Annotated in this window: 99 protein-coding genes, 2 tRNA genes, 1 pseudogene and 1 riboswitch (1 of these 103 only partly in view); of the genes and pseudogenes, 55 read left to right on the top strand and 47 right to left on the bottom strand. The window is 69.0% G+C overall.

Features of this window, described 5'->3' with window-relative positions:
* A protein-coding gene (locus tag VGU03_RS07895) for a S9 family peptidase (RefSeq protein ID WP_327479843.1) crosses the window boundary here: on the top strand, positions 1 to 1641 show its 3' portion. It extends 471 nt beyond the left edge of the window; only the last 1641 of its 2112 coding nucleotides appear in the window; the start codon falls outside the window, past its left edge; its stop codon occupies positions 1639 to 1641.
* A 69-nt stretch (positions 1642 to 1710) separates the two neighbouring features.
* Here VGU03_RS07895 and VGU03_RS07900 read toward each other — a convergent pair whose 3' ends face one another.
* From VGU03_RS07900 to miaB, 6 genes are all read right to left on the bottom strand, one after another.
* Positions 1711 to 2724 (bottom strand): magnesium and cobalt transport protein CorA, encoded by a 1014-nt coding sequence (locus tag VGU03_RS07900; RefSeq protein WP_327479844.1) that lies wholly within the window; start codon positions 2722 to 2724, stop codon positions 1711 to 1713.
* An 89-nt stretch (positions 2725 to 2813) separates the two neighbouring features.
* Positions 2814 to 4028, bottom strand: coding sequence for a DUF4105 domain-containing protein (locus VGU03_RS07905; protein ID WP_327479991.1), 1215 nt, complete (start codon positions 4026 to 4028; stop codon positions 2814 to 2816).
* Between the two features lie 123 nt (positions 4029 to 4151).
* Positions 4152 to 5006, bottom strand: a complete 855-nt coding sequence (locus VGU03_RS07910; protein ID WP_327479845.1) for an HlyC/CorC family transporter — start codon at positions 5004 to 5006, stop codon at positions 4152 to 4154.
* Positions 5007 to 5137: 131 nt separating this feature from the next.
* A complete protein-coding gene (gene ybeY / locus VGU03_RS07915) occupies positions 5138 to 5602 on the bottom strand; it encodes an rRNA maturation RNase YbeY (RefSeq protein ID WP_327479992.1) in 465 nt (154 codons plus the stop codon).
* A 53-nt stretch (positions 5603 to 5655) separates the two neighbouring features.
* Positions 5656 to 6669 carry a PhoH family protein gene (locus VGU03_RS07920; protein WP_327479846.1) on the bottom strand — a complete coding sequence of 338 codons (1014 nt, stop codon included), beginning with the start codon at positions 6667 to 6669 and terminating at the stop codon, positions 5656 to 5658.
* A 154-nt stretch (positions 6670 to 6823) separates the two neighbouring features.
* On the bottom strand, positions 6824 to 8185 hold the full coding sequence (gene miaB / locus VGU03_RS07925) for a tRNA (N6-isopentenyl adenosine(37)-C2)-methylthiotransferase MiaB (RefSeq protein WP_327479847.1): 1362 nt from the start codon (positions 8183 to 8185) through the stop codon (positions 6824 to 6826).
* Between the two features lie 239 nt (positions 8186 to 8424).
* On the opposite strand from miaB, the gene VGU03_RS07930 reads away from it, so the two are divergent.
* Positions 8425 to 9468, top strand: coding sequence for a lytic transglycosylase domain-containing protein (locus tag VGU03_RS07930; protein ID WP_327479848.1), 1044 nt, complete (start codon positions 8425 to 8427; stop codon positions 9466 to 9468).
* 54 nt (positions 9469 to 9522) lie between these two features.
* On the opposite strand, the gene VGU03_RS07935 is transcribed toward VGU03_RS07930, so the two are convergent.
* Positions 9523 to 10710 carry a S1C family serine protease gene (locus VGU03_RS07935; protein ID WP_327479849.1) on the bottom strand — a complete coding sequence of 396 codons (1188 nt, stop codon included), beginning with the start codon at positions 10708 to 10710 and terminating at the stop codon, positions 9523 to 9525.
* Between the two features lie 167 nt (positions 10711 to 10877).
* On the opposite strand from VGU03_RS07935, the gene petA reads away from it, so the two are divergent.
* The 5 genes from petA (at position 10878) to VGU03_RS07960 (ending at position 14681) form a co-directional block, all read left to right on the top strand.
* Complete coding sequence (petA, locus tag VGU03_RS07940; protein WP_327479850.1) at positions 10878 to 11474, top strand: ubiquinol-cytochrome c reductase iron-sulfur subunit; 597 nt, start codon at positions 10878 to 10880, stop codon at positions 11472 to 11474.
* Positions 11474 to 12775 carry a cytochrome bc complex cytochrome b subunit gene (locus VGU03_RS07945; protein ID WP_327479851.1) on the top strand — a complete coding sequence of 434 codons (1302 nt, stop codon included), beginning with the start codon at positions 11474 to 11476 and terminating at the stop codon, positions 12773 to 12775. Before petA ends, VGU03_RS07945 begins: the two co-directional genes overlap by 1 nt.
* Positions 12768 to 13520 (top strand): cytochrome c1, encoded by a 753-nt coding sequence (locus VGU03_RS07950; protein WP_414655950.1) that lies wholly within the window; start codon positions 12768 to 12770, stop codon positions 13518 to 13520. Before VGU03_RS07945 ends, VGU03_RS07950 begins: the two co-directional genes overlap by 8 nt.
* Positions 13521 to 13594: 74 nt before the next feature.
* The gene (locus VGU03_RS07955; RefSeq protein ID WP_327479852.1) at positions 13595 to 14218 is read left to right on the top strand and encodes a glutathione S-transferase N-terminal domain-containing protein; all 624 of its coding nucleotides are present in this window, start codon (positions 13595 to 13597) and stop codon (positions 14216 to 14218) included.
* 34 nt (positions 14219 to 14252) lie between these two features.
* Entirely contained in the window at positions 14253 to 14681 is a 429-nt protein-coding gene (locus VGU03_RS07960; RefSeq protein ID WP_327479994.1) for a ClpXP protease specificity-enhancing factor, read from the top strand.
* Between the two features lie 105 nt (positions 14682 to 14786).
* Here the strand turns inward: VGU03_RS07960 and VGU03_RS07965 are convergent, their stop codons facing one another.
* From VGU03_RS07965 to VGU03_RS07980, 4 genes are all read right to left on the bottom strand, one after another.
* On the bottom strand, positions 14787 to 15206 hold the full coding sequence (locus VGU03_RS07965) for a DUF3301 domain-containing protein (RefSeq protein WP_327479853.1): 420 nt from the start codon (positions 15204 to 15206) through the stop codon (positions 14787 to 14789).
* 104 nt (positions 15207 to 15310) lie between these two features.
* Entirely contained in the window at positions 15311 to 16171 is an 861-nt protein-coding gene (gene nadC / locus VGU03_RS07970) for a carboxylating nicotinate-nucleotide diphosphorylase (RefSeq protein WP_327479854.1), read from the bottom strand.
* Positions 16172 to 16282: 111 nt separating this feature from the next.
* Positions 16283 to 18541, bottom strand: coding sequence for a DUF1631 domain-containing protein (locus tag VGU03_RS07975; protein WP_327479855.1), 2259 nt, complete (start codon positions 18539 to 18541; stop codon positions 16283 to 16285).
* 161 nt (positions 18542 to 18702) lie between these two features.
* The gene (locus tag VGU03_RS07980) at positions 18703 to 18975 is read right to left on the bottom strand and encodes a Trm112 family protein (protein ID WP_327479856.1); all 273 of its coding nucleotides are present in this window, start codon (positions 18973 to 18975) and stop codon (positions 18703 to 18705) included.
* A gap of 59 nt (positions 18976 to 19034) precedes the next feature.
* Here VGU03_RS07980 and purE point away from each other — a divergent pair, with 59 nt between their 5' ends.
* The gene (gene purE, locus VGU03_RS07985) at positions 19035 to 19538 is read left to right on the top strand and encodes a 5-(carboxyamino)imidazole ribonucleotide mutase (RefSeq protein ID WP_327479857.1); all 504 of its coding nucleotides are present in this window, start codon (positions 19035 to 19037) and stop codon (positions 19536 to 19538) included.
* Positions 19535 to 20689 carry a 5-(carboxyamino)imidazole ribonucleotide synthase gene (locus VGU03_RS07990; protein WP_327479858.1) on the top strand — a complete coding sequence of 385 codons (1155 nt, stop codon included), beginning with the start codon at positions 19535 to 19537 and terminating at the stop codon, positions 20687 to 20689. The genes purE and VGU03_RS07990 overlap by 4 nt, the downstream gene beginning before the upstream one ends.
* Positions 20690 to 20770: 81 nt before the next feature.
* Here the strand turns inward: VGU03_RS07990 and VGU03_RS07995 are convergent, their stop codons facing one another.
* Positions 20771 to 21349, bottom strand: coding sequence for a superoxide dismutase (locus tag VGU03_RS07995; RefSeq protein WP_327479859.1), 579 nt, complete (start codon positions 21347 to 21349; stop codon positions 20771 to 20773).
* Between the two features lie 110 nt (positions 21350 to 21459).
* On the opposite strand from VGU03_RS07995, the gene grxD reads away from it, so the two are divergent.
* From grxD to VGU03_RS08050, 11 genes are all read left to right on the top strand, one after another.
* Complete coding sequence (gene grxD, locus VGU03_RS08000; RefSeq protein ID WP_327479860.1) at positions 21460 to 21786, top strand: Grx4 family monothiol glutaredoxin; 327 nt, start codon at positions 21460 to 21462, stop codon at positions 21784 to 21786.
* Positions 21783 to 22550, top strand: a complete 768-nt coding sequence (locus tag VGU03_RS08005; protein ID WP_327479861.1) for an SDR family NAD(P)-dependent oxidoreductase — start codon at positions 21783 to 21785, stop codon at positions 22548 to 22550. Before grxD ends, VGU03_RS08005 begins: the two co-directional genes overlap by 4 nt.
* Before the next feature lie 112 nt (positions 22551 to 22662).
* The gene (locus tag VGU03_RS08010; protein WP_327479995.1) at positions 22663 to 23259 is read left to right on the top strand and encodes a YhgN family NAAT transporter; all 597 of its coding nucleotides are present in this window, start codon (positions 22663 to 22665) and stop codon (positions 23257 to 23259) included.
* A 131-nt stretch (positions 23260 to 23390) separates the two neighbouring features.
* A complete protein-coding gene (locus VGU03_RS08015) occupies positions 23391 to 25106 on the top strand; it encodes a lysophospholipid acyltransferase family protein (RefSeq protein WP_327479862.1) in 1716 nt (571 codons plus the stop codon).
* A 172-nt stretch (positions 25107 to 25278) separates the two neighbouring features.
* The gene (locus VGU03_RS08020; RefSeq protein WP_327479863.1) at positions 25279 to 25434 is read left to right on the top strand and encodes a hypothetical protein; all 156 of its coding nucleotides are present in this window, start codon (positions 25279 to 25281) and stop codon (positions 25432 to 25434) included.
* A gap of 169 nt (positions 25435 to 25603) precedes the next feature.
* A complete protein-coding gene (gene ppnN / locus VGU03_RS08025; protein ID WP_327479864.1) occupies positions 25604 to 27028 on the top strand; it encodes a nucleotide 5'-monophosphate nucleosidase PpnN in 1425 nt (474 codons plus the stop codon).
* Positions 27029 to 27067: 39 nt separating this feature from the next.
* A tRNA-Asn gene (locus tag VGU03_RS08030) sits at positions 27068 to 27144 on the top strand.
* 247 nt (positions 27145 to 27391) lie between these two features.
* On the top strand, positions 27392 to 30064 hold the full coding sequence (locus tag VGU03_RS08035) for a TonB-dependent receptor (RefSeq protein WP_327479865.1): 2673 nt from the start codon (positions 27392 to 27394) through the stop codon (positions 30062 to 30064).
* Between the two features lie 82 nt (positions 30065 to 30146).
* Positions 30147 to 30839, top strand: coding sequence for a response regulator transcription factor (locus VGU03_RS08040; protein ID WP_327479866.1), 693 nt, complete (start codon positions 30147 to 30149; stop codon positions 30837 to 30839).
* On the top strand, positions 30836 to 32209 hold the full coding sequence (locus VGU03_RS08045) for a sensor histidine kinase (protein ID WP_327479867.1): 1374 nt from the start codon (positions 30836 to 30838) through the stop codon (positions 32207 to 32209). Before VGU03_RS08040 ends, VGU03_RS08045 begins: the two co-directional genes overlap by 4 nt.
* Positions 32210 to 32263: 54 nt before the next feature.
* Positions 32264 to 33265, top strand: coding sequence for a YncE family protein (locus VGU03_RS08050; RefSeq protein WP_327479868.1), 1002 nt, complete (start codon positions 32264 to 32266; stop codon positions 33263 to 33265).
* 516 nt (positions 33266 to 33781) lie between these two features.
* Here the strand turns inward: VGU03_RS08050 and VGU03_RS08055 are convergent.
* The gene (locus VGU03_RS08055) at positions 33782 to 34333 is read right to left on the bottom strand and encodes a GspH/FimT family pseudopilin (protein WP_327479869.1); all 552 of its coding nucleotides are present in this window, start codon (positions 34331 to 34333) and stop codon (positions 33782 to 33784) included.
* 151 nt (positions 34334 to 34484) lie between these two features.
* Here VGU03_RS08055 and uvrB point away from each other — a divergent pair, with 151 nt between their 5' ends.
* The 3 genes from uvrB to VGU03_RS08070 all read left to right on the top strand — a co-directional run bounded on the left by uvrB (position 34485) and on the right by VGU03_RS08070 (position 37809).
* The gene (uvrB, locus tag VGU03_RS08060) at positions 34485 to 36515 is read left to right on the top strand and encodes an excinuclease ABC subunit UvrB (protein ID WP_327479870.1); all 2031 of its coding nucleotides are present in this window, start codon (positions 34485 to 34487) and stop codon (positions 36513 to 36515) included.
* Between the two features lie 126 nt (positions 36516 to 36641).
* Positions 36642 to 36716, top strand: a tRNA-Val gene (locus tag VGU03_RS08065).
* A gap of 117 nt (positions 36717 to 36833) precedes the next feature.
* Positions 36834 to 36908: riboswitch (S-adenosyl-L-homocysteine riboswitch) on the top strand.
* 13 nt (positions 36909 to 36921) lie between these two features.
* The gene (locus tag VGU03_RS08070) at positions 36922 to 37809 is read left to right on the top strand and encodes a hypothetical protein (protein WP_327479871.1); all 888 of its coding nucleotides are present in this window, start codon (positions 36922 to 36924) and stop codon (positions 37807 to 37809) included.
* Positions 37810 to 37990: 181 nt separating this feature from the next.
* Here the strand turns inward: VGU03_RS08070 and VGU03_RS08075 are convergent, their stop codons facing one another.
* Positions 37991 to 39037, bottom strand: a complete 1047-nt coding sequence (locus VGU03_RS08075) for an MBL fold metallo-hydrolase (RefSeq protein WP_327479872.1) — start codon at positions 39035 to 39037, stop codon at positions 37991 to 37993.
* A gap of 329 nt (positions 39038 to 39366) precedes the next feature.
* On the opposite strand from VGU03_RS08075, the gene VGU03_RS08080 reads away from it, so the two are divergent.
* Entirely contained in the window at positions 39367 to 39861 is a 495-nt protein-coding gene (locus VGU03_RS08080) for a GNAT family N-acetyltransferase (protein WP_327479873.1), read from the top strand.
* A 111-nt stretch (positions 39862 to 39972) separates the two neighbouring features.
* Here the strand turns inward: VGU03_RS08080 and VGU03_RS08085 are convergent, their stop codons facing one another.
* Positions 39973 to 40977, bottom strand: a complete 1005-nt coding sequence (locus VGU03_RS08085; protein WP_327479874.1) for a hypothetical protein — start codon at positions 40975 to 40977, stop codon at positions 39973 to 39975.
* Positions 40978 to 41114: 137 nt separating this feature from the next.
* Here VGU03_RS08085 and VGU03_RS08090 point away from each other — a divergent pair, with 137 nt between their 5' ends.
* Entirely contained in the window at positions 41115 to 41897 is a 783-nt protein-coding gene (locus VGU03_RS08090; protein WP_327479875.1) for a helix-turn-helix transcriptional regulator, read from the top strand.
* A gap of 129 nt (positions 41898 to 42026) precedes the next feature.
* Here the strand turns inward: VGU03_RS08090 and VGU03_RS08095 are convergent, their stop codons facing one another.
* The gene (locus VGU03_RS08095) at positions 42027 to 42419 is read right to left on the bottom strand and encodes a VOC family protein (protein WP_327479876.1); all 393 of its coding nucleotides are present in this window, start codon (positions 42417 to 42419) and stop codon (positions 42027 to 42029) included.
* A gap of 375 nt (positions 42420 to 42794) precedes the next feature.
* Here VGU03_RS08095 and VGU03_RS08100 point away from each other — a divergent pair, with 375 nt between their 5' ends.
* Positions 42795 to 43451: an NAD-dependent epimerase/dehydratase family protein gene (locus tag VGU03_RS08100; protein WP_327479877.1), complete on the top strand. Its 657-nt coding sequence runs from the start codon at positions 42795 to 42797 to the stop codon at positions 43449 to 43451.
* Between the two features lie 84 nt (positions 43452 to 43535).
* Here VGU03_RS08100 and VGU03_RS08105 read toward each other — a convergent pair whose 3' ends face one another.
* Positions 43536 to 46034, bottom strand: a complete 2499-nt coding sequence (locus VGU03_RS08105) for a GAF domain-containing hybrid sensor histidine kinase/response regulator (protein ID WP_327479878.1) — start codon at positions 46032 to 46034, stop codon at positions 43536 to 43538.
* A 392-nt stretch (positions 46035 to 46426) separates the two neighbouring features.
* Here VGU03_RS08105 and VGU03_RS08110 point away from each other — a divergent pair, with 392 nt between their 5' ends.
* Positions 46427 to 47632: a serine hydrolase domain-containing protein gene (locus tag VGU03_RS08110; protein WP_327479879.1), complete on the top strand. Its 1206-nt coding sequence runs from the start codon at positions 46427 to 46429 to the stop codon at positions 47630 to 47632.
* A 10-nt stretch (positions 47633 to 47642) separates the two neighbouring features.
* Here the strand turns inward: VGU03_RS08110 and VGU03_RS08115 are convergent, their stop codons facing one another.
* Complete coding sequence (locus VGU03_RS08115) at positions 47643 to 48512, bottom strand: alpha/beta hydrolase (RefSeq protein ID WP_327479880.1); 870 nt, start codon at positions 48510 to 48512, stop codon at positions 47643 to 47645.
* A gap of 305 nt (positions 48513 to 48817) precedes the next feature.
* Between VGU03_RS08115 and VGU03_RS08120 the strand changes: the two genes are divergently transcribed.
* Positions 48818 to 50782, top strand: a complete 1965-nt coding sequence (locus tag VGU03_RS08120; RefSeq protein ID WP_327479881.1) for a peptidase M61 — start codon at positions 48818 to 48820, stop codon at positions 50780 to 50782.
* A 61-nt stretch (positions 50783 to 50843) separates the two neighbouring features.
* On the opposite strand, the gene VGU03_RS08125 is transcribed toward VGU03_RS08120, so the two are convergent.
* Positions 50844 to 52454, bottom strand: a complete 1611-nt coding sequence (locus VGU03_RS08125; protein WP_327479882.1) for a glycosyltransferase family 39 protein — start codon at positions 52452 to 52454, stop codon at positions 50844 to 50846.
* Between the two features lie 63 nt (positions 52455 to 52517).
* The gene (locus tag VGU03_RS08130) at positions 52518 to 52898 is read right to left on the bottom strand and encodes a YajD family HNH nuclease (RefSeq protein WP_327479883.1); all 381 of its coding nucleotides are present in this window, start codon (positions 52896 to 52898) and stop codon (positions 52518 to 52520) included.
* Between the two features lie 110 nt (positions 52899 to 53008).
* Here VGU03_RS08130 and VGU03_RS08135 point away from each other — a divergent pair, with 110 nt between their 5' ends.
* A complete protein-coding gene (locus VGU03_RS08135; protein ID WP_327479884.1) occupies positions 53009 to 53458 on the top strand; it encodes a CopD family protein in 450 nt (149 codons plus the stop codon).
* Positions 53459 to 53513: 55 nt separating this feature from the next.
* Here VGU03_RS08135 and VGU03_RS08140 read toward each other — a convergent pair whose 3' ends face one another.
* Complete coding sequence (locus tag VGU03_RS08140; RefSeq protein ID WP_327479885.1) at positions 53514 to 54521, bottom strand: NAD-dependent epimerase; 1008 nt, start codon at positions 54519 to 54521, stop codon at positions 53514 to 53516.
* A 249-nt stretch (positions 54522 to 54770) separates the two neighbouring features.
* Here VGU03_RS08140 and thrS point away from each other — a divergent pair, with 249 nt between their 5' ends.
* Together thrS and infC are read left to right on the top strand one after the other, a co-directional pair.
* The gene (gene thrS / locus VGU03_RS08145; RefSeq protein ID WP_327479886.1) at positions 54771 to 56672 is read left to right on the top strand and encodes a threonine--tRNA ligase; all 1902 of its coding nucleotides are present in this window, start codon (positions 54771 to 54773) and stop codon (positions 56670 to 56672) included.
* 46 nt (positions 56673 to 56718) lie between these two features.
* On the top strand, positions 56719 to 57246 hold the full coding sequence (gene infC / locus VGU03_RS08150; RefSeq protein ID WP_327479996.1) for a translation initiation factor IF-3: 528 nt from the start codon (positions 56719 to 56721) through the stop codon (positions 57244 to 57246).
* 77 nt (positions 57247 to 57323) lie between these two features.
* On the opposite strand, the gene VGU03_RS08155 is transcribed toward infC, so the two are convergent.
* On the bottom strand, positions 57324 to 59312 hold the full coding sequence (locus VGU03_RS08155; RefSeq protein WP_327479887.1) for a biotin carboxylase N-terminal domain-containing protein: 1989 nt from the start codon (positions 59310 to 59312) through the stop codon (positions 57324 to 57326).
* Between the two features lie 233 nt (positions 59313 to 59545).
* On the opposite strand from VGU03_RS08155, the gene queA reads away from it, so the two are divergent.
* From queA to motB, 7 genes are all read left to right on the top strand, one after another.
* Entirely contained in the window at positions 59546 to 60577 is a 1032-nt protein-coding gene (gene queA, locus VGU03_RS08160; protein ID WP_327479888.1) for a tRNA preQ1(34) S-adenosylmethionine ribosyltransferase-isomerase QueA, read from the top strand.
* A gap of 174 nt (positions 60578 to 60751) precedes the next feature.
* Positions 60752 to 61891, top strand: coding sequence for a tRNA guanosine(34) transglycosylase Tgt (tgt, locus tag VGU03_RS08165; RefSeq protein ID WP_327479889.1), 1140 nt, complete (start codon positions 60752 to 60754; stop codon positions 61889 to 61891).
* 199 nt (positions 61892 to 62090) lie between these two features.
* Complete coding sequence (gene yajC / locus VGU03_RS08170; protein ID WP_327479890.1) at positions 62091 to 62423, top strand: preprotein translocase subunit YajC; 333 nt, start codon at positions 62091 to 62093, stop codon at positions 62421 to 62423.
* 77 nt (positions 62424 to 62500) lie between these two features.
* Positions 62501 to 64381 (top strand): protein translocase subunit SecD, encoded by a 1881-nt coding sequence (gene secD / locus VGU03_RS08175; protein ID WP_327479891.1) that lies wholly within the window; start codon positions 62501 to 62503, stop codon positions 64379 to 64381.
* 98 nt (positions 64382 to 64479) lie between these two features.
* Positions 64480 to 65454, top strand: coding sequence for a protein translocase subunit SecF (gene secF / locus VGU03_RS08180; protein ID WP_327479892.1), 975 nt, complete (start codon positions 64480 to 64482; stop codon positions 65452 to 65454).
* A gap of 266 nt (positions 65455 to 65720) precedes the next feature.
* Entirely contained in the window at positions 65721 to 66590 is an 870-nt protein-coding gene (gene motA / locus VGU03_RS08185; protein WP_327479893.1) for a flagellar motor stator protein MotA, read from the top strand.
* Complete coding sequence (gene motB, locus VGU03_RS08190; RefSeq protein ID WP_327479894.1) at positions 66587 to 67642, top strand: flagellar motor protein MotB; 1056 nt, start codon at positions 66587 to 66589, stop codon at positions 67640 to 67642. Before motA ends, motB begins: the two co-directional genes overlap by 4 nt.
* Before the next feature lie 4 nt (positions 67643 to 67646).
* On the opposite strand, the gene VGU03_RS08195 is transcribed toward motB, so the two are convergent.
* From VGU03_RS08195 to VGU03_RS08205, 3 genes are all read right to left on the bottom strand, one after another.
* Positions 67647 to 69083 (bottom strand): sensor histidine kinase, encoded by a 1437-nt coding sequence (locus tag VGU03_RS08195; RefSeq protein WP_327479895.1) that lies wholly within the window; start codon positions 69081 to 69083, stop codon positions 67647 to 67649.
* A gap of 108 nt (positions 69084 to 69191) precedes the next feature.
* Positions 69192 to 69893, bottom strand: coding sequence for an N-acetylmuramate alpha-1-phosphate uridylyltransferase MurU (gene murU, locus VGU03_RS08200; RefSeq protein ID WP_327479896.1), 702 nt, complete (start codon positions 69891 to 69893; stop codon positions 69192 to 69194).
* On the bottom strand, positions 69890 to 71014 hold the full coding sequence (locus VGU03_RS08205) for an aminoglycoside phosphotransferase family protein (protein ID WP_327479897.1): 1125 nt from the start codon (positions 71012 to 71014) through the stop codon (positions 69890 to 69892). The genes murU and VGU03_RS08205 overlap by 4 nt, the downstream gene beginning before the upstream one ends.
* Before the next feature lie 239 nt (positions 71015 to 71253).
* Between VGU03_RS08205 and VGU03_RS08210 the strand changes: the two genes are divergently transcribed.
* Positions 71254 to 72537, top strand: coding sequence for a DUF763 domain-containing protein (locus VGU03_RS08210; protein WP_327479898.1), 1284 nt, complete (start codon positions 71254 to 71256; stop codon positions 72535 to 72537).
* Between the two features lie 50 nt (positions 72538 to 72587).
* Here the strand turns inward: VGU03_RS08210 and VGU03_RS08215 are convergent, their stop codons facing one another.
* Genes VGU03_RS08215 through VGU03_RS08225 form a run of 3 tightly spaced genes read right to left on the bottom strand, consistent with a single transcriptional unit; the run spans position 72588 to position 74434 of the window.
* Positions 72588 to 72839, bottom strand: a complete 252-nt coding sequence (locus VGU03_RS08215; RefSeq protein ID WP_327479899.1) for a hypothetical protein — start codon at positions 72837 to 72839, stop codon at positions 72588 to 72590.
* A 2-nt stretch (positions 72840 to 72841) separates the two neighbouring features.
* The gene (locus VGU03_RS08220) at positions 72842 to 73456 is read right to left on the bottom strand and encodes a glutathione S-transferase family protein (RefSeq protein WP_327479900.1); all 615 of its coding nucleotides are present in this window, start codon (positions 73454 to 73456) and stop codon (positions 72842 to 72844) included.
* A gap of 24 nt (positions 73457 to 73480) precedes the next feature.
* The gene (locus VGU03_RS08225) at positions 73481 to 74434 is read right to left on the bottom strand and encodes a threonine ammonia-lyase (RefSeq protein WP_327479901.1); all 954 of its coding nucleotides are present in this window, start codon (positions 74432 to 74434) and stop codon (positions 73481 to 73483) included.
* A 114-nt stretch (positions 74435 to 74548) separates the two neighbouring features.
* Between VGU03_RS08225 and VGU03_RS08230 the strand changes: the two genes are divergently transcribed.
* Positions 74549 to 75028, top strand: a complete 480-nt coding sequence (locus tag VGU03_RS08230) for an Lrp/AsnC family transcriptional regulator (protein ID WP_327479902.1) — start codon at positions 74549 to 74551, stop codon at positions 75026 to 75028.
* Between the two features lie 61 nt (positions 75029 to 75089).
* Here the strand turns inward: VGU03_RS08230 and VGU03_RS08235 are convergent, their stop codons facing one another.
* The 3 genes and pseudogenes from VGU03_RS08235 to VGU03_RS08245 form a co-directional block, all read right to left on the bottom strand.
* The gene (locus VGU03_RS08235) at positions 75090 to 78488 is read right to left on the bottom strand and encodes a glycosyltransferase (RefSeq protein WP_327479903.1); all 3399 of its coding nucleotides are present in this window, start codon (positions 78486 to 78488) and stop codon (positions 75090 to 75092) included.
* A 64-nt stretch (positions 78489 to 78552) separates the two neighbouring features.
* A pseudogene (locus VGU03_RS08240) lies at positions 78553 to 78792 on the bottom strand (DUF1615 family protein); the annotation flags it as partial.
* A gap of 87 nt (positions 78793 to 78879) precedes the next feature.
* The gene (locus VGU03_RS08245; protein WP_327479904.1) at positions 78880 to 79422 is read right to left on the bottom strand and encodes a DUF4142 domain-containing protein; all 543 of its coding nucleotides are present in this window, start codon (positions 79420 to 79422) and stop codon (positions 78880 to 78882) included.
* Positions 79423 to 79599: 177 nt separating this feature from the next.
* On the opposite strand from VGU03_RS08245, the gene VGU03_RS08250 reads away from it, so the two are divergent.
* The 3 genes from VGU03_RS08250 to VGU03_RS08260 all read left to right on the top strand — a co-directional run bounded on the left by VGU03_RS08250 (position 79600) and on the right by VGU03_RS08260 (position 83495).
* Positions 79600 to 81318, top strand: coding sequence for an AsmA family protein (locus VGU03_RS08250; RefSeq protein WP_327479905.1), 1719 nt, complete (start codon positions 79600 to 79602; stop codon positions 81316 to 81318).
* A gap of 9 nt (positions 81319 to 81327) precedes the next feature.
* Entirely contained in the window at positions 81328 to 82917 is a 1590-nt protein-coding gene (locus tag VGU03_RS08255) for a GMC family oxidoreductase (protein ID WP_327479906.1), read from the top strand.
* Positions 82918 to 83045: 128 nt separating this feature from the next.
* Positions 83046 to 83495 (top strand): GNAT family N-acetyltransferase, encoded by a 450-nt coding sequence (locus VGU03_RS08260; RefSeq protein ID WP_327479907.1) that lies wholly within the window; start codon positions 83046 to 83048, stop codon positions 83493 to 83495.
* Here VGU03_RS08260 and VGU03_RS08265 read toward each other — a convergent pair.
* Entirely contained in the window at positions 83485 to 84990 is a 1506-nt protein-coding gene (locus VGU03_RS08265; protein WP_327479908.1) for a GGDEF domain-containing protein, read from the bottom strand. The genes VGU03_RS08260 and VGU03_RS08265 overlap by 11 nt on opposite strands.
* A gap of 186 nt (positions 84991 to 85176) precedes the next feature.
* Here VGU03_RS08265 and VGU03_RS08270 point away from each other — a divergent pair, with 186 nt between their 5' ends.
* Positions 85177 to 85761, top strand: coding sequence for a Maf family protein (locus tag VGU03_RS08270; RefSeq protein WP_327479909.1), 585 nt, complete (start codon positions 85177 to 85179; stop codon positions 85759 to 85761).
* Between the two features lie 25 nt (positions 85762 to 85786).
* Here the strand turns inward: VGU03_RS08270 and VGU03_RS08275 are convergent, their stop codons facing one another.
* Together VGU03_RS08275 and VGU03_RS08280 are read right to left on the bottom strand one after the other, a co-directional pair.
* The gene (locus VGU03_RS08275) at positions 85787 to 86581 is read right to left on the bottom strand and encodes a type II CAAX endopeptidase family protein (RefSeq protein WP_327479910.1); all 795 of its coding nucleotides are present in this window, start codon (positions 86579 to 86581) and stop codon (positions 85787 to 85789) included.
* A 79-nt stretch (positions 86582 to 86660) separates the two neighbouring features.
* Positions 86661 to 87056, bottom strand: coding sequence for an MAPEG family protein (locus VGU03_RS08280; RefSeq protein WP_327479911.1), 396 nt, complete (start codon positions 87054 to 87056; stop codon positions 86661 to 86663).
* 111 nt (positions 87057 to 87167) lie between these two features.
* On the opposite strand from VGU03_RS08280, the gene ypfJ reads away from it, so the two are divergent.
* Both ypfJ and VGU03_RS08290 read left to right on the top strand, forming a co-directional pair.
* Positions 87168 to 88022, top strand: coding sequence for a KPN_02809 family neutral zinc metallopeptidase (gene ypfJ, locus VGU03_RS08285; protein ID WP_327479912.1), 855 nt, complete (start codon positions 87168 to 87170; stop codon positions 88020 to 88022).
* A 151-nt stretch (positions 88023 to 88173) separates the two neighbouring features.
* Positions 88174 to 88560 carry a YkgJ family cysteine cluster protein gene (locus tag VGU03_RS08290; RefSeq protein WP_327479913.1) on the top strand — a complete coding sequence of 129 codons (387 nt, stop codon included), beginning with the start codon at positions 88174 to 88176 and terminating at the stop codon, positions 88558 to 88560.
* 353 nt (positions 88561 to 88913) lie between these two features.
* Here VGU03_RS08290 and VGU03_RS08295 read toward each other — a convergent pair whose 3' ends face one another.
* Positions 88914 to 89699, bottom strand: a complete 786-nt coding sequence (locus tag VGU03_RS08295) for a class III extradiol ring-cleavage dioxygenase (protein ID WP_327479914.1) — start codon at positions 89697 to 89699, stop codon at positions 88914 to 88916.
* A 328-nt stretch (positions 89700 to 90027) separates the two neighbouring features.
* On the opposite strand from VGU03_RS08295, the gene cysD reads away from it, so the two are divergent.
* Positions 90028 to 90930 carry a sulfate adenylyltransferase subunit CysD gene (gene cysD / locus VGU03_RS08300; RefSeq protein WP_327479915.1) on the top strand — a complete coding sequence of 301 codons (903 nt, stop codon included), beginning with the start codon at positions 90028 to 90030 and terminating at the stop codon, positions 90928 to 90930.
* Between the two features lie 11 nt (positions 90931 to 90941).
* On the top strand, positions 90942 to 92759 hold the full coding sequence (gene cysC / locus VGU03_RS08305) for an adenylyl-sulfate kinase (RefSeq protein ID WP_327479916.1): 1818 nt from the start codon (positions 90942 to 90944) through the stop codon (positions 92757 to 92759).
* A 122-nt stretch (positions 92760 to 92881) separates the two neighbouring features.
* On the opposite strand, the gene VGU03_RS08310 is transcribed toward cysC, so the two are convergent.
* Positions 92882 to 94738: a DEAD/DEAH box helicase gene (locus VGU03_RS08310; protein WP_327479917.1), complete on the bottom strand. Its 1857-nt coding sequence runs from the start codon at positions 94736 to 94738 to the stop codon at positions 92882 to 92884.
* A gap of 150 nt (positions 94739 to 94888) precedes the next feature.
* On the opposite strand from VGU03_RS08310, the gene fghA reads away from it, so the two are divergent.
* Together fghA and VGU03_RS08320 are read left to right on the top strand one after the other, a co-directional pair.
* Positions 94889 to 95737, top strand: coding sequence for an S-formylglutathione hydrolase (gene fghA / locus VGU03_RS08315; protein ID WP_327479918.1), 849 nt, complete (start codon positions 94889 to 94891; stop codon positions 95735 to 95737).
* Positions 95734 to 96282, top strand: a complete 549-nt coding sequence (locus VGU03_RS08320; protein ID WP_327479919.1) for a GNAT family N-acetyltransferase — start codon at positions 95734 to 95736, stop codon at positions 96280 to 96282. The genes fghA and VGU03_RS08320 overlap by 4 nt, the downstream gene beginning before the upstream one ends.
* 38 nt (positions 96283 to 96320) lie before the next feature.
* Here VGU03_RS08320 and VGU03_RS08325 read toward each other — a convergent pair whose 3' ends face one another.
* Positions 96321 to 97628, bottom strand: coding sequence for a DEAD/DEAH box helicase (locus VGU03_RS08325; protein WP_327479920.1), 1308 nt, complete (start codon positions 97626 to 97628; stop codon positions 96321 to 96323).
* 171 nt (positions 97629 to 97799) lie between these two features.
* A complete protein-coding gene (locus VGU03_RS08330; protein WP_327479921.1) occupies positions 97800 to 98615 on the bottom strand; it encodes a class I SAM-dependent methyltransferase in 816 nt (271 codons plus the stop codon).
* Between the two features lie 188 nt (positions 98616 to 98803).
* On the opposite strand from VGU03_RS08330, the gene VGU03_RS08335 reads away from it, so the two are divergent.
* Complete coding sequence (locus VGU03_RS08335; protein WP_327479922.1) at positions 98804 to 100033, top strand: MFS transporter; 1230 nt, start codon at positions 98804 to 98806, stop codon at positions 100031 to 100033.
* A 36-nt stretch (positions 100034 to 100069) separates the two neighbouring features.
* Positions 100070 to 100555 (top strand): peptidylprolyl isomerase, encoded by a 486-nt coding sequence (locus tag VGU03_RS08340; protein ID WP_327479923.1) that lies wholly within the window; start codon positions 100070 to 100072, stop codon positions 100553 to 100555.
* 171 nt (positions 100556 to 100726) lie between these two features.
* Here the strand turns inward: VGU03_RS08340 and VGU03_RS08345 are convergent, their stop codons facing one another.
* Together VGU03_RS08345 and VGU03_RS08350 are read right to left on the bottom strand one after the other, a co-directional pair.
* The gene (locus VGU03_RS08345) at positions 100727 to 101281 is read right to left on the bottom strand and encodes a C40 family peptidase (protein WP_327479924.1); all 555 of its coding nucleotides are present in this window, start codon (positions 101279 to 101281) and stop codon (positions 100727 to 100729) included.
* A gap of 71 nt (positions 101282 to 101352) precedes the next feature.
* Positions 101353 to 102789, bottom strand: coding sequence for a hypothetical protein (locus VGU03_RS08350; RefSeq protein WP_327479925.1), 1437 nt, complete (start codon positions 102787 to 102789; stop codon positions 101353 to 101355).
* Between the two features lie 93 nt (positions 102790 to 102882).
* On the opposite strand from VGU03_RS08350, the gene gorA reads away from it, so the two are divergent.
* The 3 genes from gorA to VGU03_RS08365 all read left to right on the top strand — a co-directional run bounded on the left by gorA (position 102883) and on the right by VGU03_RS08365 (position 105489).
* Positions 102883 to 104238 carry a glutathione-disulfide reductase gene (gene gorA, locus VGU03_RS08355; RefSeq protein ID WP_327479926.1) on the top strand — a complete coding sequence of 452 codons (1356 nt, stop codon included), beginning with the start codon at positions 102883 to 102885 and terminating at the stop codon, positions 104236 to 104238.
* 16 nt (positions 104239 to 104254) lie between these two features.
* On the top strand, positions 104255 to 105037 hold the full coding sequence (gene hutG / locus VGU03_RS08360; protein WP_327479927.1) for an N-formylglutamate deformylase: 783 nt from the start codon (positions 104255 to 104257) through the stop codon (positions 105035 to 105037).
* Positions 105038 to 105219: 182 nt separating this feature from the next.
* The gene (locus tag VGU03_RS08365; RefSeq protein WP_327479928.1) at positions 105220 to 105489 is read left to right on the top strand and encodes a hypothetical protein; all 270 of its coding nucleotides are present in this window, start codon (positions 105220 to 105222) and stop codon (positions 105487 to 105489) included.
* A gap of 104 nt (positions 105490 to 105593) precedes the next feature.
* On the opposite strand, the gene VGU03_RS08370 is transcribed toward VGU03_RS08365, so the two are convergent.
* The 7 genes from VGU03_RS08370 to asnS all read right to left on the bottom strand — a co-directional run bounded on the left by VGU03_RS08370 (position 105594) and on the right by asnS (position 111649).
* Positions 105594 to 106016: a RidA family protein gene (locus VGU03_RS08370; RefSeq protein WP_327479929.1), complete on the bottom strand. Its 423-nt coding sequence runs from the start codon at positions 106014 to 106016 to the stop codon at positions 105594 to 105596.
* On the bottom strand, positions 106013 to 106681 hold the full coding sequence (can, locus tag VGU03_RS08375) for a carbonate dehydratase (RefSeq protein ID WP_327479930.1): 669 nt from the start codon (positions 106679 to 106681) through the stop codon (positions 106013 to 106015). Before can ends, VGU03_RS08370 begins: the two co-directional genes overlap by 4 nt.
* A 12-nt stretch (positions 106682 to 106693) precedes the next feature.
* Positions 106694 to 108160 (bottom strand): aldehyde dehydrogenase, encoded by a 1467-nt coding sequence (locus tag VGU03_RS08380; protein WP_327479931.1) that lies wholly within the window; start codon positions 108158 to 108160, stop codon positions 106694 to 106696.
* Positions 108161 to 108268: 108 nt separating this feature from the next.
* Positions 108269 to 109057: an SDR family oxidoreductase gene (locus tag VGU03_RS08385; RefSeq protein WP_327479932.1), complete on the bottom strand. Its 789-nt coding sequence runs from the start codon at positions 109055 to 109057 to the stop codon at positions 108269 to 108271.
* A gap of 37 nt (positions 109058 to 109094) precedes the next feature.
* Entirely contained in the window at positions 109095 to 109427 is a 333-nt protein-coding gene (locus VGU03_RS08390; protein WP_327479933.1) for a hypothetical protein, read from the bottom strand.
* Positions 109424 to 110215 carry a MalM family protein gene (locus VGU03_RS08395; protein ID WP_327479934.1) on the bottom strand — a complete coding sequence of 264 codons (792 nt, stop codon included), beginning with the start codon at positions 110213 to 110215 and terminating at the stop codon, positions 109424 to 109426. Before VGU03_RS08395 ends, VGU03_RS08390 begins: the two co-directional genes overlap by 4 nt.
* Before the next feature lie 18 nt (positions 110216 to 110233).
* On the bottom strand, positions 110234 to 111649 hold the full coding sequence (gene asnS / locus VGU03_RS08400; protein ID WP_327479935.1) for an asparagine--tRNA ligase: 1416 nt from the start codon (positions 111647 to 111649) through the stop codon (positions 110234 to 110236).
* Between the last annotated feature and the right edge of the window lie 55 nt (positions 111650 to 111704).

Raw genomic sequence — 111704 nt, forward strand, 5'->3', positions numbered from 1 at the left:
TCCTATGAGGTGTACACCGATTGCGCCGACCTGGCCTGCACCAAGGAGCGCGTCGACGGCCGCGAAAAGAACAAGGCCACCGGCACCGTCTACGACAAGTTGTTCGTGCGTCACTGGGATACCTGGGCGAACGGCCGGCGCAACCAGCTTTTCATTGGCCGCTTCGACGACACGGGCATGCTGCCGGCCGAGCCCACGCTGCTCAGCCGAGGCATCGATGGCGACGTTCCCAGCAAGCCTTTCGGCGACGAGAGCGAGTTCGCCTTCTCGCCCGACGGGCAGACCGTCTATTTCGACGCGCGCATCGCCGGCACCAGCGAGCCGTGGTCGACCAACTTCGACGTCTACCGCGTGCCGGCCGACGGCTCCGCCGCGCCGCAGAACCTCACCGAGGCGAACAAGGCATGGGATGCCAACCCGGTGCCGTCGCCCGACGGCAAGACGCTTTACTACCTGGCGATGAAGGAGCCCGGTTTCGAAGCCGACCGTTTCGCCATCATGGCGATGGACCTGCACAGCGGCACCACCCGCGAGCTCGATCCGCAATGGGACCGTTCGGCCGGCGCGCTCACCATCAGTGCCGACGGCAAGACGCTCTACGCCACGGCCGACGATGAGGGCCAGCATCCGCTGTTCGCCATCGATGCAGCCAGCGGCAAGGTCAGCAAACTGGTCGGCGATGGGGCGGTCGGCGGCTATTCGCTGCAGAGTGGCCGCCTGCTGCTGGCGCGCGATGACCTCAAGCGTCCGGTCGACCTCTACCTTGCCGATGCCAACGGCCGCGGCCTCAAGCAGGTCACCCACTTCAACGCCGAGCGGCTGAAGAACGCCAGGATGGGCGACTTCGAGTTCTTCACCTTCAAGGGCTGGAACGACGAAACGGTGCAGGGCTACGTCGTCAAGCCGGTCGGTTACAAGCACGGCAAGAAGTATCCAGTCGCCTTCATCATCCACGGCGGCCCGCAGGGCGCGATGAGCAACGACTGGAGCTACCGCTGGAACCCGCAGACCTACGCGGGGAAGGGCTTCGCCGTAGTCACGGTGAACTTCCACGGCTCGACCGGCTACGGCCAGGCCTTCACCGATTCGATCTCGGGCGACTGGGGCGGCAAGCCGCTGGCGGACCTCAAGGCCGGCTGGAAGGCCGCGCTGGACAAGTACAGCTTCCTCGATGGCGACCGTGCCTGTGCGCTGGGCGCCAGCTACGGCGGCTACATGATTTACTGGATCGCCGGCGTGTGGAACCAGCCGTGGAAGTGCCTGGTCGACCACGACGGCGTGTTCGATGCGCGCATGATGTACTACGCCACCGAGGAGCTGTGGTTCGAGGAGAAGGAGAACGGCGGCACGCAGTTCGAACATCCCGAGAACTACGAGCGCTTCAACCCGATCGACCACGTCAAGGACTGGCGCGTGCCGATGCTGGTCGTCCACAGCGGTCAGGATTTCCGCATCCCGATCACCCAGGGCCTGGGCGCCTTCACCGCGCTGCAGCGCCGTGGCATTCCCAGCGAGTTCCTCACCTTCCCCGACGAGAACCACTGGGTGCTCAAGCCGCAGAACAGCGTGATGTGGCACGAGACGGTCAATGCCTGGCTCAAGCGCTGGACCTCCGGGGACGGGACCAAGCAGGCGCAGTGAACGCGCCTAAGCCATGCATGAAGAAACGGCGGCCCAGGCCGCCGTTTCCTTGTCACCGTCAACCGGGGCTCATAGCCACTTGGCCCGCTTCAGCAGGACGTAGATGCTGCCGACCACGCCGATCACGAGCGCGATCACCAGCGGATAGGCCCATGGCTTGTTGAGTTCGGGCATGTGCGTGAAGTTCATGCCGTACCAGCTGGTAAGCAGGGTCGGTGCGGCCAGCATCGCGGCGTATCCGGCCAGCCGCTTCATCACTTCGTTCTGGCCGAAGGTGACCAGCGAAAGGTTGACGTTGATCGCCGCGGCCAGCATCTCGCGCATCGCGCTGATCGATTCGTTCACGCGGAACACGTGGTCGTACACGTCGCGGAAATAGACGCGCAGCTCGTCGGGAATCAGCTGAGGGTGGTGCCGCACCAGCTGGCTGGTGATGTCCTGCAGTGGCGCAACTGCCAGGCGCAGGGTCATCAGGTCGCGTTGCATGTCGTAGAGCCGCCGCACGGTGCTGCGCTTGAAGGTCTCGGCGAAGATGTCCGCTTCCAGCTGGTGAAGCTCCTCGCGGAAGTCGCGCACGATCGGCAGCAGGTTGTCGACGATGAAGTCGAGCACTCCGTACAGGCCATAGCTCGGGCCGTTGCGCATCAGTCCGCGCGCCTGCTCGCAGGCGCGACGTGCCGGGGCGTACGACAGCGAGGCGCCATGGCGCACCGTCACCAGGTAGCGGGCGCCGAAGAAGATCTGGGTCTCGCCGAAGGCGAGGTTGCCGTCGACCAGCTGGGCGGTCTGCACCACCAGGAATAAAGAATCCCCATAGGCCTCCAGCTTGGTGCGCTGGTGCGCCTTGTGCGCGTCCTCCACCGCCAGGTCGTGCAGGTCGAACTCTTCCTGAAGCTTCAGCAGCAGCGCTTCGTCCGGCTCGTGCAAGCCCACCCAGACGAAGGTGCCCGGCTCCCGCAACACATCGCTGATGGCATCGAGGGTGATCTCACCGATACGGCTGCCGTCGCCGCGATAGGCAACGCAGTTGACGACCCTGCTGTCGGCGGCGGGATGGGGTGGCGAGGGCTGAATGGCTGTCATCGCGGCATAGTGCGCGGCGACCCCACGCCAGGCAATGGATGCCGGAAGGAACAGTGGGCGCCGGGGCGCATCGGCAGGGATGTAGCGCGTTATGGCTTGCGTGCGCCCGTGAATCGACGCAGCGACCACGCCATCGCGACCCACACCGGCATGGCGAACAGCAGCCATGGCTGGTTCTGTTGCACGGTGCCCGGGAGCAGGTGCAGCAGGACGGCTGCCAGCAGGGCCAGCAGCTGCATCGCCATGATGGCGTTGGCCAGGCGCGAAGTGGGCAGGCCGCGGCGCGCACGCCATGGCGATCGCAGCAGGGCGAGCGCGAGCGGGTTGAACAGCAGCAGGTTGGCGTTCGCCCAGGCGGCGTGGTGGGTGGTCAGCAGCCAGAGCACGAGCAGGCCGATGCCGGCCACCGCCGCCGAGACCAGATAGAGGCTGCCGAGCAGAGCGAAGCCGATGGGCCAGAAGCGGCGTGCCAGGAGTAACGCGGCGGCGAGCGCCAGACCTGCCCATGCCATGGGCAGGCGCAAATCCGGCGCCGTGGCGGGCGGCGTGTCGAGGCGGTTGGGGGCGAGCAGGTCGGTGGCGGTCACCAGTGGGCGCGTGCTCCCGTCATCGCCGACGCGCACTGCCGCCAGTTCGCGCTCGAGCACGCCCGGCAGGAAGCTTTCCTGCCAGGCGTTGAGTGGCCGGTCGGCATACGGACCGAGTCCGAGGTCGAGCAGCAGCATCAGCCATGGCTGGGCGCTCATCAGGCGGACGGTCTGCTGGCGGTAGGTCATGCCGCCGGGGCGTGCGGTGAGCCGGGCCTCGAGCACGCCGCCTAGCGCGCGGTCGAGCGCGTCGCGCACGCGGGTGGTGCAGTTGTCGACGTAGTAGTCGTAGTCGTAGCGGGCGTTTTCCGGGCGCAGGTTCCACAGCAGGAAGTCGCGCAGCGCGGCGGCCTGTGCGGGCGTGAGCGCCAGGCGCTGGCGGGTGACGGACCGGCCCGCCTGCACGTACCAGCTCTCGTCCAGCCCGGTGGGCTCCGCGTCCATCAGGTAGTGCATGCGGCCGCGCGCGAAATTGAGCAGGAAGCCGCGCTCGTCGAAGTCGAATACGCCGTAGTTGAAATTGAAAGCCTCGCCGCTGACTGTGTCGCGCAGTTCGATGGCGTCGTGGCCGAAGCGCTCCCAGTAGGTGTCGCCCGGGCCGTAGGTGATCAGCGAAACCTCGAGGTTCGCGCCGGGGGCGTTGGCAACGCCCGCGTGGGCGGGGCACAGCGCCGCCGCCAGCAGCAGGGCCAGGCAGACTTGCCAGAACCTTGTAATCACGCGGTTCGCTCTCCGCAGGTCCCGAGCAAGCCGGTGAGGGAGCGGGTCACCTCATGCCAGGGATGCGTCCAGCCGCCAGAAGACGGCCGGACGGGAGCAGCCGGGGCTGCCGGGAATGCCTCAGGCATCGGTAGCCTGCCGGTTCACGCGAAACTGCTGCACGCGCCTGTCGTCGGCCGCGGTGACAATGAACAGGAAGCCGCCGAACACCACCTCCTCGCCGACCTCCGGCAGGTGGCCGAATTCGGCCGTGGCCATGCCGCCGACCGTATCGAATTCCTCGTCGGAGAAGCTGGCGCCGGCCTGCTCGTTGAAGTCGGCGATCGGGGTGAGGGCGCTGACCAGCCAGTCGCCGCCGGGCAGCGCGTGCATCAGGCTGGGTTCGTCCTCGTCGTCATGCTCGTCGTCGATCTCGCCGACGATCTGTTCGAGCACGTCCTCGATGGTGATGAGACCGGCTACGCCGCCGTATTCGTCCACCACCAGCGCCATGTGGTTGCGCGAGCGCCGGAACTCGGCCAGCAGCACGTTCAGCCTCATGGATTCCGGGATCAACACCGCGGGACGCAGCAGCAGCCCGAGGTCGAATCCCTCGCCATCGCCGAAGTACTTGAGCAGGTCCTTGGCGAGCAGGATGCCGACGATCTCGTCCTTGTCTTCGCCGTGTACGGGAAAACGCGAGTGGCCGGACTCGACCACCTTGGCCAGGATCTCGTGCAGCGACGCATCGGCCGGGATCATCACGATCTGCGCGCGCGGCACCATCACGTCATCGACGCTCAGTTCGGTGACCTTGAGCGCGCCCTCCACCATGGTGAGGGTGTCGTTGGACAGCAGGCCATTGACCTGGGCGGCGCGCAATTCCTCGATCAGCTCGTCGCGGTTGCGCGGTTCGCCGGAAAACAGATGGCCCAGGCGATCCCACCAGGAGCGGTGGGGGGCCGGGCCGTTCGTACTGCCAGGGTCGTCGTTCATCAACTCGGGTGGGAGCGCCCGCAGACGGGCGGAAAGCCGGAGTCTAGCGGAAAAAGCGTGGTGATTCAGGGCACAAGGGCACGGGTGCCCGCTTTGGAACTCTCTTCACGGAGGAGGGAGGTCCTCGGCGCTCAGGCGTAGGGGTCGGCGATGCCCAGGCTGGCCAGGATCCGGGTTTCCAGCGTTTCCATGGCTTCGGCCTGGGCGTCTTCGACGTGGTCGTAGCCGAGCAGGTGCAAGGTGCCGTGGACGGTCAGATGAGCCCAATGGTCGCGCGGCGCCTTGTGCTGTTCGATCGCTTCGCGGGCGACCACCGGCGCGCAGATGGCCAGGTCGCCGATCAGCGGGACGTTCACACCGGGCGGCAGTTCTGCGGGGAAGGAGAGCACGTTGGTGGCGTAGTCCTTGCCGCGGTAGTCGCGGTTGAGCGCCTGGCCCTCCTGGGCGCCGACGATGCGGATACCGATCTCGGCCGGCTTGCGCCGCCGGGCGCCCCACAGCGCCGCCGCCACCCACTGGCGGAAGCTGGCCGGTGCAGGAATGCCCCCGCGGGGGACCGCATAGCTCACCGAAAGCAGGGGGGCAGGCGCCGCCACACCAGCCGGCGGCTTGGCGGCCTGACGGGGGTTGCGGGAGGCGGCCTTGGCGCTCACGCCGCGCCGCCCTTGGGGTTCCCGGCTCCCTGTTCCCCGCTCTCCGCCTGCTCGAACGCCTCGTAGGCGCGCACGATCTTGGCCACCAGCGGATGGCGCACCACGTCGCGCGAGGTGAAGAAGGTGAAGCTGATGCCGCTGACGCCGCGCAGCACTTCCACCGCGTGGCGCAGGCCGGAGCGCACGTGCCGCGGCAGGTCGACCTGGCTGACGTCGCCGGTGATCACCGCGACCGATCCGAAGCCGATGCGGGTGAGGAACATCTTCATCTGCTCGACGGTGGTGTTCTGCGCCTCGTCCAGGATCACGTAGGAGTCGTTTAGCGTGCGGCCGCGCATGTAGGCCAGCGGGGCGATCTCGATCACGTTGCGCTCGATCAGCTTGGCCACCTTCTCGAAGCCGAGCATTTCATAGAGCGCGTCGTACAGCGGGCGCAGGTACGGGTCCACCTTCTGCGAAAGGTCGCCGGGCAGGAAGCCGAGCTTCTCGCCGGCTTCCACCGCCGGGCGCACCAGCAGCAGGCGCTGCACGCGGTTGGCTTCCAGGGCCTCGACCGCGCTGGCGACGGCGAGGTAGGTCTTGCCGGTGCCGGCCGGGCCCACGCCGAAGTTGATGTCGTGGGTGGTGATGGCGTGCAGGTAGCGCGCCTGGTTGGGCCCGCGGCCCTTGATCACGCCGCGCTTGACCTTGATCACCACGTCCTGCGCGCCCTCGGCCGCTTCCTCGGTGATCGCGTCGATGCCCGATTCGGCCAGGTGCAGGTTGATCTGCGCGCCGGTCAGCGTTTCCTTTTCGGTGGCGGCGTAGAGCGCACGCAGCACCTTCTCGGCGGCGTGCGCCGGCGCCTCTTCGCCGATCACCTTGAACAGATTGCCGCGGTGGTCGATCTCCACGCCCAGCCGCAGTTCCACCTGCCGCAGGTGCTCGTCGAACGGGCCGCACAGGTTGGCGAGCCGGGGGTTGTCTTCCGGGTCGAGGGCGAAGTCGCGTTCGTTGAGGCCGTTGGTCATGGGAGGGGCGGGATGCTTGGGAGTGAATGCTTCTCCCTCTGGGAGAAGGTGCCGAGAGGCGGATGAGGGTTCGGGCGGAGCGCTTCGTCTGGAGCTTGCCGCGGATACCGGACCCTCTCCCCAGTGCTTCTCCCGGGGAGAGAGGGGCTTTGAATCAGGCGAGAACTGCGTCTTCGGCCAGGTGCACGCGCCCGCGCAGCGAGTTGCTCATGGCCTCGGTGATCTCGACGTCGACGAACTGGCCGATCAGCCGCGCGTTGCCGGGGAAGTTCACGAACCGCATGTTCTCGGTGCGGCCGGTGAGTTCGTCGGGATTCTTGCGGCTGGGCTTTTCCACCAGCACGCGCTGCACGGTGCCGACCATCGCCTCGTTGATCGCCCGCGCGTTGTCGTTGAGTCTGGCCTGCAGCCGCGACAGGCGGGCGTGCTTGACCTCGGCGGGCGTGTCGTCGGCCAGGTTGGCCGCCGGCGTGCCCGGGCGGGCGGAGAAGATGAAGGAAAAGCTCTGGTCGAAGCCGACGTCCTCGATCAGTTTCATGGTCTTCTCGAAGTCCTCGTCGGTTTCGCCAGGGAAGCCGACGATGAAATCGGAGCTCAGGCAGATGTTCGGCCGCACCGCGCGCAGCTTGCGGATCTTCTGCTTGAACTCCAGCGTGGTGTAGCCGCGCTTCATGGCCGCCAGGATGCGGTCGGAACCGGCCTGCACCGGCAGGTGCAGGAAATTGGCGAGCTTGCCGCAGCTGGCGTAGGCCTCGATCAGCGAGTCGGAGAACTCCAGCGGATGCGAAGTGGTGAAGCGGATGCGGCCGATCGTTTCGATCCGCGCGATGGCATGGATCAGCACGGCCAGATCCGCCGTGCCGCCGTCGTGCATCGGGCCCTGATAGGCATTGACGTTCTGGCCCAGCAGGGTGACCTCGCGCACGCCCTGTTCGGCCAGCTGCGCCACTTCGACCAGCACGTCGTCGAACGGACGGCTGATCTCGGTGCCGCGGGTGTAGGGCACTACGCAATAGCTGCAATATTTTGAGCAGCCTTCCATGATCGAGACGAAGGCGGTCGGTCCTTCGGCGCGTGGCTCGGGCAGCTTGTCGAACTTCTCGATCTCGGGGAAGGAGATGTCCACCTGCGGCTTGCCGGTCTCGCGCTTGGCTTCGATCAGCTCGGGCAGGCGATGCAGGGTCTGCGGTCCGAACACCAGGTCCACGTAGGGGGCGCGTTTGATGATCGCTTCGCCCTCCTGGCTGGCCACGCAGCCGCCCACGCCGATCAGCACCGGCTTGTCGCCCTGTTTGAACTCCTTCCAGCGGCCGAGTTGGCTGAACACCTTCTCCTGCGCTTTCTCGCGGATCGAGCAGGTGTTGATCAGGATGACGTCCGCCTCGGACTCGTCCTGGGTCAGTTCCATGCCATGGGACGCCTTGAGCACGTCGGCCATCTTGGCCGAGTCGTACTCGTTCATCTGGCAACCGTGGGTCTTGATGAAGAGTTTGGTGAGAGCTGGCTTGCCGCTCATGGGCCTGTATACCGTGTGCGTGGTGCGCCGGAGCGAGGGGCGCCGAACCGCGCAGTTTACGCCCGTGGTCGCGCAGCTGCCAGTTGCGGCGAGGCGGATCAAGTACTTGCGGGTGCGTGGCCCGGCGGCCGGGTGCGGCCGCTTGTGCCGCCCGGTCATGCTGGCGGCAAGTTTGCCCCTGCGCACGAAACCGCGAGGCGGCGCTTGGCTTGATTCCGCCGCGGGGGCAAACTCGCGGCATGCCTGCTGCCGAACGCCAAGGGGAGAGCGCCGGCGTGGCCTGCGCCGCTTTCCCGGTCCGCACGATCCTGTCCAGGATCGCGCTGGCCTGCGTGCTGTTGGCGGGCCTGGCCTGGTTGCCGACGGCGCACGCCCGATCGTTGTATCGATGTATGGGTGCCAGCGGCGAAGCGGTATTCAGCAGCACGACCGACGGCTACAGCGGTTGCCGCAAGGTGGCTTCTTACAGTGCGCCCGCGGCCAGGCCGGTGCGTCGTGCGACGGCGGCGGCCGTCTCGCTCGCGGGTGTGCATGGTTGGGTGCAGACCACGGCCCGGACGGTATCGCTGGCGCAGGTCGAGGGCGCCGTCGATACCACCGCGCGGATGGTCCCGGCCGGGCGGTGGAACTACCGCGACGGCGTGGCAGCGGACGCGACGGCCGCCGCGGCGGACCGCGTGCTCCGCGGCGCGGTCTACCGCGTCACCAGGCCGGATGGCTCGGTCGAGTACACCAACGTGAACCCGGGCGGCGGCCGCGGCAACGCGGTCACCATGCTGTTCACCTATATCGCCACGTGCGTGGCCTGCAACCTGCACTCGACGATCGACTGGAGTCGGGTGCGGTTGAACATCACCGCCTATGCCGATGCGATCCGCATGGCCAGCGTGGAATCGGGCGTGGACGAGGCCTTCCTGCGCGCGGTGATCCATGCCGAGAGCGCCTTCAATCCCAACGCGCTCTCGCTCAAGGGAGCGCAAGGGTTGATGCAGCTGATGCCCGGCACCGCCAGCGACATGGGTGTGCTCGACGCCTTCGACGCGGGCCAGAACATCCGGGGTGGCGCGCGTTACCTGGCCCAACTGTTGCGGATCTTCGGCGGCAACGAACAACTGGCCGCGGCGGCCTACAACGCCGGGCCCGGCGCGGTCCAGCGCTACAACGGCGTGCCGCCGTTCGCCGAGACGCAGGTCTACGTCAAGCGCGTGGGCGAGCTGCGGCGCCGCTACGGCGCCGCGGTGCACGGCGCGATGACCGCCATGCGGGGTGCCGGCGGTCCCTGAGGGGCGGGGGCGTTCTCCGGCCGATGAGCCAGACCGTGGGGCGTTCGGTGCGTCTCAGCCGTCCAGCGTGGCGCCGGTCTGCAGCGGGGGCCTGCGGGCGAGGGTGACCTGGGTATGGAACGGCACGCCGTTGCGCAGGCCGGAAACATCCACCTGGCTGCCCGGCTTGAGCGCGGCCTCGTGTCGGCGCAGGTCGGCCGGGTCGAGGATGTCGTCGGTGCCGATGCGAAGCAGGATGTCGTGCGGCTGGATGCCGGCCAGCGCGGCCGGTCCGCCCGGATAGACGTCGGTCACCTGCGCTCCGCGGGCCGCCGCGGGCAGGCCGCTGTCGGCCGACACCGGCACGAAGGCGTAGTCGGCGCCGAGCCAGCCGCGCACCACGTGGCCGGTGGCGATGATCTGATCCAGCACGTTCTTGGCGCTTCCGATCGGGATCGCGAAACCGATGCCCTCGGCGTTGGCCTGCCGCCCGATCAACAACGTATTGATGCCGACCAGATCGCCTCGCGCATTGACCAGCGCGCCGCCGGAGTTGCCCAGATTGATGGCGGCGTCGGTCTGGATGAAATCTTCGGCGCTGGAGCTGGAAAGTTGCCGCCCCACGGCGCTGACGATGCCCATCGTCACCGTCTGGTTGAGCCCGAGCGGATTGCCGATCGCCAGCACCACGTCGCCCGCGCGCAAGGCATGGCTGTCGGCGATCCGGGCCACCGGCAGGTTGCTGCCCTCGATCTTCAGCACGGCCAGGTCGGTTTCCTCGTCGGCTCCCACCAGCGTGGCCTTGGCGATGCGACCGTCGTAGAGCAGCACCTGGATGTCGTCGGCGTTGGCGATGACGTGGTTGTTGGTCAGTACGTAGCCTTGCGCGCTGACGATCACGCCCGAGCCGAGCACCTGCTGCGGGCGCTTGTAGGCCGGGCCGGTGGGCAGGCCGCCGAACAGCCGCTGCAGTACCGGGTCGTCGTACATCTGCACGGCGCGTGCGGTGACCATCTTGTTGGCGTAGATGTTGACCACTGCGGGGGCCGCCCGAGCCACGGCATCGGCGTAGGAAACCGGCCCGCTGCCGGGCGCAGGCACCCCTGCCTGCGTGGACTGGGGTTCGGGCGCATGGGCAAGGCCGAAGCGCTGGCGCAGGCGGTCGCCGCTGCCCGGCCAGAGCAGCCCGACCACGAAGGCGAGCGCCAATCCCAGGATGACGAAGCGGGCGATAAAGGCGAGCGCGCCGGCGGCGTTCTTCATGGCTTCAATGGTTTGGGTGGGCCGGACGTGGGAGGCGCGCGGGGATAGGCTTCGTCCCCTGTGCGATTGATTGTACGGGCCAGGCCCTGACGCTACACTAACGCGATTTTTGCAGGCTCCCAAACGGGGCTCGCATCTCAATGGCATTGCATGTACCGGAGAGCCTGATGGCGAACGAAGTCGTCGATCACGGCCGCCGCCGCTTCCTCACAGCGACTACCTCGGTGGTCGGTGGCGTGGGAGTCGTCGCGGCAGTCGTGCCCTTCATCAAGTCCTGGGAGCCCAGCGCCCGCGCCAAGGCCGCCGGTGCGCCGGTCGTGGCCGACATCAGCAAGATCGAGATGGGCCAGAAAGTCGACTATGCGTGGCGCGGCCTGCCCGTGTTCGTGGTCCGTCGCAGCAAGGACCAACTGGCCGTGTTGCCGAGCCTGGCGCCGCGCCTGGTCGATCCCAACTCGACGGTCGACCAGCAGCCGGACTACATCAAGGGCCCGACCCGCTCGATCAAGCCGGAGTGGTTGGTCCTGATCGGCATCTGCACCCACTTGGGCTGCGTGCCGGAGTTTTTCCCGCAGATCAAGCCCGAGCCGTTCGACCCGAACTGGAAGGGCGGCTTTTTCTGCCCGTGCCACAAGTCGCGCTACGACCTTTCCGGCCGCGTCTTCTCCGGCGTGCCCGCACCGAAGAACCTGCAGGTGCCGCCGTACCATTTCGCGGATGACACGCACATCCAGATCGGCGTCGATCCCAAGGAGGCCGGCTGATGGCTAACGTATTCACCCGCATGGGCGACTGGGTCAACGAGCGCGCCCCCGGCATGATGCCTGCCTACCGCAAGCACATGACCGAGTACTACGCGCCGAAGAACTTCAACCTCTGGTACTACTTCGGCTCGCTGGCGCTGCTGGTGCTGGTCAACCAGATCGTGACCGGCATCTTCCTGACCATGAACTACAAGACCAGCGCGGCGGAAGCCTTCGCCTCGGTCGAGTACATCATGCGCGACGTGGAGTGGGGCTGGCTGATCCGCTACATGCACTCCACCGGAGCTTCGCTGTTCTTCGTGGTGGTGTTCCTGCACATGTTCCGCGGCCTGCTGTACGGCTCGTACAAGAAGCCGCGCGAACTGGTGTGGCTGCTGGGCATGCTGATCTTCCTGGTGCTGATGGCCGAGGCCTTCATGGGCTACGTGTTGCCGTGGGGCAACATGTCCTTCTGGGGCGCCAAGGTGATCATCTCCTTGTTCGGCACCATCCCGGTCATCGGCAGCACGCTGGTCGAGTGGATCATGGGCGACTACCTGCCCGCCGATGCCACCTTGAACCGCTTCTTCGCGCTGCACGTGATCGCGCTGCCGCTGGTGCTGCTGCTGCTGGTGGTGCTGCACATCGCCGCGCTGCACGAGGTCGGCTCGAACAACCCCGACGGCGTGGAGATCAAGAAGGGTCCGAAGGGCAATCGCTGGGACGCGCTCAAGCCGGCCGACGGCATTCCCTTCCATCCGTACTACACGGTGAAGGATCTGGTCGGTGTGGGCTTCTTCCTGCTGATCGGCGCGTTCATCATTTTCTTTGCGCCGACCTTCGGCGGCTGGTTCCTGGAAAACGACAACTTCATCGCCGCCAACAACCTGGCGACGCCGCCGCTGATCAAGCCGGTGTGGTACTTCACCCCGTTCTACGCGATCGTCCGCATGGTGCCCTCGGCGTTCGGCACTGCCGTGTGGGGCGTGCTGGCGATGTTCGGTGCGATCGCCGTGCTGTTCGCCCTGCCGTGGATCGATGTGGGCAAGGTCAAGTCGATCCGCTATCGCGGCACCGGCTACAAGGTGGCGCTGGGCCTGTTCGTGTTCGCCTTCTTCGGGCTGGGCGCGATCGGTACCGACATCACGGCGGAGCTGATTCCCGAGCTGTTCGGCAATGTCGACGTGACCTTCTGGGAAAATCTGTTCGGCCGCCTGATGACGTTGATCTACTTCGGCTTCTTCGTATTCCTCGGGTTCTACACGCGCCTTGGCTGGGAAAAGACCAAGCCGGTTCCGGAGCGGGTGACCACGCATGACTAAGCGACAGTTCTCGATGAAACAGTTCCTTTTTTCGTCCGCGCTGGCGCTGGGCCTGCTGCTGGGAAGCGTGTCGGCGATGGCCGCCGAGGGCGGCGTCGAGCTGCCTTCGGCTGGCGTCAACCTGCGTGACCAGGCGTCCCTGCAGCGCGGCGCGCGGTTGTTCTTCAATTACTGCGTCGGTTGCCATTCGCTGAAGTTCCAGCGTTACCAGCGCATGGCCGAAGACCTTGGCCTGACCGAAGACGAGGTGATGAAGAACCTCAACTTCACCGGCGCCAAGTTCGGTGACACCGTGGTTTCGCACATGCCGGAGGACTCGGCCAAGCAGTGGTTCGGCAAGGCGCCGCCGGATCTGTCGCTCGAGGTGCGTGCGCGCACGGCGGACTGGGTTTACGGCTACCTCAACAGCTTCTATCTGGATCCGAGCCGCCCGGTGGGCTGGAACAACACCGTGTTCCCCAACGCCTCCATGCCGTTCCCGCTGTGGGAGCTGCAGGGCGTGCAGACCGCGGTGAAGAAGCCCGGCAGCGAGGACGTGGAGAAGCTGGAGCTGACCCAGCCCGGCCGCATGACGCCTGCGCAGTACCAGCAGGCGGCGCGCGACCTGACCAATTTCCTGGCCTACGTTTCCGAGCCGGCCGCGCTGCAGCGCCACGCCTACGGCATCTGGGTGATCCTGTTCCTGGCCCTGTTCACCCTGCTGGCCTATGCACTGAAAAAGGAATACTGGAAGGACGTCCACTAAGCCGGATCGTCCGCCAGCCTCGGATGCGGCGGCGTGCGCGTCGCCGCATCGCTTATTGAAGGGGAGAAAAGCGCATGGTGCAAAGCGCTCGTTCGCGTACCGTACTGACCCTGTACACCACCGCCGACGACATCCAGTGCCATCGTGCGCGCCTGGTGCTCGCGGCCAAGGGCGTCAGCTACGAGCGTGTGCTGGTCGACCCGGCCAAGCCGCCGGAAGACCTGATCGACCTCAATCCCTACGGCAGCACGCCGACCCTGGTCGATCGCGACTTGACGCTTTACGACACCGCGGTCGTCTGCGAATACCTGGACGAGCGCTATCCGCATCCGCCGCTGATGCCGATCGATCCGCTTTCGCGTGCACGCCTGCGCCTGGCGACCGTGCGCATCGAGCGCGACTGGCTGCCCGAAGTGGACACCATCCGAGCCGGTGGCCGCCCCGCCGATGCCGCGCGCAAGCGCCTGCGCGAGCAGCTGCTCGCTTCGCTGCCGCTGTTCAAGGCGGCCAAGTTCTTCCTGAATCCGGAAATGAGCCTGGTCGACTGCCTGGTAGCGCCGGTGGTGTGGCGCCTGCCATGGCTGGGCGTGGATCTGGGACGCGAAGGCAAGCCGATCGTCGATTACGGCGAGCGCCTGTTCCACAGCCAGGGCTATGCGCGCAGCCTGACCAACGAAGAACGGGCGATGCGCCCATGAACGGCGCGGGTCGATGACCGATCGTCAACCGCCGATGAGTTCCAACCGCCCGTATCTGCTGCGGGCGATCTATGACTGGATCACCGACAACCAGCTCACGCCGTACGTACTGGTGGATGCCACCGTCGAGGGCGTGCGCGTGCCGCCGCAGGTGATCAAGAACGGCCAGGTCGTGCTCAATCTCGCCATGCGTGCCGTGGCCAACCTGGAGCTGGGCAACGACTCGATCAATTTCCAGGCGCGCTTTTCCGGGGTGAGCCAGGCCATCCGCATCCCGATGCAGGCGGTGCTCGCCCTTTACGCGCAGGAAAACGGGCAGGGCATGATGTTTCCCGCCGAGGATGGCGATACGCCGCCGCCTGCACCGGGTCCGGGGCCGGGGCCGGAAGGACCGGGGCCTGGCCCGTCCGGGGACGGCGCCGACAAGCCACGGCGCTCGCCGCACCTGCGGGTGGTGAAGTAGCGATCATCCGCTGGCCGCCTGGTGCGCCGGCCGCGGCGATTTGCATCGTGGGCCGAGCCAAGGAATTCTGGCGGTACTCGGGAGCCCGATGCCGCCGGCAGCCGCTTAGTGCCCGGTGCGCGGCCGCCTCGGTCGAAGCGGCACTACGTTGCCGGGGCGCTCCGGCAATTGCGGACCGGCAGCCGGCGCGGCGGGTTCGGTCGTGTCCCGCGCTGTCCCGCCGATCCCGGGCAGGCTTACGCGCGCGAGCCGGTCGCCACGCATCCACAAACGGCCCTCCTGCCGGTCGTCGCCTTGCACGCTGACCTCGAAGCCGTAACCCACTTCCAGCTGGCGCCTGCCGTCGACGCGCCGCAGGCGCAGGCTGCGCAGGCCCACCGTCTCATCGAGCAGTTGCAGGTCGTGTTGCAGGCATTGCCGGCGCGCTTCGTCCACCGCGCGCTCGCGGGCGCGGGTCGACTTGAACCACAAGCCGGCCACGGCGGCGAACGCCAGCAAGGCGATCAGGTCGGAAAGCTGGTTCATGAGGGCAGTGTGTGGGCGCGGTGGATCGGGCGCAAGCTGGCGTCGGTCTGCGTACCCGTCGAGCCGGGTGGGCGGGCGCGTCCACTCCAAGATCGTGCGTGCTGTCAGGGCGACAGCTGTAGCCGCAGCGAAAGGTCCACCGCCCGCACGTGTTTGGTCAGCGCGCCGACCGAGATGAAGTCCACGCCGGTGCGGGCATAGACCCCGATGGTCTCCAGGTCCACGTTGCCGGAGATTTCCAGCGGCACGCGGCCGGCTGTGCAGGCCACAGCGTCCGCCATCATCGCGGGGGTGAAGTTGTCCAGCATGATGCGGTCGACGCCGGCGTCGATGGCACGGCGCAGCTCGTCCAGGGTTTCCACTTCGATCTCTAGCAGCAATCCCGGGTGCAGTTGCCGCGCCGCCGCCACGGCCGATTCGATGCCGCCTGCCGCGGCAATGTGGTTTTCCTTGATCAGGATGGCGTCGAATAGCCCGATGCGGTGGTTGTGGCCGCCACCGCAGCGCACGGCATACTTTTGCGCCAGCCGCAGGCCCGGCACGGTCTTGCGCGTATCCAGCACGCGCACGCCGGTGCCTGCGACGGCAGCCACGTAGGCTGCGGTGGCCGTGGCGGTGCCGGAAAGCAGTTGCAGGAAGTTGAGCGCGGAGCGCTCGGCGCTGACCAGCGCGCGGGCGCGTCCGCGAAGGCGGCAGATCACGCTGCCGGCCGTCACGCGATCGCCGTCGCGCACATGCCAGTCGATCGCCACATCGGCGTCGAGCTTGCGGAAGCAGGCATCGAACCAGGGGATGCCGGCGATCACCGCATCCTCGCGGCAGGTCAGCGCCGCCGTGGCGATCGCGTCGATCGGCAACAGGTCGGCGGTGGCGTCGCCATGGCCGAGATCCTCGGCGAAGGCACGTTCGACATCGGCGTCGATCACCCGTGCTTCGGGCGGATCGAGGGAAAGCGCGTCAGGCATGCGGCATCCGTTCGGTGTTCGATGGAATGGGGCGGTGCATATCGGGGACGGCCATCCGCTCTACGCCCGCCAGTCGGCAAGCATAGCGCGGTAGGGCCAATAGGCAGGAACTCAGGCCGCCGGATCGGTGCCGGCAGCCGCGGCCTGGCTGAGGCGGTCGACGATGGCGCCCATCGCGCGATCGAACAGCGGCTGAGACGACAGGATGCGCGCGCTGCCGGCTGCCAGCGCGGCGGCCAGTTCTTGCGGCGCGTAGTCGCCTACCTTGAGGCCGCGCCGGTTGACGAACAGGTAGCGGCCGCTCATCGGGCTGATCCATGACAGCTTGGCGCGGGTGACCGCGTCGCCGGTCGGGCAGAACTCCAGCCAGGTACCGGGCTTGAGCTGTTCGACTTGGTCCAGTTCGCTGCTGCCCATCACGGCCGCGGCCTGGCTGGGTTCGGGTTCGGGCTCCGCCGAGTCGGCGTCCAGGATCGGCTGGATGCTCTCGGGAATCGGCAGCACCGTGTCCTCGGTGCTCGTATCGGGAGCCAGCTCGCCCAACTGCTGCCGGTAGTAGGTATGCAGCTGGTCGAGCAGGCGCTCGATGTCGTTTTCCTGGAAAGCCACGTTGGCGAGGCCGCGGCGCAGGGCGCGCTCGATGGCCGGCAGCATGCGCAGCAGCGTGCGGCGGTCATCGGTCGTGTGCACCGGACGGGCGCTGGCGATGAATTCGTTGACGAAGCGTAACGCTTCGGCGAAAGCCGGCGAATCCTCGCCCTGGCGCAGGATGGTCAGCACCAGGTGGTTGGCCCAGGCACGCGCCAGCACGCCATGGATCAGCGGAGGCAGGCTCTGGCTGCCGATGCGGTCGAGGATCTCGCGGGCGGCGCGGCGGCGCGCCAGCTCGAGCTTCTCGCGGCCGCGCGCCGACTCGGCCACGCGCTGTTCGGCCAGTTCCGCGCGCTTGCGGCTCTGTTCCTGGAAGGCCTGCAGTTCGGCGCCGAGGCGCTCGAACAGGCTCATGTCGTCATCGAATTCGTGCAGCAGGCGCTCGACGACGGACTTGATCTTGTCGTGCACGCGGTGGTCGCGGTCGGACTCCTCGGACCACCCCTTGGCCAGTTCGGCCAGGCCGTCCAGCAGGCGCCGCGCCGGATGCTGGCGATGGGCGAACAGCCGGCGGTCTAGGATCGCGGCCTTGAGGTAAGGGATCTGCAGGCGCGAGAGCATGACCTGCATGCTGGCCGGCAGCGTGTTGTCCTCGAGGATGAACTCGAACAGCATGCCGACCAGGTCGATGGTGTCCTCGTCGATCGCCGACACCTGGCTGGGGCGCTCGCCGCGCAGGGCGCCGAGTTGGCCCAGCAGGTGTTCCTTCAGTTGCAGGACCTCGCGGCCAAGCGCTGCCGGATCGGCCGAATGTTCGCTCGGCATGGGGCCGGACGCGAGCTGGCTCTGCAGCACGCTGAGCGCGCCGAGCAGCTCGTTGGCCGTCGGCACCGCGGCAGGCGGGCCTTGCACCCCGGCGCCGCCGATGGCGCCGGCGACGGCCTGGCGGCGGGTGCTGAACAACGCGCGCACGGTATGCAGCAGTTCGCTGGCGAGCGCGGCTTCGGGATCGATCTCCGGCGCCGCTTCCTCGGCACCCGCGCCGGTGCCCGTGGCCGTACCCGCGGACGACGCCTCACCCCGCACCACCTCGTGGCGCAGCTGCGGCAGCACCCCGGCGCGGACCAGCTCGGTGTTGATCTCCTGGTAGAGCTCTTCCAGCGCGGACAGCACGTAACGGTCGAACAACTTGTAGATGATCAGCTTGACGCGCATCTCGGCGGTCAGCTCGCGCATGGCCTGGCGGAACGCCTGGGACAACGCGGCCGGCGCCACCGGATTGTTGGTCTCGTCGATCTTGATGCCGCCGCAGATCACCGACAGCCGCTGATTGACGGCGAACAGATCACGCGCCAGGCGCGACTCGTACTTGGCGGTCATGCTGGTGATGGCCAGCGACTCCTCCAGCTCGTTTTCCGCCACTAGCGAGAGTTCGACCGGACCGGGGGAAGGCGGCGCGGCCGAGGCCGGGGCGGCGCGGCCGGAGAGCCCGGTCAGCTCGCGGCTGACCTGGGCGAGGAAACTGCGTTCGACCAGCGGCCGGCGCTTGCGCACCTCACGCATGCCGTCGAAGTAATGCATCTGGGCGGCGTTGTTCTCGGCCTTCTCGGCCAGATCGAACAAGGCATCGTCCACATGCTCGAACATGTTGCCCAACAGGAGCTGCAGGCGGCGGCCGGCAATCGCCCGCACGGCGCCAAGCAGGTCGCCGACGCGTTCGGCCGACTCCTGGCGCTGGCTCAGGCTCACCACCTTGCCAGTTTCATTGGCTTCATTCATCGCCACACCCCTGAAGCATCCCTTGCCGACGACCACGACCGCTCTGGCGGCGCGAAATCCGACGATAAGCGAGAAAATGTGAACGAGTCATGCACCGCCGTACACATTAGTCGACGCTTTGTGCAAAAGCATGGCGCCGATCACTTTTCCGACAGCCCGCCTCAGGCAACCGCGGGGAAGTCCTTGAACTGGACCGTGCCGATCCCTTCTTCGGGCAGCATGACCGGGATACCGTCGTCGACCCGGTAGATCACCTTGCGGTCGATGGTGATTAGGCCCTCGCCCAGCCGGTCGCGCACCGGGCTGCCGGCGACCGTGTCCACCTCGCCACGCTCGATCGCGGCGTTGACCGCGTCCAGTTCGCCGCGGGCGAGCGGGCGAACGGGCGTCTTGCTGACCGGGCAGCACAGGATGTCGAGCAGGCGCTTGTCCATGGGGCGGTTCGTGACGGTTGCAGAAGCCCGTACAATAGTCTTTTTGGGATGGCAGAACCATGACTTCGACCGCCAAGCCGGCCCGCGTGGGCGTGGTGATGGGTTCCCGGTCCGACTGGGAAACCATGGAGCATGCGGCCAGCGTGCTGGACGAATTGGGCGTACCGCACGAGGTGCGCGTCGTCTCCGCGCATCGCACACCGGACCTGTTGTTCCGCTATGCGGACGAGGCCGCCGCGCGCGGCATCGAGGTGATCATCGCCGGCGCCGGCGGTGCCGCGCACCTGCCGGGCATGCTGGCGGCCAAGACGCGCTTGCCGGTGTTCGGTGTGCCGGTGCAGTCCAAGGCGCTCAACGGCATGGATTCGCTGCTTTCCATCGCGCAGATGCCGGCCGGCATCCCGGTCGGCACGCTGGCGATCGGCCGCGCCGGCGCGGTGAACGCCGGGCTGCTCGCCGCCGCGGTGCTCGCCTTGCACGACCCGGCGATTGCGGGGGCGCTCGACGCCTTTCGATCCAGGCAGACCCAGACCGTGCTCGACCAGCCGGACCCGCGCGCATGAGCGAGCGCCGCCAACCCGTGCTGGGCATCCTCGGTGGCGGCCAGCTGGCGCGCATGCTGGCGCTGGCCGCCGCCCCGCTGGGCATCAAGACGCTGGTGGTCGACAGCGCCGGTGACGCCTGCGCGGGGCAGGTCGCGCCGCTGGTGGTGGCCGACTGGAACGACTACGTCGCGTTGGAGCGCTTCGCCTCCATGGTCGACGTGGTCACCTTCGACTTCGAGAACGTGCCGGCCCAGACCGCGCACTGGCTGGCCGAACGCGTCGCGGTGTCGCCCGCGCCGCGCGCGCTGGCCGTGGCGCAGGACCGGCTCGCGGAGAAGACCTTGTTCCGCGAATGCGGGCTGGACACGCCTGCCTTCGTGCCGGTCGACACGCGAGCGGACCTGGGGCGGGCGATTGCCCAGGTCGGTGCGCCGGCCATCCTCAAGACGCGGCGGCTGGGCTACGACGGCAAGGGCCAGTTCCGCCTGAAGACGCCCGGCGACGTCGATGCCGCCTGGGCCGCGCTGGGCGCACAGGGGGCCGCGCATGGCCTGATCCTGGAAGCCTTCGTGCCGTTCGAGCGCGAGCTGTCGGTGATTGCCGTGCGCAGCCGCGAAGGCGATTTCCGCACCTGGCCGCTGACCCGCAACTGGCACACCGACGGCGTGCTCAGCCTGAGCCTGGCGCCCGCCCCGGACATCGAGGCGCTCCAGCAGCGCGCCACCGACCTGGCCCGCACTTTGGCCGAGCGGCTCGACTACGTGGGCGTGTTCGCGCTGGAGCTGTTCGTCAAGGACGGCCAACTGCTCGGCAACGAAATGGCGCCGCGCGTGCACAACTCCGGTCACTGGACCATCGAGGGCGCGCACACCAGCCAGTTCGAGAACCACGTGCGCGCGGTGCTCGGCCTGCCGCTGGGCGACACCGGCGCGCGCGGGCTCTCGTGCATGTTCAACTGGATCGGCGATCTGCCTGATCCGTCCCCTGTGCTGCGGACCATCGACGGCCACTGGCACGACTACGGCAAGCAGGCGCGTCCGGGGCGCAAGGTGGGTCACGCCACGGTGTGCGCGCCGAGCGCATCGATCCTGCGGGAGCGAGTGGAGAACATCGCGCAGGCGCTGGGGCGCGCCGAGCAGGCCGGGCCGATCATTCGGTCGGCTGGCTGAACCGGCCGCGGAGGCGGTTGCTGTCGGCAGGGCAAAAAAAACGGAGCCGGGCGGCTCCGTTTTTTTTGGAGTGACTGCGCGTCAGGCGAGATTGCCGGCCGCGAAGTCCCAGTTCACCACGTTCCAGAACGCATCCAGGTACTTCGGGCGGGCGTTGCGGTAGTCGATGTAGTAGGCGTGTTCCCACACGTCGCAGGTGAACAGCGGCTTGTCACTGCCGGTGATCGGCGTGCCGGCGTTGGAGGTGTTGACGATGCCCAGCGAGCCGTCCGGGCGCTGCACCAGCCAGGTCCAGCCGGAGCCGAAGTTGCTCGCGCCCATCTTGGCGAATTCTTCCTTGAACTTGGCCACCGAGCCGAAGGCCTTGTTGATGGCGTCGGCCAGCTTGCCGCTCGGCTCGCCGCCGCCGTTGGGCTTCATCGAGTGCCAATAGAAAGTGTGGTTCCAGGTCTGCGCGGCGTTGTTGAAGATGCCGCCGGACGATTTGCGGATGATCTCCTCCAGCGCCATCCCCTCGAACTCGGTGCCTTCGATCAGCTTGTTGAGGTTGGTCACGTAGGCCTGGTGGTGCTTGTCGTGATGGAACTCCAACGTCTCGGCCGAGATGTGCGGCTCCAGCGCGTTCTTTTCGTAAGGCAGGGGGGGAAGTTCGATCGCCATGAGGGGCTCCTTGGGCTGCGGCTTGAAGGGAGGCCGGCACGCTGCCGGGCGGCAGTCGTGGTGCGGCTGATACACTTGCGGTCCTAAGTGCATTGTAGAACCCGTGAGCTATGGACGTTAACGAGCGAATCAAGGCGGTGCTCGCCGAGTACCCGATGGTTCTTTTCATGAAGGGCACGCCGCAGTTCCCGATGTGCGGCTTTTCCAGCCGCGCCGCACGGGCGTTGGAGGAAGCCGGCGCCGCGTTCCACGCCGTCAACGTGCAGGCCGATCCGGAGGTGCGCGCCGCGCTGCCGCACTTCGCCAACTGGCCGACTTTCCCGCAACTGTTCATCCAGGGCGAGCTGATCGGCGGATGCGACATCGTGGAGGACCTCAAGGCCTCCGGCGAACTGGCGCGCATGGCCGCGGACGTCAGCGGCGCGGTGCGCGCATGACCCTGCCGACCGTACGCCTGCCGCAGGACTTCGCGCCTGCGGCCGCCAGCCTGGCCGGCCGCGTGGTGCTGGTGACCGGCGCCTACGGCGGCCTCGGCCGCGCCGTCTCGCTGGGCGCGGCGCGCGCGGGCGCGACCCTGGTGATCACCGGCAAGCGCAAGCGACAGCTGGAGCAGCTCTACGACCTGATCGTCGCCGAGGGCCTGCCCGAGCCGGTGATCCACCCGCTGGACTTGGAAGCGGCCACGCCGCGCGACTACGAGGCGCTCGCCGAGGGGCTGGAGCGCGATCTCGGCCGGCTCGACGGCATCGCGCATTGCGCCGCGAGCTTCGGCGGCCTCACGCCCATCACCATGCACAAGCCCGACGAGTGGCTGCGCACGCTGCACGTCAACGTGTCGGCGCCGTTCGCGCTGACCCAGGCCTGCCTGCCCTTGCTCGTCAAGGCGCCTGACGCCTCGGTGGTGTTCGTGCTGGACAATCCCGACCTGCTCAATCGCGCGCACTGGGGCGCCTATGGCGTGTCCAAGGCGGCGCTGGAGCGTTTCGTCGAGATCCTGCACCAGGAAACCGACACCACGGCGGTGCGCACGCATGCGCTGCTGCCGGCGCCGATGCGCACGGCGCTGCGGCATCAGGCGTATTTCGGCGAGGACCCCAACACCCAGCCGCTGCCCGACGCGGCGGCCCGGGCGGCGGTGTGGCTGCTCGGCCCGCAAGGCGCTGCCGCGCGCGGCGCGATGCTGGACCTGCGCGGCGCCTGACCCGCTTTTTTTTCCGTCCCGCGAAAGCGGGCCTCTGTCTGGCGCTCGCCATGCCGCCCGCGCATGGCATGCTGTCCACGATCACCCGAAGGAGCTTTCCATGGAAACGCAGATGACCACCCTTTCGGCGGGCATCCTGCTGTTCCTGATCATGGATCCGCTGGGCAACATCCCGTTCTTCCTCAGCCTGCTCAAGCACGTGCCGCCCAAGCGCCGGCGCTGGGTGATGATCCGCGAGCTCTTGATCGCGCTGGGCGTATTGCTGGGCTTCCTGATCGGCGGCCAGCACATCCTCAAGCTGCTGCAGCTCAAGCAGGAGTCGATCAGCATCGCCGGCGGCATCGTGCTGTTCCTGATCGGCATCCGCATGGTGTTCCCGCCGCCGGAAGGCGGCATCTTCGGCAAGGCGGGCGAGGGCGAGCCGTTCATCGTGCCGATGGCGATTCCCGGCGTGGCCGGCCCTTCGGCGATGGCTGCGCTGCTGCTGCTCACCAATACCTCGCCGGGCCGGACGGCCGACTGGGCCATTGCGCTGTTGCTGGCGTGGCTGGCGACCTCGCTGATCCTGCTCTCTTCCACCTATCTCTTCCGTTGGCTGGGCGAGAGCGTGCTGACTGCGTTGGAACGGGTGATGGGCATGCTGCTGATCGCCTTGTCGGTGCAGATGTTCATGGGCGGCGTGGCGGCATTCCTGCACATGCAGGTCTGAGCGCGCGGCGTCCCGCGCAAGGCACGCACCGCGCGCCCGCCGCATATCCCACTGCGGACGAGGCCGTCTTTCACACGTCGCCCTCCTGTCATAATCAGGCCCCAGCATGGGCGAAACACGAGGAGGCGGTCATGCTCAGCGTCGAACGGACCCTCACCGAGCGCCTGCCGTGGCTGGCGCAGCATCCACGGATCCGCCGGCCGATGGCGGGCCTGCTCGGTCGCCTGGCCGACGAGGCGGGTTTCAACCGCGTGCTCGATGCCGTCGGCAAGGTCGAGGGTTTCGACTTCGTCGACCGGGCGCTGGACGTGCTCGGCGCGGGCTACCAGGTCAGTCCGCGGGAGCGCGAGCACATCCCCGTGGAAGGCGGACTGCTGGTGGTGGCCAACCACCCGCTGGGCATGGTCGATGCGCTGGCGTTGCTGCACCTGATCGGTTCGGTGCGCCGGGACGTGCGCATCCTGGGCAACGACTGGCTGGCGTCGATCGAGCCGCTGCGCCGGCTGCTGCTGCCGGTGGACGTGTTCGGCAAGGGTGCCGCCTCGAAGATGCGCGACATCTATCGCGCGCTGGATCAGGGCGAGGCGTTGGTCGTGTTCCCCGCCGGGGAGGTTTCCCGCATGGGGCCCGGCGGCGTGCGCGACGGGCAGTGGTCCGATGGCTTTGCACGGCTCGCCAAACGCAGTGGCGCGCCGGTGCTGCCGGTGCACGTGGCCGCGCGCAACTCGGCCATGTTCTACGGCCTCTCGATGCTGGCCAAGCCGCTCAGCACGGCGATGCTGCCGCGCGAGGCGGTGGCCCCCGGGCATCGGCGGATCGGCTTCAGCGTCGGCGCCCTGGTCAGCGCCGACGAACTCCTCCAGCGCAGCGGCGGTTCGCCCGCACAGGCCGCGAAGCTGATGCGCCGGCATGTTTACCGTGTAGGCCGGCGCAAGGGACTGGTCTTCGGCGGGCAGGCGCCGCTGGCCCACCCGGAACCGGCCGAACGGGTGGCCGCCGAACTGATGGCGCAGGGCGAGAAGCTCGCCGAGCTCAACGACGGCAAGCAGGCCTGGCTGTTCAAGGGCGCGGCCGACAGCGCCGTGCTGCGCGAGATCGGCCGCCTGCGCGAGCTGACCTTCCGCAAGGTCGGCGAGGGGACCAACGGCCGGCGCGACCTGGACGCCTTCGACCCCCACTATGAGCACCTGCTGCTGTGGGATCCGTCCGCGCTGCGCATCGTCGGCTCCTACCGCTTCGGCCATGGCGGCCGCCTGATCGCCGAGCGCGGCCTGGCCGGGCTCTACACCGCCAGCCTGTTCAACTACTCGCCGGCCCTGGAGTCGCGCCTGGCGCAGGGCCTGGAACTGGGGCGCAGCTTCATCGCACCGGCGTATTGGCGATCGCGCGCGCTGGACCAGCTGTGGCAGGGCATCGGCCTGTACCTGCAGCGGCACCCGGAACTGCGCTACCTGTTCGGCCCGGTCAGCATGTCCGTAAACTTGCCGCGCGAGGCACGCGAGTGGATCGCGGTCGCGCACCAGCATTACTTCGGCGCGCCGGGGCTGGCCAGCGCGCGGCAGCCGTTCGTGGTTTCACCCGCGGTGATCGGCCTGGTGCGCGACGCGTTGGAAGGGCTCGATGCGCAGGCCGGGCTGGGCAAGCTCAAGCACCATCTGGACGCGCTGGGCGTGAGCTTGCCAGTGCTCTATCGCCAATACGTAGACCTGGTCGAACCCGAAGGCGTGCAGTTCCTGGACTTCGGCGAGGACCCCGGCTTTTCGGGTTGCGTCGACGGTCTGGTGATGCTCGACCTGGCCACGCTCAAGCCGGCCAAACGCGCGCGCTACCTGGGCAAGACGGCGTAAGAACCTGCGCGTCGACCCTGAGCTTCAGCCAGCAGATCCCGGGCATCTTCGAGGGCAACAAGGGCGTGGTGCGGCGGGACGTCCACAAATTCACGAACCTGCCGAACAAGCATTGGGACATGGAGAAGCGCGAGCCGTTCCCGGTGGCCGCGCACCGGCCGATTTCCACGGTGTGCACGCCAACGGCCACGACATCTACGACATCAGCTGCGCCGGCAAGACCGCCACCTGCAGCAACCACATCCAGAACGGCGTCTACAGCCGGAAGGACGTGCCGGCCTACATCAACAACAACGACGACCTCGCCCAGCGCTGTCGGTGCCGTTGACGGTCAAGTACAGCTTCTGAACAGGACTCGTAAGAGAGGCTTCAGCCGGCGTCCGCGAGGACGCCGGTTTTTTTGGCTTGACCCTGGCCCTTCGCGCGCGGGAAGCTTGACGGTCCGCCACGGCGCCGGCAACGAAGCAGGCACACGTCAGCGGCAGGAGAAGGCAAGCATGAACGACACCCACGCCGGCCGCGCCGGCAAGCCCGTCACCGTCAGCGCACGCATCTCGCCGGCGGGCGGACTGGACATCCTCTCGCGCAACGAAGTGGCGCGCCTGCGCGACGCCAGCGGCTCGGGCCTGCATGCGCTGCTGCGCCGATGCGCGCTGGCGGTGCTTACCTCGGGCAACATCAGCGACGACCCGCGTTCGATGTTCGAGCAGTACCCCGATTTCGATATCCAGGTGCTGCAGCAGGACCGCGGCATCAAGATCGAGCTTTCGCACGCGCCCGCGCAGGCGTTCGTCGACGGCCAGATCATCCGCGGCATCAACGAGCTGCTGGTGGCGGTAATGCGCGACATCGTCTACGTGTCCAGCCAGCTCGAGCAGGGCGGCTTCGACCTGGACGATACGGTCGGCATCACCCATGCCGTGTTCGAGATCCTGCGCAACGCGCGCATCCTGAAGCCGCACATCGATCCCAACCTGGTGGTGTGCTGGGGTGGCCACTCGATCTCGCGCGAGGAATACGAATACACCAAGGCGGTCGGCTACCAGCTCGGCCTGCGCGGCATGGACATCTGCACCGGCTGCGGCCCGGGCGCCATGAAGGGCCCGATGAAGGGCGCCACCATCGCCCACGCCAAGCAGCGCCGGCGCAACAACCGCTACATCGGCATCACCGAGCCGGGCATCATCGCGGCCGAGTCGCCCAACCCGATCGTCAACCAGCTGGTGATCATGCCGGACATCGAAAAGCGCCTGGAGGCCTTCGTCCGCATGGCGCACGGCATCGTGGTGTTCCCCGGCGGCGTGGGCACGGCCGAAGAGATCCTCTACCTGCTCGGCATCCTGCTGCACCCGTCCAATGCCGGCACCCCGTTCCCGCTCGTCTTCACCGGCCCGAAGCAATCGGCCGCTTACTTCGAGCAGATCGACCGCTTCCTCAAGCTCAGCCTCGGCGACGAGGTGTCGCAGCACTACCAGATCATCGTGGACGATCCGGCCGCGGTGGCGCGGGCGATGGTCAAGGGCGTGGACAAGGTGCGCAACCATCGCCTGGACACCAAGGACGCCTTCTTCTTCAACTGGGCGCTGGACATCCCGTTCGCCTTCCAGCTGCCGTTCCGGCCGACCCATGAGGCGATGCGCGACCTCGCCCTGCACCGCGGCAGGCCGCGCCACGAGCTGGCCGCCGACCTGCGCCGCGCGTTCTCGGGCATCGTGGCCGGCAACGTGAAGGAAGAGGGCGTGCGCGCGATCGAACAGCACGGCCCGTTCGACATCGACGGCGAGCCGGACATCATGCGGGCGCTGGACGCGCTGCTGCAGGCTTTCGTCAGCCAGCACCGCATGAAGCTTCCCGGCGGTTCGGCCTACGTGCCCTGCTACCGCGTGCGCGCGGAGGGCGCCACGGCTGCCCCGGCTGCTTGACAGCCCGTTCGGCGCTAAGCAAACTACGCAGCTCGCCCCGCCCGAATAGCTCAGCTGGTTAGAGCACTTGACTGTTAATCAGGGGGTCGTTGGTTCGAGTCCAACTTCGGGCGCCAGTTGATAGTTCCGCAATGTCCCGCGGAACCATGAAAACCCGCAGAAATGCGGGTTTTTTTTGTGCCCGAACATCCGGGATGCCCGGGCAAAGCCGGCTCGCTTCCGGGCTAAAAGCCTGGCCTTACAGTTTGGTATGTGATCGGCAATCTTGGTGTCATTGCGCGCGTCTAGGTTTGAGGAGACCCGTGGTGTTGTCCATTCCGTCTGGACGACCCGCACGACCTTTCCTCAACCAGGGCACCGTCGATGCACAGCGCGAAGCTACGCAAGGCCATACTCAACGCCACCGCACTTGCCGGCCTCGGCGCGCTCGGTGCACCAAGTCACGCTTTCGCGTTTGCACTGGACGCAACCGGCACATCAGCCACCGCCAACGATGCCAAGCCGAGTGCGGCTGATGGCAATGGCGCAGCGAACGGCGCCGCGAGCGGAGCGGAGATCGTCAAGAACCTGCAAGGCGTGCACGTGGTGGCTCCGCGCACGTCGGCCGAGGTCGCACGTGCGACCCAGAAGGATGCCCCCAATCTGATCAATATCCGCACGGAAGAGCAGATCCGGGCGCTGCCGGACACGAACACGGCCGAAGCCGTTCGCCGCATTCCCGGCATCTCGATGGAGACAGACGAAGGTGAAGGGCGCTACGTCAACATCCGCGGTTTCGATGCGGATCTGAACAGCACTACCTATGCCGGCGTTCGCTTGCTGCCGACCAACAACGCCTCGCCGTTCGGCGGCTACCGCGGTGTCGCGCTGGATTCCATCCCGACCGGCTTCATCGGTGCGGTCGAGGTCACCAAGTCGAACCTGCCCAGCCAGGACGCCGAGGCGCTGGGCGGCACGATCGAAGTGCTGCCCAAGACCGCTCCCGAAGAGCAGGGCACGTTCTTCGAAGGAAATGCCGGCGTGGGCTACGAGTCGCTGCGCGGCACGCCGATCACCGATTTCTCGCTGACCGGCGGCGGCCACTACGGCCCGTTCTCGATCATGCTGACCGCATCCAGCCACATCGATTCGCGTGGCATCGACGACGTCGAGCCCGCCTATTTCAACGACGCGGCACATCCCTACCAGGCGGTGAACGACATCGAACAGCGCGACTATGAATTGCACCGCAAGCGTCATGGCTACGCACTCGATGTCGGTTACCAGCCCGACGACGACGATCAGTGGTATCTGCGCGCTTTCGATGCAGGCTATACGGAACGCTACAAACGCCAGTTCATGGACGTCCTGCCGGACGGCAACACCACGGCGCAGGCCGGTGGCACGCTGCAGGACACCCTGACCGTCCCCGGCGCGATCACCCGGTCGCTGCGCGACGAGCAGGAAAGCTCGCGCGAGCGGTTCTACATGGTCGGTGGGCAGAATGTGCTGGCCGGCACCACGATCGACTACCACGCCGCCTACGTCGAGGGCACCTACAAGAAACCCTTCGACTACAACTCCACATTCACCTACAGCCCGCCTTCGGCTGCCGCTCCGACGATCTCCTATGGCCCCACCGGACCGGGGCACGTGCCGCTCTACACGATATCGGGCGCGCCGGGCTACCTCGATCCAGCCAACTACACGCTGAGCAGCCTCGGCAACAGCACGGCCCGCAACTTCGACCGCGAAATGTCCTACGCCGTCAATTCGAAGACGCCTGTCGAGTGGGGCAGCCTGACTGATCAGGATCTGCAGTTCGGGTTGAGCGCACGGCAGCGGCACAAGCAGACGACGGCGCAGCCGTACACGCTCACGCCTACCGCGCTCCCGCTCGCCGCGGTCTCCAGCGGCGTCTACGAGACCTATTACGACGGGCACTACCAGAACGGCGTGGACATCATCCCAGGTGCGTTGCAGCGCGTCTTCGGCCAGGGCGTGATCGCACCCGGCGACGTGATCAGCAGCAAGCAGCAATACCTGGACGCGCATGAGGACATCTACGCCGCCTACGGCGAATACAGCGGCAATTACGGGAACCTGGGGATACTCGGCGGCGTCCGCTTCGAAGAGACCCGCGATCGCGGCAATGCCTACTCCGCCGGCGCGGATGCGGCGGGCAATCCGTTCTCCTACCCGGTCAGCACCAGGCACAGCTACCACAACTTCTTCCCCAGCCTGCAGTTCCGCTATGAACTGTCACCCGACCTGGTCCTGCGCGCCGCCTATTCCTCGACCATCGGCCGGCCGGGCTACAACCAGGCGAACCCTGCGCTGGCGATCGACGTGGGTTCGGGCATCGTCACCACCGGCAATCCGTCCCTGAAGCCCGCCACGGCGCACAGCTTCGATTTCAGCATCGAGAAATACCTGCCGGAAGGCGGCATCCTGTCGGCCGGGGTCTTCGACAAGGAAATCTCCAACTACATCGTCCCCATCGAGACCACGCAACAGCTTCCCAACAACAATCTGTACCCGGGCAATCCCCAGCCGTTCCATATCTTCACCTTCGAGAACATCGGCTCCTCCTACGCACGCGGCCTGGAACTGAACTGGCAGCAGACCTTCCGGGGCCTGCCGGGCTGGCTCGACGGGCTGGGTGCTGGCGCGAACTACACCTGGGTCGATTCGCGTATCGAGATCCGGCCGGGCGAGTATTCGCTGCTGCCCTCGACCTCGCGCAACACATGGAACGCCATGTTGTTCTACAAGCGCGCGGGACTCTCGCTGAATCTCGCGGCCTACTCGGTCTCGGCCGACCTGTTCGGCATAGGCACCGGTCGCTCCAGCGACATCTACAACGCCAGCCGCACTTCGATGGATTTCAGCGCGAGTTACCAGTTCCCGGAGAATTGGTCGATCTACTTCCAGGCCAAGAACCTGCTCGACACGCCACACGCGTTCTATCAGGGCACCTCGGATCGGCCGATCCAGCGCGAGTTCTACGGGCGGACCTATCTCGCCGGAGTCCGTTTCCAGTTTGACAGCGACTGACGCGTCGGCCCGGCGTCATCGGTTTGTCATGTGGCCTCGCAGTAATGCTGGCAGTCGGAACAGCGGCCCCAGGTCCCCGCGCATGGACATTTTGCTGATCGAGGACGATGCCGAGACATGCGACTACGTGGCCCGGGGCTTGCGCGCCCTCGGTCACGCAGTCGACCAGGCCAACGACGGTCCGAGCGGCCTGCGTTGCGCAAGCGAAGGACGGCACCAGGTGCTGGTAGTCGATCGCATGCTGCCTGGCCTCGGAGGCCTCGATCTGTTGCGCGCACTGCGCGAAGCCCACGTCAGCACGCCGGTATTGATGTTGACCGCGCTTGGCGAAGTGGACGCTCGGGTCGAGGGCTTCGAGGCAGGCGCGGACGACTACCTCGCCAAGCCGTTTGCGTTCGCCGAGCTCGTTGCGCGTATCGGAGCGCTGGCGCGTCGTCCGCCCCTGGCCACTCCCGCCGTAGTCCAGCTGCGCGTAGCGGATCTGGAGATGGATCTGCTCAGGCGCGAGATACGCCGCGACGGCCGAATGATCGAACTGCAGCCGCGCGAATTCCATCTGCTGGAATACCTGATGCGCCATGCCGGCGAACTGGTCACCCGGACGATGCTGCTGGAGCATGTATGGGAGTACGACTTCGATCCGCAGACCAGTGTGGTGGAGACCCACATCAGCCGCTTGCGCGGCAAAGTCGACCGCGGTTTCGCCAGTGGCGAGCTGATCGGCACGCTTCGCGGCGCCGGGTACATGCTGCGCACGGCGCCTGAGCGTTCATGACCGACGCCCCCTTGGCGATTCGCGCTCGCCTCCTGCGCAGTTCGGCCTTCCGGCTCGCCGCGCTGCAGGCAGGCCTGTTCGCGGTGATCGCCCTGTTCCTGTTCGTGATCACCTGGTGGGCGGTACGCAACTACGTCCAATCGCAGCTGCGGCGATCGGTCAGCGACGAAATCAGCGAGATCGTCGCGATACCTGCCAGCGGCCGTGCGCATGCGATTGCCGACATGGTCGCGCAGGCTCCGCAGGGACCCCTCTACTACGGGCTGTTCGATGCGGACGGGCATCGCCTGGCGGGCGACCTGCTGAACGCCCGGCCCGGCCTCGGCTGGGCCACGCAGGTGCAGAGCGCGCCCTCAGGAGACCTGGTGCGGATGCTCGTACGCACGGATCGGCTCGACGACGGCCGGCTGCTGGCGGTCGGACGCAACCGGCACGATGCCGACGAGCTGATCGTATTCCTGCAGGAAGCCTTCCTATGGGCCGGCGCCGGATCGGTGGCCCTGGCGTTGCTGGGTGGCGTGCTCACGGCGCGCGGCTATCTTCGGCGGGTCGAAGCCGTCGCCGCGGCCGCAGCGCGCATCGCCAGCGGCGATCTTGGCGCCCGTGTCTCCGGCAGCAGTCGCGGCGACGAGCTGGACCGCCTGGCGCACTCGCTCAACGCCATGCTGGAGCGCATCCAGACCTTGATGGAGGGCATGCGGCAAGTTTCCAACGACATCGCCCACGATCTACGCACGCCACTGACCCGCCTGCGTCAACGGCTGGAACTGGCTACCTGCACGGCAACCGACACCGCCACCTTCCGCGCAGCGGCCGAGCGCGCCCTGGCCGATGTCGATGGCGTGCTGGCGACGTTCTCCGGCCTGCTGCGGATCGCCCAGATCGAAACGCGCCAGCGCCGCGCCGGCTTCAGCATGGTGGACCTGTCCGACCTGCTCGACAGATTGGTCGGCGACTACGCGCCGTTGATGGAAGACCAGCACCGGGGGCTGCGCACCCTCCTCGCTCGCGACATCCGTGTACTGGGCGACCGGGCGCTGCTCACACAGATGCTCGTGAACCTGATCGAGAATGCGCTGCGCCATACGCCGCCTGGCACCCCGGTCGCGCTCACGCTGGAGCGGCAACCGGACGGCTGCCGCATCACGCTCGACGACGCCGGCCCCGGCATCCCCATGGAAGCGCGCAGCCGCGTGACCGGTCGTTTCGTGCGGCTCGATGCCGCGCGCAGCACGCCCGGTAGCGGGTTGGGGCTTGCATTGGTCGCCGCCGTGGCCGACCTGCATGGCGCAACACTGACGTTCGGTGACGCCGCTCCCGGCCTGCGCGTACAGTTGGATTTTCCACCGTCGGGCAAACCCCTGTCCTGATGTTTCCGCGTCAGGACCGCTTTCCGCTTCAGACCACCACCCAAGGACAATGCGATGAAGAAGATCAGCTGGCCCCTCCTGATGACGGCTGCCCTGAGCCTGCCTTCCCTGGCAGCCACCGGTGCGACCGCAACGAACTACGCCGTTAAGCACCACTACGCGCTGGGCGGCGAAGGCGGCTGGGATTACGTGAGCTTCGCCGCGCAGACGCGGCAGCTGTTCATCGCGCGCAACGACCGCGTGATGGTCGTGAATGCCGACACCGGCAAGCTGGTCACGGAGATCGGAGGCATGCAGCACGCGCATGGCGTCGCCATCGTGCCGTCGCTGCACCGCGCCTACGTCAGCAACGGGCACGGCAACGATGTCAGCGTGGTCGATCTGGCGACACTGAAGGTGGTCGGCACCATCCCGGTCAGCGGCAAGGATCCCGATGCGATCATCTACGACGCCGACAGCGGCAGCGTTCTGGCGATGGACGGCGACAGCAACCAGATCAGCGTGATCGACCCCAAGCTGGGCAAGGAGATCGCCACCATCCCGCTGAGCAGCAACCCCGAATTCCCGGTGAGCGCCGGCAACGGCAAGCTCTTCGTCAACCTCGAGGATGCAAGCCAGCTGGCCGAAGTCGACTTGCGCCATCGCAAGGTGCTGCACGTCTGGCCGCTGGCCCCGTGCAAGGGACCGACTGGTCTGGCCATGGATGCGACCGGTCATCGCCTGTTCTCGGTCTGCGCCAATGGCTGGATGATCGTGACCGATGCGGACAATGGCCGGCAGGTCGCCAAACTGCCGATCGACAAGGGCCCGGATGCTGTCGTCTATGACACGGCGTTGCACAACGTATTGACCACGAGCGGCGCAGGAACGCTGGCCGTGATCCATCAGACCGATGCCGACCATTATGCGCAGGCGGTCAAGGTGGCCACGATGCCGAGCGCACGCACGCTGGCCCTGGACCCGTCGACCCATGAAGTGTTCACTGTCGGTGCCGCTACGTATGGTCGCAGCAAGCCGGTCACCGGTTTCAGCCTGTTGGTGGCCGCCCCGAATTGAAGCGTCTTTCGCTCCCGGGTCTGGCTGCGGGTTAGCGCTGCCACCCGCCTGCGGGCACCTTCTCCGCAGGAGGGGGAATCAGGTGCGTTTCATCTCCGGTCGTCTTCCCCCGCTTGCCGGGGGAAGGCGACGAGGGTGGAAGGGGGGATCGAGCGGAGAGCTGCACCGGAGAAACGTTCTCGCACACGCATGGCCCGGAAACACTCAGGCTCCGGTATCCCCGCTCGGCGAAGGCCGATTCCCCAACAAGGCAAACAGCCGATCGGCCGGCGAACCGACGGCCACCAGCAATTGCCCGTCCGGGCTGTGCACCACGCAGGCCGACACGCCCGCCTTCTCCAGATGCTGCCGCGCCGCCGCCAATAGCGGCCCCGCGTCCGGCGCCGGCTTGGGCGGGGAAGGGCGGCGGTGGGAATGGTCTCCGTAGGCCACGATGCGATCTCGATGGGACGGCACGGTCCGTTGTGGCACCGCGGTCGTGAACGACCGGTATAGCGCGGGCGAAGACGCCAGGCGTCAGCCCTCCGCACAATCGGCCGCCTGCGTGGCATCGGGGCGCGATCCGCGTATGCGCCCCGAGTTGGAAACCACCACGCCCAGCGGCCCCTGCCCCTGGTCCGGGCTGCAGAACAGCAGGGTGAGGTTGCTGCCCGACGCACTGCCGTCGGGCAGAAAGGCCACCCGCCGTCGTGCCTGGCTGCTCTTGATGCGCAGCGGCGCATGGCCCTGGCCGACGCGCAGCGGCGCCCCGTCCGGCTGGTTGTTGTGGCCGCGGTCCACGCCGACCAGCCAGCCGCTTTCCCAGCGGCTTTCCTCGCTGCAGTGCAGGCCGTCGCGGGTCGGGCAGAACACCATCCGCGTGCGCCGCAGCACCGCCTCGCTGCGGGCGTAGCCGAGGGCCTGCATGAAATCCGTCTGCGCCGACTGCATGCGCCCGCGGCGTACTAGGCCGGCCAGCGAGGGGCTGGCGATACCGAGCAGGATCGCCAGGATGGCCACCACCATCACCTGCTCGACGAGCGTCAGGCCGCGCGTGCGGCCGCGTCCGCTTCCTGGCGTCCTGTCCATGCCGTCGCTCCCTGCGAGGAGCCGGCATCATCGGCCGCCCGCGGAGCCGCGGTAAGCGGTGGAAAAGCCGCGACGCCGTGCGTCCGTGCTGACAGGCCCTGTCAGCAGGGCGCCTTTAAGATCGCCCCATCCGCCCGCATATCCGTCAGCCATGACCGATCGCTTCGAACTCGTCTCCCCGTACCAGCCCTCCGGCGACCAGCCGCAGGCCATCGCCAAGTTGAGCGAGGGCTTCGAGGCCGGCCTGGCCGCGCAGACGCTGCTGGGCGTCACCGGCTCGGGCAAGACCTACACCATCGCCAACGTGATCCAGCAGGTGCAGCGCCCGACCGTGGTGCTGGCGCCGAACAAGACGCTGGCCGCGCAGCTCTACGGCGAGTTCAAGGAGTTCTTCCCCAACAACGCAGTGGAGTACTTCGTCAGCTACTACGACTACTACCAGCCCGAAGCCTACGTGGTCGCCTCGGACACCTTCATCGAGAAGGACGCGTCGATCAACGACCACATCGAGCAGATGCGCCTGGCCGCGACCAAGGCGCTGCTCTCGCGGCGCGATTCGATCATCGTGGCCACCGTGTCGGCCATCTACGGCCTGGGCGATCCGGAGGATTACCTCAGCCTGCGCCTGATCCTCTCGGTCGGCGAGCACATCGACCAGCGCAAGCTGATCCACCAGCTCACCGAGTTGCAGTACACCCGCAACGAGATGGAGCTGCGCCGCGGCACCTACCGCGTGCGCGGCGAGATCATCGACGTGTTCCCCGCCGAATCGGAAACCGAGGCGCTGCGCATCGAGCTGTTCGACGGCGACATCGAGAACCTGTCGCTGTTCGACCCGCTCACCGGCGAGACGATCCGCAAGATCCCGCGCTACACCGTCTACCCGCGCACCCACTACGCCAGCACGCGCGAGAGCGTGCTCAACGCCATCGAGACGATCAAGGTCGAGCTCAAGGAGCGGCTGGAGCAGCTCTACAAGGACAACAAGCTGGTCGAGGCGCAGCGGCTGGACCAGCGCACCCGCTTCGACATCGAAATGATGGCCGAGGTCGGCTTCTGCCAGGGCATCGAGAACTACTCGCGGCATCTGACGCGCCGAGGTCCCGGCGAAGCGCCGCCGACGCTCTTCGACTATCTGCCTCCAGATGCGCTGCTGGTGGTGGACGAATCGCACGTCACCGTCCCGCAGCTCGGCGCCATGTACAAGGGCGACCGCTCGCGCAAGGAGACGCTGGTCGAGTTCGGCTTCCGCCTGCCCTCGGCGATGGACAACCGCCCGCTGCGCTTCGAGGAATGGGAGCAGCGCGCGCCGCGCACCATCTATGTCTCGGCGACCCCGCGGGGCTACGAGCTGGAGAAGTCCGGCGACGCCGTCACCGAGCTGGTGGTGCGGCCCACCGGCCTGGTCGATCCCGAGGTCGAGGTGCGCCCGGTGCGCACCCAGGTCGACGACCTGCTCGGCGAGGCCAAGAAGCGCATCGCCATGGGCGACCGCATCCTGGTCACCACGCTCACCAAGCGCATGGCCGAGAACCTCACCGAATACCTCTCCGAGCACGACGTGAAGGTGCGTTACCTGCACTCGGATATCGAAACGGTCGAGCGCACCGAAATCATCCGCGACCTGCGCCTGGGCGAGTTCGACGTGCTGGTGGGCATCAATCTGCTGCGCGAGGGCCTGGACATGCCCGAGGTCTCGCTGGTGGCGATCCTGGACGCGGACAAGGAAGGCTTCCTGCGCTCCACCGGCTCGCTGATCCAGACCATCGGCCGCGCCGCCCGCAACGTGCGCGGCAAGGCGATCCTCTACGCCGACCAGATCACCCGCTCCATGCAGGCGGCCATGGACGAGACCAGCCGCCGCCGCGAAAAGCAGATCGCCTACAACGAAGCCCATGGCATCACACCGCAGACCGTGGTGCGCCGCATCGCCGACATCATGGAAGGCGCGCGCGCCGAACCCGCCACCCGCGGCCGCGGCAAGGCGGCCAAGGGCGTACGCGGCAAGGCCGTGGCCGAAGGGGCGGGGGAGTACGCCAACCTCAACCCCACGCAGGCGGCGGCCGCGATCAGGAAGCTCGAGTCGCAGATGTACAAGCACGCGCAGAACCTGGAGTTCGAGGAAGCCGCCCGCCTGCGCGACCAGATCCACAAGCTGCGCGAGCAGGTCATGCAGAGCTGACGCGCCCTCGCTGTAGCTCCCTCTCCCCTCCGGGGTGAGGGCTGGGAGGGGCCGGCCTAGCCTCGAACCTGATCAGCCCTAAAAGCTTGGCATCCCACCCCGCCCTTGCTAAACTTCGCGGCTCTTGGGCGGTTAGCTCAGCGGTAGAGCACTACCTTGACATGGTAGGGGTCACAAGTTCGATCCTTGTACCGCCCACCAAGATTTCGAACAGGCCGGCAGCAATGCCGGCCTGTTTGCGTGAGGGCCACCGGTTTTCGCCCGAGGCGGCGCCCGCGAGCCAGCGAAGACCGTTGCGCGTTTCCATCCCGCGCAACCGGCATCGAGGGGTGCTGCGACGGGCTTAGGTCCGCCACGCTCGATACCGGTCCACCCCAAGGGCGCCCTCCAACGAAGGAGGCCGTACATGCCCGCATCACTTAGATTCCGTCTCGCGTTTGCCACGTCCGTGCTGGTGCCCGGCATCCATCCCGACGACGCCCACCTCGCCGATTGCCTGCGCGAGCGCGGCATCGAGCCTACCGCCTGCGTGTGGAACGACCCGGCCGTGGATTGGGCCGGCTTCGACGCGGTGCTGATGCGTTCGACCTGGGACTACTTCCAGCACTACGCGGCCTTCCTGCACTGGCTCGAGCGCCTGCCGGTGCCACTGATCAACGACCGCGCGCTGGTGCGCTGGAACAGCGACAAGCGCTACCTGCTGGACCTGGCCGCGCAAGGCGTGGACATCATCCCCACCCGGCTGGCCACGGCCGCCGACCTGCCGGCGTGCGCCCGGGCGATGGCGGGGCAGGAGCTCATCGTCAAGCCGACCGTCAGCGGCACCGCCTGGCACACCGTCCGCGGCCGCGCCGGCGAGCCGGCGTTCGAGGCGGCACTGGCCGCGCTGCCGCGGGACTTCCGCTATCTGGTCCAGCCCTTCCTTCCCGAAGTGCTGGCCGAAGGCGAATGGTCGCTGCTCTTCTTCGGCGGCCATTACAGCCATGCCGTGATCAAGCGTCCGGCCGCCGGCGACTTCCGCGTGCAGAGCGACTTCGGCGGAACCTCGCAGTTGGCCGAACCGCCGCCCAACGTGCTGGCCAGCGCACGACGTGCGCTCGCCGCCACCGCCGCGCTCGGCCATGCCGACATCGCCTACGCCCGCGTGGACGGCGTGGTGGCCGACGGCGGCTTCCGGCTGATGGAGCTAGAGATGATCGAGCCCTACCTGCACCTGGGGGCATGGCCCGAAGCGGCCGAACGCTTTGCGGCGCAGTTGAGTGAGCGATTGGCAGGCCGGGCGTTAACGTGCTGAAAGGGCGAGGTGGGACACACGCTTTGTCTGCACGTCGGCGGCCACGTGCATAAAAGGCCAGCGCGAACGCTGGCCTCTGCGATGCAGGATGTGCTGGATCAGGTCGGCGAACAGAAGCTCTGAAGAAGAGCCGACGGAGGGAGCTTACGCCTGGGCCTGAAGGTCCTTGGCGCGGAGCAGGTCAGCGCGGCGCCTGCAACATGGGCGACATGGCCGCATCGGCTTCCGAGACGGCCCGCCACCACGCCGTTCCCGGATGCGGCGCATCGAGCTGGACGCGCTCGCCGAACAGCGGCGTCGCCAGCGCGATTCGATGGGTGCGGGCCAGGGCGGCGATGCGCTCGAACGGCTCGTGCCAGGCGTGCATCGCCAGGTCGAAGGTGCCGTTGTGGATGGGCAGCAGCCAGCGGCCGCGCAGGTCCTGGTGCGCCTGCACGGTTTCCTCTGGCTGCATGTGCACGCCCGGCCAGTCGCGGTTGTAGGCGCCAGTTTCGATGCAGGTGACGTCGAACGGCCCGAAGCGCTCGCCGATGGCGCGGAAGCCGCTGAAGTAGCCGCTGTCGCCGCTGAAGAACAGGCGGACGTCCCCGTCCTCCACCACCCAGGAGCACCACAGCGTGCGATTGCGGTCGGCCAGCGAACGGCCGGAGAAGTGCTGCGCGGGCGTGGCGGTGATCCGCAGTCCGTCGATTTCGGCACCCTGCCACCAGTCGAACTGCTCGATCAGCGACGCGGGTACGCCCCACGCGGCCAGCCGGGCGCCGACGCCCAGGGGCATGTAGAACCGCGCGCCCGCCCGGGCCAGCGCGCGGACGGCGGCGCGGTCCAGGTGGTCGTAGTGGTCGTGCGAGAGCAGCACGCCGCGGATCGGCGGCAGGTCGCGCAGGGCGATCGGCGGCGCGTGGAAGCGGCGCGGGCCCATCCACTGCACCGGCGAGGCGCGCTGCGCGAAGACCGGGTCGGTGATCCACCAGTGCCCGCGCAGCTTCAGCAGCAGTGTGGAGTGGCCGAGCCGGTACAGGCTGCGATCCGGCGCGGCGTCGAGTTCGTCGCGCGTCAACCGGCGTACCGGGATGGGCGCTGCCGGGACCGTGTTCTTCGGCTTGTCGAACAGCAGGTCCCACATGACGTTGCGGTCCGTCGCCGGCGCGGGCCGCATGGGATCCTGGTTGCGGAAGCGGTCGCCGGTGCTCTGCGGGGACTGCGGGTAGCTGGGCAGGTTGGGCACGTGGTCACCGTGGGCGTGGGGGAGGGCGAAAGCCGCGGCGGCCGGCCGGGCGCGGAGCTCCGATTTCGATGAGTTGGGGGCGATCGGGCCCGAGGCAACGCCTGGTCGCAATGGGGCCGGCAGGTACTTTCCGGACGCGGGTGCGCGTACAGGATTGCTCGGTCTCGTGGGATGCGGGTCATGGCTTGACTGGCGCAACGCATAGCAGTCGGCAGAACCGGACGGGATCCCTTTGATCTGCATCGGCGCGCGCCCTCATGGCGTCACGCGCGTGTAAGGCTTGGGCGACGCGAAGCCCATGACGCTGCTCACAACAATCGGGAGAACGTATGGAGCCAGGTGCCGCCACCGAAGTCGTCCGCCAGGCGCAGGAGATCGAGATCGACCAGCTCGCGGACCTTTGGTACCAAGGCTGGCAGGATGCGCACGCCGCGATTCTGCCGGCGGAATTGGCGCGGCTGCGCACGCGCGAGAGTTTCGCGGAGCGTCTTCGGGCTGCACTGCAGGCAGTCAGGGTCGTGGGCCCGCGCGGTGGCCCGATCGGCTTCTGCATGACCCAGGCCGATGAGCTCTATCAATTGTTCGTATCGTCCGACGGGCGAGGCCGAGGCGTGGCCGCGCTTCTGGAGGCCGATGCCGTCTCGATCCTCTCCCGCCGGGGCGTCGAGGTCGCGTGGCTCGCCTGCGCCATCGGCAACCATCGGGCGGCGCGGTTCTACGAAAAGGCGGGGTGGAGATGCACCGGGACGGTGGTGAGCGAACTCGAAACCCAGGCGGGGGTGTTTCCCCTCGAAGTGTGGCGGTTCGAGAAGGCGCTGGTTTAAACGGGGCGAAGGAAATTTAAAGGCTCCGCTCGGCAGAAACGGGCGGCAGCTGGAGCGAACAAAAGGGACGGGGCTCAAATCCGACGTGCGTCCCGTATCACCGGAAAAGGTTTACACCAGCAAGCCCGGATGCGGATTGGGCCCGAAGGGCGCTGCGCTACCTAGGCGCAAGGCGGCGGCCACGTAGGCCCACAGCGCTTCGGGTGGCGGTGCGTCGTCCGGCGGCGAGCCGTCGGGGCGCTGGCGTCCGGCCGCACCGGTTCTGACGTATTTGCCGATGATCGTGGCGGTGCCGCCTTTCGCGTGGTCGGCGCCGGGCAGCGTGCGGCTGAATTCGCCGACCAGCACGGTGACCACGTTGCGTTCCGGCAACGCCATCGTGCGGTGGAGGAAGGTCGCGAGCGACGGCGTGATCGGCGCCATGATCTCGCGCGCCGTTTTTCCGGTGTCGTCGTGATGGGTGTCGAACTGCCGGTCGTGCCGTCCGGTGTAGGCCGGCTGTGCGAACACGACGCCGGCGCCCTCGTGGACCAGTGCTTCCACCGCCGCGAACGTCGACCGCTGGTCGTCGATCGCCATATTGTCGCTGGCCACGCCATAAGCCTCGCGGATGGCATCGAAATGCGCGGATGAAAGGGTGCGGCGCATCGGGTCCCATCGCGCGACGTGTTCGAAGCCGAGTCCGCGTTCGGCGGCGGGGCTGGCGTCGACGCCGACCGGCAAGCCGAGGTTGTTGACGATGGCGCAGGCGACCGTGGTGGCCGGCATGGCTGCGGCCATGCGCAGCAGTTGGCTGCGCCCGCCCGGCTGCAGCACCGCGGCGCGCGCGTCATTGTGCGTGTAGAGCCCATGCCGGAAATGCACCGAGGCCATATGGTCCAGGGCGGCCGCGGGCAGGGCCCCCAGCGAGCCGGCGTCCACGTGAAGCCCGTTGCCGAGCGTGCGCACATTGTCCGGGGTGACTCCGAACGCACCATTGGCAAGGAAGGCATCGGCGCTGTTGAACAGGCCGGCGGGGCCGCCGTTCAACCAGAACACGACCAGCGTGGGCCGTTCGGTGCCGGGATACCTTTTCGCGAGCAGGCCGCGGCCGCCCAGCGCCAAGGTGCCGGCCAAGGCGGCGCCCGCCTTGAGCAGGGTGCGGCGCGTGATCGAAGACGAAGTCATGGGGAGCTCCAGCAGAGGATGCGTTGCCCGCGGTGCGGGTGGAGACTTAGCCTAGATGCGTCCGTCTTCCGAAAGGGAGCCAATTTGTGTCGCAAATCAGACAGTACCCGCGCCGCCGCTCGTCGTGGCCGATCACGGCGCTGGCCAAGGTCTACCCGCGCGGATGGCATGTCGCCCGGCACCGGCACCGCCGCGGGCAGCTGATCTACGCCAAGTCGGGCGTGATGCAGGTGACCACGCGCGAAGGCATCTGGATCGTGCCGCCGCAGCGTGCGTTGTGGATCCCCGTGGGCATGCAGCACGAGATCCACATGGAAGGGCAGGTGGCGGTGCGCATGCTCTATCTCGATCCGCCGACGGGCGCGCCGTTCGGACCGCATTGCCGGGTGCTGTCGGTTTCCTCGCTGCTGCGCGAGCTGATCCTGACCGCCGTGAGCGCGCACGAGGACAGGCAGGCCGAACGCATGGCGATGCTGGCGCCGCTGTTGCTGCACGAGCTGCAGTCGGCGGACGAGGCGGCCTTGCACATACCGGTGCCGTCCGACCCGCGCCTGAGGAAAGTCTGCCTGCGGCTGCTCGCCGGGATCTCGCACGAGGAGACGCTCGAGCAGTTGGCCGCCCGGGCCGGCGCCAGCAGCCGCACCCTGGCCCGGCTGTTCGAGAGCGAGTTGCACATGTCCTTCGTGCGCTGGCGCCAGCATGTCCGGCTGGCCCAGGCGCTCAGCCAGATGAGCCTGGGGCGATCCATCAAGACCGTCGCGCGCGAGGCCGGCTACGCGAGCAGCAGCGCCTTTATCGGCATGTTCCGCCGCGTGCTTGGCGTCACCCCGACCGAATACCTGAAGCATGCCGCCCAGCCACCCGCCTGAGCGACCAGCGACTTCAACCGGTTCTTTCACCTCGACCTGCCATCGGCCGAAGCGGACGGGGCCGCGCCCTGATCCGTCTGTTGCGCATGGGCGTCCGCGTGCGCCGGGCAGGCAGCGGCTTTGCCGCGCCTATAGCGCCGCCCGGGCGTAGCTGGAGGTCAGGATTTCCCAGGCGTGCCCGTCCGGTTCGCTCCAGTACACGATGCGGCCGCCGTGCTGGTGCCGGACCTGCATGTCCACCGGACCCATGGGCGTGCTCCGGTAAGGGATGTTCTTGTCGACCAGGCGGCCGAGGATGAGGTCGAACTCCGCTTCGCTCACCTGAAAGCAGTAGTGCTGGGGCGAGAACTCGCCCATGACCTGGCCGAAGTCCAGCGTCAGCTCGTCGTTGACGTAGACCGGGCTGAAAGGGCCGCCCGCCGTGTCTCCGGACCAGGAGACATCCAGGAGGCTGGCCAGCAGCGCGGCGGCGGCCTTGCGGTCGCGCGAGGGAACGATGAGATGGTCCAGTCGGATGGGCACGGCTTTCTCCCTTGCATCAAGGAACGGGTGGATTCGCCACCGCGGCCCATGGTACGGCCGGGCCCTTGCGCATGTTGCCGCTGCCCGCGACAGGCGTGCCGTTCCAAAGCGGCACCGCCTACGCGACGTAGACGGACCCGGCTGTACGGTCGCCCAGCCCCGGGGTTCGGACGGCCAGTCGCTCGTCACGTTGGCGGCAGTCGATAACCGGGGCGCCTCCTGGCCGTCGGAGCGGCACGTGGCGTCACCCGCGAGGCTACGGCCGTCGAGGACCGGACCGCGCGGCGCGGCTGGGCGGCGAACGTCCCGGGCACACGCTGACCGCATCCAGCGGGTCCGTTTCCACGTAGGTTCATGGACTGCCGGAGTCTGACGATGCGCATCCTCATCACCGGGGCGACCGGTCTGGTTGGCCAGGGCGTGTTGCGAGAGTGCCTGAGGGCGCCGGACGTGGAGCACGTGGCCATGCTGGGACGCCGTGCCACGGGCATGCAGGCCCCGCGGCTGGAAGAGCTGGTTTGTCCGGACTTTGCCGACCTCGGCCCGATTCACGAGCGCCTGGCGCCGTTCGACGCGTGCTTCTACTGCGCAGGCGCTCCCTTGGTGGGCCTGTCCGCGGCGGCCTACCGGCATGTCACGGTGGACCTGACCGTGCACGTGGCCGAGGTCTTTGCGCAGCGCAATCCCGGCGGGCGGTTTTTGTACATCTCCGGCGCCCACGCGGATGCCGCCAGTCGACTGTCGCTGCTGCGGGCCAAGGGCAAGGCCGAGCGCGCACTGGGCGCGCTGCCGATCACCACGGTGATGCTGCGCCCGGGCGGCATCCGCCCGGTCCAGGGCGTCCGCTCGCCACACCGGCCGCTGGACCTGCTTTACCGCCTTGGTGCGCCTGCGCTCGCCCTGGCGGGGCATCTGCTGCCCGGCCAGATGACCACGACTGCGCGGGTGGGGCGGGCGATGCTCGCGCTGGCGCGCGATCCGTCGCCGCCGGCCGTGGTCGAGAACGATGCCATCAACCGGCTGGGTCAGTAATGTCTTCCCGCACTTCCGCACGGGCCGGGCGCAACCGGGCGTTGAGCACACCCCGGGTCGCCACGCAGCCGTTGGGTTGCCGCCCTAGGCCGAGCGCGCGCTCTCCTTGCCCGCCTCCAAGAGGTCCGCCAGCGCGCCGGCCAGTTCGGCCTGGCGGAAAGGCTTGGCCAGGCGGCGCAGGCCGCCGGCCTCGCGGTCGGTGAGGGTGGCGAAGCCGGTGATCATCAGGGCCGGGGTCTGCGGCCGCAGGCGGCGGACTTCGCGCGCCAGTTCGGCGCCGGTCATGCCGGGCATGGCGTAATCGGTGACCAGGATATCGAAGGCCAGGCCGGTGTTGACCTTTTGCAAGGCTTCGAAGCCGGAGTCGACCGATACCACGGTGTAGCCCGCGTCGGCCAGCATCTCGGCGGTGCCGCCGCGCACCAGGTCCTCGTCGTCGACCAGCAGGACGGTCGCGGCGGGTACGCGGGGGATCGGCGCGTCGTTGGCGGCGACGCCCGCCTCGGCCAGCACCTGGTCCGACACCGGCAGCCACAGCGACGCGGTGGTGCCGCGGCCGGGCTGGCTGTCGAGCGCGAAATCGCCGCCGGACTGGGCGGCCAGGCCATGCACCGACGACAGGCCGAGGCCGGTACCGCGCCCGACGCCCTTGGTCGTAAAGAACGGCTCGATGGCGCGCTTGACGGTTGCCGGATCCATTCCGACGCCGGTGTCGGTGACCGAGAAGCGGATGAACCTTCCCTCGCCGAGCCGCGGATTGCGGCGCTCGCGTTCCTCGGCGACGACGATCGCCAGTTCGCCGCCCTCGGGCATCGCGTCGCGGGCATTGACCACCAGGTTGAGCAGCGCCAGCTCCAACTGGTTGGGATCGACCAGCGCCGGGGGCAGGCTGGGCGGGCAGGACACCGAGAGCCGGATGCCGGGTCCGATCGACCGCGAAACCATGTCGGCGAACCCGGACAGCAGCCGGCTGACGTCTACCGGGCGTGGCGCCAGATGCTGGCGGCGGGAAAAGGCGAGCAGACGCTGGATCAGCGTCCGTGCGCGCTCCGCGGCCTGCAGGCCGGCGGCGGTCATGCGGCGGGCGCGTTCGTCGCCGTCGAGCTTGCGCGCAAGCGTGTCGAGCGCGCCCAGGATCGGCGTCAGCAGGTTGTTGAAGTCGTGCGCGACGCCGCCGGTGAGTTGCCCGATGGTCTCCATCTTCTGCATCTCGTGGACCTGGGCGAGCGCGGCCTGGCGTTCCTCCACCGCGATCGCGATGCGCTGCTCCAGCTCGCCGGTAAGCTGGCGCAGCGCCTCTTCGCCGCGCTTGCGCGCGGTGGTGTCGCTGGCCGCGCCGAACCACTCGACGATACCGCCGGCATTGTCGAGGATCGGCACCGCGCGGGCATGGGTCCAGCCCAGGCTGCCGTCGGCCTGCCGGATGCGGTGCTCGGACTCGAACATGCCCTTGTTCGCCAGGGCCTCGCGAACGGCTATGGCCACCTGCGGCTGGTCCTCGGGATGGACATACGCCTCGAGCCACCCTTCGTTCGGCTCGGAGGTATCGGCCAGGAAGCCCTGGCCTTCCAGTTCGCGCAGCTCGCGCCAGTCCGGGCTCATGCGGAACACCGAGTACGCGCCGGTGGTGAGCAATGCCCGGAAGCGTGCCTCGCTCGAGCGCAGCGCGATCTCGGCCGTGGCCTGCTCGATCGCCGCCCAGGTACGCGTGCCTACGTCCTCGATCAGGGCGACCTCATGGGGGGTCCAGTGATGCGGAGCGCGGAAATTGACGAAGAAGCAGGCGAAGAAACGGCCGTCGCGGACCAAGGGCACCGAGACGAATGCCCGGGTGTCGATCGCTCGCCAGGCGCCCTGGTCGTGCTGCGGGTCGGCCTCGACGTCGGCGCAGATTTCGGTCTGGCCGTCGTGCTGGCGGGCGACGAGCCCGGCGCCGAACGGAGCCAGCGGCGCGCCGCCGATCAGGGGATCGAGTCCATCGGTGTAGCAGGCCTCGTAGACGATGGTTTCTTCGCCCGGAAGCACCTTGGCGTAGCCGACGCGCTGGGCACCCAGGTGCCGGCCCAGCGCGGCGACGGCGCGGTCGGCCAGGACGTGCGGTTCGGCGACGTCGCGCAGCGCATCCTCCAGCTCGATGCGGAAGCGCTGGTGGCGGACCGCCAGCACCTGGTCGGTGGTCTCGGCCACGGCGCAGAACATGCCGCCGATCTGGCCGCTTTCGTCCCACACGGGCGAATAGGAGAAGGTGAACCAGGTCTGCTCCTCGAAGCCCTTGCGGTTCATCACCAGTGGCAGGTTTTCGCGGTACACCGCCTCGCCCGACATCGCCGCGTCGATCAACGGCACGATGTCGGTCCAGATCTCGCGCCAGATGTCCTCGAAGCGGCTGCCCAGCGCCGCCGGGTGCTTGGCGCCCAGGATCTCGGCGTAGGAATCGTTGTAGAGGAAGCCCAGCTGCGGTCCCCAGGCGACGAACATCGGGAACTTCGAATTGAGCAGCAGGCTGACGACCGAGCGCAGCGACTGCGGCCAGTGGACCGGGTCGCCGAGCGGCGAGCGGGACCAGTCGTGGGCGCGCATCATCTCGCCCACCTTACCTCCGCCGGCAAGGAAACTTTTTTCAGGCGACATCAGTTGCGGCGACACGGACACGTGCTCTTTCCTCTCGGGGGATGGGGCAGCCAGTCTTTGCTGTCGGACGCACGAGGACGGTGGGTGCGGTCCCGCGCAATGGCGGCACGGCAGGCAACCGGTGCCGCGCGTTGCCGTGAGACACGTGCGAACCCTGCCCAAGCGTCCCGAGCCGGAATTCGACGACACGACAGACTAGCCCGAACCTCCTGAATTACTTGTTGCTGTGGCGGACGAAGATGAACGAGGCAGGGCTCGCTTATCCCTTCCCTTGGTTACCACGGGGGACGTCACACGGGCGTGCTCGGTAACATGGCGGCCTCGTGCCACTGCGGTCTCCCACCATGCGCCTCAACCTCCTCGCCGGCCTCTTCGCCGCCACCGTCTGCCTGGCCGTGGCGCTGCCTTCGGCGGCGGCTGAGCGCAGTGCCCCGACCATCGGCCAGCAGCGCGAAGGGGTGCTGTTCTGGACCCAGGCGCAGCGCGAGGCGCGCTTTCCGCGGATGTACGAGTTGTTCCCCAGCGACCGGGCGGCGCACGGTGCGCAGGTGCACGCCCTGCCGCAGGGACGGCCGCTGGCCGTGGCGGGGAGGGATGCCTCGGCCTGGCTCGCCGGCTACATGGACCGCTACCACATCGCCGGCGTGATGGTGCTCGAGGACGGCCGCGTCCGCCTGCAGCGCTATGCGAAAGGCTTTGGGCCGGACCGGCGCTGGACCTCGTTCTCGGTGGCCAAGTCGGTCACCTCGACCTTGCTAGGAATCGCTCTGCAGCAGGGCTACATCCACAGCATGGGCGACACGCTGGGCAGCTACATTCCGGAGCTGCGCGGCAGCGCCTATGCGGACGTGACGGTGCAGCAGCTGCTGACCATGACCTCCGGCGTGCGCTGGAACGAGGACTACGCCGACGCCAGGTCCGACGTGGCGCAGATGTACCTGGGCGCCTGCGCGGATGGCCGCGCGCACGTGCTGTCCTACCTGATGAAAATGCCGCGGCAGTGGCCGGCCGGCACGCACTGGAACTACAACACCGCCGAGACCGACCTGCTCGGCATCCTGGTGCAGCGGGCCACGCACCGGTCGCTGGCCGCCTACCTCTCGCAGACCCTCTGGCAGCCCTACGGCATGGCCGCCGATGCCTACTGGATCAAGGACGAGTGCGACGGCAGCGACACCGGCGGCAGCGGCCTGTCGGCCACGCTCGGCGATTACGCGCGGCTGGGCCAGTTCATGCTCGATGGCGGCCGCATCGGCGGCAAGCCGGTGATCGCGCAGGCCTGGCTGCAGGGCGCGGTGCACCGGCAGACCGGCGTCGACGAGCCGGGCCGCGGCTACGGCTATCTGTGGTGGACCGACACCGATGGCAGCTATGCAGCGATCGGCATCTTCGGCCAGATGGTCTACGTCGATCCCGCGCGCAAGCTGGTGATCGCCCAGGTGGCCGCCTGGCCGCAGGCCACCGGCAAGGCGCTGGTCCAGGCGCGCCGCGAGTTCGTCGCGGCGATCAAGCGGGCGGTGGACGACGAGGGCAAGCCGGCGTCGCCCTGAGTCGGCCGCCTCACCGCCCCGGCCGCGGCGACGGGGCGGCACGCCGCAGGAGGCCCTGCGCCTGCATCCATCCCTGGAACGCATCGGTCCAGTGGTCGCTGCTGGTGCCCTGCCGGCGCAGGCCGAAGCCGTGGCCGCCGCTGGCGTAGATGTGCGCTTCCGGCCGCTGGCCGGCGGCCAGCAGGGCCTCGTAGAAGCGGGACGCTGCCGCGCGGGCCTGGTCGTCGTCCTGGGCCCAGGCCATGAACACGGGCGGCAGGCTGCCGGGTATGGAAGGCAGGGTGCCGAAGGGCGCGCCGTAGATCAGCGCGGCGAAGTCCGGCCGCGCCGCGGCGTCGGCCTGCAGCAGCGCGCCGCTGGCGATCATCGCGCCGGCGGAAAAGCCGAGGATGCCGATCCGGTGCGCAGAGAGCCCCCACACTGCCGCGTTCTGCCGCACGCGCCTGACCGCCTGGATGCCGTCGGCCATGCCTTCCCGGCACGCCTTGCCCAGGTCCAGGTCGGCCGGAATGCCCTGCTGCTGCTTGCGCTGAATGCGGTACTTGAGCACGAAGGCGGCGATGCCTTGCCGCTGCAGCCAGCGCGCGACGCCAGTGCCTTCCAGGTCCATGGCGAGCGCGAGGCAGGCGCCGCCCGGCGCGACGATGACGCCGGTGCCCGTGGCGTGCGCGGGATCGGGCAGGTAGGCGGTGAGCGTCGGCGTCGTCACGTCGAAGACCACCGTGCCCAGCGGCGTATCGGCGACGGTGCGTTCCGGATAGGTCGCGTGCGGCGGGCCGGGCACCGCGCCGGGCCAGACGGGCAACGTGCTCTGTGCCTGGGCGGCCGCGCAAGCCAGTAGCGCGAGGGCAGCCGTGATGCGGCGGATCCAGCGTCCCATGGGAGCTCCGGAGGATTCGGACGGCGCGACGCTACGGCTCGCGCGATGCAGCGTCAATCTCGCTCATGGTCCAGCCGCCTGGTGCCATGGGTGCCTGGCCAGGCACGGGCGGGATGTGGTCGGGAAATGTGCGGGCCATGGCGGCGCCTGACGCCGGCTGTCCGGCGATAGGCGGATAGCACGGGCGCCCGGCCGGTTCCGGGACCAGGCGCCGCGGGTCCGCCGCGCACCGTGCCGACCGGCAGATGAGCGCCGGGCGGGGTTGCTGCTAAGTTCCGGAACTCCATCGCCTGCCGGAGCCCTCCATGTCCCGTGCCCTTCCTGCTGTCCCGTCGGCCGTGCCGCGCCGTCCGTCGCGCCTCGTGCTGGCCCTGTCGCTGGCGCTCGCCGCTGGTTCGGCCGGGGCGCAACCGGCGGCCGGGGACCGCGTGCCGCCGCCGCAGGACACGCCCTACCCGGGCACGGTGGCGGTCCACGTCGATGCCAGCGACACACGCCAGGGCATCTTCCGCGTGCACGAAACGCTGCCGGTGCAGGCCGGCGCCCTGACGCTGCTGTATCCGAAGTGGATCCCGGGCGACCACTCGCCGAGCGGCCCGGTGGCCATGCTGGCGGGCCTGAAGCTGAGCGCCGGCGGCAAGCCGCTGAAATGGACGCGCGACGAGTACGACGTGTATGCGTTCCACGTCGACGTGCCTGAGGGCGTGTCCTCGATCGATGCGGATTTCCAGTACCTGTCCGACCGCAGCGGCGGCTACGAGATGACCGACCGCATGCTCGACCTGGAGTGGAACAAGGTGGCGCTGTATCCGGCCGGCCACTTCTCCCGCCGCATCGTCTTCGCGCCCAGCGTGACGCTGCCGCGCGGCTGGCAGTTCGGCAGCGCGCTGGAACGCGCGGGGCAGGCGCAGGCTTCGCGCTCGGGCGACACCATCACCTTCAAGCCGGTGCCGTTCAACACGCTGGTCGATTCGCCGATCTACGCGGGCCAGTACTTCAAGCGCGTCGACCTCACCCCCGCCGGCGGGGCGCCGGTGCATCTGGACGTGGTCGCCGACGAGCCCAAGTACCTGGAGATGACGCCGGAGCAGGTGCAAGCCCATCGCAACCTGGCGGCGCAGGCGGTGAAGCTGTTCGGCTCGCACCACTACGACCACTACGACTTCCTGTTCTCGCTGTCGGAGCAACTGGGCGGCAACGGGCTGGAGCACCACCAGTCCAGCGAGAACGGCCTGGGTGCCGACTACTTCACCGCCTGGAAGGACTCGGCGCCCGGGCGCGACCTGCTGGCGCACGAGTACACCCACTCCTGGAACGGCAAGTTCCGCCGCCCCGCCGACCTATGGACGCCCAACTTCAACGTGCCGATGGGCGACTCGCTGCTGTGGGTGTACGAGGGCCAGACGCAGTACTGGGGTTTCGTGCTGACCGCGCGCGCCGGCCTGTGGACGCCTGCGCAGTTCCGCGACGCGCTGGCCATGGTCGCGGCCAACTACCAGCGCAACCGCGAGGGATTCCAGTGGCGCACGCTGGAGGACACCACCAACGACCCGACCGCGGCGCACCGCGAAAGCCTGCCCTACCGCAGCTGGCAGATGAGCGAGGACTACTACAGCGGCGGCCAGATGCTGTGGCTGGCGGTGGACGCCAAGCTGCGCGCCCTGACGCACGACGGCAAGTCGCTGGACGACTTCGCGCGGGCCTTCTTCGGCGTCGACGACGGCAGCTTCGTCACCAAGACCTACACCTTCGACGACGTGGTGGCGGCGCTCGATGGCGTGGCGAAATACGACTGGGCGAGCTTCCTGCGCGCGCGTGTCGATGCGCTCGATCCGCCGCTGCTGGACGGCGTGCAAGGCATCGGCTGGAAACTGGTCTACACCGATCAGCCGAGCGACTACGAGCAGCAGTACGACAGCCGCCCGCAATCGCCGCGGCATCTGTTCAACTTCGCCTGGTCGATCGGCCTGACCCTGGACGACCACGGCCAGGTCAACGACGTACGCTGGGACGGCCCGGCGTTCAAGGCCGGCGTCAGCACCGGCGCGACGCTGGTCGCGGTGAACGGCCAGAACTATTCCAGGGACGTGCTCAAGCAGGCGATCACCGCGGCGAAGAACGGCAGGTCGCCGATCCAGTTGCTGCTCAAATTCCAGGGCGGCTACCAGACGGTGGCGGTGGATTATTACGGCGGCCTGCAGTACCCGCACCTGGTGCGCGTCCCCGGCACGCCCGATTACCTGAGCGAGATCATCGCCGCACGCAAGTAGCGCCGCGCATGCCGCTGGCGGACGACCGGCCCACGGGGCTTCCTGCGTCCGCGCGGGAAGTTCAGTGGAGGCGGGGCCGCCAGCCCCGGTCCCACGCCTTGCTCCAGCTGAGCACCAGCGCCTGGCTGGCCGTGCCGGACAGCGTGTGGGTGCCGGCAGGCAGGTTCCATTGGTCCGCGGGGCGGTTGCCGTCGATCCCCATCGCGACCGGGTGCCTGCCGTCGCTCAATGTGTACTGCCCAGGCACCGCGATGGCGAAGGGCCGCGCTCCCGCGGGCAGGCTCTTTCCGGCCACATAGACGTCCGCGGGGCCGGGCAGGTAGTTGCGCTTGACGAAGGCCAGATCGGCTGGCGGCAGGCGGTCGGGGACGACCACCATGGTCCGGTGCGCGACGAGGGCCTGGGCGATCGTGTCCGGCATCTTGCCGTGCCGCAGGCGCCGCAGCGCCAGGCTCTCCATCACGGGGTAGTAGGGGCGCGGGCGGAAGACCGCGCCGCTCTTGGCGTCCATCACGGTGTCGCCCGGGTCGGTGCTGCGCAGCACCGTGGCCAGTTCGGCCCGCTCGCCGGCCAGCGCGTCCCGCCAGGGCGGCGCATGCCACACCAGGATGCCCAGCTCCAGGAGCACCAGCGCCGCCACCACGATGCCGCCCCTGCGCGGACTCGACGGATCGGCCGCGAACCGCGAGGCGAACGCGCCGGTCGTTACCAGCATGACCGTGGGTATCACCGGCAGGAAATCCTGCGGCGTGGACAAGGGCCAGGCCAGCCAGATCAGCGACACGTACAGCACGCCGTGCAGGGCGAGGAACGTGCGCCAGCGCGCCGGGTCCTGGTCGATGTTGCGCAGGCGGTAGGTCGCCAAGGCGAGGACGGGCACCAGCCATCCTACGTAGACGGCCTGCCGCCAGGTATGGCTGGATCCGCCGGTGGAGGCCAGGCCATACAGGACGAGATCGCGCCAGGCGGGCAGCAGGTCGTGCATGGAGCCCAGCCACAGCACGAGGCCGGCGGGAACCGCCAGGCAGCCGACCAGGCATGCCGCCGCGCGCTTGACGACCGGGCGGGACAGCTTGCGCGGCGAGGCCATCCACGCGCAGCCAGCCGCCAGCAGCGCGGTGCCGACCAGAGGCAGGGTCTTCTGCGAAATCGACAAGGCGGCGCCCACGCCCACGCCTGCGAGCAACCAGCGCGCCGCGGATCGGCCGGAGGGAAGCACCAGGGCCAACGCCAGCAGCCACAGCGCCGTCCAGGCGTCATCGGTGCGGAACTGGCCGGTCCTGAGGAAGAACACCTGCATCAGCGCGGCGAGCAGCACCGCGGCGTCGGCCAAGCCAGGCCGGTAAAGGCTGCGCGCGATGCGCCACGTCGCGACGATGGCGAGGGCGTACCAGGGCAGCACCGCCAGGCGCAGCCACCACAGGATGTCAGCGCGCTCGCCCAGGCCATGCATCAGCGGCGCGTAGATCAATGCGAACAGCGGGCCATGGTTGTCGAACACGTCGCGATAGGGCACCGCGCCCTGGGCGATGCTCCAGGCGACGTGGGCGTGCTGGGGCTCGTCCGAATCCAGCGGATAGGCGCCGAGCCAGAGCACCCGCAAGACAAGCAGCAGCACCAGCGCCAGCGCGGGCGCGAAAGCGGCGCGGGAACGGGCGAGGCGGGCCTGCATGGGCCAGACTATGCCGATGCGGACGTTCAGGCCGCGTGCGGGGAGCCGGCGCCCGCGGCCGTTTCAGCGCTTGTTCTTGCTTTCCAGCATGGCCCGCAGATCCGCGAAGGGATTGCCGGTGGCCGGCGGCGCCGCGGCCGCTTCATAGCCGGCGCCGCGGACGTGATCGATGTGGCGCGAGTGCTCGTTGTCGTGGCAGTACACGCACAACAGCTCCCAGTTGCTGCCGTCGGGCGGGTTGAAGTCGTGGTCGTGGTTGCGGTGGTGCACGGTCAGCTCACGCAGGTTGCTGCGCGTGAACTCGCGCCCGCAGCGGCCGCAGACCCACGGGTACATTTTCAGCGCCCGCTCGCGGTAGCCGAGCTCGCGTTGTTCGGCGGCGCGGCGGGCCTCGGCGACGATGCGGTCGAGCTTGGCCGGATCGGGAATTTTTTGCGGACTCATCGTCGTAAGAGTGTCTGGTCGCGGGGATCGTGTCCGACCGGCAGGGATGATGGTGGAGGCTGGTGGCCACTTCCGCAACAATGGCGCGGCATTCCCATCGGGTTCGAGCCATGACCTATTTTTGGATCAAGTCCTTCCATCTTCTCTTCGTCATGGCCTGGATGGCGACGGTGTTCTATTTGCCGCGCATCCTGGTCAATATCGCCGAGGCCGGTGACGACGCCGGCGTGCGGACGCGGCTGCTGTTGATGGGGCGGCGGCTGTACAAGTTCGGGCACAACATGTTCGGCCTGGCCTTCCTGTTCGGGCTGGTGCTGTGGCAAGGCTGGCGGCTGTTTCCATCCACGCTTCCGAACGTGGTGGCCGGCATGCACTGGATCGACCTCAAGCTGGGCCTGGTGGCGCTGCTGCTGGCCTACTTCGTGGTGATCGGACGGATGCTCAAACGGGCCGAGAAGGGCGGGGCGCTGCCTGCGTCGGTGGCTCTGCGCTGGCTCAACGAGCTGCCGGTGCTGCTGTTGCTGGGCGTGATCTTCCTGGTGATCGCCAAGCCGTTCTGAAAACGCCGCGCCTGCGCCAGCGCAGGCGCGCAGCCTCGCCGGCCGCCGCGAACGCTCAGCCGCCGTGATACTCGCGATACCACTTCACGAAGCGGGCGACGCCGTCTTCGATCGAGGTGTCGGGTGCGTAGCCGACATCGCGGCGCAGGGCCGAGACGTCGGCCCAGGTGTCCGGCACGTCGCCGGGCTGCATGGGAAGGAGGTTCTTTTCCGCCGTGCGGCCGAGGTTCTGCTCCAGCAGCTCGATGAAGCGCAGCAGCTGTACCGGCTGATCGTTGCCGATGTTGTAGACCCGGTAGGGCGCGCTGGAGGTGCCCGGGTTGGGCCGTTCGGCGTCGTAGGACGGGTCCGGTTGGGCCGGATGGTCGAGCGTGCGGACCACGCCCTCGACGATGTCGTCGATGTAGGTGAAGTCGCGGCTGTGGTTGCCGTGGTTGAACACGTCGATCGGCTCGCCTCGGCTGATGCGGTCGGCGAACAGCATCGGCGACATGTCCGGCCGGCCCCATGGGCCATAGACCGTGAAGAAGCGCAGGCCGGTGGTGGGCAGGCCGTAGAGATGGCTGTAGCTGTGCGCCATCAGCTCATTGGCTTTCTTGCTGGCGGCGTACAGGCTGACCGGATGGTCGACGGCGTCTTCCACCGCGAAGGGCATCTTGCGGTTGGCGCCATAGACCGAGCTGGAGGAGGCGTAGACCAAGTGCTCGACCTTGCCGTGGCGGCAGCCTTCGAGAATGTTGAGGAAGCCGTCCAGGTTGCTGCGCACGTAGGCGCGCGGGTTCTTCAGCGAGTAGCGCACGCCGGCCTGGGCGGCCAGGTTCGCCACACGCTGCGGCTGGAAGTCGGCGAAGGCGCGGTCGATCGCGTCGGCGTCGGCCAGATCGGCGCGCAGGTGGGTGTAGGCCGGGTGGTTGGCGAACTGCGCCAGGCGGGCTTCCTTCAACGACGGGTCGTAGTAGTCGTTGTGGTTGTCGATACCCAGGACTTCGTCGCCGCGGGCGAGCAGGCGCTGGGCGAGCGCGGCGCCGATGAAGCCGGCGGTGCCGGTGACGAGGATGCGCATCCGTTACGGTTCCTGGTGGGGACGGACCATTCTAGCGGGCGGAACCGTGAGGACCGGGCCAACGGCGTTCGCGCGCGGTGTTCTTCGGCTAGACTAGCGGCCTGACCCGAACACTAGGTGGCCGGCGCGTGAGCGCAGGTCGAGCGTGCGACATGGCAACTACCCGCATCCTTCGCTGATTTCCCGACGCCTTTGTTCCGTACACGAAAGGGCGTCATGCCCTTTTTTGATTTCCGGGATTCGAAATCCATGATCGAAGTTACGCTCCCGGACGGCAGCAAGAAGCCGTTCGACCATCCCGTCACCGTGCAGGACGTGGCCGCCTCCATCGGTGCGGGCCTGGCCAAGGCGACGCTCGCCGGCAAGGTCGACGGCAGGCTGGTCGACGCCAGCTTTCCGATCGACCACGACGCGTGCGTGGAGATCGTCACCGAGAAGAGTCAGGAGGCGCTGGAAATCCTGCGCCATTCCACCGCGCACCTGCTGGCGCAGGCGGTGCAGCGCCTGTACCCGGGCGCGCAGGTCACCATCGGCCCGGTGATCGATAACGGCTTTTATTACGACTTTGCCTACGAACGGCCCTTCACGCCCGAGGATCTGCTGAAGATCGAGGCGGAAATGGAGAAGATCGTGAAGGAGGCGCTGCCGGTTTCGCGCTCGGTGAAGTCGCGCGACGAGGCGGTCGAGTTCTTCCGCGGCCTGGGCGAGAACTACAAGGCCGAGATCATCGAATCGATTCCGGCCAACGAAGAGCTTTCGCTCTATACCCAGGGCGAGTTCACCGACCTCTGCCGCGGCCCGCACGTGCCCAACACCGGCAAGCTGCGCGCGTTCAAGCTGATGAAGGTGGCCGGCGCCTATTGGCGCGGCGATTCCAACAACGCGATGCTCACCCGCATCTACGGCACCGCCTGGCTCAACGACAAGGACCTCAAGGCCTACCTGCACCAGCTGGAGGAGGCGGAAAAGCGCGACCACCGCAAGATCGGCAAGGCGCTGGACCTGTTCCACCAGCAGGAAGAAGGCCCGGGCATGGTGTTCTGGCACCCCAACGGCTGGGCGATCTGGCAGCAGGTGGAACAGTACATGCGCCGCGTCTACCGCAAGAGCGGCTACCAGGAAGTGCGCTGCCCGCAGGTGCTGGACGTCTCGCTGTGGAAGAAGTCCGGCCATTGGGACAACTACGCGGAGAACATGTTCTTCACCGAGTCGGAGAAGCACACCTACGCGTTGAAACCCATGAACTGCCCGGGCCACGTGCAGATCTTCAACGCCGGCCTGCACAGCTACCGCGAGCTGCCGATCCGCTACGGCGAGTTCGGCGGCTGCCACCGCAACGAGCCCTCCGGCGCGCTGCACGGCATCATGCGCGTGCGCGCCTTCACCCAGGACGACGGCCACGTGTTCTGCACGCCCGAGCAGATCGAGCCGGAAGTGACCGCCTTCCACCAGCAGGCCATGCAGGTCTATGCCGATTTCGGCTTCCAGGACATCGCGCTCAAGATCGCGCTGCGCCCGGACAAGCGTATCGGCTCGGACGAGGTGTGGGACCGCGCCGAGGACGCGCTGCGCAAGGCGCTGGCCTCCGCCGGCGTGCAGTGGGAGGAGCTCCCCGGCGAAGGCGCCTTCTATGGCCCCAAGATCGAGTACCACATGAAGGACTCGATCGGCCGCGCCTGGCAGGTCGGCACCATGCAGGTGGATTTCATGATGCCCGAGCGCCTGGGCGCCGAGTACGTGGACGAAAGCTCGCAGAAGCGCCATCCGGTCATGCTGCACCGCGCGATCGTGGGTTCGATGGAGCGTTTCATCGGCATCCTGATCGAGCACCATGCCGGCAACCTGCCGGCCTGGCTGGCCCCGGTGCAGGCGGCGGTGTTTTCCATCACCGACGCCCAGGCCGGTTATGTGCGGGAGGTGACGCAAGCCCTTGTGGACAAAGGCTTCCGGGTCCAGGCCGATTTGCGCAACGAAAAAGTCGGCTATAAAATCCGCGAGCATACGCTGCAGAAAGTGCCCTACCTGCTTGTCGTCGGAGATCGCGAAAAGGAGGCTGGGGCCGTTTCCGTGCGTACCCGTTCGGGCGAGGACCTGGGCAGCATGCCGCTGGCCGCCTTCATCGAACGCCTAGAGGCCGAAACGCGGCGTTGATGTTCCGCGTGGCCTAATTCCATCACTTCTTCTGGAGGATAGTGGTATCGCTACCACCGACAACAAGGGCAATCGCCGCAACCTCGAAATCCGCGTCCCGCGGGTACGCCTCATCGGCGCGGATTCCGAACAGCTGGGCATCCTGACGCGCGACGAGGCATTGGCCCTCGCGCAGGAAGCCGGCATGGACCTGGTCGAGATCCAGCCCAACGGCGACCCGCCGGTCTGCCGCATCATGGACTACGGCAAGTTCAAGTTCGAAGCCCAGAAGAAGGCCCAGGCCGCCAAGAAGAAGCAGAAGCAGGTCGAGATCAAGGAAGTGAAGTTCCGTCCGGTCACGGACGTGGGCGACTACCAGATCAAGCTGCGCAACATGCTGCGATTCCTGGAAGAGGGCGACAAGGTCAAGGTCACCATCCGCTTCCGCGGCCGCGAGATGTCCCATCAGGACCTGGGCCAGAACCTGGCCAGGAAGATCCAGGAGGACGTCGGCGACAACGGCCAGGTGGAATCCTTCCCCAGGCTGGAAGGACGCCAGATGGTCATGATGATCGGACCGAAGAAGAAGCAGTAAACAGAAAGGCGGCCTGAGGGCCGCCTTTTACTTTGAACCCTCTCCCCTCCGGGGAGAGGGAGCAGATGGGGCTCGCCTCAGCTTTCGAAGCGCACCAGCACCGCGTCCGCCTCGACGAACTCGCCCTGGGTGGCGCTGACGCTTTCGACCATGCCGGCACGCGGCGCCTTCAGTGCGAGCTCCATCTTCATCGCCTCCATCACCAGCAGCTCCTGCCCCTCCTGCACGCTTTCGCCAGCCTTGGCCTTGACCAGCACGATGCGGCCGGGCATCGGCGCGACGACCTGGTTGCCGCCTGCGCTTTCGGTAGAGGCCCAGGCGAAGGCCGGCGCGCGCACGAAGCGATGGCGGCGGCCGGCGGCGTCGTGCAGCAGCACGCGGTTGTCGTCGACCAGTGCGCCCAGACGTTGCGCCTCACCGTCGAAGCGGGCGCTCAGGGCGTCGCATTCCAGGCGTGCGCCGTGCACTTCGCAGGTCGCCTCGCCGTGTTCGAGCCGGTAGTCGCCGCCATGGCCGTGCGCGGCGACCTCATGGCGCTGCTCGTGCAGCGACAGCGCCACCACGCGCTTGCCGGCATGGCCGATGCGCCAGGCATCGGCGCTGGCCCAGGGCGAGTGCGGATCGGCCGGGTTGGCCGCCACGCTGCGCTCTTCCTGCAGCAGCGCCGCGGTGGCCGCAGCGAACAGCACGCGGTCGGTCGGCGCCGCTTCGCCTTCGAGGAACTCGTCCAGATGGCGGTCGAGGTAGCCGGTGTCGATGCGGCCCTCGACCACGGACGGATGCCGCGCCAGCCGCTCGAGGAAAGCGATGTTGGACTTCGGCCCCACGATCTCGCACCGGGCCAGCGCCTCGCGCAGCCGCTCCAGCGCCTGCGGGCGGTCGACGTCCCACACGATCAGCTTGGCGATCATCGGGTCGTAGAAGATGGTGACGGTGTCGCCCTCGACCACGCCGCCGTCGATGCGCACGTGCCTGCAGGGCGCGGGCAGACGCAGCTTGAGCAGCCGGCCGGAGCCGGGCAGAAAGTTCTGCTCCGGGTCCTCGGCGTACAGGCGCACCTCGATCGCATGGCCGTGCGCGTGGATCTGCTCCTGCTTCAACGGCAACGGCTGGCCGGCGGCCACGCGCAGCTGCCATTCGACCAGGTCCAGGCCCAGCGTCTCCTCGGTGACCGGGTGCTCCACCTGCAGGCGCGTGTTCATCTCCATGAAGAAGAACGCGCCGTCGGCGCCGACGATGAATTCCACCGTGCCTGCGCCGACGTAGTCGACCGCCTTGGCGGCCGCCACCGCGGCCTCACCCATGGCCCGGCGGCGCTCAGGCGTTAGGAAAGGCGAGGGTGTCTCCTCCAGCACCTTCTGGTAGCGCCGCTGCGAGGAGCATTCGCGCTCGTTGAGATGGATCACGTTGCCGTGCGTGTCGCCGAACACCTGGAACTCGATGTGGCGCGGGTGCTCGACGTAGCGTTCCAGGATCACTCGCGTGTCGCCGAAGGCGTTGGCCGACTCGCGCTGGGCCGAGGCCAGCGCGTCGGCGAACTCGCCCTCGCCGCGCACGATGCGCATGCCCTTGCCGCCGCCGCCGGCCGCGGCCTTGATCATCAGCGGAAAACCGGTTCGGCGCGCCTGCTCGGCCAGGTGCGCCGGGTCCTGGTTCTCGCCGTGGTAGCCGGGCACCAGCGGCACCGCGTGCTTCTCCATCAGCGCCTTGGCGGCGGCCTTGGAGCCCATCGCGTCGATGCTCTCGGGCTTGGGGCCGATGAACGCGATGCCGGCCTCGACGCAGGCGCGGGCGAAGCCGGTGTTCTCCGACAGGAAGCCGTAGCCGGGATGGATCGCCTGGGCGCCGGTCTGTTTCGCCACTTCCAGGATGGTCTCGCCGCGCAGGTAGGAATCGGCCGGGCGCGGGCCTCCGATCGGCCAGGCCTCGTCGGCCAGGCGCGCGTGCTGGGCGTCCCTGTCGGCCTCCGAGTACACCGCGATGGTGTGGATGCCTAGGCGACGGCAGGTGCGGATCACGCGGCAGGCGATCTCGCCGCGATTGGCGATCAGTACGCGCTCGAACATGCAGGGTCGTCCCTAAGTCGATGCAAAGCCCGCAAAGCTAGCAGATAAGCCGTGTGTAGCCGATGCGCAGCGCAGCACGGCGTATCATGCGCGCCTGGCTCGTCCTGCGCGCCGTGCTTGCCCGGGAACCGGGTGAGCCGCCGTTACGCCGGGAGCGCCTCGTCCGCCCGGTCGCCATTCCCGCTTTCGCGGAGTGACGCCAAGGCGAGGCGGGCCTTCGCACGGAGAACCCTTTGAAGAAGTCCGATTTCGATTTCGACCTGCCGCCCGAACTGATCGCCCAGGCCCCGTTGCCGGAGCGTTCGGCCAGCCGGCTGCTGTGGCTGGACCCTGCCGCGCATGCGCTGGAGGACCGCCACTTCCGCGAATTGCCCTCGTTCCTGCGCCCGGGCGACCTGCTGGTGTTCAACGATACCCGCGTGCTGCCGGCGCGACTGTACGGGCACAAGGAATCCGGCGGCGCGGTGGAGATCCTGATCGAGCGGGTCACCGGCACGCACGAGGCCACCGTGCAGCTGGGCGTGAGCAAGAAGCCCAAGGAGGGTGGCCGGATCGAGCTGGGCGACGGCAGCCGCGCCACGGTGCTCGGTCGCGAGGGAGCGTTCTTCAAGCTGCGCTTCGAGTCGCCCGAGCCGCTGGAGAAGCTGCTCTGGAAGCTGGGCGAAATGCCGCTGCCGCCCTATATCGAGCGCCACGCCGACGCCGCGGACCTGGAGCGCTACCAGACCGTCTACGCCCGCGAGCCCGGCGCCGTGGCGGCGCCCACCGCCGGCCTGCATTTCGACGAGCCGCTGCTCGCGCGCCTGCGCGAACTGGGCGTGGACACCGGCTACGTCACCCTGCACGTGGGCGCGGGCACCTTCCAGCCGATGCGGGTGGAGGACGTCCACCAGCACACCATGCACCGCGAATGGCTGAACGTGGGCGCCTGCCTGGTGGAAAAGGTACGCCGCACGCGCGCCGCCGGCGGGCGGGTGATCGCCGTGGGCACCACGGTCGTGCGCGCGCTGGAGAGCGCGACGAGAGAGGGGCAACTGCACCCGTTCGCGGGCGAGACGCAGATCTTCATCTTTCCCGGCTACCGGATCACCAGCATCGACGGGCTGATCACGAACTTCCACCTTCCGCAGTCGACGCTGCTGATGCTGGTGTCGGCGCTGGCCGGACGGGAGTTCGTGCTTCAGGCGTACCGGCATGCGGTACGGGAAAGGTACCGGTTCTTCTCCTATGGCGACGCCATGCTGATCCTGCCCGCCGCGAGCTAGTTCCCTCCCCCTGCGGGGAGAGGATCAGGATGAGGGGCCGGGGCTAGCCATGACGGTCATCCAGGCTGCTCCGATGGCTTTTGCCCAGGACCGAGCGCGCACCCCGGCTCTCTCGCCCGTCCTCGATAAAGCAGGGGGAGGGGAGCAGGCGCGCCGCGATGCGATAATGCCGCGATGACTTCCATGACCTTCGATTTGCTGGCCCGCGACGGCGCGGCCCGCCGCGGCCGCCTGGCCTTCGCCCGCGGCACGGTGGAAACCCCGGCCTTCATGCCCGTGGGCACCTACGGCTCGGTCAAGGCGATGACTCCGCGCGACCTCACCGGGCTCGGCGCCGAAATCATCCTGGGCAATACGTTCCACCTTTACTTGCGCCCCGGCCTGGACATCGTGGAGAAGTTCGCCGGCCTGCACCGCTTCATCGGCTGGGACAAACCCATCCTCACCGATTCGGGCGGCTTCCAGGTGTTCTCGCTGGCGCACAAGCGCAAGCTGGCCGAGGAGGGCGTGACCTTCGCCTCGCCGGTGGACGGCTCCAAGGTGTTCCTGTCGCCCGAAGTGTCGATGAAGATCCAGACCGTGCTGGACTCGGACATCGCCATGATCTTCGACGAGTGCACGCCCTATCCGGCCACCGAGCGGCAGGCGGAAGACTCGATGGCCATGTCGCTGCGCTGGGCCGAGCGCTCGCGCCGCGCCTTCGACGATTTGCAACGTGCCGGTTCAAAGCCGCCCAACGCGCTGTTCGGCATCGTGCAGGGCGGCGTGTACGAACCGCTGCGCCGGCGCTCGGCCGAGGGCCTGGTCGGCATCGGTTTCGACGGCTACGCGGTAGGCGGCCTGGCGGTGGGCGAGCCGGAGGCCGAGCGCAACCATACGCTGGACTTCACCGTGGCCATGCTGCCCGCGGACAGACCGCGCTACCTGATGGGCGTGGGGCGGCCGGAGGACATCGTGGAAGCGGTGCGCCGCGGCATCGACATGTTCGACTGCGTGATGCCCACCCGCAACGCGCGCAACGGCTTCCTGTTCGTGCCCGAGGGCACGCTGCGCATCCGCAACGCCAAGTACGCCGACGACACCCGCGTGATCGAGGAAGGCTGCGACTGCTACGCCTGCGCCAACGGCTTCTCGCGCGCCTACCTGCGCCACCTGGACCGCTGCAACGAGATCCTCGCCAGCACGCTCGCCACCCACCACAACCTGCGCCACTACCAGCGGCTGATGGCCGGGCTGCGCGGGGCGATCGCGGCCGGTACGCTGGAGGACTTCGTCGCCGCCTTCTACGCCCGGCGGCGGGGTGCTGCGGCCTGAAGTCCCCCGCTCGGGCGGGCGCTGGCGGAACTTTCCGGGCGGCGCCCGTTCCATGGCGACGGCGCTTGCAAACGCCGGGCGCGGCGCCGTGGCCCGTGAACGCGCCGTGCATGCCCCGGGGGTGCATGGCATAATCCAAGACCTTTTTCCGGCGCTGGCCGAAATCCTGAGCCCACGCCACAACTTGCAGGATGAAACGATGAGTCTTCCGATGCCGCTCGTGATCGCCCAGGCCGCTCCCGCCGCCGCACCGGGCAATCCGCTCTTCAGCTTCCTGCCGCTGATCGCGCTGTTCGCGATCTTCTACTTCCTGATGATCCGCCCGCAGATGAAGCGCCAGAAGGAGCACCGCAACCTGGTGGCCGCGCTGGCCAAGGGCGACGAGGTAGTCAGCAACGGCGGCATCGCCGGCCGCGTGGACGAGGTGGGCGAGAGCTTCCTCACCGTCGAGATCGCGCCCAACGTGAAGATCAAGCTGCAGAAGGGCGCCGTGTCGCAGGTGCTGCCCAAGGGCACGCTGAAGGCTTCCTGATACTCGGCCGGCAAAGGCCATCCGCCGCGGCTTCAGGGGCCGCGGCCTTCGAAGTAACGAGAACGGGCTTCCCAGGCATGAGTGACTTTCCACGCTGGAAATACGCGCTGGTCGCGTTGGTATTGCTGCTGGGCATCGTCTACGCGCTGCCCAACGCCTTCCCGCCGGTACCGTCGGTGCAGGTGATCGCGACGCACGGCGCGACGCTCGACAGCTCGGTCGAGCAGAAGGTCGCCGCGGCCCTGAAGCAGCAGAACGTGCCCTACAGCGGGCTGAAGATCGACGGCGACCACCTGGTGGCCGACTTCGCCAACGCCGACGTGCAGGCCAAGGCCGCCGACGTGGTCAAGGGCGCGCTGGGCGACAACTACACGGTCGCGCTCAACCTGGCCTCCACCGTTCCGGCCTGGCTGCGCGCCATCCACGCCAATTCCATGCCGCTGGGCCTGGACCTGCAGGGCGGCGTGCACTTCCTGATGGCGGTGGACCAGAACGCGGTGGTCGACAAGCAGGAAGAGCGCTACGCCGACGACATCCGCAGCCTGCTGCGCGAGAAGAACATCCGCTACGAATCGGTCGCGCGCAACGCCCAGCGCGGGCAGGGCGTGGCCGTGGTGCTGCGTTCGGCCGCGGACCGCAGCACGGCCGCCACCACGATCGGCGCGGAGTATCCGGACCTCATCGTGCAGGACGGCCCCAGCACCGGCGACCGCTTCCTGCTCAACGTCACGGTCAAGCCCGAGAAGCTGCGCGAACTGGCGCTGGCCACCATCCGCCAGAACACCGGCACGCTGCGCAACCGCGTCAACGCACTGGGCGTGTCCGAGCCGGTGATCCAGCAGCAGGGCGAGGACCAGATCGTGGTCGAGCTCGCCGGCGTGCAGAACCCGGCCGAGGCCAAGAAGGTGATCGGCGCGATCGCCACCCTGGAGTACCGCGCCGGCATCGGCTACCCGGGCGACCCCCGCGCGGTCGAGGCGGCGCGCACCGGCAACGTGCCGCCGGACGCCAACCTCTATTACGAGCGCGGCACCAACCGGCCGGTGCTGGTCAGCAAGCGCATCATCGCCACCGGCGACGAGCTGGTGGATGCCGCCTCCGGCGTCGACCAGCAGAGCGGCACGCCCAAGGTGGACGTCACCCTGAGCGCTTCGGGCGCCAAGAAGATGCTCGACTTCACCAGCGCCAACGTCGGCAAGCCGATGGCGGTGGTGTATGTGGAAACCGTGTACGACACCAAGATGGTCGACGGCAAGGAAGTGCGCGTGCCGCACACCACGCAGGAAGTGATCAGCGACGCGACCATCCAGGGCGTGTTCGGCAAGCAGTTCCAGACCACCGGCCTGGCCACGCCCAAGGAAGCCTCCGAGCTCGCGCTGCTGCTCAAGGGGGGCTCGCTGGCCGCGCCGATGGACATCGTCTCGCAGAACGTGGTCGGCCCCAGCCTGGGCCAGGACAACATCAAGCAGGGCCTGCGCGCCGTGTTGCTGGGCCTGGGACTGGTGCTGCTGGCGGCGGCGATCTACTACCACCTGTTCGGCCTGGTGGCGGACATCGCGCTGTTCTTCAACCTGGTGATCCTGGTCGCGGTGATGTCGATGATCGGCGTGACCCTGACCATGCCGGGCATCGCCGGTATCGTGCTGACGCTGGGCATGGCGATCGACGCCAACGTGCTGATCTGCGAACGCGTGCGTGAGGAACTGCGCAACGGCTCCAGCCCGCATGCCTCGATCCGCGCCGGCTACGAGAAGGCCTGGGCGACCATCCTGGACGCCAACGTGACCCACCTGATCGCCGCGCTGGCGCTGACCACGATGGGCTCCGGCCCGATCAAGGGCTTCGGCGTGACGCTGTTCATCGGCATCATGACCTCGATGTTCACGTCGGTCACCGTGACCCACGCGATCACCGCGCTGATCCACGGCAACCGCAAGCTCAAGACGCTGTCGGTCTGAGCCTGCCGGTCTGAGCCTGCCGGTCTGAGCATGGAAGAGTGCGGCCACGGACGGGCCGCTTTACCCCGGAGACGAATCTCCGTACAGAGAATCCCACGATGGAAATCTTCAACCACAACGCCAACGTGCCCTTCCTGCGCATGCGCAAGGTCAGCGTGGCCATCGCCATCCTGCTGGTGATCGCGTCGGTCGTGCTGATCTTCACCCGCGGGCTCAACTACGGCCTGGATTTCACCGGCGGCATCTCGGTGGAGGTCAAATACGCCAACACCATCGACATCGGCGACGTGCGCAAGGCGCTGGACGAGGCCGGCATCGAGAACCCGGTGGTGCAGAGCCTGGGCGGCTCGCGCCAGGTGGTGATCCGCCTGCAGCCGAAGGACGACAAGGCCGCCGCCGCGGCCACCGCCGGCCAGAGCGAGTCGGCCCGGGCCGACAAGGTCGCCGCCGACGTGATGGCGGCGCTCAAGAAGGAGCGTCCGGACGCCACCCTGAGCAGCCGCAACTTCGTCACCGCGCAGGTCGGCGACGAGCTCAAGAGCGACGGCTCGATCGCGGCGATCTTCGTGATCATCGGCATCGGCATCTACCTGTGGATCCGCTTCGAGCGGCGCTTCGCGGTGGCGGCGCTGCTCACCGAAGTGCACGACACGCTGGTGACGCTGGGCGTGATCGCGCTGGTGCAGCGCGAGTTCGACATGACCGTGCTGGCCTCGGTGCTGGCGGTGATCGGCTACTCGATCAACGACAAGGTGGTGGTGTTCGACCGTATCCGCGAACTGTTCCGCCTCTCCCGCAAGGCCGAGCCGGAGGAGATCCTCAACCGCTCGATCAACACCACGCTGTCGCGAACCATCATCACCTCGCTGTTCACCGGTATCACCATGGCGGCGCTGTATTTCTTCGGCGGCACGGCGGTGCACGGCTTTGCGATCACCATGCTGATCGGCATCGTGGTGGGCACGCTGTCCTCGATCTTCGTGGCCAGCCCGATCCTGCTGTGGCTGGGCGTATCGAAGAAGGACCTGATGCCGCAGACCAAGGACAACCCGGAGCTGGCGCGCCGGCCCTAGCCGGGTCCCCAGCCCTCGAAAGAGCCCGGCCCGTGCCGGGCTTTTTCTTTTGGGGCCAGCGTCCGCTCGCCTGCCCGGCACCCGCCGCGACGGGCCCGCCCTGCGCCGGCGATCGATTCCGCCCAGGGCTGCGTCCAGACGGGGGGGCGGAGCGCCCTGGCGTCCGGGATCCTGCCGGCATTCCATACCCATCCTGCCGCGTTCAATTTTTCCGCCGCACGACCGATAACCGTGGAGGCTGCAAGGTGCGCGCCCCGGAGTTTGAAATGCTGGTCTTGGTTGGAACCTTCATCGTGATCGGCTGCGTGCTGGGCGGCTACGTGATGTCGCACGGGCAACTGCTGGCGCTGTGGCAGCCATACGAATTGCTGATCATTTTCGGCGGAGCGATCGGCGCCTTTCTCACCGCCAACTCCAGCAAGGTGGTCAAGGCGGCCCTGCGCGAGGCGGCGGCCCTGGTGAAGGGCCCGGCCTACCGCAAGCAGGACTACGTGGACCTGCTTGCGCTGCTCTACGACATCTTCGGCGTGATGCGCAAGGAAGGCGTGCTGGGCATGGAATCGCACATCGAGGACCCGCAGGCGAGCCCGGTGTTCTCGGCCTATCCGCGCCTGCTCGGCGAGCACCACCTGGTGGAATTCATCACCGACTGCCTGCGCCTGATCGTGGGCGGCAGCATGGAGCCGCACGAACTGGAGGCCTTGCTGGACGCCGAGGTCGAGAACCACCACCACGAGGCCGAGGCGCCTTCGCAGGCGGTGGCCAAGATGGCCGACGCGCTGCCCGGCTTCGGCATCGTGGCCGCCGTGCTCGGCATCGTCACCACGATGTCCAACCTGGGCGGCGATACCTCGCGCATCGGCGAGCACATCGCCGGCGCGCTGGTCGGCACCTTCCTGGGGATCCTGCTGTGCTATGGCTTCATCGGCCCGCTGGCCGCGGCGATGGAGAGCCGCGTGCGCGAGGACGGCAAGGCCTACGAGTGCGTGAAGGTGGCCCTGCTGGCCAACCTGCGCGGCTACAACCCCAAGGTGGCGGTGGAGTTCGCGCGCAAGGTGCTGTCGGCGCATGCGCGCCCGAACTTCCAGGACCTGGAGGACCATCTCAAGGGCGCCCGCGCCGGAGCCGGTGCATGAGCGAGGGAGGCGGTGCGCCGATCATCATCAAGCGGGTGAGGAAGCGGGCTCACGGCCACCATGGCGGCGCCTGGAAGGTGGCCTACGCCGATTTCGTCACGGCGATGATGGCGTTCTTCCTGGTGATGTGGATCCTGGGCGCCGGTACGCGCGAGCAGAAGGCGGCGATCTCCGAGTACTTCAAGAACCCCAGCATGACGCCGGGCAACGCGACCGTGGCGCCGCCCGGGCGCATGGGGCCGGGTGGCGCCAGCGACGCGGCCGTCCAGCTGGGCGGTGCGATGGACCTGTCGCACGGTCCGGGCAAGGATCGCCACAACGGCCCGCCCGGCGCGGCCTCCAAGGAAGAGATCGACAAGCGCGCCCGCGCGCAGGAAAAGGCGCGCCTGCAGGAGCTCATGCAGCAGCTCAACGCGGCCATCCAGAAGAGCCAGGCGCTGGCGCCGTTCAAGGACCAGCTATTGCTGGACATCACGCCCGAGGGCCTGCGCATCCAGATCGTGGACAAGCTCAACCGCCCGATGTTCGACACCGGCAGCGCGCAGCTCAAGGACTACACGCGCCTGATCCTCGGCGAGGTGGGCACCTTCATCAACCGCGTGCCCAACCGCGTCAGCATCACCGGCCACACCGACGATGCGCCCTACGCCAACGAGCAGGACTACAGCAACTGGGAGCTCTCCACCGACCGCGCCAACGCCGCGCGCCGCGCGCTGCTGGCCGGCGGCATGGAGAAGGGCAAGACCGCGCGCGTGCTGGGCCTGGCCGCATCGGTGCCGCTGGACAAGGGTCACCCGGACAATCCGATCAACCGGCGCATCAGCATCATCGTGATGACCAAGCAGGCGGAGGCGGCGGCGCTGTCGCAGGACGTGGTGGATGGCAACCCGGCGCCGGCCGCGCGCATGCCGACGGCGGCGCTGGTTCCTGCGGCCGCGCCAGCCGGGGCCTCGCCCGCACCTGAAAAGCAGGCCGGCACGCCGCACGCGGACGAACCGGTCGCCGTGAGCGCCTTGCCGGTGCCGCCCACCTTGCGCCCGGCCGGGCGCTGAGGGCTCAGTCTTCCGGCACGGCCGGCAGCGGTATGGCGATATGGCAGGCCAGCCCGTCTTCACGGTAGTCGAAGCTCACCGCGCCGTTGCGCGCGGGATCGAGCGAACGCTCGATCAGGCGGGTGCCGAAGCCCTTGCGGGCGGGCGGCGACACCGGCGGGCCGCCATGCTCGACCCAGTCCAGATGGAGGACGCGTCCATCCGCGCCGTCGGTGACCCGCCAATGGATGCGCACGCCGCCGCCGCGGTCGCCCAGCGCGCCGTACTTGATCGCGTTGGTGGCCAGCTCGTGCAGGGCCATGGCGAAGGCCAGCGCATGCTGCGGCGGCAGCCGCACGCGCGGGCCGTCGATCTCGAAGCGCTCGCTGCCGCGGAAGTTGTGCGAGCGCGCCATCTGCCGGACCAGCTCGCTCAGCAGCGCGCTCTGCCAGTGCTCGCGCGTGAGCACGTCGTGGGCGTGCGAGAGCGAGATCAGCCGGGCGTTGAACACCTCGGCCGCGCTTTCCACCGAGGTGGCGCCGCTGAAGGATTGCGCCGCCAGTGACTGCACGATCGCTAGGGTATTCTTCACCCGGTGGTTGAGCTCGTTGATCATGGTGCGCTGTTGCTGCTCGGCCAGCTTGCGCTCCCCCACGTCGACGATCAGGCCCGCGAAGCAGGTCGGCCGGTGGTCGGCGTCGTGCTCGCAGCGGCCGGAGGCCTCGACCCACAGGTAGCCCTCATCGGGCTGGAGAATGCGGTACTGGCAGCGGTAGGGCGCACCGGTGTTCAGGCTCTCCCGGACGCGCTCTTCCACCTCGGGCAGGTCCTTCGGGTGGATGCGCTGAAGGAAGACCGAAACCGGCAGTCCGGCAGCCGCCTCCGCCGGGTCGAGCGAGAAGCTGCGCGCGAAACGGCTGTCGGCCGTCACCCGGTCGTTCTGCACGTCCCACAGCCAGGTGCCGATCACCGCGCCGGCGTCGAGCGCGAGTTCCACCTGTTCGCGGGCGCGTTGGTAGCCGCGTTCGGCCAGCACGCGAGTGGTGGTTTCCACCACGATCGCGAGGAAGCCGCGCGGCACGCCCTCGCCATCGCGCAGCGGCGTGTAGTCCAGGTCGAGCCAGACGTCCTCGGCATGGCCGTTGCGGAACAGCACCAGCGGCTGGTCCTTGAAGGAGAGCGAGCCGCCCGCCAGGGTGACGTCGAGCACGTGCTGGTTGAAGTCGGCCACCTCCGGCCAGGCGGCCAGCACGTTCAGGCCCAGCAGGGAAGGATGGCGGCCGCCGGCGAAGCCGGCATAGGCGTCGTTGTAGATGAGCTGTGCGTCGGGTCCCCAGGCCATCACCATCGGCAGCTGGCTGGAGAGGACGATGTCCACGGCGGTGCGCAACGCCTGCGGCCATTGTTCCAGCGGACCCAGCGCCGTCGCTGCCCAGTCGTAGCCGCGCACGCGTGCGGGCATGTCTGGTGGGGATCGCATGCGTTCAGTGTCGTCCATGGCGGGCATGGTGTACGTAGGTAGCTGGAGCAACTATAGAACCAGCCCATGCAGCGTATGTCATGCGTCGCGCTATCGCAGCCGCTCGTCGAGCTCGGCCAGCCGTGCGGGCGTGCCGACGTCGGTCCAGGTCCCGCGGTGGTGCTTGCCGTGCGCCCGGCCTGCGGCCATGGCCGCCCGCAGCAGCGGAGCGAGCTTGAAGCGCGCGGGCGCCGCCTCCGCGCAGGCCGCTTCGCCGATCACTGCGCGCCAGTCCCGCAGCAGTTCCGGCCGGTACACGCCGATGCCGCTGAAGGTCAGCCGTGGTTCGCCCTCGGCGTGCAAGCGGCCTTCGGCGTCGAGCATGAAATCGCCCTGCGGGTGGTGTGCGGGGTTGTCCACCATCACCAGGTGGGCGAGGCCCTGCGGCTGCGGCGGCAGGGCGGCGTAGTCCACGTCGCTGTGGATGTCGCCGTTCACGGCCAGGAACGGCGCGTCGCCCAGCAGCGGCAGCGCGTTGAGCATGCCGCCGCCGGTCTCCAGCGGCGTCGGTCCTTCATAGGCATAGCGGATGCGCAGGCCCCAGCGGCTGCCGTCGCCGAGCGCCTCGGGGAACTGCTCGGCCAGGTGCGAGGTGTTGATGACCACGTAATGCACGCCGGCGGCGGCGAGTTTTTCCAGGTGCCACGCGATCAGCGGTTTGCCGCCGGCTTCCAGCAGCGGTTTGGGGCGACGGTCGGTGAGCGGGCGCATGCGCTCGCCCAGGCCGGCGGCGAAGATCAGTGCGTGCCTCATGCGGCTACCGGCTTGGTGATGTCGCGACTGCCGACGCAGCGCTCGACCAGCGCGGCGAAGTCGGCCAGTTCCGGGTAGCGGCCGGCCACGCCCAACACGTAACCGAGCACGCGCGGCAGGTCGGTGAGGTAGCCCGGCTTGCCGTCGCGGTACCACAGGCGGCAGAAGATGCCGAGCACCTTGATGTGCCGCTGCAGGCCGATCAGGTCGAACCAGCGGCGGAAGCGCATGGTGTCGACCGATGGATCGATCAGGCCGGCATCCACGGCGCAGCGGCGGTAGGCCTCGGCCCAGTCCAGCACGCGCGCCTCGTCCCAGGCGATGTAGCAGTCGCGCAGCAGCGAGGCCAGGTCGTAGGCGAGCGGGCCGTACAGCGCGCCCTGGAAATCAATGATGCCGGGGCTCAAGAGCCCCGGCGCAATGATGCCGGGGCCCGAGGGTTCTGGCGCGATGATGCCGGGGCCCGAGCGTTCCGCCGCGATGATGCCGGGATTCGACAGCGGCGCCGGATCGGCCGGCGGCTCGACGATCAGCAGATTGCGGCTGTGGAAGTCGCGGTGCACGAACACGCGCGGCTGCTCGGCGGCGGCGTGCAGCAGCACGGTGAAGGCCTGCTCGATCACGTCCCACTCCTCGCACTCGGGCGTGTAGCCCAGGTGGCGCTGCAGGAACCATTCGGGCATCAGCTCCAGTTCCCGCTGCAGGAAGGCGTGGTTGTAGGGCGCCAGCGAGGAGCCGTCGACCGTGCTCTGGATGCGCAGCAGCGCCTCCATCGCCTGGCCGTAGAGCGCATCGGCGCTGGACGCGTCCAGGGCGGGCAGGTAGAGCCGCTGGCCCAGGTCCTCGATCAGCAGAAAGCCCTGCGCCAGGTCGTGCGCCCGCACGGCCGGCACGTGCAGGCCGGCGGCGCGCAGGCGCTCACCGATGGCCAGCCAGGGGGCGGGATCTTCCAGCGCCGGGGGCGAGTCCATCACGATCCAGCTGCCGCCGTCGCAATGCGTGCGCCAGTAGCTGCGGAAACTGGCGTCGGCGGAAGCGGGTTCCAGGGTGAGCGAGTCGTCGTGGAGGGCGGCGCGGGCCCAGGCGAGGCGGTCGGCGGCGCGGTCGGAAGCGGCGGTCATGAGGGCGTCGGGGGTGAGGATCGCACCAGCTTAGCGAGCCGGCGAGGATGCGGTCCATCGGCACCCGCTCACTCCGCCAGCGGCACCGTGAAGACCTGCCCGCAAGCCCCGGGTTCATCTGGCGCAAGCCGCCATCGGCGATACTCGTGCAGGCGCGCCTGCGCCATGCCGTCGCTGAACCGGCCCCAGGGAAGCCTAAGGGAAACGCAGCACCACCTTTGTCCTGGAGTCCCATCCGCATGACCCGACGATCCGGAAGCGCCGACCTGCCGCTGCACGGCGGACGCGTGCCGCGCTGGCTGGCCGACCGCATGACGCGGCTGGGCGCGCTGATGGCCGAGGCGATCGTGCGCGAGTACGGCCGCGACGAGCTCCTGCGCCGGCTGGCGCATCCGTTCTGGTTCCAGTCTTTCGGCGCGGTGATGGGCATGGACTGGCATTCCTCGGGCATCACCACCAGCGTGATCGGCGCGCTCAAGCGCGGGCTGGCGCCGTTGTCGGACGAACTCGGCATCCACGTCTGCGGCGGGCGCGGGAAACATTCGCGCGCCACGCCGGGTGAACTGGTCGCGATCGGCGAGAGGGTCGGCTTCGACGGCACCGCGCTGGCCACCGCCAGCCGGCTGGTGGCCAAGGTGGACAGCGCCGCGGTGCAGGACGGCTTCGACCTCTACCTGCACGGCTTCATCGTCAGCGACGACGGCCAGTGGGTGGTGGTGCAGCAGGGCATGAACGGCGAGCGACGGCAGGCGCGGCGCTACCACTGGCTGTCGGAGAACCTCAAGAGCTTCGTCGATGATCCGCACGCGGCGGTCGATGGACCGGGGCAGGGACGCATCGTGAACCTGGCGGACCGCCGCGCGCAGGCCTCGCGCCTGGCGCAGCTGGAGCTGCTGCAGACGCTCGGTCCGGACGGGATCGCGCGCGAGCTGGCGCGCATCGAGCCCGCGCCGGTGCCTGCGCCATCCATCGACGAGCCGCTGCAACTGGGCCTGCTGCCCCACCTGTCGATGCCCGACCACCACGACGTGCGCGGCGGCGACGTGGTCGCGCGCCGCTTGCACGGCGCGCTCGCCGCCGCGGCCGAGAACGGCCCGCGCGACTTCACCGAACTGCTGCAGGTGCCGGGCGTGGGCGCGCGCACCGTGCGCGCGCTGGCGATGGTGGCCGAGGTGGTGCACGGCGCGCCGTGCCGGTTTTCCGACCCGGCGCGCTTCTCGCTGGCGCATGGCGGCAAGGACCGCCACCCGTTTCCGGTGCCCACGCGCGTCTACGACCACACCATCGGCGTGCTCAAGTCGGCGGTGGAAAACGCCAGGCTCGGCCGCGAAGAACAACTGGCCGCACTGAAGCGCCTGGACGATCAGGCCCGCCGCCTGGAGCAATACGCCACAGGGCCGTCGGTGGAGCAGTACATCGCGCAGGAGCGCGAGCACTCCCACGAGTACGGCGGGCGCAGCGTGTTCGGCTGGGAGCCGTCGGCGGTTGTGCCACCGGCGAGTGGCCGGAAGAAGGCGTCGTAGCCGGCGCGCGGGGCGCCCCTTCGCCTTCACGTGCCGCTTTCGCGTGAGCCTCACTGGTGGCGCATGTCGCCATCGCCGATGCCCTGGCAGACGCGCCGCTCCGCGCCGCCGTCCGGTGCGACCCGAGGCGGGTCGGCGGGCTCCCGCGCAGCGGCCAAGCCTGGATTGTCAGGCGCCGACCTGTCGGCCAGTCGCCGGGCCAGCCGCCAGTCGCTGAGGTAGCCATGCAGGAACAACTGCTCGGTCCACAGGGAAGCCATGGCGGCCAGGATGGTGGGTCGAACATCGGCGTAAATGGCCACGATCAGTCCTGCGTGTCGCCGTGCAGCGCGGTGGCGCGCATCGAGGCGCGCGTGCAGAAGTCCGCGTACCAGGCGGCCAGCCGCGGCCGGCCCGGCTGGAACGCATAGAGCGCGCGGAATTCGATCCAGCTCAGCGTGGTGGCCAGCGCGATGGCCCCGATATCCGCGGAAAGGCTCTCGGCGAGCTCGGCCTCCAGGTAGTCGCAGGCGGCGACGACCTTCTGCAGCTGGCCCTCGTGCATGGCTGGCCAACGCAGAGCTTCGGGGCGACGCTCGGCCTCCCAGCGCACCGCGATGCCAGCGTCGGCCATGCCTTGCGCCAGCGCCTGCAGTCGCAGCGCACGGTAGTGCTGGGCGGGGTCGCTCGGAATCAATATGTGCCGCCCGTCGAGCTCATCGAGGTACTCGCAGATGACGTTCGAGTCGAACAGCACCCGCCCGCCATCGATCAGCACGGGCACCTTGCCCAGCGGGTTGAGGGTGAACACCTCCGCGTTGCGGCGGGTGGGGCTGGTCTCGTGATGGACGACTTCGAGGCGGTCGGCGATGCCCAGCTCGTGGGCGGCGACCAGCACCTTGCGGGCGTAGGGTGAATGGGTCTGGTAAAGCAGCTTCATGGGGACTCCGTCGAGGGGATGGGCTCAGCCGGCGAGCAGGCGCGCGCGCATCGGGCCGGAAAGGTTGGCGCCGGTGAGCACGGTCGCAACGCGCCGGCCGGCGTGATGCAGGGGCTGCGCCAGCACGGCTGCGACGCCGACGGCGCCGGCCGGTTCCACCTCATGGCCCAGGTGCCGATGGATCAGCCGCATGGCGTCGAAGATCTGCGACTCGGAGACCGCGACGGTGGCGTCGCAGCAGCTGCGCAGGTAATTGAGCGTGGCGGCGATCGGCGCGCGCACGGCGATGCCGTCGGCGATCGTGTCGGCGCGCGCGGTGGCGACCACGCGCCCGGCATCGAGCGAGAGCTTCATCGCCGGCGCGCCAGCGGTGACCGCGGCGATGATCCGCACGGTCGGCGCGAGCCGGCGCAGCACGGTCGCGATGCCGGCCAGCAGCGCGCCGTTGCCGAGCGGCACCACCACGGTGTCGACGTCGGCATCGCGCAGCAGCTCCAGAGCCATGGTGCCGGCGCCTTCGGCAATCGCTGCCTCGGCACCGTCTTCCACATAGCGCAGGTCGTCTTCGGCCGCATGGACACGCGCCGCGTCCTTGGCGGCGTCGAAATCGTCGCCCTCCAGCATCACCCGCGCGCCGAAGCGGCGCATCGCTTCGACTTTCACCGGGTTGGCGTCGCATGCCGCGAACACCGTGCAGGCATGGCCGCGCCGTGCCGCCGCGCGGGCGAGGCCCTGGCCGAAGTTGCCGGCGGACGCACAACACACCGCCTCGGCAGCTACCAGTTCGGTGGCGCAGAAGAGCTCCGCGCCGCGACCCTTGAACGATCCGATCGCATTGGCGAACTCGATCTTCGCGAGCAACCGGCAACCCAGCATGCGGTCGAGCGCACCGTCGCGGACCAGCGGCGTATCGAGGAAGAGCGGATCGATGTACCGGGCTGCCTGCGCGATGCGATCGAAGCGAGGGATGGTCGCCATGGGCCGGTCTTGCAGTGGGGACGGCTGATCATGCTAGGGTCCGCCCGCGCCGCCTGGCCGCATTCATTGCGGGCAAAACAGGATTTCTCCCCGACCTCCGAGGCATAGCCGCCGATGGCCATCGATCTGGACAAATTCGACCGCGGCATCCTCGCGATCATGCAGGCCGACGCGCGTCGATCGGCCGAGTCGATCGGCGCACAGGTCGGCCTGTCGGCCTCGGCCGTGCAGCGGCGGCTGGCCCGGTTGCGCGACGCTGGGGTGATCCGGGCCGAGGTCGCGCTGGTCGATCCGGCGTGTGCTGGACGGCCGCTGACCGTGATCGCCGATGTCGAGGTCGAGCGGGAGCGCCCCGAGCTGCAGCTTCGCCTCAAGCAGTGGATCGCTGCGGAGCCGGCGATCCAGGAGGCGTGGTACGTCACCGGCGAGGGTGACTACGTGCTGATCGTCGCCGTGCGCGACGTGCAGGCATACGAGGCCCTGATGCAGCGGCTGATGATCGAGAACGCCAACGTGCTGCGCTTCCGTACCCGCGTTGCGTTGGGGACGCTCAAGCGCGGGCTGGCGCTCTCGATGGAGGAGCCGGCGGCCTGACGGGCCACCGCACACGCGATGGCGGCCGGCCGAGGTCCGCCGGCTCGGCGGCCGCGCATCGCTACTCGTGCCCGTGCGCCTGCACCGTGGCCTTGCGCTCCTGCTTGCCCCAGCCCACCGACGGGCCGCGGATGGCCGTCCACACCGAGCGCACCACCACGTAGTACATCAGCTGGCGGTAGCCGAAGCGCTGCAGCACCATCCACCACAAGAGGCTCCATTTTTCCTTCTTCTCCATCGCGAAGGCGAGCGCGCCGGCGGCGAGGTCCACGGCCATGAACACGGCGTAGAAGACCGCCATCTTCTCCAGGTTGTCGTAGTTGAATTGCGCGCGGTGCTGCAGGTAGTCCAGCCCGGTGGCGATCAGTTGCCAGAGCATCAGCAGGTCGACCAGCGGCGAGACCACCGAGAAGACGATCTGGAACAGCCAAACCTGCGGCAGCGCGACCAGGCCCAGCGCACCGTAGCGCGGGTTAAAGGTGGCGCGGCGGTGCTTCCACAGGCACTGCAGCGTGCCGAAGGCCCAGCGGAAGCGCTGGCGGGCGAGACCGCGCACGGTGTCGGGCGCCTCGGTCCAGGCCACTGCCGTGCTGTCGAACAAGGCCGTATAGCCGGCCATCTGCACGGCCAGGGTGAGGTCCTGGTCCTCCGCCAGGGTGTCGCCGGGGAAGCCGCCGAGCGCCTCCAGCGCGGTGCGCCGCCAGGCGCCCACGGCGCCCGGGACCACGGTGATGGTGCCCAGCGCCGCCAGCGCACGGCGTTCCAGGTTCTGCGCGGTGATGTATTCCAGCGCCTGCCACAGCGTGATCAGGTTGATGCGGTTGCCGACCTTGGCGTTGCCCGCCACCGCGCCGACCTTGGGATCGGCGAACCAGCGCACCAGCCGCGCGATGGTGTGCGGTTCGAACTGCGTGTCGGCGTCCAGCGCCACCACCACCTCGCCGCGCGAGGCGCGCAACGCGGTGTTCACTGCGTTGGCCTTGCCGCCGTTGGGGATGCGGATCAGCTTCACGCGCGGTTCGCCGGCGAACTGGCGCTGGACCACCTCGGCGGTGGCGTCGGTGGAGCCGTCGTCGACCACCACCACTTCCAGGTCGACGTGCTTGCTCTTGAGGATGCGGCCGATGGAGCTGGCGATCACCTTCTCCTCGTTGAAGGCCGGGATCAGCACCGATACGCGCGGCGCGAAGTCGCCGGCCGGCGCATGGCGGCGCCGGTCGCGGATCCAGTTGGCGATCGCCAGGCCGCCGAGCACCAGCAGCCGCGCCACGCCCAGCAGCACGGCGGTGATGAACAGCCAGCGCAGGAAATGGCCGAACCAGCCCAGCGTCAGGAACACCGAACGGTCGGCCCAGCGCGCCAGCGAACCGGGCGGCAGCGGCGGCATGGCCTGGTCGCGGCTCAGGCCGGCCAGCTGCGACACGGTGACGAACTGGTAGCCCTGCGCGCGCAGCCCGTCGATGATGCGCGGCAGCGCCGCCACCGTCTGCGAGCGCTCGCCGCCGCCGTCGTGCAGCAAGACCACGCGGCTCTGCCGATCCACGCTCTGGTGGGCGACCTGCGCCAGCACGCTGTCGACGATCCGGTCGGCCGGCAGCCGCTGCCAGTCGTCCGGGTCGATGTGCAGGCCGACCGAGATGTAGCCCATGTTCTGGGCAATCTGGATCGGCACCAGTTCGTCGGCGGTGGTCGGTTCGGCGTCGCCGAAGTAGGGCGCGCGGAACAGCCGCATCGAGCGGCCGGTGAGCGCCTCGAACAGTCGCTGCGTCGCGTTGAGCTCGAGCGACACCAGCCCCGGCGGCATTTCGCCGAGGTTGGGGTGGGTGAAGGTGTGGTTGCCGACGTCGTGGCCTTCGTCGATCTCGCGCTGCACCAGCCGGGGCGACATCTCGGCCGCCTCGCCGATGATGAAGAAGGTGGCCGGGACATGCTTGGCCTTGAGGATGTCCAGGATCTGCGGCGTCCACTCCGCGTCCGGGCCGTCGTCGAAGGTCAATGCAATCTCCTTGGGCGCGGTGCCCACGCGCTGGATCACGTAGGAGCTGGGCAGCGCCGTGTAGTGCTCGTCGTCGACGCTGCCGTCGTCCTTGTCCAGCTCGAGGCTGCGCGTGCCGGGCGAGGGCGTGGAGGCGATCTGCAGCACCTCGCCCTGGCCCTCGATGTCGATGTCCTGGCCGGCGTCGATCGATTGCAGTTCCTTCGGCGCGGGCGCGTCATACGGACGGCCGAGCACCGACCAGATCGACGGGTCTTCCGAGCCCAGGCGCCACACCGCGTAGCCCCAGGGCTTGTAGCCGTCGGCCGCGTGCACCTGGTTGAAGGCGGTGGCGCCGTCGAGGAACCACACCTGGTGCTCGGTGCCGTCGTCCTCGCTGTAGGAGTAGTGCGGGTTCTCGCTGTCGGCGTCGAACTCGATGCTGGCCTGCGAATCCTTGGCGCGGTCCATCGCGTCCTGGAACGTCAGCGCCTCGGCGGTCCGGCCGGTCGCCCAGTCGTAGCCGTAGCTGCCCAGCGCGACCAGGGTCTGGTCCGGGTCCAGCTCCTTCATGCGCTTGTCCAGGGTCTGCTCGAACCACTCCTGGCCGGCGATGCTGCCCGGGTCCTTGCCGGCCCAGTGCTGGTCGTAGGCCATCAGCAGCTCGAAGTCGACGATGTCGGCGAAGCCCTTGTAGTCCCAGCTCTCGTCGTCGAACGGCACCGACAGCACGATGCCCCAGCCGTGCGGCGCGAAGGCGTCGGACAGTTCGCCGAGGAAGGTCTTGAAGTCCGCCTGTGCCTCCGGCGGCACTTCCTCGAAGTCCACCGTGATGCCCTGGAAATGGTAGGCGGCCAGGAAGCCGACGATCTCGCTGATGCGCGCCTGGCGGCGCGCGGGGTCGGCCAGCAGCTTGGCCAGGCCGGCGCCGTCCCACTGCATGTTCGCCGCGTTCTGCAGCAGCGGCAGGATCGGCATGGAGGGCTTGTTGCGGCGGATCAGGTTCAGCGCCTTGGCGTCGACCGCCGTGTGCAGCGCCATGTCCGGGCCGCTCACGCTGAGCCAGGAGGGGATCACCCAGTCCAGCGTCGGCAGCGCACGCTTGAGCGCGGGGTAGCTGCTGTCGTCCCAGTTGACGTAGAAGCCGATCGCCAGCGGGCGGTCGCTGGGCCGGTCCAGCGACGGCGGCGGCGTGTGCGCCTGGCCGGTGCGGGTGATCGTGCGGCGGTGAAGCTGGCGCTCGCGTGCGCGCACCTCGGCGGCGAGCTTCTCGGCCGGCCGCACCAATTGCGGTGCCGCGGCCTTGGCGTGCAGCCCGTGCTCGTGCCGGCCCAGGCTCAGCACGCCCAGGCTCGGCCCCACGAACAGGCTCACCGCGCAGGCGACCACCAGCAAGGTGCTGACCACGGCCAGCGCCAGGCCGAAGCGCGAGACGCGGCTGGCGCGGCGGCCCGTGGGGTCATAGAAGATCGGTTTCCTGTGCATGCCTGCTCGCGGGCCAACGTAGGGGGGCAGTGCAAATTGTCGCCGCAAACCGGTGAACTGTGGCCTAGCAATTGCACGCCGCCGGGACACGGCCGCTCAGCCGCCGCGCGCCTGCGCCAGGCGGCGCTGGTAGCGGCCGTCGACGGTGGGCGAACCCGGCGGTGGTGAGCTTGCGGGTGATCCTGGGGCTTTCCAGCCGGATCTGCGGCAGCATCGCCCGCGACAGCGGCTTGCCCGCGCTTCGCTCGGCGAGCTCGTACACGCGCCGGTACAGGTCGGTGCGGGCGAAGTCCGGGCTTTCGCCCCGGGGCGACCGCGTCACCAGCCGGGGCCGCGGCGATCGGTGCAGCGACGGCGGGGCATACGGCCGGCCCTGCCTGGCCGCCACCGGTCAGCCGCCGCTCAAGGCGCGCGCGCCCTCCAGGTGCTCGCGCAGCAGCGGCAGCGCCTCGCGCGCGATCTTCCGCAGCGACGGGTTGTGCTCGTCCTTCGCGGCGCGCTCGTACAGCGGAATGATCTGCTGGTGCTCCCTGACCATCATGCCGGCGAAGGCCTTGTCCATCGCGTCCCCCTTCAGGTTCTGCAACTGCAGCTTGTCCTCGGTGACGTCGCGGTTGGGGATGCCGTGCGCCTGGCCCTGTGCCTTGCGGGCGACGGTGACATTGGTGAACTTGCGGTTGAGCGCCTTGTGGTCGTCGATGATGCGCCGGGCGAGCGCACGCACCTTGGGCGACTGCGAGCGATCCAGCGCCACCTGCGCCAGCGTGATCTGCATCGAGTTGTCGGCGGTGGCCTTGGCGACGAAGGCCTGTTCGGCGGCGTCGAGCGGGGCCGGCGTATCCGCGGCGCGGATCGGCGGCGCCGCGGCGAGCAGCCCCAGGCCCATGCACAACGCGATGCGGGCTGCGAAGGTGGTGGCGAAGAACGGGTTCATGGCGCGATTCCGGGGGCGGGAAACCCGACGCTAGCCGCGGCGCCGGCAACGGCGGCTCTAGGAGCCGTGAAAGCGGGGCCGACGCGGGCGCACACCACGCCGCGGCCGGCGCCGGTCACCCGCGCTAGTATCCCCAAGGTCCGGCCCGTGCGCCGCCGATCCCTCGGAGTAGCGACCATGAAACGCCTGCTGATCGGTGTCCTCGCCGTCGTGCTCGTTCTGGTGGTGCTGGTGGTCGGCGCCTTGCTGCTGGTGGACGCGGACCATTTCCGGCCGCAGGTGCAGGCCTCGTTGGGCAAGGCGCTGGGGCGCGACGTCGCGATCGGCAAGCTGCGCATGTCGGTGTGGTCCGGCTCGCTCGACGCCGACGACATCCGCATCGGCGAGGACCCCGCGTTCGGCCAGCAGCCTTTCGTCACCGCACGCTCGCTGCAGTTGGGCGTGCGCCTGTGGCCCTTGCTCCTGCATCGGCAGTTGCACGTGACCTCGCTCACGCTGGAGCAGCCGCAGGTGCGCCTGCTGCAGGACCGCAACGGCCACTGGAACTTCGCGCGGCTCGGCGGCGGCGAGGCCACGCATGCGCCGGCGGCGTCCACCGCGCCGTCGGCCGCGCCGGCCTTTACCGTCGACCGGCTGCGCATCGACGGCGGCAGCATCGAACTGCGCGGCAGCGCGGGCGACGTGCGCACCTACAGCCAACTGCGCCTGAGCGCCGATCATGTCGGCACGCAGGCGGCGTTTCCGTTCAAGCTCGGCGCGGCGCTGGCCGGCGGCGGCACGCTGGCGCTGGAGGGCACGCTCGGGCCGTGGAACGCCGGCAATGCGCTGCTGACGCCGGTCGACGCGCACCTGGCGATGCACGACCTGGACCTGGTCGGCGCTGGTCTGATGGCGCGCGGCGGCGGGGTCGGCGGCGTGCTCGACCTGGACGGCCAGCTTGCCTCGGCCGAGGGCGCGCTCACCACGAAGGGCCGCATCGAGGCGCGCAAGCTGCAACTGGTGAAGGCCGGTTCGCCCTCGCCGCAGCCGCTGCGGATCGACTACCAGGCGCGCTACCGGCTGACCGGCGGCACCGGCCAGATCGACTCGGCGACGCTGGCCACCGGCAAGGCGCAACTGGCGATCACCGGTGGCATCGACAACCGCCCGGCGGTCATGCACCTGGACCTGCGCGTGGCGGGCAAACAGCAGCCGGTGGACGATCTGGAGCCGCTGCTGCCGGTGTTCGGCGTGGTGCTGCCAAAGGATTCGCGCCTGAGCGGCGGCATCGCGAGCATGGACCTCACCGTGCGCGGCCCGCTGGATGCGCTGGTGATCCGCGGCCCGGTGTCGCTGGACGACACGCGGTTGGCCGGCTACAGCCTGGGCGCCAAGCTCGGCGGCGCGCTGGCGCTGGCCGGCATCAGCGCGCCGAGGGACACGGTGATCCGCCACGCGGAAGCTGCGCTCACGATCTCGCCCGCCGGCATCCAGGCCGATCCGGCCAGCGCGCAGATCGCGCAACTGGGCAGCATGACCGGCAAGGGCGGCATGGCCGCCGACGGCCGGCTCGACTTCCGCATGCTGGTCAAGCTGGACCAGGCGATCGCCGGCGGCGCCGCCGGCGGCCAGGGCCTGGCCGGTCTGCTCGGCCACTCCAAGGCCGGCCGCGTGTTCGGCGGCGTGCTGGGCGGCGTCAGCGAGCAAGGCGTCGGCGTGCGCGTGGGCGGCACCGCCAGCGCGCCAAGCTTCCAGCTCGATCCGGCCGCGGCGACGGGCCTGCTCAAGGCCGGCCTGGGTGGCGCGGAGCCCAAGCCTGCCGCCGCGCAACCGGCGGAAGCCGGCAAGCAAGGGATGTTGAACGACCTGCTGCAAAACGTGCTCAAGCCCAAGCCGAAGCAGCCGGCCGGCCACTGACAGGCCTGCATGTCCAGCCAGCACACCGCCGATTTCATCGTCGTCGGCGCCGGCCCCGCCGGTTGCGCGGTGGCGGCGCGACTGGCCGATTCGCCCGGCGCGCCATCGGTGCTGCTCGTCGAGACCGGCCCGGCCACGCCTTCGTGGCTGAGCCGCGTGCCGATCGGCATCGCGGCGCTGGTGCCTTTCCGCGGCCGCCACAACTACGCCTACCAGACCGTGCCCCAGGCGCAACTGGATGGCCGCCGCGGCTACGTCCCGCGTGGACGCGGCGTCGGCGGCAGCAGCCTGATCAACGCAATGATCTGCACGCGCGGCCAGCCGCAGGACTATGACGGTTGGGCCGCGCTGGGCTGCGCCGGCTGGGCCTGGCGCGACGTGCTTCCGGTGTTCCGCCGCATCGAGGACAACGCGCGCGGCGCGAACGAGTGGCATGGCGTCGGCGGCCCGCTGACGGTGGACGACCTGCGTTCGCCCAGCCCGCTCAGCCGCGCTTTCGTCGAGGCCGCCGTGCAGTGCGGTTACCCGCGCAATGACGACTTCAACGGTCCGCGCCAGGAGGGCGTGGGCCTGTACCAGGTGTACCAGCGCGACGGCCGCCGCCTCGACGCGGGCCGTGCCTATCTCGACCAGCCGCGGCCCAACCTGCGCGTGCTGGCGGGCCGGCCGGCGCGGCGCATCCTGTTCGAAGGGCGACGCGCGATCGGCGTGCAAATCGCGGGTCGCGCGTGGCGGGCGCGGCGCGAGGTGATCGTCTGTGCCGGCGCGATCGGCTCGCCGCAGCTGCTGATGCTTTCCGGCATCGGCCCGGCCGCGCACCTGCGCGAGCTGGGCATCGCCGTGCTGCACGACGCGCCGGAGGTGGGCGAGCACCTGCAGGACCACATCGACTACACGGTCAACCTGCGCCTGCACGCGCCCGGCCTGATCGGCAGCAACCCGGCGACGATCCTGCGCATCGCCCGCAGCGTCGGCGCCTACCGCGCCCGCGGCGAGGGCATGCTGACCAGCAACGCCGCCGAAGCGGGCGGCTTCATCAGGAGCCGCGCGGAGCTGGACCGGCCGGACCTGCAACTGCATTTCTGCATCGGCATGGTCGACGACCACAACCGCCGCATGCACCTGTCCAGCGGCATGGCGGTGCATGTCTGCGTGCTGCGTCCGGCCAGCCGGGGCCGGGTGCGGCTCGCCGGCGCCGACGCCGCCTGCGCGCCGCTGATCGATCCGAACTTCCTCTCGGCGCCGCAGGACATGGCTCTGCTGCTGGAGGGCGCGCGCATCGTGCAGCGCATCCTCGCCGCGCCGGCGCTTGCCGCCTACCGGGGCCGCCCGCTGCACGGCACCGGCACGGAAGACGACGACGGACTGCGCGCGCTGATCCGCGCGCATGCCGACACCATCTATCACCCGGTCGGCAGCTGCCGCATGGGCGCCGACGCGCGGGCCGTGGTCGATCCGCGCCTGCGCGTGCGCGGCGTCGACGGCTTGCGGGTGGCCGACGCTTCGGTGATGCCGGCGCTGATCAGCGGCAACACCCAGGCGCCGGCGGCCATGATCGGCGAGCGCGCCGCGGCGTTCGTGCTCGAGGAACTGCGCTGAAGCAGGCGGGGTGCACCCGACGCGGCACGCTCGCGGATGAGGCCTGGCCTGGCGGCGGACGCGCGCCGGCTTGTGCGCCGGCGTGCGGGCCGATACGTTCGCACTTCCCGCCCTATTTCGGAGCTCCCATGCCTTTCCAGGTCCGCCAGGCCACGGTGCACGACCTCGACGCGCTGGTGCCCTTGTTCGACGGCTACCGGCAGTTCTACGGCAAGCCGTCCGATCCGGACGGCGCGCGGGCGTTCCTCGGCGCGCGCTTCGCCCACCAGCAATCGCTGATCCTGCTGGCCTGCGACGCGCAGGGAGCGGGCCTGGGCTTCACCCAGCTCTACCCGCTGTTTTCCTCGGTGCGGATGGTGCGCACCTGGCTGTTGAACGATCTGTTCGTGGCCGCGTCGGCGCGCCGTCAGGGAGTGGCCGCCGCCCTGTTGCACGAGGCGACGGCGATGGCGCGCGCACTGGGCGCGGCCAGCCTGTCGCTCTCCACCGCGCTGGACAACGCGCCGGCGCAGGCGCTCTACGAATCGCTGGGCTGGCAGCGCGACCGGCAATTCTGCGAGTACAGCCTCACGCTTTGACCGGAGGCCCGGCGGGCAGCGCCGCGCCGACGCAACGGACCTGGTTGCGCCCGCCGCGCTTGGCCTCGTAGAGGGCGTCGTCCGCCGCGCGCAGCAGCTTTTCGCTGGCCAGCGAAGTGCCCGCGGCCATGACGGCGAGTCCGGCGCTGATGGTCACCACGCCGTGGCCGGCGTTGAGGTGCCGGATCTGCAGCGACTCGATGTGCGCGCGCAGCCGTTCCATCACCGCTTCGGCCGCCGGCGCGTCCAGCCCGCTGAGCAGCACCACGAATTCCTCGCCGCCGTAGCGCGCGACCACCACGCCGGGCTGCATGCCGGCCTCCGCGCGCAGGGCATGCGCCACCAGCGACAGGCAATCGTCGCCGGCCAGGTGTCCATAGGTGTCGTTGAAGGTCTTGAAGTGATCCACGTCGACCACCGCGATGGCGAAGGGCCGGCGCGCGCGCACGGCGACCTGCCAGGCGCGCCGCAGCACCTGGCGCAGGCCGGCGCGGTTGAGCAGGCCGGTCAGCTCGTCGCGCACGCTCTTGTGGTGCAGGTCGCGGCGCAGGTTGCGCAGTTCCTCTTCCACCGCCTGGTGGTAGCCCAGCAGCACGGTGGTGCGCACGCCGTAGGCGGCCACCGCCAGGAGCAGCGCGCCCATCGCCAGCGGCCGGTCGCGGCCGAGCTGGGCGAAGCCGAGCAGGCACAGCGCCAGGCTGAGCATCAGCGGGGCTAGGCTGGCGGCCGCCTGGCGGGTGCGCCGCGAGGGCTGGTAGCCGCGCAGCCACACGGTGTTGCGGCGGCTCAGCATCACTCCGAGCGCGACGAAGGGCAGCCCCAGCAGCCATTCGGGCAGCCACGACTCGCTCAGCAGGATGAAGCGGTTGTGGATGGCCGGCAGCAGCGCGTCCACCCATGCGAAGGCGGCCAGCACGAAATGGAAGCGCCGCTCGTCCGCGCGTCGGGCGGCGACGAAGCGCAGGGTCGCGAACAAGGCCACGAACAGGCCCATCGCGTCGAACAGCCACATGACGTAGCGCGCGCTGGTGGGTGACGCCGGCTCGGCCGTCAGCAGCCCGTGCAGCATCAGGTAGAACAGGCCGACGATGGCGCAGGCCAGCACGCCGTCGATGGCGGTGGTCGCGCGGCGCATCGGCGTCAGCGGGTTGTAGGCCGCCGCGGCGATCAGGGCGAAGCTGCCGAGGCAGAAGTAGAAAGTCGGATCGAAGGCGGTCAACGTGCCTTGCGGGTTGTGCAGCGCGTCGGTGAGCAGCAGGGCGAAGGCGGCGCCCTGGGCGAGCAGCGCGCCCAGCAGCAGGCTCCACAGCGGCCGGTTGTGGCTGACGCCCAGGCGCATCCGGCGCCAGCACAGCAGCGCGGTGAACGCGAGCATGGTAAGCACGCAGGCGTAGCTCCAGGCCAGGATCGAACCCGCGCCGGCGAACAGCAGCACGCCCAGGTGGCCGAGCAGAAGCGGCGCGTAGATCTTCGGCGTCCAGCTCTGTACTTTCACGCGAGGGTCCCGGCGTCTGTGCGCGGACCGAACGCCGCGTGTTGCCCGGCGGGTACCGGGGCCGGCCCGATTGTGCGGACCGGCGCCGGCCGGCACAACGCCCGCACGGCGGTATGGCCTGCCCGGTCACGGCGAGGGCGTGCGCGCCTGCCGCTATGCTGAGCGCCCGTCCGGCCCGGCCTTGCCATGCTCTATCTCGCCTCGAAGTCACCCCGCCGCCGCCAGTTGCTGCAGCAGCTCGGTTTCGCTCCGGTCGTGCTCGATGTGGACGTGCCCGAGATGCGCGGCGCGGCCGAGTCGCCGCAGGACTACGTCAGCCGCGTCGCCCGCGACAAGGCGCAGGCGGGGCTGGACGCGGTCGGCCAGGCGAACGGCCAGGCCATGGGCGCGGTGGTGCTCGGCTCCGATACCGAGGTCGTGCTGGACGAGGAGGTGTTCGGCAAGCCCGCCGATGCGGCGCAGGCGGCCGACATGCTGCGTCGTCTCTCGGGGCGCACCCACCGGGTGATCTCGGCCGTGTGGGGCCTGGACGCCGCGCGGGCGCATGGCGAACTGTGTATTTCGCAGGTCCGTTTCGCGCCGCTGGACGAAGCCGCCATCGCCGCCTACGTGGCCACCGGCGAACCCTTCGGCAAGGCGGGAGCCTATGCGATCCAGGGCCGTGGCGCCGCGCTGGTCGAGCACCTGGAAGGCAGCTATTCCGGCGTGATGGGCTTGCCGTTGTTCGAAACCGCGCGCCTGCTGCGCGGTTTCGGCATGCAGCCAGGCTGAGTCCGGACCGCGAGACCGGGTTCGTTCAACCGGAGGACGAGGCCACGAACCACGCCGTCACCGCCAGCAGGTTGTTCACGCCGTGGGCCACCACGGCGGGCCACAGCGAACCCGAACGCAGGCGCAGCCAGGCGAGCGTGGCGGCGAGCAGCGCAAGGTTGGGCACGGCATACCAGAGGAAGCCCAGGTCGGGCAGGTGCACGCAGGCGAACAGCAGCGAGCTGATCGCCACCGCCCAGCCGGTGTGCATGCGCCGCAGCAGCGCCGAGAGCAGGGCGCCGCGGAACAGCAGTTCCTCCACCAGCGGTCCCAGGCTGACCACCACCAGCGCCATCGGCAGGCGCAGCGCCAGCGAGGCGGCGCCGCCGATCTGTTTGACGTCCTGGGTGACCTCGTGGCCGTGCGCGAGCCAGTGGGTCAGCCAGCCGCCGGCGATCGGCAAGGCCAGGCCGAGCACCACCGCCGCCAGGTAGAACGCCGGGCGACCTGGCTGGGTCAGCCCCAGGCCGGGTGGCGCGCCGTGAGCCCAGGCGGCCGGCCACAGCCGTCGCACCAGCACCACGGTCACGCTGGCGGCCAGCAGCAGGGTCAGGATCACCATCAGCGCATTGGTGTCCGGTTGCGCCAACGCCGCCTTGATGCGCGAAGCGACACTTGCCGGACCGGTGCCGGACATGCCCAGGGCGAAGCCCAGCCCCAGCCCCACCAGCCCGCTGGCCAGGAACTGCAGCGCGAAATACAGGACGATCATGCCGACGGCGCTGCCCAGGTGCGGCAGGCGCGCGTCGTGCAGCGAGGGGTGGAGATGGCGGGAGGGCATCGGCCGGGCAAACCTGCGTGGAAAGGACGGGCGTCGGCCGGTGGCCGCTGCGGCCGTGCGAGGCACGGCGCGGTCGGGGTCAGCCGGCGAGCAAGGCACGGCCCAGGCCTAACGCGGCCATGACCAGCGTCGCCGCCCACCCGGCCATGCCCAGAACGAACCCGCCAACGCGCTTGCCGGCCTCCTGCAGGTAGGCCAGTGCATACCAGATCCGCCCGGCCAGCCAGACCAGCCCCGCGATGCCGGCCCAGAAAGCGAAACCGTAGCTTGCGGCCAGCCACAGCGTCGGCAGGAACAGCATCGCCGCCTCCAGGGTGTTCATCTGCACGCGGAAGGCGCGCTCGAAGGCCGGATGGCCGCTGGTCGCGGGCGCCGCTATGCCATAGCGTCCGCGCGCCCGGCCCACCGCGAAGGCGGTGCCGAACAAGAGCAGCATGGCGAGCAGGGTGACCAGGGCGGGCAGGTGCTGGGTCATGGCATCGATCGCAAGGGATGGAACGCCTACTGTAGCGGCTGTGCACGTGCGGGAGACGACCGGTGCGTATGCTCGGGCCGTCGCGCTGCGGCGCACGGCGAGGCGTATGGCATGGATTGGCAGAAGGGCGAGCGTAGCCAGAACGTTGAAATCGACAGTGGCCGCGGCGGCGGCGGTTTCGGCGGCGGGCGCGGGCTGGGCCTCGGCGGCCTGATCGTGCTGGCGATCCTGGGCTGGGTGTTCTTCAAGGACCCGACCGCGCTGCTGGACCAGGGCGGGCAGCCCGGCCAGGGCGCGCCCACCGGGCAGGTGGCCCAGGTCGACCCGCAGCAGCGCGACTTCGTCAGCGCGATCCTGGGTTCCACCGAGAAGACCTGGGGCGACCTCTTCGCCGCCAACGGCCGTCAGTACGCGGACCCCAAGCTGGAGCTGTTCAGTGGCGGCGTGCGCACCGCCTGCGGCCTGGCCTCCACCGCGGTCGGGCCGTTCTATTGCCCGGGCGACGAAAAGATCTATCTGGACCTTTCCTTCTTCCAGGAACTGAAGGACCGCTTCGGCGCGGCGGGCGACTTCGCCCGCGCCTACGTGATCGCGCACGAGGTGGGCCACCACGTGCAGAAGCAGCTGGGCGTGTTCGACCAGGTGCAGCGGGCGCGCGAGCAGGGCGCACCGATGGAGGGCGCCAACGGCCTGTCGGTGCGCCAGGAACTGCAGGCCGACTGCTTCGCCGGCGTGTGGGCCAACCGCAGCGAGCAGCGCCTGCACTGGCTGCAACCGGGCGACGTGGAGCAGGCGCTGACCGCCGCCAGCCAGATCGGCGACGACACGCTGCAGCGCGAGACGCAGGGCAACGTGGTGCCCGATTCGTTCACCCACGGCACCTCGGCGCAGCGGGTGAAGTGGTTCAAGGCCGGATTGCAGAGCGGGCAGGTGTCCAGTTGCGACACGTTCGCCGGAGCGCTGTGACGGCCAGCCGATCCTTCGCTCTGCCGTGGCTGCTGATAGATCAGATGACATTCCGGCGGCGGCCGCGGCCGTTGCGCATCTTCCACGCGCCTGCAACGCGCCCTAGAATCCGTGAGCTGCGCGCCTCGGGGTGCGCCCCGCCTTGCCTCCCATGGTTCATCCCTGCCTGCGTTGTGGCGCCTGCTGCGCCTTTTTCCGGATCGCCTTCCATTGGTCCGAGACCGACCCTTCCCTGGGCGGCACGGTGCCGGCCGAGCTCACCGAGAAGCTCGACCCGCACCGCGTCGTCATGCGCGGCACGCAGTCCAAGCAGCCGCGCTGCATCGCGCTCAAGGGCACCATCGGCGAGGCGGCCTACTGCGGCATCCACCCGATCAAGCCCTCGGTGTGCCGCGAAGTGGAACCGTCCTGGGAGTTCGGCCGGCACAGCCCGCAGTGCGACAAGGGGCGCATCGCCCACGGGCTCGCACCGCTGACGCCCGAGGACTGGCTCGATCCCTCGAACGACGACTCGCCGCCGCTGCCGCAGCGCGCCTGACCGGCAAGCTTCAGCGCGCGCCGGCGTCGTCGCGGAAATCGCGCATGAACTGCTCCAGTTCGCCTGGCTCGACGTCAGACACCGCGATGAAGCGCATGCCGCCATCGCTCCAGCCCAGCGCCGTATAGCCGTGCTGTGGACGGTTTCAGGCGGCGTGCAGCGGTCCGTCGTCGGGGCCATTGGAACAGGTTGATCACATGCAGGCGCCAGTAGACCCGCGCGGCGACGGTGCGGCCGCCGATCCGTCGCGCAGCTTTCATGCTGCGCTTGCCTTGCGGCAGGACCTTCGATTCATACCGTCGCCCCTACGCAGCGTGCCCGGTTTGGACATCCACCTCAATCCGATTCGCGCATCATCCTTCGAAGCGGTAGATGTCCATCGCAAGAATGCCGTGGTCGACGCCCGCCTCGATGCGCTGCGCACGCGGATGCGGGCCGGCGGCGCCCAGCGCCACGAACAGCGGCAGCAGGTGCTCGTCGGTCGGATGGGCGCGCTGGGCGAACGGCGCCTGGCGGCGGTAATCGAGCAGTGCCTCCAGCTCGCCGGCGGCCAGGCGCTGCTCCACCCAGTCGACGAACGGGCGCACGTAGGGCGCCTCGCGCTCGGCGCCGTAGCCCATGCGCAGATCGCCCAGATTGTGGGTGATGCTGCCCGAGCCGATCACCAGCACGCCGTCCTCGCGCAGCGGTGCCAGCGCACGGCCCAAGGCCAGGTGATGCGCCGGGCCTTGCGCGTGCTGGATCGAGATCGGCACCACGGGAATGTCTGCCTCAGGGTAGAGCAGGCGCAGCGGCACCCAGGCACCGTGGTCCAGCCCGTGCCACGAGTCCAGCGTGGCGGCCAGGCCGGCCTGCGAGATCAGTTCCACCACCCGTGCGGCCAGCGTGGGGGCGCCGGGCGCCGGGTAGCGGATCTCGTAGAGCGCTGGCGGAAAGCCGAAGAAATCGTGCACCGTCTTCGGCGCCTGCGCGCCGCCGACCTGCGGCTGGGCGGAAAGCCAGTGCGCCGTGGCGATCACGATGGCCCGCGGTCGCGGCAGCGCCGCCGCCAGGCCGGACAGGCGCTCTCGCACCCGGCCCGGCTGCAGCGCCGTCATCGGCGAACCGTGGGAGATGTAGAGGCTGGGAAGGGTGACCATGCCGGTGCTCCTGGACTGGCTATGCTGCGACAGGGGACGCGTGGCGCGGCTCCGGGGCGGCGGCCGGCGCCCCGTCGCGGATGGCCCTGGCCGGCGCCTCCAGCCGCGCAATTTCGCGGGTGGCAGGCCGGCGGTGCGGGTCGCCAGGTCGGTCGGATGCTCGGGCGGCGCCCGGAGGGAGGCATGCGGGGTCTCGCTGGATGGAATGCGCATGATACGTCCAGGGCAGGCGGGTCGCGGGTCGGACCTGCCGCAGTGCGCCCGGCTGGCGTGAGTCTGCTAGCGTGCGCATTTCACCCGCGCCCGCGGGCCAGGAACGTGTCCATCCATGCAAGGCTTGTCCCATCTCGACGATCTGGAAGCGGAAAGCATCCAGATCCTGCGTGAAGTGTTCGCCTGTTTCCGCCGGCCGGTGATGCTCTATTCCATCGGCAAGGATTCCACCGTGCTGCTGCACCTGTTGCGCAAGGCCAGCCGGCCGGCGCGGCCGCCCTTGCCGCTGCTGCACGTGGACACCACCTGGAAGTTCCGCGAGATGATCGCCTTCCGCGACCGCGTCGCGGCCGAGGGCGACGTGCAGATGCTGGTGCACATCAACCAGGACGGCGTGCGCCAGGGCATCTCGCCGCTGACCCACGGCGCGGCGGTGCACACCGACGTGATGAAGACGCAAGCGCTCAAGCAGGCGCTGGACAAGTACGGGTTCGACGCGGCCATCGGCGGCGCACGCCGCGACGAGGAAAAGTCGCGCGCCAAGGAGCGCGTGTTCTCCTTCCGCAGCGCGCAGCATCGCTGGGATCCAAAGCAGCAGCGTCCCGAGCTGTGGCAGGCGTGGAACACGCGCATCCGCGAAGGGGAGAGCGTGCGTGTGTTTCCGCTGTCCAATTGGACCGAGCTGGACGTGTGGGAATACATCCGCCGCGAGAAGATCGAGGTGGTGCCGCTGTACTTCGCCGAGGCGCGGCCGGTGGTGATGCGCGACGGCGCCCTGATCATGGTCGACGACGCGCGCTTCGTGCTGCGCGAGGGCGAGCGCATCGAGCAGCGGCGCGTGCGCTTCCGCACGCTCGGCTGCTATCCGCTCACCGGCGCGATCGAGTCGCAGGCCGATACGCTGGACGCGATCATCGAGGAGATGCGCGCCTCGCGCAGTTCAGAGCGCCAGGGCCGCATCATCGACCACGACGGCGCGAGCTCGATGGAAAAAAAGAAGCAGGAGGGCTATTTCTGATGGCCGCCGGCATGCTTCGTTTCATCACCTGCGGCAGCGTGGACGACGGCAAGAGCACGCTGCTGGGCCGGCTGCTGTACGACGCCGGCATGCTCGCCGACGACCAGCTCGACGCGCTTCGCCGCGACAGCCGCAAGCGCGGCGGCGAGGCGCTGGATTTCGCGCTGGTCACCGACGGGCTGGATGCCGAGCGCGAGCAGGGCATCACCATCGACGTGGCCTGGCGCTACTTCCACACGGCGCGGCGCAACTTCATCGTGGGGGACTGTCCCGGCCACGAGCAGTACACGCGCAACATGGCCACCGGCGCATCGCAGGTGGACCTGGCGGTGGTGCTGGTCGATGCCCGCAAGGGCCTCCTGCCGCAGACGCGCCGGCACACCTACATCTGCGCGCTGCTCGGCATCCGCCGCGTCATCCTGGCGGTGAACAAGATGGACCTGGTCGGGCTGGATGCGGACGTCTACGCGTCCATCGTCGAACCCTACCGCGCACTGGCCGCCTCGATGGGCATCGAGGCGGTGAACGCATTGCCGGTGGTGGCGCCGGACGGCGACAACGTGGGCCTGCGCTCGGGCCGCATGCCCTGGTACCGGGGGCCCAGCCTGATCGAGCTGCTGGAGACGCTGGATGCGGAGGCGGCGGCGCCGCCGCATTTCCGCCTGCCGGTGCAGTGGGTCAACCGTCCCGACCAGCATTTCCGCGGCTACGCCGGCACGGTCTGCGGCGGACGCGTGGCGATCGGGGACGAGGTTTTGGTGCTGCCCGGCGGCCAGAGTGCGCGGGTCGAACGCATCGTCGGCCCGTCTGAAGACCTGACGGAGGCCAACAGCGGGCAGGCGGTCACGCTGTGCCTGGACCGCGAGCTCGACATCAGCCGCGGCGACGTGATCGCCGCCGCGGCGCAGCCTGCGCCGGTGGCCGACCAGTTCGGCTGCCACCTGGTCTGGTTCGGCGACGCGCCGCTGCTGCCCAACCGCAGCTACCTGCTGCGCCTGGGCACCGCGACGGTCAACGCGCGCGTGACCGCGATCAAGCACAAGGTCGACGTCAACACGCAGGCGCCGCTGGCGGCGCGGCGGCTGGAGCTCAACGAGGTGGGCTACTGCAACATCGACCTGGACCGGCCGATCGCGTTCGAGCGCTACGCCGACAACCGCACGCTGGGCGGCTTCATCCTGATCGACCGCCAGAGCAACGCCACGGTCGCCTGCGGCATGCTCGACTTCGCGCTGCACCGCGCGGCGAACATCCACTGGCAGCACACCGACGTGGACAAGGCCACCCGCGCGCTGGCCAAGGGCCAGCACCCGCTGTGCCTGTGGTTCACCGGTCTCTCCGGCGCGGGCAAGTCGACCATCGCCAACCTGGTCGAGCGCCGCCTGGCCGCGCAGGGCTATCACACCTACCTGCTGGACGGCGACAACCTGCGCCTGGGGCTCAACGTGGATCTGGGCTTCACCGCCGAGGCGCGCGTGGAGAATGTGCGCCGCGTGGCCGAGGTGGCGCAGCTGATGGTCGACGCCGGGCTGGTGGTGCTGGTGTGCGTGATCTCGCCGTTCGCCGGCGAGCGCGACTTCGCGCGCAGACGTTTCGCCGAAGGCGAGTTCGTCGAAGTGTTCGTGGACACGCCGCTGGCCGAGTGCGAGCAGCGCGACCCGAAGGGTCTCTACGCCAAGGCGCGGGCCGGACAGATCAGCAACTTCACCGGCATCGACTCGCCCTACGAGCGGCCGGTCGCGCCGGAGTTGCACCTGCATGCCGAAGGGCAGCGTGCGGAGCAACTGGCCGAACAGGTGCTTGGGTATCTGCAGGGACGGCTGGGGTAAGGGACCGGCGGCGCTTCGACTCCGCTTGCTGCGCAAGCTACGCTCAGCGCGAACGGTTCCCTGAGCCGTCCACCCTGAGCGTAGGCCGCAGGCCGGAGTCGAAGGGCCCGCGATCCGTCCTATTACTTCCGCCGCGGCGGTTTGCTACCCGGCCTTGGCTTGAACCCGCCCGGCCGCGGCCGCCGCGGCGGCGCCGAGCCCGCCGGCTCCTCGCTGCCGTCCCACTCGCTGATGTGCAGCTGCTGCTGGCTGACCCACACCTTCTTGAGGTGCTCGAACACCTCCTTGGGCATGCCTTCGGGCAGGTCGATCAGGCTGTAGTCGCCGCGGATGCTGACGCGGCCGATGAACTGGCTCTCCAGGCCGGCCTCGTTGGCGATCGCGCCGACGATGTTGCCCGGCTTGACGCCGTGTTCGTGGCCGACCTCGATGCGGTAGGTGCGCTTGCCCGGTTCCGGCGCGTTGTGCGGGCGCGGCGGGCGGTGCTCGAAACTGCGCGGCTCGCGCGATTCACGCGATTCACGCGGCTCGCGCGGCTCGCGCGGCTTGCGCTCGTGGCGCTCGCCGTCGTGTCCGCGCGGCTCGCGCGATGCATGCTCGCGCGGCGCGTACTCGCGCTTCGGCGGCGGGGTCAGCAACAGCGGGCGATCGCCCTGGACCAGGCGCGCCAGCGCCGCGGCGATCTCCAGCGCGGGCACGTTCTGTTCCTGCTCGTACTGCTCGATCAGGCGCTGGAAGTCCGCCAGGTCGTCCTGCGCCAGCGTGTCGGTGATGCGCTGCTTGAAGCGCGCGATGCGCACGTCGTTGACCGCCTCGACGGTGGGCAGCTTCATCTCCTCGATCGGCTGGCGCGTGGCGCGCTCGATCGTGCGCAGCATGCCCTTTTCCCTCGGCGTGACAAAAAGGATCGCCTCGCCGCTGCGCCCCGCGCGGCCGGTGCGGCCGATGCGGTGCACGTAGCTTTCGGTGTCGTAGGGGATGTCGTAGTTGAACACGTGGCTGATGCGCTCGACGTCCAGGCCGCGCGCGGCCACGTCGGTGGCCACCAGGATGTCGAGCTTGCCGTCCTTGAGCTGCTGGATCACCCGCTCGCGTTGTGGCTGGGCGATGTCGCCGTTGATCGCCGCGGCGGCCAGGCCGCGCGCGGTGAGCTTCTCGGCCAGTTCCTCGGTGGCCTGCTTGGTGCGCGCGAAGATGATCATCGCGTCGAACGGCTCGGCCTCCAGGATGCGGGTCAGCGCATCGAGCTTGTGCATGCCGCTGACGAACCAGTAGCGCTGGCGGATGTTGGCGGCGGTGGTGGTCTTGGCCTTGATCGTGACTTCGACCGGATCCTTCAGGTGCGCCTGGGCGATCTTGCGGATCGGCGCCGGCATGGTGGCCGAGAACAGCGCGACCTGGCGCTGCGGCGGCGTGGCTTCGAGCACCTTCTCGACGTCGTCGATGAAGCCCATGCGCAGCATCTCGTCGGCTTCGTCGAGCACCAGGTACTTGAGCTCGGACAGATCGAGAGTGTTCTTGTCCATATGGTCGATCACGCGGCCGGGCGTGCCCACCACCACGTGCACACCGCGGCGCAGCGCGTGCAGCTGCGGGCCGTAGCTTTGCCCGCCGTAGATCGGCAGCACCTGGAAACCGGGGATGTGCGCGGCGTAGCGCTGGAACGCTTCGGCCACCTGGATGGCCAGTTCGCGCGTGGGCGCCAGCACCAGCGCCTGCGGCTTGCCGGGCTTGGCCTCGATGCGCGAGAGGATCGGCAGCGCGAACGCGGCGGTCTTGCCGGTGCCGGTCTGCGCCTGGCCGAGCACGTCGCGGCCTTCCAGCAGCGACGGGATGGTCGCGGCCTGGATCGGCGAGGGCGACTCGTAGCCGACGTCGGCGAGCGCCTGCTGGACTTCGGGACGCAGCGCGAGCGCGGCAAAGCCGGCCGGCGCCGGGTCGTGCTCGGCCGGCGTGGGACCTGGGACAGGGGATGACATGGGAACCTCGGATATGGGCAGCGGCGAGCAAGGACGGCGCCGCGCGGGCGCGATATTCTAACAGGCTGGCCGGTGGGCCGTCGGTGTGAAGTACACGGTGCGTGGGCGGCCCGTGGTTATGATCGCGGGTTTGCGGGAAAGGAGCCGTGCATGGCGACCCTCGAGACGATCTCCGAGCAACGCTGCCACGGCGGCGTGCAAGGGTTCTACCGGCATGACTCGTCCGCCTGCGGCGGGCCGATGCGCTTCGCGCTCTACCTGCCGCCGCAGGCGACGAGACAGCGATGCCCATTGCTCTATTTCCTGGCAGGGCTGACCTGCACGGAAGAAACCGCGACGATCAAGGCGGGCGCGCAGCGGCTGGCCGCCGAACTGGGACTCGCGCTGGCGATGCCGGACACCAGTCCGCGCGATACCGGCCTGGAGGGCGCCACCGGCGACTGGGAGTTCGGCGAAGGCGCGGGCTTCTACCTCGATGCCACGCGGGCGCCGTGGTCGTCGCGCTTTCGAATGCGCAGCTACGTGGCCGAGGAATGGCCCGCGCTGCTGGCGGCGCATTTCCCGGTGGATGTGGAACGCGCGGGCGTGTGCGGCCATTCGATGGGTGGCCACGGCGCGCTCACCCTGGCGCTGGCCTACCCACGGCGCTACCGCTCGGTATCCGCGTTCGCTCCCATCGTGGCGCCGTCGCGGGTGCCGTGGGGCGAGAAGGCGTTCGCGCGCTACCTGGGCGAGGACCGGGACGCATGGGCCGGCTACGACGCCTGTGCGCTGGTGGGGCGGCAGGCCTTCCCCGGCACGATCCTGATCGACCAGGGCGAGGCGGACCGCTTTCTCCGCGCGCAACTGCGGCCGGAGCTGTTCGAGGAAGCGTGCGCCGAGGCCGGACAGCCACTGCTGCTGCGCCGGCATGCCGGCTACGACCACAGCTACTGGTTCATCGCCAGCTTCATCGACGACCACCTCCGCCACCACGCGCGGGCGCTGGGGCTGGCATGAGCGCACCGCGCCTGCGTACGGCGCGCACGCTCATCCGCCCGTTCGAGGCGGACGACGCGGCGCGGCTGCTCGACTACCGCTGCGCGAACCGGGCGCACCTGGCGCCATGGGAACCAACGCGCGAGGAGGCGTACTTCACCCTGGAGTCGTGCCGCGCCCGCATCGAGGAGGCGCGCGGGCTGGCGCGGACGGACCGGGGCTACCCGTTTGCCGTGCTGGCGCCTGACGAGAGCCGTCTGCTGGGATGCTTCAACTTCGCCAACGTGGTGCGTGGCGCCTTTCAGGCCTGCCACCTGGGCTATGGCATCGATGCCCGGGAACAGGGCAAGGGCCTGATGTCCGAGGCGCTGGGCGCAGGCCTGGCCTGGGCGTTCGGCGCGATGGGCCTGCACCGGGTGATGGCGAACTACATGCCGCGCAACGCGCACAGTGCCAGGCTGCTGGCGCGCCTGGGTTTCCGGCGCGAGGGCTACGCGCCGAAATACCTGAAGATCGCCGGCGTGTGGGAGGACCACGTGCTCACGGCGAAGCTGCGCGACGAATGAGGCGCACGGACCGGCGCGAGCGCCGGCCCGTGCATGGCTCAGGCCTTGGCCGCCGGACGCCCGCGGCGCTGGCGCTTGCGATTGCCTTCGGCTGGGCGCTCGCCGGCGTGCGACGGGGCGCCATGCTGCTGGCGATGCACCTGCGGGCGGGACGGACGTTGCTGGCGCTGGCCCTGCACCGGGCGTGGCGCGCCGGCATCCAGGCGCAGCGGCGCGGAAGGCTCGAAGCCGGGCACGTCGCTGATCGCGATCTCCTGCTTGAGCAGCTTGCGGATGTCGCGCAGCAGGCCCGATTCGTCATGGCTGACCAGCGACACGGCCATCCCCTCGGAGCCGGCGCGGCCGGTGCGGCCGATGCGGTGCACGTAATCCTCGGCGACCATCGGCAGGTCGTGATTGATCACCATCGGCAACTGGTCGATGTCGATGCCGCGGGCGGCGATGTCGGTGGCCACCAGCACGGTGATGCGGCCGCTCTTGAAGTCGCCCAGCGCCTTGGTGCGCGCGTTCTGGCTCTTGTTGCCATGGATCGCCGCGGCGCGCATGCCGGACGCTTCCAGGAACTTCACCAGCTTGTCGGCGCCGTGCTTGGTGCGGCTGAACACCAGGCTCTGGCGACGGCTGTCCTGCGAGAGCACGTGCAGCAGCAGGTCGCGCTTGCGCGCGGCGTCGACCGGATGCACATGGTGGGAGACCAGCGGCGCGACGGTGTTGGGCGGCGTCACCGAGACCTCGCGCGGCGAGCGCATGAACTGCATCGCCAGCGCCTTGATCGGCTCGGCGAAGGTCGCCGAGAACAACAGCGTCTGGCGCTGCCTGGGCAGCGCGGTGAGGATGCGCTTGATCGCCGGCAGGAAGCCCATGTCGAGCATGCGGTCGGCCTCGTCCAGCACCAGCACCTCGACGCCGGACAAATCGACCGAACGTTGCTGCATGTGATCGATCAGCCGGCCGGGCGTGGCGATCACCACGTCCACGCCGCGGCGCAGCGCCTGCATCTGCGGACCCATGCCGACGCCGCCGAAGATGGTGGTGCTGGAGACGCGCAGGTGCTTGCCGTAGTCGCGCAGGTTGTCGTGCACCTGGGCGGCCAGCTCGCGCGTCGGTGTCAGCACCAGCGCACGCGGGCGGCGGGTCTGCGTGGCGCCGGCGGTGGAAAGGTGCTGCAGCAGCGGCAGTGCGAAGGCGGCGGTCTTGCCGGTGCCGGTCTGCGCGGCGGCCAGCAGGTCGTGGCCTTCCAGCACCAGCGGGATGGCGCCGGCCTGGATCGGGGTGGGCTGCGTGTAGCCCTGCTCGGCGAGCGCGCGCAGCAACGCGGGCGCAAGGCCCAGCGATTCGAAAGACATGAGAACACTCCTGTGCAACCCGGAGCGTCTGTCAGAACCGCGTTGCGATAGATGGGGAAGGGGCGGCGGGTGCCGCAACGGCTACGAAGCCGTGCGCGCAGCATAGCACGCTTACGGTCCGCTCACGGGCGCGCCCGTGGAGGCTTGCGCGGCGGCGTGAGTGGTGACCGCTCAGCGAGGCCGTTGCGCGACGATCAGATAGCTGTTGAACGGCGTGCGTCCCCACAACGGCGCGAGCGTGGTGGTGAGGCCGGCCCGCTCGAGCGGCCCGGTGATCTCCAGCGCGGTCGGATAGTGGTCGGCTCTCACGCGCATCCAGCCGGTGGCATGCAGCACGTGCTCTTCCAGCACGGTGGCGTGGAAGCGCCAGTGCTTCTCGCGCAGCACGTTGCGGATCATCAGTTGCGCGCCGGGCGCGACGTGGCCGGCGAGCTGGGTGAGCAGCGCGGGTTGGCGGGCGGCCGGCAGGTAGTGCAGCACGTCCAGCAGGCAGACGTGGCCGCGGAAGTCCGGCAGGTCGGCGACGTCCGCGCAGCGCAGGTCCAGCGCGTCCTCGATCGAGGCGGCGGCGTGCCGGCCGGCAGCGATCTTGCGTTCGTCGTGGTCGATGCCGACGTAGCCGCGCAGCACGCCGCAACCGTGCAGGTAGTGGCCCAGCAGCCCCATGCCGCAGCCCACGTCCAGCAGCGGAAAGGGCGAGGATTCCTGCAGCAGCTGCGCGACCGCCGCGTAGACCGGATCGCCGGCCAGCTTGCCGCGCACGTACTGGCGCTGGTTGAAATGAGGGAAGCGGGCGGTCAGCGTGGCCCGCATCGACCGCCCCAGGCGATAGCGTGGCCGCACCGTCAAGGCGAGGGCCTTGGCCTGGTGGCGGCAGGCGCCGTAGTGCGCGCCATACGTCGAAGGAACGATGGCAGCATGCGCGTGCTCCGAGGACGGGAGGCCAGTATAGGTGGCCGCCAGCGTATGGATGTGCAAGGGATGCATGCGCCCGACCGGGAAGCGGCCCGGCACGCGCGACTGTGAAAAAGCCCGCCCGGTGCCGGCCCCTTTGGTGCGGCCCCGGGGGCGAGGACGGTCTTCCGGCGGGCGGCCATCCTGTCGCACCACCGGGCGGCTGCTCGCACGGGACCGCGTGCTAGCCTGATCGCTGGTCGATGCGGGGGAGCCGCTGCATGAGTGTCCTGTCCACGTTGCGCGAGCTGGACCGCGACCAGCGCCACACGGTGCTGGCCAGCTTCCTGGGCTGGACGCTGGACGCCTTCGACTATTTCCTGTTGACCTTCGTGATCGTCGGCGTGGCGCGCGAGTTCGGCGTCGACAAGGCCCAGGTGACGCTCGCGCTGCTGCTCACGCTTGCGGCGCGGCCGCTGGGCGCGCTGATCTTCGGACGGCTGGCCGATCGCTACGGGCGCCGGCCGATCCTGATGCTGGACGTGGTGCTGTTCTCGTTGTTCGAACTGGCGACCGCTTTTTCCACCTCGCTCGCCATGTTGCTGGTGCTGCGTTTCCTGTTCGGCATCGCGATGGGCGGCGAATGGGGCATCGGCGCCTCGCTCGCCATGGAATCGATTCCGCCGAAGGCGCGCGGCATCGTTTCGGGCCTGCTGCAGAGCGGCTACCCCTGCGGCTTCTTCCTCGGCGCGCTGGCCAACTGGCTGCTGATCGACCACGTTGGCTGGCGCGGCTTGTTCGTGGTGGGCGCGGCGCCGGCCTTGCTGGTGCTGTACATCCGCCGCAAGGTGCCCGAGTCGCCGGTATGGCAGCAGCAGCGGCATACGCCACGGCGCGGCGTGCGCGAGGCCATGCGCAGGCACTGGAAGCTGGCGCTTTACCTGATGCTGCTGATGACCGCGTTCAACATGTTCAGTCATGGCTCGCAGGACCTCTATCACACCTTCGAGGAGGTGGACTTGCACCTGCCGACGGGGTCGGGCGCAGCCTTCGTGCTGGTGGCGCTGTTGAACCTGGGCGCGCTGGTCGGCGGGCTGTTCTTTGGCGCGCTGTCCGAGCGCATCGGCCGGCGGCGGGCGATCGTGATCGCCGCCCTGCTGTCGATACCGGTCATCCCGTTGTGGATGTACGGCGGCACGCTGGCGCTCTACGGCGCTGGCGCATTCCTGATCCAGGTGATGGTGCAGGGCGCCTGGGGCGTGGTGCCAACGCACCTCAACGAGCTTTCGCCCGACCACGTGCGCGGCACGCTGCCGGGCTTCGCCTACCAGGCCGGCAACCTGCTGGCCGCCGTCACGGCCACCGCGCAGGCGTGGATCGCCAGGGCGCACGGCGGCGACTACGCCTTCGCCATGTCGACCTGGATCGCGGTGGTGGCGGTGCTGCTGGCGCTGTTGGCCTGGCTCGGGCCCGAAGCGCGCGGCGTGGGCTTTGGCCGGGCGCGGGACTGATAGAATCCCGTCCTTTGCACTCCAGCGAGACAGGCAATGAAGGCAGGCAAGGACAAGGTCATCGCGTTCCACTACACGCTCACGGTGGACGGCGAGAAGGTGGAGAGCTCGCGCGACAACGGCGAGCCGTTGTGGATCCTGCTCGGCCACGGGCAGCTCATCAGCGGCCTGGAGAAGGCGCTGGACGGCCACGAGGCGGGCGACACGCTAGCCGTGGACATCGCGCCGGCCGAGGGCTACGGCGAGCGCGAGGAAGGCCGCATCCAGCGCGTGCCGAAGAAGTACTTCCAGCAGGCGGCCAGGCTCAAGCCCGGCATGACCACGGTGCTGGCGCTCAAGGAAGGCGGCCACCGCGCGGTCACCGTGCACAAGGTCGGCATGAGCACCGTCGACGTAGACGTCAATCATCCGATGGCCGGCAAGACGCTGCACTTCGACGTGGCGATCGAGGAAGTGCGCGACGCCACCGAGGACGAGATCAAGCACGGCCACGCGCATCCGCCGGGCCAGGAAGCGCACTGAGGCGCACTTTGGACGATAACGAAAACGGCGCCCCGGGGCGCCGTTCTCCTTTGCACCTTCTCCCCTCCGGGGAGAAGGTTGGGATGAGGGGTCATTCTGGCCTCGGCCTGCTTTTGGCCCTCTACTCCGAGTAAAAGGCCGAGCCCACCCCGCGGCGGCCAGCCTTTCTTTCTAATCCAGCAACCGCTTGCCGAACGCGAAATGGTCGCGCCAGTACGGCCCGTCGATGTCGTCCATGCGCACCGTGCCGCCGCTGTTGGGCGCGTGCACGAAGCGCCCCTTGCCCACGTACACGCCGACATGGCTGATGTCGCCGCCGATGTCGAAGAACACCAGGTCGCCGCTGGCCAGGTCGGCCATGCGCCTGACCTTGCGGCCGTCCACGCGCGCCATCTCGCGCGAGGCGTGCGGCAGCAGGATGTCCGCTGCCTGCCGGTAGATGTAGTCGACCAGGCCGCTGCAGTCGAAGCCGCCTTGGGGCGTGTTGCCGCCCCAGTGGTAAGGGGTGCCGACCAGCGCGATCGCGCGAAACAGCACGTCGTTGGCGGTGGCCGCGCTGGCCGCCGAGGGCGCCCGTGCGGGCAGGTTCGCCAGCGCGGAATGCGAGTCGCGGAAGGTGGGTTCCGGCCGGCGCGGATGGCTGGCGCAGGCGGCGAGCAGCAGGGTTGCCGCGATGGCCACGAGGCGCACGGGCGTCCTGGCGCAAAGGCGGGCGGCGGCAGTCATGGCGACCTCGGCTTTTGTTTTTCTTGAGCTTAGCCAATCAATGGCTTGCGTCAAGTTGCTGAGACGATGGCTTAGTTCGCGCTGGCCACCTGCAGGGCCCGCTCGCTCAACACCTTCCCCTCGGGGCCGACGCCGCGCACGCGGTACGCGCCCGGCTGCAGCCACAGCACGTTGGCCGGGCCGTGCTCCAGGAAGACGTAGCGGTCCGCCGCCACGGCATCGTCGGATTCGGCGGCCAGGCGGGCCTCGACCAGGCAAGGGAATCGCTGGTCGCAGATCTCGGGGCCGATCGCCACGGGCACGCGCCGCCCGTCCAGTGCCAGCCAACCCGGGCGATGGCCGTCGGCGGCCGGCGGCAAGGCGACGAAGGACTGACCGCCGACGTTGACCGATACCACCCGGTCGCGCGCGTAGGAGCTGATCCGGTCGCTGGCCGGCGGCAGGATCACGTTGACGTCGTACAGCCGCGGCCGGGCGCTCCACAAGCCGCCGTCCTTCGCATTGCGCAGCACGATCGGCCCGCGTGGGTGGAACTGGGCCACGATCTGGCTGTAGGCGTCGCGCAGCGGGCGGCGCGAGTCCCTGGTCGGGGTCAGCAGGGTTTCCGGCTTGCCGCGCAACGCCTCGTCGTTGCGCACGGCGCTGACCACCGCGCGGGAGGCCTGCAGCTCGTTGTAGGGCTCGTCCTCGTGTACGTCGGTCATGTCGACGCTCAGGATGTCCAGGCCGGAGAGCCGGTGCAGGTGTTCGGCCATCGGCTGGACCGATCCCAGGCGTCCGGGCGCCTTGTCGATATGGGCGTACCCGGCATGCACCAACAGCTTCGCCTGCGGATCGCCGGACAGCACCTTTTCGTAGAGCGTGCGGGCCTGCGATTGCTCGCGTTGCTGCGGGCTGCTTTGAGCCGGATCGTAGGGGACCAGCACGTAGCCCAGGCGCAGGGCTTCGCGCACGATCTGGCCGTACACCGGTTCGCGCAGGTATTCGGTGCCGCTGGCCGCCACCGGGTAGCCGCGCTTGCGCAGGCTGTCGCCGTCCTCGATCAGCGCTTCGATCGCCAGGTGGGTGAAGCCGAGCGCGCGCAGGCGCGGCAGCAGTTCGAGCGTGAGCAGCCGGGTGTGCGCGTCGTGGTGCGCCTCATTGACCATCACCACCCGGTGCGGCGCGGCGAGGCCGGCAATGGCCTCGACCGCATCGGCGGCTTCCCAGGTGGGCGGCGCGGGCGCCGCGATGTCGTCCGGCAGCCGCGACTTCAACGGGAAATCCCGTACCGCCTCGCCATAGAGCCCCAGCTCGCTCTCGCTGAAGGCCAGGTACTGGCGCGCCACCATCGCATCGGCCGGCGCAAGCCGGGGCAAGGTCTGCAGCAGGTAGCAGTAGCGCCCCAGCTCGTTCGGGTCGCGCATGGCCTCGAACAGCTGCCGGGTGGAGAGCTTGCCGGCCGGAGCGGCATGCAGCGATGCGGCAGCCAGGACGCAGGCCATGGCGACGAAACGGCGTGACCTCATGCGACGACTCCCCCGGGGCGGCCTCAGGCCAGACTAGATTTCGGCCGCCATCCGGGCAAGGGCCATTCACGCCTGCCGGGCGGCGCCGCGGGCATGCTGGGCAATATGGACGGCGATTTCGACCTCATCGTGCTGGGTGCCGGTTCCGGCGGCCTGACGGTGGCGCAGCGGGCGGCCCGTTATGGCGCGAAGGTGGCGCTGTTCGAGCCGCGCGCGCCGGGCGGCACCTGCGTCAACCTGGGCTGCGTGCCCAAGAAGGCGCTGTGGTTCGCCGCGCAACTGGCGCAGGCCCGGTCGCTCGCCACGGACTACGGGTTCGGGCCGGCGCCCGGCGGGCTGGACTGGGAACGCTTCCGCGGCCTGCGCGAGCGCTACATCGAGGGCATCCGCCAGCGCTACGCGCAGCGCCTGGAAGAGGCAGGCGTGCGCTGGATCGGCACGGCGGCCCGCCTGGCCTCGCACGACAGCGTCGAAGCCGCCGGCAGGCGCTATCGCGCGCCGCAGATCGTCATCGCCACCGGCGCGCGGCCACGGCGGTTGGCGCTGCCGGGTTTCGAACTCGGCATGGTCTCGGACGACGTGTTCGCCTTGCGCGCCGCCCCGCGCTCGATCGGCATCGTCGGCGCCGGTTACGTGGCGGTGGAATTCGCCTGCCTGCTGCGTGCGCTCGGTTGCGAGGTGGAACTGCTCGTCCGCAAGCAGCCCCTCGCCGGCTTCGACGCGGAACTGGTGCAGGCGCTGGCCGCGCAGATGCGCGGGCAGGGCATCCGCATCACGGCGGAAAGCAACGTGACCGGCGCGCGCGGCACGGCGGGCGCGCTGTTGCTGGACGATGCCCATGGCGCGGCGCATGGCCCCTACGATGCGGTGCTGTGGGCGGTCGGGCGCACGCCCAACAGCGAGGCGCTCGGATTGGAGGAGGTCGGCGTCGCGCGCGATCCCAAGGGCTACATCGAGGTGGACGCGCACCAGAACACCAGCGTGCCGGGCGTCATGGCCATCGGCGACGTCACCGCCTGCCCGGCGCTCACCCCGGTGGCGGTGGCCGCGGGCTACGCCCTGGTCGAGCGCTTGTTCGGCGGGCAGCCGCAGTCGCAGTTCGACTATCGGGCGATCCCCACCGTGGTCTTCGCCGACCCGCCGCTGGGCATGATCGGCCTCGCCGAGGCGCAAGCCCGCGCCCGCCACGGCGACGCCGTGCGGGTCTACCGCAAGCGCTTCGTGCCCCTGCAACTGGCCCTCGCCGGGCAGGACACGCCCACCGTGATGAAACTGGTCTGCGCCGGCGACGACGAACGCGTGCTCGGCCTGCACGTGCTGGGCCCCGGCGCGGACGAAATGCTGCAGGGCTTCGCCGTGGCCATGCGCAAGGGGCTCACGCGGCGCGAGCTGCGCAGCGCCGTGGCGATCCATCCGACCTCGTCCGAGGAACTGCTGCTGATGCACTAGCCGCTACACTGCGCCGATGGACATCTATCGCCTCGAAGCCGGTGTCGCGCCCCTGCTGATCAGCCTGCCGCACGACGGCAGCCACATCCCCGACGAGATCGCCGCGCGCATGCGGCCGTCGGCGCGGCGCTCGCCCGATACCGACTGGCACGTGGCCCGACTTTACGAGCCGCTCGCGCAGGCGCTGGGCGCGAGCCTGCTGCGCCCGCTGGCCTCGCGCTACGTGATCGACCTCAACCGTCCGGCCGACGGCCACGCGCTGTACCCGGGCCGGCGCGAGACCGGACTGGTATCCACCATCGGCTTCGACGGGGAACCCCTTTACGTGGCGGCGGACGGCGAGCCGGATGCGGCTGAAGTTCAACGCCGCGTGAACGGTTATTGGCGGCCTTATCACGAGGCGCTGCAGCAGGAACTTGCGAGATTGAAGGCGCGGCACGGCCGCGTGGTGCTGTGGGAGGGCCACTCGATCCGCAGCATGGTGCCCATGCTGTTCGACGGGCGCCTGCCCGACCTGAACCTGGGCACGGCTGACGGCGCCAGCTGTTCGCCTGCGCTGCGGCGGCGCCTGCGGTCGGTGCTCGAAGGGCAGGAAGCGTACAGCTTCGTGGTCGACGGCCGGTTCAAGGGCGGCTACATCACGCGCCACTACGGACGTCCGGACGACGGGATCGAGGCCGTGCAGCTGGAGCTTGCGCAGTGCAACTACATGGACGAGGCGAGTTTTGCCTGGGACGAGGCGAAGGCCACGCAGCTGCGCCGGACGATCGAGCCGCTGCTGCGCGCCTGCCTGGCCTGACGCAAGTTCCTGCGCGAAAGCGGCGGTGTTCGTCAAGTCAAGAGCCCGATGGCAGGCGCGTGGGTCCGGCGGCCCGGTTATTCAGTCGCCATATCTCGCCGCGGGCACATCGTGGTTTCGCCGCGCCGCCCGTGGTGCCGGGTTCCGGCCGGGTCCGCGGCGTTCTCAGCGAGGTTTTCCATATGCGCAAGCTTGTGATCGCTTCCCTGCTCGTGGCGGGTGTGGCTCTTTCCGGTGTTGTGCTGGCCCAAGACACTGCCCCAAAGGCGGCAGCGACCAAGACCGAGCAGAACGCCGCTCCCGCGACCAACACCGAGCAGAGCGCCACTCCCGCGACCAAGACCGCGTCGACCACGGCTCCGGCCTCCAAGAAGACGATGGGGCATCACCATCACCATCATCACTCCCACAAGGCCAAGAAGGCGGCCGATACCGGCTCCGGCGCCAAGTAAGAAGATCCGGCCTGAGAAGATCCGGCCTGAGAAGATCCGGCCTGATCCTTCGGGCCCCGCCAGCCAGCTGGCGGGGCCTTTCTTTTCTCCAGGCGCCCTTTTCTTCAGGCGCCGGCCAGGGCCGCCACGCACTTGAGTTCGATCGCGATGGGCGTCGGCAGCGCGCTGACGCCAAGCGTGGTGCGGCAGGCGTCCACGCCGGCGAAATGCTCGGCGTAAAGCTTGTTGTAGACCGGGAAATCGCGTGCCATGTCGGTGAGGAACACGGTCACGTCGACCAGCTCTTCCCAGCGCGCGCCGCTGGCCTCCAGTACCGCGCGCACGTTGGCGAACACCTGGCGGCACTGCGCTTCGATGTCGTAGGCGGCCAGGCTGCCGTCGTGGTCGTAGACATTGCCCGGCACCTTGTCGGTACCCGGTTCGCGCGGGCCCACGCCGGAGAGGAACAGCAGGTTGCCCACGCGCCGCGCATGCGGGTAGGCGCCCACCGGCGCGGGCGCGGCGTCGGTGCGGATGCCCCCGCTCATCCCTGCGCCTGCCAGCGTTCGGCCATGCCCTCGAGCGCGCGACGGTAGGCATCGCCCATGTCGTCACGGCCGGTGACCACCAGCCCCAGGTCGTGCATGTGGCCGTCGGTGAGGCCGTAGATCCAGGCATGCACGGCCAGCTTCTGGCCGCGTTCCCAGGCGTCCTGCACGATGCTGGTACCGCATACGTTGAGTGCCTGCTCGATGGCGTTGAGCTCGCAAAGACGGTCGTGGCGCGCCGCGAAGGGCACCTCCGCGAGCAGTGCGTCTTCGTGCTTGAACGCCACGTCCTTCACATGGCGCAGCCAGTTGTCGATCAGGCCGAGCTTGTCCTTGCGCAGGACCGCGCCCACGCCACCGCAGCCGTAGTGGCCCACGACCAGGATGTGCTCGACCTTGAGCACGTCCACCGCGAACTGGATCGTGCTGAGCGCGTTGAGGTCGGTGTGCACCACCACGTTGGCCACGTTGCGATGGACGAAGATCTCGCCCGGCGGCAGGTCGACGATCTGCGTGGCCGGCACGCGCGAATCGGAGCAGCCGATCCACAGGTACTTGGGCGCCTGCTGCTGCGACAACTGCTCGAAGAAGTGCGGATCGGCGGCGGTGACGCTGGCGGCCCAGCGGCGGTTGTTGGCGAGCAGCTCTTTCAAGGTGTGCGGCATGGCGGTTCCCGTTCAGTAGCGGATACAAACGTTTTTCGGTTCGGTGAAGAAGGCCAGCGCCTCGGCGCCGCCCTCGCGGCCCAGGCCCGACTGCTTCACGCCGCCGAACGGCGTGCGCAGATCGCGCAGCAGCCAGCAGTTGGTCCAGACGATGCCGAAGTCCAGCGCGGCGGCCACGCGGTGGGCGCGGGAGAGATCCTGCGTCCACAGCGAGGCGGCCAGCCCGTAGGCGCTGGCGTTGGCCAGTGCCACGGCCTCGGCTTCGTCCGCGAACGGGATCAGGCTCACCACCGGGCCGAAGATCTCGGTCTGGTTGGTGCGCGCGGCGTTGGGCAATCCCTCGAGAACGGTGGGCGCGACGAACCAGCCGTTGGCGCAGCGACCGGAAAGGCGCACCGCCTCGCCGCCGCACAGCACGGTGGCGCCGTCGGCGCGGGCCTGGGCGATACAGCCCATGACCTTGTCGAAGTGGGGCCGGGAGACCAGCGCGCCGAGCTGGGTCGACGGCAGGTCCGGGTCGCCGACGACCAGCCGCCGCACGCGCTCCAGGTAGCGCTCGCGGAAGCGCTCGTAGATCGATCGCTGCACCAGCAGGCGCGAACCGCACAGGCAGATCTCGCCCTGGTTGGCGAAGCCCGAGCGCACGATGGTGTCGAGGTTGGCGTCGCAGAGGTCGGCATCGGCAAACACGATCGCCGGGTTCTTGCCGCCCATCTCCAGCGACAGCTTCTTGAACCGCGGCGCGGCGGCCGCGGCGATGGCGGCGCCGGTGGCGGTACTGCCGGTGAAGGAGATCGCCTTGACCTGCGGGTGTTCGACCAGCGGTTGCCCGACGCTCGGACCCCGGCCTTGCACGATGTTGAGCACGCCTGGCGCAAAGCCGGCCTGGATGCTCAGTTCAGCCAGTCGCGCGGCGGTGCAGGGGGTGACCTCGGAGGGCTTGGCCACGACCGCGTTGCCGGCGGCGAGCGCGGGCGCGATCTTCCAGGTGAACAGGTACAGCGGCAGGTTCCACGGGCTGATGCAGCCGACCACGCCCAGCGGCTGGCGCAAGGTGTAGTTGATCGCGCCGGCATCCGGCCGCCCGAGCGCCATCGTGTGCGACTCGCTGCCCCAGCCCTGGATGGCGGCGGCGAAGTAGCGCAGGTTGCTCACCGCGCGCGGGATGTCGAGGCTGCGCGCGAGCGCCAGTGGCTTGCCGCTGTCGCGCGATTCGAGCGCGGCGAACGCTTCCAGGTCCTGCTCGATGAGGTCGGCGAGGCGCGAGAGCAGGCCCGCACGCTGCTCGATCGACGTCTGCGACCAGGCCGCGGCGGCGCGGTGGGCGGCCGCCACGGCATCGGCCACGTCGTCGCCGTCGGAATCGGGGCAGTGTGCGAACACCTCGCCGGTGGCCGGTTCGTACACATCGAGCCAGCGGTCCGCGCGCGCAGCCACCAGGCGACCATCGATCAGATTGGCGAGGCGCAGGGAAGGCATCCGGACAAGCTTACGACCTGGGGCCGGCGATTGCACCGGACGCCGGCGTATGCCGGCGTGAATCGAACTTCGCTGCCGCAAGGCGGCTTCGGTATCGGTGGGGCGGAGCTAGCTCAACGCGCGCGTGCGGCCGCCGTCGACCGCGATGCTGACGCCGTTGACGTAGGCGGCCGCGGGCGTGCAGAGGAAGGCGATCACGGCCGCCACTTCGGCCGGTTCGCCGAAGCGGCGTGCCGGAATGGTCGCCATCAGGTCGCGCGCGATGTCGTTCTCGCTGCGGCCGCTGCTGGCGGCTTGTGCACCGAGCAGGCTGTCCAGCCGTCCGGTGCGCGTGTAGCCGGGCAGGACGTTGTTGACGGTGATGCCGTCGGCGGCCAGTTCGCCGGAGAGCGTCTTGGCCCAGGCCGCCACCGCGGCGCGCACGGTGTTGGAGACGCCCAGGTTCGGGATCGGCTCCTTCACCGAAGTGGAAATGACGTTGACGATGCGCCCGTAGTTGGCCTGGCGCATGCCCGGCAACAAGGCCTGCACCATCGCCTGGCCGGCGATAAGGTGCTGGCGGAAGGCGGCCTCGAAGGCGGCCGGATCGGCGGTGTGCGCCGGCCCTCCGGGCGGACCGCCGGTATTGTTGATGAGGATGTGCACCGGTTCGGCCGCGGTGATGTCGGTGACCACGCCTTGCAGCCGCGTGGTATCGAGCATGTCCACCGCCTGCCAGCGGTGCTCCTGGCCGCGGGGGCAGGGCAGGCGACTGGCCAGTTCCTCCAGCGGCTGGGCCGATCGCGAGAGCAGGGTGACGGTGGCGCCCAGTTCCGCCAGCTCGATGGCGCTGGCCCGGCCGATGCCCTGCGATGCGCCGCAAACCAGTGCATGGCGGCCGCTCAGATCCAGTTGCATCGGTTTCTCCTTTGGGTGGGTTCGCGGGCCGATCGCTTCAGCGCGCCTTCCATTGCAGGAACACCGCCGCGAACCAGCAGGCCCAGGCCAGCCACGGCGCGAGGCGCCACAACCGGAACCAGCGGGTGATCGCCGCGTCCTGCAGCAGCTCGGGCAGGCGCGGGCGGGTCAGGCGCAGCACGCGCTGCATCCGCATCCAGGTGCGCATGGCGCTGGGCCGGCCGCCTTCCGGATCGGCGATGATCCTCCACTGCTGCGGGTGATGAGTACGTAGCAGGCTGGCGATGCGGAACTGCGCCAGGTAATACAGCACGAACCAGACGATGCCGCCGGCGAGCAACAGCAGGTACAGCATCACCACGAGGTTCACGTACCGCCCCCACTCCAGTGCGTGGGCAGGGCGGTGCGCAGCGTGTTGAGCACACCCTTGCCCTGCGTGGCCTTGTCGCAGATCGCGTTGTTCACGGCCTTCTGGTAGCTCTCGTTCATCAGGCCGACCCAGATGGTGCCGTCCGGGCCGTGCGGGATGCGGAAACTGCCGTTGGACGCCATCTTCACGGGCGCCTCGGCGGAGAACGTGGCCGGCGACTGTTCCCAGTAGGTGTTGCCGGCCTGCTGGTCGGCCGAGCTGTAGACCACCAGGTAGCGTGCCTTGTCGCTGGTGATCTTGACCGAGCCGAAGGCGCCGGTGGTGGCGCTGCTCCAGCCCATGTACTCGCACAGCTGCACGTCATGCGAGTCGATCGGCTGGAAGGCTGCGTCCAGCAACACGGTGGTGGGCGCGAACAGGTAGCTCGCGTGGAGCCAGCGGCCGTTCAAGTCCGACTTCAGCGCCACGCTGTAGGGCAGCTTCGCGTCCGTCGGCAGATGGAACGCCAGGAAATAGCTGCGTACCCCATTGAGGTTGGCCACCATGCTGCCGGGGCCGAGCTCGAATTTCTTCGGCTGCCAGGGCAACGGGGTCTGGTAGGAGAAGTCCGCGAAGCTGCCACAGCAGGGCGTGGCTTTCTCGAGGCGCTGCTTGGCCTGTTCCAGCGCGTTGCTGGCGCCGGTCGGGGCACGCAGGTTGGGCGGCACCAGCACCTTGACGCTGTGGCAGGCGCCCAGCAGCAGGGTGAGGGCGGCCAGCAGGATTGTCAGCGAGAAACGATGGAGCATGGCGGACGGGACCACGGTTCAGAAGAGGGCGGATCCGGCGGCGCGCGGGTAGGGGATCGCGTCGCGGATGTTCGACAGGCCGCACACATAGCACAGCAGGCGCTCGAAGCCCAAACCGAAGCCGGCGTGCGGGACCGTGCCGTAGCGGCGCAGGTCGCGGTACCAGGCGTAGGTGGTCAGGTCCAGGCCGAACTTCGTCATGCGCCGGTCCAGGTAGTCCAGGCGTTCCTCGCGCTGGCTGCCGCCGATGATCTCGCCGATGCCCGGCGCGAGCACGTCCATCGCCGCGACCGTCTTCTCGTCGTCGTTGAGGCGCATGTAGAAGGCCTTGATCGCCTCGGGGTAGTTCATCACCACCACCGGGCGGCCGACGTGCTTCTCGGCGAGGTAGCGCTCGTGCTCGGTCTGCAGGTCGATGCCCCAGGCGACCGGGTATTCGAATTTCTGGCCGGCGTTCTTCAGGATTTCGATCGCGTCGGTGTAGTCGATGCGTTCGAACGGCTGGGCGATGAAATTCTCCAGCCGGGTGACGGCTTCGGGCAGCACGCGCTCGGCGAAGAACGCCATGTCGTCGCCGCGCTCCTCCAGCACCGCCTTGAAGATCGCCTTGAGGAAGCGCTCGGCGCAGTCGGCGTCGGCGGACAGGTCGGCGAAGGCGATCTCCGGCTCGATCATCCAGAACTCGGCCAGGTGGCGCGGCGTGTTGGAGTTCTCCGCGCGGAAGGTCGGGCCGAAGGTGTAGACCTTGCTCATCGCCAGGCAGTAGGCCTCCACGTTGAGCTGGCCGGAAACCGTGAGGAACGCCTCGCGGCCGAAGAAATCCTTGCGGTAGTCGACCTTGCCCTCGTCGGTGCGCGGCAGGTTGGCCAGGTCCAGCGTGGACAGGCGGAACATGTCCCCGGCGCCCTCGGCGTCCGAGGTGGTGATGATCGGCGTGTTGACCCAGAAGAAGCCTTCGGCGGTCAGGTGGCGGTGGATCGCCATCATCATCGTGTGGCGCACGCGGGTGACCGCGCCGAACAGGTTGGTGCGCGGACGCAGGTGGGCGACCTCGCGCAGGAACTCCATCGAGTGCTGCTTGGGCTGGATCGGGTAGGTCTCCGGATCGTCGACCAGGCCGGTGACCTCCACGCCGGTCGCCTGGATCTCGAAGGCCTGGCCCTTGCCCTGCGAGGGCACCAGCGTGCCGGTGACGATCACGCCGGCGCCGGCGGTCAGGTGCCTGACCTCGCTCTCGTAGTTGGGCAGGGTGGCCGGCGCCACCGCCTGGATCGGGTCGAAGCAGGAGCCGTCGCTGACGTTGACGAAGGACAGCCCGGCCTTGGAATCGCGCCGCGTGCGCACCCAGCCGCGCACGGTCACCGTGCTGCCGGCCTCGATGGCGCCGGAAAGAGCCTGCTTCACGCTAGACAAGGTCGGACTCGCTACCGCCATGGGATTGAAACTCCTGCGCGCGCGCCACATCTGGGCGCTGTCATGTTCGATGCGC

The sequence above is a fragment of the Frateuria sp. genome, assembly GCF_035944355.1.
In the GTDB taxonomy this organism is placed as follows: Bacteria; Pseudomonadota; Gammaproteobacteria; order Xanthomonadales; family Rhodanobacteraceae; genus Frateuria_A.

What these genes read in the sequence shown, in the direction of transcription:
- VGU03_RS08255 (WP_327479906.1), top strand. Translation starts at nt 81,328, where the DNA reads ATGTCCAGCCAGCACACCGCCGATTTCATCGTCGTCGGCGCCGGCCCC.
- can (WP_327479930.1), bottom strand. Translation starts at nt 106,681, where the DNA reads ATGCCGCACACCTTGAAAGAGCTGCTCGCCAACAACCGCCGCTGGGCC.
- VGU03_RS08010 (WP_327479995.1), top strand. Translation starts at nt 22,663, where the DNA reads ATGACCACCCTTTCGGCGGGCATCCTGCTGTTCCTGATCATGGATCCG.
- VGU03_RS08135 (WP_327479884.1), top strand. Translation starts at nt 53,009, where the DNA reads ATGACCTATTTTTGGATCAAGTCCTTCCATCTTCTCTTCGTCATGGCC.
- VGU03_RS07995 (WP_327479859.1), bottom strand. Translation starts at nt 21,349, where the DNA reads ATGGCGATCGAACTTCCCCCCCTGCCTTACGAAAAGAACGCGCTGGAG.
- VGU03_RS08195 (WP_327479895.1), bottom strand. Translation starts at nt 69,083, where the DNA reads ATGCCCGCACGCGTGCGCGGCTACGACTGGGCAGCGACGGCGCTGGGT.
- VGU03_RS07900 (WP_327479844.1), bottom strand. Translation starts at nt 2,724, where the DNA reads ATGACAGCCATTCAGCCCTCGCCACCCCATCCCGCCGCCGACAGCAGG.
- VGU03_RS07975 (WP_327479855.1), bottom strand. Translation starts at nt 18,541, where the DNA reads ATGAATGAAGCCAATGAAACTGGCAAGGTGGTGAGCCTGAGCCAGCGC.
- VGU03_RS08385 (WP_327479932.1), bottom strand. Translation starts at nt 109,057, where the DNA reads ATGCAACTGGATCTGAGCGGCCGCCATGCACTGGTTTGCGGCGCATCG.
- VGU03_RS07965 (WP_327479853.1), bottom strand. Translation starts at nt 15,206, where the DNA reads ATGAACCAGCTTTCCGACCTGATCGCCTTGCTGGCGTTCGCCGCCGTG.
- miaB (WP_327479847.1), bottom strand. Translation starts at nt 8,185, where the DNA reads ATGAGCGGCAAGCCAGCTCTCACCAAACTCTTCATCAAGACCCACGGT.
- secF (WP_327479892.1), top strand. Translation starts at nt 64,480, where the DNA reads ATGGAAATCTTCAACCACAACGCCAACGTGCCCTTCCTGCGCATGCGC.
- VGU03_RS08140 (WP_327479885.1), bottom strand. Translation starts at nt 54,521, where the DNA reads ATGCGCATCCTCGTCACCGGCACCGCCGGCTTCATCGGCGCCGCGCTC.
- hutG (WP_327479927.1), top strand. Translation starts at nt 104,255, where the DNA reads ATGGACATCTATCGCCTCGAAGCCGGTGTCGCGCCCCTGCTGATCAGC.
- VGU03_RS08270 (WP_327479909.1), top strand. Translation starts at nt 85,177, where the DNA reads ATGCTCTATCTCGCCTCGAAGTCACCCCGCCGCCGCCAGTTGCTGCAG.
- VGU03_RS08395 (WP_327479934.1), bottom strand. Translation starts at nt 110,215, where the DNA reads ATGCTCCATCGTTTCTCGCTGACAATCCTGCTGGCCGCCCTCACCCTG.
- uvrB (WP_327479870.1), top strand. Translation starts at nt 34,485, where the DNA reads ATGACCGATCGCTTCGAACTCGTCTCCCCGTACCAGCCCTCCGGCGAC.
- VGU03_RS08280 (WP_327479911.1), bottom strand. Translation starts at nt 87,056, where the DNA reads ATGACCCAGCACCTGCCCGCCCTGGTCACCCTGCTCGCCATGCTGCTC.
- motA (WP_327479893.1), top strand. Translation starts at nt 65,721, where the DNA reads ATGCTGGTCTTGGTTGGAACCTTCATCGTGATCGGCTGCGTGCTGGGC.
- VGU03_RS08110 (WP_327479879.1), top strand. Translation starts at nt 46,427, where the DNA reads ATGCGCCTCAACCTCCTCGCCGGCCTCTTCGCCGCCACCGTCTGCCTG.
- VGU03_RS08260 (WP_327479907.1), top strand. Translation starts at nt 83,046, where the DNA reads ATGCCTTTCCAGGTCCGCCAGGCCACGGTGCACGACCTCGACGCGCTG.
- VGU03_RS08220 (WP_327479900.1), bottom strand. Translation starts at nt 73,456, where the DNA reads ATGAAGCTGCTTTACCAGACCCATTCACCCTACGCCCGCAAGGTGCTG.
- petA (WP_327479850.1), top strand. Translation starts at nt 10,878, where the DNA reads ATGGCGAACGAAGTCGTCGATCACGGCCGCCGCCGCTTCCTCACAGCG.
- fghA (WP_327479918.1), top strand. Translation starts at nt 94,889, where the DNA reads ATGGCGACCCTCGAGACGATCTCCGAGCAACGCTGCCACGGCGGCGTG.
- VGU03_RS07960 (WP_327479994.1), top strand. Translation starts at nt 14,253, where the DNA reads ATGAGTTCCAACCGCCCGTATCTGCTGCGGGCGATCTATGACTGGATC.
- VGU03_RS08290 (WP_327479913.1), top strand. Translation starts at nt 88,174, where the DNA reads ATGGTTCATCCCTGCCTGCGTTGTGGCGCCTGCTGCGCCTTTTTCCGG.
- grxD (WP_327479860.1), top strand. Translation starts at nt 21,460, where the DNA reads ATGGACGTTAACGAGCGAATCAAGGCGGTGCTCGCCGAGTACCCGATG.
- VGU03_RS08005 (WP_327479861.1), top strand. Translation starts at nt 21,783, where the DNA reads ATGACCCTGCCGACCGTACGCCTGCCGCAGGACTTCGCGCCTGCGGCC.
- VGU03_RS07935 (WP_327479849.1), bottom strand. Translation starts at nt 10,710, where the DNA reads ATGAAGAACGCCGCCGGCGCGCTCGCCTTTATCGCCCGCTTCGTCATC.
- VGU03_RS08295 (WP_327479914.1), bottom strand. Translation starts at nt 89,699, where the DNA reads ATGGTCACCCTTCCCAGCCTCTACATCTCCCACGGTTCGCCGATGACG.
- VGU03_RS07930 (WP_327479848.1), top strand. Translation starts at nt 8,425, where the DNA reads ATGCCTGCTGCCGAACGCCAAGGGGAGAGCGCCGGCGTGGCCTGCGCC.
- VGU03_RS08230 (WP_327479902.1), top strand. Translation starts at nt 74,549, where the DNA reads ATGGCCATCGATCTGGACAAATTCGACCGCGGCATCCTCGCGATCATG.
- VGU03_RS08365 (WP_327479928.1), top strand. Translation starts at nt 105,220, where the DNA reads ATGCGCAAGCTTGTGATCGCTTCCCTGCTCGTGGCGGGTGTGGCTCTT.
- VGU03_RS08050 (WP_327479868.1), top strand. Translation starts at nt 32,264, where the DNA reads ATGAAGAAGATCAGCTGGCCCCTCCTGATGACGGCTGCCCTGAGCCTG.
- tgt (WP_327479889.1), top strand. Translation starts at nt 60,752, where the DNA reads ATGACTTCCATGACCTTCGATTTGCTGGCCCGCGACGGCGCGGCCCGC.
- nadC (WP_327479854.1), bottom strand. Translation starts at nt 16,171, where the DNA reads ATGCCTGACGCGCTTTCCCTCGATCCGCCCGAAGCACGGGTGATCGAC.
- thrS (WP_327479886.1), top strand. Translation starts at nt 54,771, where the DNA reads ATGATCGAAGTTACGCTCCCGGACGGCAGCAAGAAGCCGTTCGACCAT.
- VGU03_RS07990 (WP_327479858.1), top strand. Translation starts at nt 19,535, where the DNA reads ATGAGCGAGCGCCGCCAACCCGTGCTGGGCATCCTCGGTGGCGGCCAG.
- VGU03_RS08040 (WP_327479866.1), top strand. Translation starts at nt 30,147, where the DNA reads ATGGACATTTTGCTGATCGAGGACGATGCCGAGACATGCGACTACGTG.
- VGU03_RS07910 (WP_327479845.1), bottom strand. Translation starts at nt 5,006, where the DNA reads ATGAACGACGACCCTGGCAGTACGAACGGCCCGGCCCCCCACCGCTCC.
- purE (WP_327479857.1), top strand. Translation starts at nt 19,035, where the DNA reads ATGACTTCGACCGCCAAGCCGGCCCGCGTGGGCGTGGTGATGGGTTCC.
- VGU03_RS08235 (WP_327479903.1), bottom strand. Translation starts at nt 78,488, where the DNA reads ATGCACAGGAAACCGATCTTCTATGACCCCACGGGCCGCCGCGCCAGC.
- gorA (WP_327479926.1), top strand. Translation starts at nt 102,883, where the DNA reads ATGCTGGGCAATATGGACGGCGATTTCGACCTCATCGTGCTGGGTGCC.
- VGU03_RS08070 (WP_327479871.1), top strand. Translation starts at nt 36,922, where the DNA reads ATGCCCGCATCACTTAGATTCCGTCTCGCGTTTGCCACGTCCGTGCTG.
- yajC (WP_327479890.1), top strand. Translation starts at nt 62,091, where the DNA reads ATGAGTCTTCCGATGCCGCTCGTGATCGCCCAGGCCGCTCCCGCCGCC.
- VGU03_RS08210 (WP_327479898.1), top strand. Translation starts at nt 71,254, where the DNA reads ATGACCCGACGATCCGGAAGCGCCGACCTGCCGCTGCACGGCGGACGC.
- VGU03_RS07945 (WP_327479851.1), top strand. Translation starts at nt 11,474, where the DNA reads ATGGCTAACGTATTCACCCGCATGGGCGACTGGGTCAACGAGCGCGCC.
- secD (WP_327479891.1), top strand. Translation starts at nt 62,501, where the DNA reads ATGAGTGACTTTCCACGCTGGAAATACGCGCTGGTCGCGTTGGTATTG.
- VGU03_RS07980 (WP_327479856.1), bottom strand. Translation starts at nt 18,975, where the DNA reads ATGGACAAGCGCCTGCTCGACATCCTGTGCTGCCCGGTCAGCAAGACG.
- VGU03_RS07950 (WP_414655950.1), top strand. Translation starts at nt 12,768, where the DNA reads ATGACTAAGCGACAGTTCTCGATGAAACAGTTCCTTTTTTCGTCCGCG.
- VGU03_RS08250 (WP_327479905.1), top strand. Translation starts at nt 79,600, where the DNA reads ATGAAACGCCTGCTGATCGGTGTCCTCGCCGTCGTGCTCGTTCTGGTG.
- VGU03_RS08055 (WP_327479869.1), bottom strand. Translation starts at nt 34,333, where the DNA reads ATGGACAGGACGCCAGGAAGCGGACGCGGCCGCACGCGCGGCCTGACG.
- VGU03_RS08380 (WP_327479931.1), bottom strand. Translation starts at nt 108,160, where the DNA reads ATGCCTTCCCTGCGCCTCGCCAATCTGATCGATGGTCGCCTGGTGGCT.
- VGU03_RS08015 (WP_327479862.1), top strand. Translation starts at nt 23,391, where the DNA reads ATGCTCAGCGTCGAACGGACCCTCACCGAGCGCCTGCCGTGGCTGGCG.
- VGU03_RS08115 (WP_327479880.1), bottom strand. Translation starts at nt 48,512, where the DNA reads ATGGGACGCTGGATCCGCCGCATCACGGCTGCCCTCGCGCTACTGGCT.
- VGU03_RS08205 (WP_327479897.1), bottom strand. Translation starts at nt 71,014, where the DNA reads ATGACCGCCGCTTCCGACCGCGCCGCCGACCGCCTCGCCTGGGCCCGC.
- VGU03_RS08370 (WP_327479929.1), bottom strand. Translation starts at nt 106,016, where the DNA reads ATGAGCGGGGGCATCCGCACCGACGCCGCGCCCGCGCCGGTGGGCGCC.
- VGU03_RS08105 (WP_327479878.1), bottom strand. Translation starts at nt 46,034, where the DNA reads ATGATGCGCGCCCACGACTGGTCCCGCTCGCCGCTCGGCGACCCGGTC.
- murU (WP_327479896.1), bottom strand. Translation starts at nt 69,893, where the DNA reads ATGAGGCACGCACTGATCTTCGCCGCCGGCCTGGGCGAGCGCATGCGC.
- VGU03_RS08155 (WP_327479887.1), bottom strand. Translation starts at nt 59,312, where the DNA reads ATGTTCGAGCGCGTACTGATCGCCAATCGCGGCGAGATCGCCTGCCGC.
- VGU03_RS08225 (WP_327479901.1), bottom strand. Translation starts at nt 74,434, where the DNA reads ATGGCGACCATCCCTCGCTTCGATCGCATCGCGCAGGCAGCCCGGTAC.
- cysC (WP_327479916.1), top strand. Translation starts at nt 90,942, where the DNA reads ATGCTTCGTTTCATCACCTGCGGCAGCGTGGACGACGGCAAGAGCACG.
- VGU03_RS08130 (WP_327479883.1), bottom strand. Translation starts at nt 52,898, where the DNA reads ATGAGTCCGCAAAAAATTCCCGATCCGGCCAAGCTCGACCGCATCGTC.
- cysD (WP_327479915.1), top strand. Translation starts at nt 90,028, where the DNA reads ATGCAAGGCTTGTCCCATCTCGACGATCTGGAAGCGGAAAGCATCCAG.
- VGU03_RS08340 (WP_327479923.1), top strand. Translation starts at nt 100,070, where the DNA reads ATGAAGGCAGGCAAGGACAAGGTCATCGCGTTCCACTACACGCTCACG.
- VGU03_RS08120 (WP_327479881.1), top strand. Translation starts at nt 48,818, where the DNA reads ATGTCCCGTGCCCTTCCTGCTGTCCCGTCGGCCGTGCCGCGCCGTCCG.
- VGU03_RS07920 (WP_327479846.1), bottom strand. Translation starts at nt 6,669, where the DNA reads ATGACCAACGGCCTCAACGAACGCGACTTCGCCCTCGACCCGGAAGAC.
- VGU03_RS08350 (WP_327479925.1), bottom strand. Translation starts at nt 102,789, where the DNA reads ATGAGGTCACGCCGTTTCGTCGCCATGGCCTGCGTCCTGGCTGCCGCA.
- VGU03_RS08345 (WP_327479924.1), bottom strand. Translation starts at nt 101,281, where the DNA reads ATGACTGCCGCCGCCCGCCTTTGCGCCAGGACGCCCGTGCGCCTCGTG.
- ppnN (WP_327479864.1), top strand. Translation starts at nt 25,604, where the DNA reads ATGAACGACACCCACGCCGGCCGCGCCGGCAAGCCCGTCACCGTCAGC.
- VGU03_RS08045 (WP_327479867.1), top strand. Translation starts at nt 30,836, where the DNA reads ATGACCGACGCCCCCTTGGCGATTCGCGCTCGCCTCCTGCGCAGTTCG.
- asnS (WP_327479935.1), bottom strand. Translation starts at nt 111,649, where the DNA reads ATGGCGGTAGCGAGTCCGACCTTGTCTAGCGTGAAGCAGGCTCTTTCC.
- VGU03_RS08245 (WP_327479904.1), bottom strand. Translation starts at nt 79,422, where the DNA reads ATGAACCCGTTCTTCGCCACCACCTTCGCAGCCCGCATCGCGTTGTGC.
- VGU03_RS08310 (WP_327479917.1), bottom strand. Translation starts at nt 94,738, where the DNA reads ATGTCATCCCCTGTCCCAGGTCCCACGCCGGCCGAGCACGACCCGGCG.
- VGU03_RS08330 (WP_327479921.1), bottom strand. Translation starts at nt 98,615, where the DNA reads ATGCATCCCTTGCACATCCATACGCTGGCGGCCACCTATACTGGCCTC.
- VGU03_RS08320 (WP_327479919.1), top strand. Translation starts at nt 95,734, where the DNA reads ATGAGCGCACCGCGCCTGCGTACGGCGCGCACGCTCATCCGCCCGTTC.
- VGU03_RS08100 (WP_327479877.1), top strand. Translation starts at nt 42,795, where the DNA reads ATGCGCATCCTCATCACCGGGGCGACCGGTCTGGTTGGCCAGGGCGTG.
- VGU03_RS08080 (WP_327479873.1), top strand. Translation starts at nt 39,367, where the DNA reads ATGGAGCCAGGTGCCGCCACCGAAGTCGTCCGCCAGGCGCAGGAGATC.
- motB (WP_327479894.1), top strand. Translation starts at nt 66,587, where the DNA reads ATGAGCGAGGGAGGCGGTGCGCCGATCATCATCAAGCGGGTGAGGAAG.
- VGU03_RS08125 (WP_327479882.1), bottom strand. Translation starts at nt 52,454, where the DNA reads ATGCAGGCCCGCCTCGCCCGTTCCCGCGCCGCTTTCGCGCCCGCGCTG.
- VGU03_RS08335 (WP_327479922.1), top strand. Translation starts at nt 98,804, where the DNA reads ATGAGTGTCCTGTCCACGTTGCGCGAGCTGGACCGCGACCAGCGCCAC.
- VGU03_RS08275 (WP_327479910.1), bottom strand. Translation starts at nt 86,581, where the DNA reads ATGCCCTCCCGCCATCTCCACCCCTCGCTGCACGACGCGCGCCTGCCG.
- VGU03_RS07955 (WP_327479852.1), top strand. Translation starts at nt 13,595, where the DNA reads ATGGTGCAAAGCGCTCGTTCGCGTACCGTACTGACCCTGTACACCACC.
- ypfJ (WP_327479912.1), top strand. Translation starts at nt 87,168, where the DNA reads ATGGATTGGCAGAAGGGCGAGCGTAGCCAGAACGTTGAAATCGACAGT.
- VGU03_RS08035 (WP_327479865.1), top strand. Translation starts at nt 27,392, where the DNA reads ATGCACAGCGCGAAGCTACGCAAGGCCATACTCAACGCCACCGCACTT.
- VGU03_RS08325 (WP_327479920.1), bottom strand. Translation starts at nt 97,628, where the DNA reads ATGTCTTTCGAATCGCTGGGCCTTGCGCCCGCGTTGCTGCGCGCGCTC.